Below are 101,579 nucleotides of genomic sequence, written 5' to 3'. Positions count from 1 at the left end.
TCGCCGCCCAATTGCAGGGTGTAGGAGAAATCCGCGTAGACGTTGTTCTCCTCAACAGGACCAATCTTATCGGAGATAAACGACAAACCCAAACCTACATTCTTACCAACAGGCGCATGACCAAAAAATGTCCCCGTAGTCGGAGCATCTTCAATCTCAACCCATTGCTTGCGATACAAAAGACCCATCGATAAACTCTCCTTCGATCCCGCATACGCCGGATTCATAACACTCATATTATACATGTATTGTGTATAGTGAGGGTCTTGCTGTGCCTGGACGTCCGTAAAACCAATAAAGGCTAATAACGCCGACAAATAAATTTTTTTCATGCTTTTCTTATTAGTTAAAAGCACTGCCTGTTTCCAAGCAGTGCTCTCTATCTGCTTTTATCGTTCTCTGTTAATATATACCCATCCGGTTCTGGTTTGACCATCGCCAGACTCGACTACATAGTAATACGTTCCGTCCGGCAACTCATTGCCATTTTTAGACTGTCCGTGCCACTGGTTGGTGTAACCCGCCCCGTGCTCGTAAACGGTTGTTCCGTAACGGTTGAAGATTTTAACTGATTTGGCGTTCAAGCCTTCGATGTCCCAGTTATCATTCAAATTGTCTCCGTTAGGTGAAATCCCTTTTGGAATTTCACACAAAATTGTAGTATAAGCATTACTGTATGAAGAAATGCAGCCATTCCCTGTATCAACTTCTAATGTATAGGTTCCGGCAGAAGTTATTACTTGCGAACTGGATGTTCCTATGCTTATTCCGCTGCTGGTTAACCATTCGTAACTGTAAGACGGATTTATTTGATCGGCTACCAAAGTAAAAGCACCTCCGGCACAGCTTCCTGTAAAAGTAACTATCGGCGGGATTATCATCGGTTCAATACTAAACGATGCACTCATTGCAGAAATACAGCTTCCATTGTCTGCCACTACAGTATAAGCTGTTCCGGCAACCATATCGCTGATTAATCCCGTAGCGTCTACACTTGGTCCTGACGGTGTAAACACATAGGTTACCGCTCCGTCATAATTCGCAATCGTGCTGATTCCGTCTGAGGTACAAGTCGGCAAATCTGTATCAATAGTTGGTACCGACGGAGCCGTTAACATCGCTCCATTACTGAAAGAAACCGAAGCTCCTGAAGTACAGTTTCCATTGTCTGCCACTACAGTATAAGATGTTCCGACAACCATACCGCTAATCAATCCGGTTGCGTCCACACTTGGTCCTGATGGTGTAAAAACATAGGTTACGCCTGCATCATAATTCGCAATTGTACTGATACCATCTGAGGTACAAGTTGGTAAAACAGTATTGATAATTGGTACCGATGGAGTCGTCAACATCGCTCCATTACTGAAAGAAACAGAGGCCAAAGAGGCGCAACTTCCGTTGTCTGCCACTACAGTATAAGCTGTTCCGACAACCATACCGCTGATTAATCCCGTAGCGTCTACACTTGGTCCTGATGGCGTAAATATATAAGTTACGCCTCCGTCATAATTCGCAATCGTACTGCTTCCGTCTGAAATACAAGTCCTTAAAACAGTAGCTATTGTTGGTTCCGATGGAGTTGTCAACATCGCTCCATTACTGAAAGAAACTGAAGCCAAAGAAGCACAACTTCCATTGTCTGCCACTACAGTATAAGCTGTTCCGACAACCATACCGCTGATTAATCCCGTAGCGTCTACACTTGGTCCTGCAGGTGAAAACACATAGGTTACCGCCCCGTCATAATTCGCAATCGTGCTGATTCCGTCTGAGGTACAAGTCGGTGAAACTGTATTGATATCCGGAGTTGGCAAGGTGGTCAACATCAATTCATTACTAAAAGAAACCGAAGCACCAGAAGTACAGCTTCCGTTGTCCGCTACTACAGTATAAGCTGTTCCGACAATCATACCGCTGATTAATCCCGTTGCATCTACACTTGGTCCTGCAGGCGTAAACACATAGGTTATCCCTGCATCATAATTCGCAATTGTACTGATACCATCTGAGGTACAAGTTGGCAAAACAGTATTGATAGCGGGTACCGATGGAGTCGTCAGCATCGCTCCGTTACTGAAAGAAACTGAAGCCAAAGAGGCACAACTTCCGTTGTCTGCCACTACAGTATAAGCTGTTCCGACAACCATACCGCTGATTAATCCCGTAGCGTCTACACTTGGTCCTGACGGGGTAAACACATAGGTCATACCTCCGTCATAATTCGCAATCGTGCTGATTCCGTCTGAGGTACAAGTCGGTGAAACCGTATTAATGGTTGGTACCGATGGTGTTGTCAACATTGCTCCATTACTGAAAGAAACCGAAGCCCCTGAAGTACAGTTCCCATTGTCTGCCACAACAGTATAAGCTGTTCCGACAACCATACCGCTGATTAATCCCGTACCGTCTACGCTTGGCCCTGACGGGGTAAACACATAGGTCATACCTCCGTCATAATTCGCAATCGCGCTGATTCCGTCTGAGGTACAAGTCGGTGAAACTGTATTGATAGCTGGTACCAATGGTAGCACATTAACAACAATTGTTCCAACAGCCGTGGCACTTGGGGAACAGCCTCCAGTTGTACTAACTGTAAAATTATAAACCCCAACAGCAGTTGGTGTCCCGGTAATTGTCACTATTCCTGAAGCAAAATTACTTGTCACTCCTGCAGGTAATCCTGTTACTGTTGCTCCTGTAGCATTGGAAACTTCATAAGTAATTGCAACTATACTTTCGTTTTCGCAAATAGTTTGCGAAGCAGTAGCTACATCAGACGTCAAAGCAATGACCGGCAATGCGGTAATAGTGATTTCAAATGTACTGCTGCCTTCAACACCACATGAAGAAGCCGGATACAGGTATTCCACAATATAAGTTCCTGGTGTACTCGCCGCTAAATCAATTTCACCGGTAGTTGTACTCACAAAAACCAATCCGGCAGTTGAAGAATAAGTTCCTCCCGCTGTAAATCCAGACACCTCATTAGGCATTGGGTTAGCTTCATTCTGACAAATAGGTGTTGCATAACTAAAACCTGTAACCGGGACTATTGCCGAACTAACAGTAAGTATTCCTGTTGTGGTTGCCGGCGGACAGCCTCCCGTGGTGGTTACCGTATAGTTGAAGGTTCCCGATACCGTCGGGGTTCCGCTGATGGTTACGACATTACCTGCCCAAGAGCCTGTTACTCCTGTAGGTAAACCTGTTATAGTAGCGCCTGTGGCTCCTGTGGTGGCCAAGGTAATAGGCGTAATAGCATTGTTGATACAAACTGTTTCACTGATTCCATCTTCAATTGTATTCTGAGCCGTTACGGTGATTGTTCCTGTTGTGGTTGCCGGTGGGCAGCCTCCCGTGGTGGTTACCGTATAATTGAAGGTTCCTGATACCGTTGGGGTTCCGCTGATGGTCACGACATTACCTGCCCAAGAACCTGTTACCCCTGTTGGTAAACCTGTTATTGTAGCGCCTGTGGCTCCCGTAGTGGCCAAGGTAATAGTTGTAATGGCATTGTTAACACAAACGGTTTGGCTCGTACCAGTGGCAATCGTGTTTTGTGCCGTTACGGTGATTGTTCCTGAAGTTGTAGCTACCGCACAAGCATTGCCGGTAGTCGTAACATTATAATTGAACGTACCGGATACGGTTGGTGTTCCGCTGATGGTTAAAGTAGTTCCCGCAACCGAAGAGCTCAATCCTGTCGGCAAACCGGTAACCGTAGCACCTGTGGCTCCACCCCCAATAGTCATGTTTATTGGGGTAATGGGCGAATTAATACAAACCGCCTGATTTGAACCCGCAGCTATCGTATGGTTAGAATTTATCGTAACAGGTGTCGTTATATTTATAACCGGACAACCGCCTCCCGGATTATAGTTATATGTTACCGTATAAGTTCCCGGTGTACTTGCACCGGTGTTAATCTCACCTGTGGCAGAATCGATACTTAAACCTGCCGGAGCACTGTAAGTACCTCCGGTATAAACACCCGTTCCGGTAATCGTAACCGCTTGTGTACCTGCTACATTACAGAATGGACTTCCCGGATAACTTATTGAAGCCGTTGGACACGAACAAGTAGCATTAACAGTTACATTTCTTCTGTATTGACATCCGTTTTCATCGGTTACTGTAAAAGAATATACGTAAGAACCCGGTGAAGTAAACGGTCCTATGGTAACATTATTCGACAACTGATTTCCAACGCAAGGTCCCGGTGCAGGACAAGACGGGCCCGGATTATTAACTACAGTACTTGTTGTTGTTTGAGCTGGTACAGCCGGACCACTTCCTGTTGTAGACCAAGTGGCTGTGGTTAAATCTGGCGTGTCACTTTGCATACTTCCAAAACAAGCGGAAGGAAACACCAAAGACCAACCACTAATAAAACCATCATCTAATGCTGCCTGATCGTAGATGCGAAGCGTCCAGGTACCGTTTAATGCCGCTCCATTCAGTGCGGCAAAACTATTGGTGGAATTATAGGTTTGAGGGATGTAATAATTCCCCGCCTCACAAGCACCTGCATAGCCTGCACAGTTAGCCGTTGCTGTAGTTGTATTCCCAGCCGCTGTCCAGTTAACTCCTCCTGAATTTACAACTGTATAGTTAGCAGGACATCCGGGTACTAAATTATCGGCGGCATTTGCACAGGTTCCGAACAAAGTCCAGCCCCCATGTCTGTCGAAAACCCTAACACTTTGTCCGCTGGGAGCAATTAAATCTATTTGCAAGTCTCCGGAGAAGGAATGCTCTATACTAAAATTCAAAGTAGGGTAACAGCCCGGACTCATTGTTGCCCCGGCCGGAAACATTCCTGAAAAATTCAATGTAGACAAATAGCTCGCTCCAGATCCGTCTGGTAATAAAACCGGCGAGCCTGAAACTGTTGGCGCCGTCTCTGATATGGTCTGAGAAACTGCCAGTCCGTTAAGAGTAACCGAGTTTCCACAACTAACGGCAACCGGACCGGTAGTGGTCCCCGTAAAATTGGGTTCGGGTTGTATTTGAATTTTCCTCGAGACATAATTTGTACTGAAACACCCGTTACTGTTTCTAACTTTAACCGAAGCCATATAGATTCCTGGTGTAGTCGGATAGGTATGGGTGGTAGTTGGTGTGGCGGTAACACTTGTAGTACCATCACCCCAATCCCAAGTAAACTGGTCATTTGTAAATCCTCCGTTCGTGGAGTTTGAAGCATTAAAAGCTACAGTTGTCGAACCCGGATTTAAAGCCGATGGAGGACAGATTGTAACCGGACTGGTGTCTACCATATTGGCAACCGGGGACGTAGCGGCAGTACACGGTACAACACATGAAATGGTTGCATTCCATCCGGCTCTGTTAACTGAACTATCTGAAGTAAATCTAAAGGTCAAACAACCATCTGGGCTAGATGACGTTACCGTAAAAGGCACGGTTGGTGTACCTGCGAAAGTATCAAAAGCGGCACCCGTAATTGTTGCTCCTTGCCACATTTCCAAGTAATCATAGACTGTGGTTCCTATAATTTCTGTATCAAAACTGGTAAATGTCAATCGAATCACGGTTCCCGGTGTTGAAGGACAAAACGTGATGGTACTGGATTGGTTGTTGGCATAGTTCCCGTTCCCTCCTCCATCTCTGAAATTACCGGAACAAGTACTGATAGTACCATTGGCTCCGTTGGTCATATTATAATTCTGTCCTATTACAACAGAACTGATCAGTAAAAAAAGTAAGCTTAAAAGATAGTTTTTTTTCATGAATCCTTACTTTATGGTGGTTAGCGTGTTTTTTAATTTTTGATCAAAAGCATAGATATACCATAATTCCGTGTCTGTGTAAATCGTTCTGACTTTCGGCGACAAGGATTTTATAAAATTCTCTCCTTCTGATAAATAGGCAAAGTATTTGGGGTCTTCATTTTTGAGCTGTTCAATAGCTCCCGCATCAAATTCTTTTAAAAATTTTAAATCGGACTGCTGGTACGATACATTCGTTGCATTCTTGTTTAACTTGAAAGACAAGTCATAAATTTTTGCCTTAGGAAGCAGTTTGGCTCCTGGTGGCAGGTTGTAAACGACATCGCCGTTAATTGGGTTTGAATGCTGTGAATATCCGGAAGACATCACAAAGAAAACAAGCAAGGTTAGTACTAATTGAAGATGTTTCATAAGGTTAATATAGTTTTTGTGTTGATTTTTATGATAATTTTCTCAATAAAGCACGCAGCGACACCATGACGTATAGCAACTCATTTATCAAGAAAACCGAATTAGATTTATATTTTGTTCAGAATCAAACAATTTAGAAGCGTATTTCTTTTATCATACAGGTGTAAGTGTTAATTATTAATACTGTGTTCACAAATCAAAAAAGTAACGTCTTTATAAGCATTGACAGTACATATCTTGTTTTATAACTGCCACTAAAAAATAAAATCTGTGTTTTTAACAAAAAAAAACGCCGTAATTTACAAATTTTTAACACATATGGTTATTTTTATAAAAAAATTTGGCGTTTTAGTTAATTTATAATGATTCTACACAATTTTCTTACCACTAAATACCTATTGACAATGCCTCGACGCTGTACCGCAAATGTTTTAGACCAAAAAAAATCTAAAAAAGATTTCTAATCCTTATATTTGGTGTATGAAAATTCCACAGCATAAAAAAATCTATTTCGCTTCAGACCAACATTTTGGAGCACCAACTCCTGAAAAAAGCTTCCCAAGAGAGCAAAAATTTGTTGCCTGGCTGGAGGAAATCCGCCACGATGCAGAAATTATTTTTTTACTGGGCGATTTGTTTGATTTTTGGTTTGAATACAGAACGGTGGTTCCGAAAGGATTCGTAAGGGTTTTAGGGAAATTAGCCGAGTTGCGCGACAACGGCATTCAGATTTACTTCTTTGTAGGCAATCACGATTTATGGATGTACGACTATTTTGAAAAAGAGCTGAACATCCCGGTTTACCACACTACCAAAGAATACACTTTTAACGGAAAGTCTTTTTTAATTGGCCACGGAGACGGTTTGGGCCCAGGCGATAAAGGATACAAGCGCATGAAAAAGGTTTTTACCAACTCTTTTTCGAAATGGCTGTTCCGATGGCTACATCCGGATATTGGTGTTCGGTTGGCGCAGTATCTTTCTGTGAAAAACAAACTGATTTCCGGAGCTGAAGACGTAAAATTCCTGGGAAAAGAAAACGAATGGCTGGTGCAGTATGCCGAACGCAAACTGGAGAAAAAACACTATGATTTCTTCATTTTCGGCCACAGACACCTACCTCTGGAAATCCTGCTGAAAGACAACTCCAGATATTTCAACCTTGGGGATTGGATCGGTTATTTTACCTACGGTGTTTTTGACGGTACGGAATTCGAACTCAAAAAGTACAACCATTAATGGGTTAAATGGCCGTCTCGTACCGTTTTGCCTTTCCAATACTGCATTAACGTAAAGGCACCAATAGCCGATGACGCCAAACCTTCAAACAGCAATCCGGCACAATACTGATAAACCGACGGGTTTCCTCCAAAAAGAAACGCCTCCGACAGTGTTTTAATGTAGTCTGCCCCACCGCGTAAATGTATGTAGATATCTAAGGCAATAACACTTAAAATCACGCCGATAAAAGCCGTCATAGCTCCCGAAGTAAGATTGAAAAGATAGTCGTTATGACCGTCGTAAACATTGGCTTTAATGGTTCGGTTGGTGCCGTAGAGCACAATGAAGACATTGAGGATTCTCAAATAAAAGTTGTCTGACCAACCTAACATTTCCATTATTAAGAAGTAAATGCCGATACCCACAAAAATTATGGTTCCGTTTCTGAATTCTCTTGATTTGAACATAGCATTTTATATTTATCAGGTTAAACACTATTTATTTGCGAAGTTTACACGAGAACAAATCATCCTGTATAAATTACACAATCATTTAACAAAAATATAAAATTTTTCTCAAACCGTATTTTTTAAAAGCCTAATTATTAGTTAAATAGCAGCAACCTGCAGACTACTCGTAAAGAATTACCCAAGAGCTGTGACCGAAATAGTTCCAATCGGCGGCAGCCAGATCGACATTGGGATTAATTAGACGTTTATACGGACCCCGATTCACAGAAACCATACAATCTACGTAAACCGCGACGTCTCTTCCCTTTTGAAGGTTTTCCTTTTTGATGCGCTGTACCATTTGCCAAATCATATCCGGTTTGGAAGTCATCCCGTTCACCTGCTTGCGCGTCAGGTAACGATCATAGGGATAATACATTGCGATTTTGGTTTTCTTGTCAACCACTTTAAAAGCCACAATGCCGTCACGATCGCGAAGCATCATGCGCCAGCTTAAACGATGTCCTTCTTCGGTCCAGAGCACATCTCCTTTTATAAACCAATGTCGCAAAGGCAACGCAAGCTGAATCACAAAATAAGGCAAAAAGAAGTAAAGCAGCGTCTTTCTGCCAGTCGCAACAGAAATGGCCTCTTCTATTTTAGGCTTCCACTTCTTAAAGAAAAGGTTCCGGATTGTTTCGGGTTCGTAGAAAAAAACCGCAAAACTCAGGGCGAAGTACGGAAAAACACCTATCCTAAGTGTTATCGAGTTAAAAATATGAAACACCAGCGAGGCGATTAACGCAACCGTTCGGGTCTTTTTCCAAAGCAAAGCCGGCACAATGAGTCCGTCAAAGACAATTCCCGCATAAGCGATAAACAAACAGAACCACGGCTGAGTAAAAACACCCTTAAGAAAAGAGCATCCGGCAATCCCCGAAAAAAGATTCCGCGTAAAGGTTCCGTTTAGCCAATCCGGGTAAAATTTGGCAACGGTTGCAAAAAAGTACACGATGGCAATCTGTCCAATCATAACCCAGGAACACCAGACCGGCATGACCAGACTTTTTATCTTGGGATTTTGAGCAGCATCAACCGAAGCGTATGCATTAGCCGGCAGAAACAACAAAAGCAACGCCACCAACATCAATAAATAATAATGGTTATTATAGGATGTTTTCTGCATGAAATACACGCCGGCCCAAAGCAGGGTAAGCATTCCCAAAGTCAGACGGTATCGGTAACCAACCATCACCAGCAAGGATAGCAACCCCATCACTCCAAAATAGAGATACATCCCGTAGCCCGGCAGCGGCTGCAGCCATTCCAGTCCGATATGCGAAAAGGTAAAATTTGGCTGCAAAAAATTATCCTTCACCCAACCTGTTACTATTGCTCCAAACGTTTCACAGGCGAACAGCAATCCGAAAAAGATTCGAAAAAGAATCAGTGGGGCGTTGTCGACAGGCTTGAAAGGATTCAACTTCATCAAAAATGTTTTGAAATGTATTCTAGCGAGGCCACTTTATCCCGAGACAATTGTTCTTGAAGCAACTCCACGGAACCGAATTTCTGCTCATCGCGAAGGCGCTGATGGAGAGAAACTGTTACCTCCGTATCGTATATATCGGCCTTAAAGTCGAAGAAATGCACTTCAATGGTTTTGTTCGTGCCTTTTACAGTGGGGTTGTAGCCGATATTCATCATTCCGAAAACGGTTTTCCCATTTATTTCCGAAGATACGACGTACACGCCAATTTTGGGAATTAATTTATATTCTTCCGGGATTTCAATATTTGCCGTGGGATAACCAATCGTCCTTCCCAATTGCTTTCCTTTCACTACTTTACCGGAAAAAAAATAAGGATACCCCAAATAAGCACTTGCCGTTTCCACATCGCCATTATCAAGAGCCGTCCTTATTTTGGTGGAACTCACCGATACTTCATCAATTTCCTGAGCGGAGATTTGCTCCACTTCAAACGAATATTTTTTACCAAAAACAATTAAATCATCTATGGTGGCCGAACGGTTTTTCCCGAAACGATGATCATACCCGATAATAATTTTGGCTATATTGAACTGCTTCACCAAAACCTCAGACACAAACGCCTCGGCAGACAATTGGGAAAAAGTGGCATCAAAAGGATGAATAATCAGATTATCAACCCCAAAACGCTCCAGCAAAAGCGATTTTTCGGCTATGGTATTTAAAAGTTTAATATCGGAATCCTGCTGTAACACCATTCTAGGATGCGGAAAAAAGGTAAGCACCAAGCTTTCACAATGCAGTTCTTCACCGGCCTTCTTGAGCTTTTTAAGAATGGACTGATGTCCCAAATGCACGCCGTCAAAAGTTCCTAAAGTAAGAACTGTTTTCTTGTTAGCGCGAAATTCCGGTATAGCGTAAAAAGTTTTCAAATCCTTGTGTTTGTGCAAAGATACTTATTGCCGGAACAATACAAAATGAACCGCTGTCATAAATTCACATAACCACATTTTTATGTTAATTTTTTACTAATTTAAAAAGAAAAATGTAAATTTGAGCAAATTAACATTAATCCAACAAAGACTAAAAATGAAAAAAACATTACTTTTTACCTTAGCGGCCGCTTTTGCGATGTCCACCGGATATTCGCAGACGGAAAGGCTTTGGAAGGTCTCTAAAGGAGAAATCAAGGAGATTTCCAAGACTGCACAAAGAGAAAGTTTCCCATCTGAATTCAAACTTTTTGATTTGGATTTAACCTCTTTAAGACAAACCCTATTTGCGGCTCAAAACAAAAGCGAAGTTATCATTTCCTTACCAAATGCGGAAGGAAAAATGGAGCGCTTCAAAATGGTGGAACATTCCAATTTTGAACCTGCTTTACAGGCCCAATATCCGGAAATCCGCTCTTACGTTGGTATCGGCATTGACGATATCTATGCCCAAGTTCGTTTAAGCATCGATCCAAGAGGTGTTCAGACTATGGTTTTCAGAGCCGGAAAAAGAAACGAGTTCATGGAACCGTATTCTGCCGACGGAAAAACATACGCCGTATTCAATTCCAGCAGAAATAAAGGACAGCTCCCTTTTACCTGTTCAACCGTAGACCACGCCATAGCAAACGATTTATCAGACAAACTTACTACAGCTGACAAATCAAGTGTTGCTCAGTTAAAAACATTCCGTTTAGCCTTATCTTGTAACGGTGAATATGCAAACTATTTCGGTGCAACAAGTGCTGCACAATCCGGGCTGGTTTTGGCGGCTTTCAACGCTACCATGACCCGTGTAAACGGTGTTTTCGAAAAGGATTTTGCAATCCACATGGACATTGTGGCACAAACTACAAATGTAATCTTTTACAACCCTGCCACAGACCCTTACACCACTTTGGCGAACTGGAATACTCAGTTACAAAACACGTTGAGTTCCAGCCTTACAGGACCATCCACTTCTTTAGCGGCTAATAATGCTGCTTATGACATCGGACACATGTTCGGTGCTACCGGTGGCGGTGGAAATGCCGGTTGTATTGGCTGTGTGTGTGTTAACGACACTGCCGCAGCAAATGACACCAACAAAGGATCTGGTATTACTTCACCAGCGGATGGCGTGCCAGCAGGAGACACTTTTGACATCGATTACGTAGCACACGAGATGGGGCACCAGTTTGGAGCCAATCACACTTTCTCTTTTGGTGTTGAGGGTACGGGTGTTAACGTAGAACCAGGTTCAGGATCAACTATCATGGGATATGCCGGTATTACGGATTACAACGTACAAATGAACTCGGATGATTATTTCCATGCGGTAAGTATAGCTCAGGTTCAAACCAATATGACCGGGAAAACCTGTCCGACTAATACCCCGATAACACACGGTACTCCGGTTGTAGATGCCGGTGCGGATTACACAATCCCAAAAAGCACTCCGTTTATGCTAACCGGTTCTGCCACAGATTCAGGAGGCAACCCGCTTGTGTACTGCTGGGAACAAACAGATACTGCAACTTCTCAAACAAATGCAAACAGTGTGGCTTCACCTACAAAAACAGGAGGACCTAACTGGAGATCATACAGCCCAACTCCTTCCCCAACCCGCGTATTCCCTACAATGAGTACCGTTTTAAGCGGACAGACTACTACTATGGGATCTGGAGGAATCGTTGTAGAAGCCTTAAGTTCTGTAGCCAGAACCTTAAACTTCCGCTTAACCGCAAGAGACAATGTTGCCGGTGGTGGTCAGACAAATTTTGACAACGCGGTGGTTACAATTGATGCCACGAGAGGACCATTAACGGTAACCTCACAAAATACGGCAGGGCAAACCTGGGCACCAGGAAGCACTCAAACCATTACCTGGGCTGTAAACAATACAAATACCAGCGCTGGTGGTGCCAACGTAGACATCTTATTGTCTACTGACGGAGGAGCAACTTTCCCAACCGTATTGGTAGCCGGAACGCCGAATGATGGTTCACAATCAGTAACTATCCCAAACATCACGGCTCAAAAAGCAAGAATCATGGTTAAAGCAAGCGGCAGTATTTTCTTTAACGTAAACACTAAGGACATTGCTATTGGATATACAGTAAGTACAACTTGTAACACGTATTCCAACAATACCACATTGCCAGTTCCAGACGGAATAGCAAGCAACACTCCTGGAGCCGTGGTAAGTAAGACAATCAGTATACCTGATACAGCTGAGATTACTGATGTTAATGTTACTGTGGCAGCTACTCACACGTACACTTGGGACATGGTTGTTGCTATGGATCACCCTGACGGGACACAAGTAGCGCTGTGGAACAGAAACTGTAACAATACCTCAACCGGTTTCAATATTTTGTTCAATGATGGTGCTCCTGCAATCGTGTGTGTTTCTGGCGGAAATGTTTCCGGAACTTATTCTCCATCAACAGCCCTATCCCAATACAATGGAAAACCGGCTAACGGAACCTGGACTTTATTAGCAGCCGACTTCTGGAATGGAGACACCGGTTCTATTGGCAACTGGTCTGTTGAAGTTTGTACACAAACGTTCACCTTAGCTTCCCAAAACTTTGGTTTAGAAAACTTCAACATCTATCCGAACCCTAACAACGGCAACTTCACCGTTAGATTCGATTCCAACTCTGGAAACGATGTTAAAATTGGTGTTCACGATATGAGAGGAAGATTAGTTTTTGAAAAATCATACCAAAACACGGGTACTTTCAACCAAAACATCCAGTTAAACAATGTTCAGTCGGGCATTTATATGGTGACTGTACAGGATGGCGACAGAAAAGAAGTGAAAAAGATTTCTGTTAATTAATTAATAATTTCAATAACAAAAAGGAGGCTAAAGCCTCCTTTTTTTATTCATTTAATTGAAAATCAAAAGTTTTTATATATTTGCCATACTAACTAATTTAACTAATCATGAAGAAAACTTTACGATTGTCTTTACTTTCGTTGCTATTTGCCGTTTCAGGGTATGCCCAGGACAATGGCCTTTGGACAAAAGTATCCGACTTTAATGTCAAGACTGCAAAACACGTTCGGCGCGACAATTTCCCAAAAGATTACCAGCTTTTCAAAGGAAATTTCGAAACCATCAAACAACAGTTGTTGAATGCTCCGGACCGCTTTAAAACCCAAAGAAGCAAAGTAGTAATCAGCCTCCCAAATGCAGAAGGAAACCTGGAACGTTTTGAAATGTTTGAAGCTTCCAATTTTGCTCCCGAACTACAGGAACGTTTCCCGGAGATCCGATCATACGTAGGAAAAGGACTGGACGATGTTACGGCTCAGTTGCGTCTGAGTATTGACCCGAGCGGAATCCAGACCATGGTCTTCAGAACCGACAAGAGAAATGAATTCATGGAGCCTTATTCCGAAGACGGGAAAATTTATGCCGTATACAACTCCTCCAGAAACAAAGGAGACCTTCCATTTACCTGTTCTACTGAAGACAAAATGGTAATGAGTTCTCTTGCAAACAAAACTACAAATACGGCCAAATCAAATACCGGAGAGTTGTTAAACTTCCGATTGGCGATGTCTTGTAACGGCGAATACACACAGTACTTTGGCGGAACCAAACCACAGGCCTTAGCGGCAATTAACGCCACGATTAACCGTGTAAACGGAGTGTTTGAAAAAGACTTTGCCATTCACATGACCATAATTGCCAATACCGATTTGGTTATCTACACCAATGCCGGTACGGATCCTTATACAACAATGGCGAACTGGAATGCTCAGCTGCAAAACACCTTAACCAACAATATCGGAGAAGCTAATTACGATGTAGGACACATGTTTGGCGCCTCTGGTGGTGGCGGAAATGCCGGTTGTATCGGATGCGTTTGCGTGAACGGTCAGAAAGGAAGCGGAATCACATCTCCTGCCAACGGTGTCCCAATGGGCGATACTTTTGACATTGATTATGTGGCTCACGAATTAGGTCATCAGTTTGGTGCCAACCACACCTTTTCCCACAACAACGAGGGAACTGGCGTAAATGTCGAACCGGGTTCAGGATCTACCATTATGGGCTATGCCGGTATTACCTCTCGGGACGTACAACCAAATTCCGACGACTATTTTCATTTTGTCAGTATTTATCAGGTACAGGCCAATATGGAAGGAAAAACCTGTCCTACAAGAACTACCGTAACAAATACTGCTCCTGTTGTAAACGCAGGACTTGACTATACTATCCCTAAAAGCACTCCTTTTATCTTAACTGGTACCGCAACCGATGCCGAAGGCAACCCAATTACGTACTGTTGGGAACAAACTGACAGTGCAAGCAGTACACAAACAGGAGCAAACAGTGCCGCCTCTGCAACTAAAGCAACAGGACCTAACTGGAGATCATACGATCCGACAACGTCACCAAGCCGTTATTTCCCACCGTTAGCACGTGTAATTGCCAACCAAACCACTACTATGGGAACCGAAATAACAGTAGAAGCCTTAAGTTCGGTAGCCAGAACGCTTAATTTCGCATTAACTGTTAGAGATAATGCAGTTACCGGACCACAAACCAATACCGACAACATGGTCGTAACGGTTAACGGTACTGCCGGACCTTTTCTGGTTACTGCTCCCAATACAGCGATTTCATGGACAGCCGGAACCAATCAGACAGTTACTTGGGATGTTGCAGGAACTACTGCAAATGGGGTAAACGCCACTTACGTTGATATCTATTTATCCAACGACGGCGGAAACACTTATCCAACGTTATTGGCAAGCAAAGTACCGAACGACGGAACTGAAACCATAACCGTACCAAACACTGTGGGAACGAATAATCGAATAATGGTAAAAGGGAACAATCATATTTTTTACGATATTTCCAACACCAATTTTACGATTACCGCACCTGCCAGCACATTCGCGGTTGGGTTCAACGGAATTCCGGGTGAGCAAAACAAAACTGCATGTCAGGGAGCAAGTGTGAATTATACTATTCCGTATACCGCATACAGCGGCTTCAGCGGAACCACAACTTTTACCGTAACGGGTATCCCGGCTGGTGCTACAGCTACTTTTAGCCCGACATCCATCAATACCAACGGAACTGTTACTTTAACCATTTCAAATACGAATGCGGCCCCAGTGGCTTTATATTCTATGGTAGTTACCGCAACTTCTGGTGCCACTTCCAGAACCGTACCGTTCTATTTAGATTTGGTTAACTCAAATTTTGGTACTCAGAACTTAACATCACCGGCAAACATGGCTACGGCCCAGAGCACAACCACTATTCTGACCTGGCCTGCAAATGCTGCTGCAACTTTATATGACGTTCAGGTTGCTACAGATGCCGGATTTACCTCAATTGTTGCAAACACGACCGTATCGACTACATCGTATGCCGTATCAGGCTTATCTGAAGGAACTACGTATTACTGGAGGGTTATGCCTAAAAATGCCGGTTGCTCCGGAACCTACAGTGCCACATTCTCTTTCTTAACCGGACAATCCAACTGTACCTATACCTACTCCAACAATACAACCCTGAATGTTCCTGACGGTATTAACGCGAATACCCCTGGAGCAGAAGTAAACAAAACGATAACAATTCCAGCCGGAGTTACCGGCACAATCAACGACGTAAATGTTTCCTTATCGTTCACTCATGCTTACATAGACGATTTAGTGGTTTGGATGTCGCATCCGGACGGAACAAATGTTTACCTGTGGAACAGAAACTGTGAAAATGAATTCAGCAGTGTAAATGTAACATTTGACGATGGCAATCCGTTTATTTCCGCCTCTTCGTGTGCTGCATCAACAGGTACATTCTCTCCGGACACTCCACTTGCTGCCTTAAATGGAAAAACAGCTGCAGGCACCTGGACCTTACGTGCCAGAGACTACTGGAATGGCGACATTGGAACTGTGAATAACTGGAGCATCAACCTTTGTATGGCTGAAAATTTGAGCGCTTCCAACTTCGGCATTAACGATTTGGTTATTTATCCGAACCCTAACAACGGTAACTTTACCATCAAATTTGACTCCAATTCAGGCAATGATGTTAATGTAGGGGTTTATGATATGAGAGGCCGCTTGGTTTTTGAAAATAAGTACAAAAACACAGGCGTATTCAATCAAACAGTTCAGCTAAACAATGTGGAATCAGGTATTTATCTAGTAACCATTCAGGATGGAGAACGAAGAGAAACCAAAAAAATCTCCATCAAATAATTTTATTTTCAACAATAAAAGGCATCTAGTTTAGGTGCCTTTTATTTTAACACACTACTTATTAGTTTTTTCTCAAAAAAAAATTACTTTTGACACCAACTAATTATTTTTCAAACTAAAACTAACATGAAAAAAAAATTACTATTAACCATAGTAACTGCTTTTGCACTATCTACGGGATACGCGCAAAAAGACAGATTTTGGTCTGCTCATAAAGGAACAACAGACAAAATAACAAAAGACAAAGGTGTTAACCGAATTTCTTTCCCAACAGAATTTGATCTGTACGATTTAAACATCGGATCATTACGTCAAGAATTGTTTTCTAAAACCAACAACCCTTCTCAATCGGTTATCGTTTCGATTCCTAATGTTAATGGCCAATTGGAACAATTCGAAATCTATGAAGCATCTAACTTCGAAGCGGATTTACAGGTACAATTTCCTGAAATCAGAGCCTATTCGGGTAAAGGTATTACCGACAAATTCGCTACCTTAAAATTGAGCATCTCACCACAAGGTATTCAAACCATGGTTTTCAGAACCGGTAAAGAAAATGAATTTATTGAGCCATATTCTCAGGATCACACGGTATATGCTGTGTTCAAATCAAACAGACAGGCAGGGAAATTAGGGTGGACTTGTTCAACCGAAGACCAAAACATGGTTAACGGACTAACTTCTCAAGTTCAGAATGTTACCGGAAAATCTAGCACGGGACAATTAAAAACCATGCGTTTGGCACAATCCGTTACCGCAGAGTACTCTAACTATTTTGGAGCTACTTCTTCTGCACAGGTAGCTTTAGTTTTAGCCGCTATCAACAACACCCTTACTCGTTGTAACGGCGTATATGAAAGGGAGTTAGGCCTGCATTTAAATATGGTGGCACAATCTACAAACGTAATTTATTATAACGCTGCAACTGACCCTTATTCACCAGCAGCAACTGGGGCTTCAGGTGCCTGGAACACAGAGTTACAAAATACTTTGAGCTCAAGTTTAACAGGTCCTTCAACGTCATTGGCAGCCAACAATGCCGCATACGACATTGGACACTTATTCGGTGCTTCCGGAGGTGGAGGTAATGCAGGATGTATTGGTTGTGTATGCGTTGATGATACAGCTGCACCTAATGACAAGAAAAAAGGAAGTGGCTTTACTTCCCCTGCTGACGGTATTCCACAAGGAGACAACTTCGACATTGACTATGTTGTGCATGAAGTGGGGCACCAATTAGGTGCTAACCATACTTTTTCAAATAACAATGAAGGTTCTGGCGTTAACATGGAGGTTGGATCCGGTGTAACCATTATGGGATATGCTGGTATTACATCAGAGGACGTTGCTCCTCACTCAATCGATGTATACCATGCGGCAAGCATCAGCCAAATTCAAACTAATTTGGCCGGTAAAACTTGTCCGGTTACTACAAATATTGCAGCGAACAACGCTACTCCTGTTGCAAATGCAGGTGCCGACTATACCATTCCTAAAAGCACTCCTTTTATGCTGATTGGTTCTGCAACTGACGCCAATGCCGGAGATGCTTTAACATACAGCTGGGAGCAATACGACAATGACGATGCCATGCAAACAGGTGCGGCTTCTGCAGCTTCCGCGACTAAAACAACAGGTCCAAACTGGAGATCATTCAGCCCGACCACTTCCCCGATTAGATATTTCCCTCAGATGAGTTCTATTTTATCGGGTTCAACCACTACGAATGGCTCTGAAATTGTAGTAGAAGCATTGAGTTCGGTAGCTCGTACTCTAAATTTCAGACTAACAGTTAGAGATAATGCTCCTTACAGCGCTACTGCTCCTGTAAAAGTGGGCCAAACCAACTTCGACAACATGGTTGTTACTATTGATGCGGCAAGAGGTCCTTTAACCGTAACTTCTCAAAACACTGACGGTATCGTTTGGGCTCCGGGTTCTACACAAAACATCACTTGGACTGTTAACAATACCAATACCAGCACAGGCGGGGCAAACGTAGACATCTTACTTTCTACGGACAACGGTGCCACATTTAGTACAGTACTCCTTGCCAACACACCTAATGACGGTGCTCAAACAATTACAGTTCCCAGCATAACTGCCGCAAACTGTCGTATTATGGTTAAAGCGTCCGGAAGCATCTTCTTCAACGTAAACACCAAAAACATCGCGATTGGTAATTATACTTACCAAAGTCAAAATATTTGTAATGATTATACGTTCAACTTGAATTCTGCAATCACGGAAAGTACAGGAACATCTTATCCTGGTATTTCGGTTAACATTACAGATTCATTTACCATTACAGATGCTAATTTTTATGCAAATGTTACACACCCGAATATCGGACAATTTAACTTATTGTTAATGGCCCCATGGCAAGTATCATTAAATACAGCTTTATGGTATAACAACACTGGTTGTACCGGTGCAAACATGAACAAATGGTTTGATACCACAGGTACAGCCGTTAATTGTGCCAACGTGAACGACAATACCTTCTCAAACGCATTTGCCCCATACTCCAGTGCAAACATTAGCGGCTACAACGGAAACAATAGTGCCGGAGCCTGGAAACTTTATTTTAAAGACACTGTAGTAGACGGAAATAATACAGGAGCCACATTAAACACATTTACAATCCAGTTATGCTACTCGCAAATGGTGCCTGTTTTAGGTAACGAGAGTTTCGGATTGGAGAATTTTACAATCTATCCGAACCCGAATAACGGAAACTTTACCGTTCAGTTTGATTCTAATTCGGGCAACAACGTTAAAGTTGGCGTACACGACTTAAGAGGCCGTTTAATATTTGAAAACGAATACCAAAATACCGGAACGTTCAATCAAAACATCCAATTAAAAAATGTTCAATCCGGAATCTATATTGTTACGGTTCAGGATGGTGAAAGAAAGGAAACTAAGAAAATTTCAATCAACTAATAATTGACATTTTACAACAAAAGGCATCTTAAACAGATGCCTTTTTTATTTTAAATAATTGTTTTTTAGTATTTTATTTAAAAAAAAATTACATTTGACACCGACTAATTAATTTTTAAAACTAAAACTAACATGAAAAAAACTTTACTAACCCTATTGTTTTTCTTTGCAGTGGTAATAACCGCCACAGCTCAGGACAAACTTTGGAGGGCCGTTTCAGAAGAAAGACTCTCGTCTCTTGAAAAATTTGAAAGGAAAACCATCCCTTCCGATTACAAACTTTTTAATTTAAATTTCAATCAGTTAAAAACCGACTTATCCAGTGCTCCATTAGACTCCGAAGGAATAACTTCCAACACGGTTATCACATTCCCGAATCCAAAGGGTGAATTAGCCCGATTTCGTATTTACGAAGCACCCGTTATGGAAAAAGAATTAGCGGATAAATATCCCGATATCAAGTCGTACATCGGAAAAGGTATTGATGACAAAACCGCATCCATTCGTTTTAGTGTGACGGTTTTTGGATTGCATGTAATGGCTCTTTCAGGAAACGAAGGAACTTTCTACATCGATACCTATACAAAAGACCTGAACAACTACATCGTCTACAGCAGAAAAAACATCAGAGAAACAGAAGGTTTCACTTGTCATTTTGAAGACACTCCTGAGACTGCTCTAAAACAGAATACTGCAACCGTAGCACAGGCAACAGATGGCAAATTCAGACAATACCGTTTGGCAATGGCTTGTACAATTGAGTACGCAGCTTACCATATTAATGCATCGCCACAAACGGAAGTTACCGATGCCGAAAAAAAGGCAACCGTTTTAGCTGCCATGGTTGTTACCATGACACGTGTTAACGGAGTTTATGAACGAGACATGTCGTTGCGCATGAATTTAGTAGCAAACAACGATGATATCATATTTGTTACTACCGACAGCTTTAACAACACCAATGCAAACCTTTTAATTGGACAGAGTCAAACCGTAATTAACGGTGCAATTGGAGATGCCAATTACGACATCGGTCATACCGTTAGTACTGGTGGTGGTGGTTTAGCCGGTCTTGGCGTGGTTTGTATATCAGGACAAAAAGCCAGAGGAATCACCGGATCACCTGCTCCTGTAGGTGACCCTTACGATATTGACTATGTAGCGCACGAAATGGGACACCAATTTGGAGGACCTCACTCGTTTAGCGGTACTGGCGGAAACTGCTCCGGAAACGGAAGTGCTCCCGATGCTGTTGAACCTGCCAGTGGCTCAACCATCATGGCTTATGCCGGTATTTGCGGACCTGATGTGCAGCCTAACTCCGATGCGTATTTTCACGCAGTTAGTATTGCGAGCATGAATGCCCACATGATTGGAGCCGGAAACTGTGCCCCTCAGACCAATAACGGTAACACAGCTCCTGTTATTACGCCTTTAACTAATTATACAATACCTTACGGAACTGCCTTTGTTTTGACTGGAAATGCTACAGATGCAGACCCATCGGCTGCCCTTACCTACTGCTGGGAACAAACAAACGCGGCATCGGGTGTTAACTTACCAACCACGACACAAACTACCGGACCTGTTTACAGATCTTTTAGTCCAACAACATCTCCAAAACGCTATTTTCCAAGATTTGCAGATGTTTTAGACAACAATTTAACACCAGCCTATGAAGTTACACCAAATGTGGCCAGAACTTTAAATTTTGCCTTAACCGTTCGCGACAATCAAACACCGACAGGGGGGCAGACAGCCAGGGCAAACATGACCGTTACCACTGCAAATGTTGGTCCTTTTACAATTACTTCCCCAAGTGTTGACAACACTATCTGGACACAGGGATCATCACAAACCATTACCTGGAATGTTGCGGGCACAACCGGAAACGGAATCAATACTGCTACCGTAAATATTTTGTTCTCATCTGATAACGGAGCTACTTTTACCACTTTAGTGGCCAATACTCCTAACGATGGTTCCGAAACCATTACAGTACCAAGTGTGTCGGCTCCTTTCTGTAGAATTATGGTTGAAGCTGTCGGCAATATTTTCTACGCTCTTTCCAAAAACATTTCCATCGGCTACCAGGTAACCAACGTTTGTAACACCTACAACGCTACTATCGGAGCGAATACGATTGCCGCTCAAAATCCTTTAGCATGGCAGGCATTCGGTACTGTGAATGTACCTGACAATGTTACCATAACAGATTTCAACGCAACCGTTAACATCACACACCCAAGAATCAATGATTTGTATATCGGATTGGTAAAACCTGGAAGCAGCATGGTAGATTTAGTTCTTTACCAACAAGGTTGCGGAACCACTTTTGCCAACATGAATACAACTTTTGATGATGAAGGGGTAGCAATGAGTTGCGCCGGTATTAATGGCGGAAATGCTTATAAACCTTTAAATGCTTTAAGCGCTTTTGATGGCATGAACGCTGCAGGAACCTGGCGATTAGCGATTGCCGACGTGGTAACCGCCAACAATGGCACTTTAAACAGCTACTCTTTAAACATCTGTTATCAAAATGTTACGCTTGCTTCGGAAAATTTCGGATTGGAAAACTTCTCTATTTATCCTAATCCGAACAACGGAGCCTTTACAATAAACTTCGACTCAAATACCGGGAACAACATAAAAGTTGGAGTTCACGATATGAGAGGCCGCTTGGTGTTTGAAAAGAATTACCAAAACACGGGAACTTTCAACCAAAATGTACAATTAAATCACGTACAATCCGGAATCTATATGGTTACGGTCCAGGATGGTGAGAGAAAAGAAGTGAAGAAAATTGTAATCAATTAATTCACCCCATACTAAAAATAAAAAGCTCCTTTTACGAGGAGCTTTTTTTATTGCGTAAATGTGCCTTTTACCTGAGTAAGTGTTTGTGGCACTTCTGTAACTGTAAAATCCAAAACAAAACGCAAGGCCTCTTTAGTATGTTGCAGCCTTAATTTTCCCTGTTTTACAACAAAATAACCAGCCTGCCCCCTGCAGAAACAATGTCGTCCGAAAATCATTTTGGTCTGGCTCAAATTCCAATTATTCAAATCAAGTTCGGATACCGTATTGTCAATCTCAAATATAATTTCTTCGCGATGTTGCCCGTCCTGCAGCTCCGGATCGGTGTTTCGGGTGTATACATAATGAATCACCGAGGTACCCGGATGGTCTTCCAAATCGCAATACAGTTTTCCCGTGATATCCGTTTTTACGGCTATGCTTTTGTTTTTCTGCAACTCCAACGTACAAGCGCCGTCTTCGGGACAAACCGATTCGATGTTGCTTTTCAGCAGTTCGGATGTTTTAGCCATGGCGATCTTCTGAGTGTGACATGAAAAACACAATGCTATGGAAAGCAGGGATAATTTTTTCATAATGCAATTTTTCTTAAAGATACCAAAAAGTTTGCCAACTATTTCCCGTTGAACTCACTCATGGTATTCCCCAAACCGGCTAACGCGAACGAAGTTATGACCTGTACAGCCACATCCATACGCTCCGGCAGTTTGGCTTTTTCCGCTTCGTCCCATTCGCCCAAAACGTAATCGACCTGTTTTCCTTTTTTGAAAGCATCGCTGATGCCGAAACGGAAGCGCGGATAATCCGCAGAATTTAAAACCTGCTGAATGTTTTTCAAACCGTTGTGTCCGCCGTCGCTGCCTTTGGGTTTGATACGGATAGTACCGAAGGGCAGATTCAGATCATCAGTGATAACCAGGATGTTCTCTTTGGTGATTTTCTCTTTTTCCATCCAGTACTGAACTGCTTTTCCGCTCAGGTTCATGTAGGTGTTGGGTTTGAGAAGAATCAGGGTTCTGCCTTTTACTTTGTATTCGGCTACGGCACCCAATTTGGCGGTTTCAAAAGAAAGGGATTCCTTTTTAGCCAGATGATCGAGGATTTTAAAGCCGATGTTGTGACGGGTATTTACGTATTCGGCGCCGATGTTGCCCAAACCTACTATTAAAAATTTTTTACTCACTTCGCTGTTGTTTTTATCGTGGCGTTCGCCTTGCGGAATTTCTTTTCTGAAGATGTTTACAAGCCATTTCATAAAGCAAAAGTAGTGGAATTTCAAAACGTTTCCAAAAAGGCGGCAAATCCACTTAAAATAGCCCCGATGGGAGTGACAGCTTCGCAGCGCAGCGGAGAACTATAACGGACAGCGGGAATTGCCTTTACTAAAAAAGACCAAACCACTCGCTCCAATAAAAATCATCGACAAATAAAATTCGTGCATTCGTGGTTAAAATAAATGTGTAACCACGAATGCACGAATTAAAAGAAAAAAGGCGGGCACAATCTATAACGGTTACTTAAAAATCACCCCGTCCTACGGACACCTCTCCAAAGGAAGGAATAAAAAAAGTCCCGACAAAATCGGGACTTCTTGATATGGATAAGATCGAAAATTATTTTTTCTTTCCTTTTGCTCCTTTTTCTGCTTTGGCTGCTTCCTGAGCTGCTTTCATCGCCGCACGTGAAATACGAACCTGAGCCACTACTGTATTGTCCGGGTGTAACAATTTGAAATTGTTAGTAGGGATTTTAGTAATGTACAATTTGTTACCCATTTCTAACTCCGTGATATCAGCTTCCACGAAGTCTGGTAAGTTACTTGGTAAAGCTCTTACTTTCAGTTTACGTTGGTTAAGACGTAACACCCCACCAGCCATAACTCCTTTAGAGTTACCAACTACTTTTACAGGTACTTCCATAGTAATTTCCTTTTTAGGATCTAACTGATAGAAATCGATGTGTAAAATTTTGTCGGACACCGGGTCAAACTGGATATCCTGAAGGATAGCCTCATAATTTTTTCCACTAGCCAATTCAACTGCTACTGTGTGCACGTTTGGAGTGTATACTAGACTTTTAAACGCTTTTTCCTCAGCGATAAAATGTACTGGTTGATCTCCTCCGTATAACACGCAAGGTACCATTCCAGCATTACGTGCCGCTTTCGTTGCCGACTTGCCCACGCTTTCTCTTTCAGATCCTTTGATCGTAATTGATTTCATAGTGAAATATTTAAATAATTAATAAAATTCTACATTAAAAACTTCCCGCTAATCGAGTTGTTGTTTTGTACCATGTGCATTACTTCTGCAAATAATGGGGCGCAAGATACAACTTTTATTTTAGAACTCTCTTTTTTTAACGGAATGGAATCGGTTACGATTAATTCCTCAATTTTAGAGTTTTCTATTTTCTCATAAGCTCCGCCGGATAAAATGGCGTGCGTACAAATGGCTCTTACACTTAAAGCGCCGCGCTCCATCATCATGTCGGCAGCTTTGGCCAAGGTTCCTCCGGTGTCGACCATGTCGTCTACCAGAATTACATTGCGTCCGCGAACATCGCCAATCAATTCCATGGTATCGATAACGTTAGCCTGTTTGCGCTGTTTGTAACAGATTACCACATCCGACTCCAAAAACTTGGAATAGGCATAGGCTCTTTTGGAACCGCCCATATCCGGAGAGGCGATAGTCAGATTTTCCAGATTCAGACTTCTCACATACGGCAGGAAAATCGTTGACGCGAACAGGTGGTCTACCGGTTTTTCGAAAAAGCCCTGAATCTGATCGGCGTGTAAATCCATGGTCATGATTCGGGTGGCTCCAGCGGCTTCCAGCAATTTGGCTACCAGTTTTGCCCCTATCGGCACTCTCGGCTTGTCTTTACGGTCCTGACGGGCCCAACCGAAATACGGAATTACCGCGGTAATGTGTCGGGCCGAAGCTCTTTTCGCCGCATCGATCATTAACAGGAGCTCCATTAAATTATCGGTACTTGGAAAAGTCGAACACACTAAAAAAACGCGCAATCCGCGGATGGACTCTTCAAAAGACGGCTGAAATTCACCATCACTGTACTTTGAGAACGTTACCTTGCCCAGCTCCACACCGTAGTGCGCCGCTATTTTCTCAGCAAGATAGACACTTTGTGAACATGCAAAAATTTTTGCTTCCGGTTCAATGTGTGACATTTAATTTGTTGTTTTTATCCGCTGCGCTCCATACAATTCGGCTTTATCGTTTATCCAAAGCTGACGCATGTAAACGCCTCGGGTGTAGTTAGTTGAGTGTTGTGTTGCTCTAACGCGGTGCAAATTTAGAAATTAAATTCAACTCTGAAAGCAATTTTTTCTTTTATTTTTTGATTATATCTGGAATTTTTATTTACATTTGCACCCACAAATTGAAACAATCAATTTCCGGGATGCTTTAAAAACATCCTGACGCCCGTAAGCCGCGGTGGCGGAATTGGTAGACGCGCACGACTCAAACTCGTGTACTTAGGTGTGTGGGTTCGATTCCCACCCGCGGTACAAAGCCTCTCAGCAATGAGAGGTTTTTTTGTTTACAACATTAATGGAAACACCTAACAATTATGCATATTGTATTAAAAAAACATAATGGAGTTTACAACCAACATCAAAGTCTTAGTATTTTCACTTGTTTTTTTAGCTGGTTGCTCTAAAAAACACGAGCAAAGTATAGAAATTGAAATTCTGAATAAAGAATTTTTATCTCTAAGTTCTATTGCGAAACCCGACCCTTACGACAGCATCTATCAAGAAAAAGGCAAAACAATTTATAGTTTAAGCATAAAAAACGTGAGTGATGAAGTTTATTATTTCAATATTTCTCATTTTTCAGAAATGCTGAATGGGATAAGCTATTACAATACATATAATTGCAATCTATTAATTACAAATGATAATTCTGATACTCTGAGAATTGGCACTAGATTTCCACAAGCAAAGAATAGTGCCATGGATTCAATTTGTATAATTGAAAGTATGATTAATAAAAAGTTAGATTACAAGAATAACTCGGTTTTATCTTATTTTAAAAAAACAAATAACTTTATTTTACATCCTGGAGAAATTAAAATTATTGAAGGATTTGTTACATTGCCTGTAGGAGATGATTTAAATTCAAGTAGCATTAAGATTGAAGAAGGAAATAAATATTTTGCTTCAATATTTATATGTTCTGATTCAACAGATTTAGATAATTTGTCAAAATCCGAGATAAAAACTATTAGAGATAATGGGTATAAGATTTTTCATGGTTTAATTTATTCCAAAAACAAAGTACCTATCAAAATAATTCATTAAACATATTTTTGTATAAACAACACAAATCTTAAATTGAATTTTGCGTTTAAACAATTAGCTTTATCATAATATTATTTATCTTAAAGGTCTAATCCATTGCCACAACACTTCACAACTTAATTTTTTACTTCATTATTCATTTGTAATTCCCTATTTTTGAACCGAACAAACTAATGATGTATGAGTACAACCACCAGACACAATTGGACCAAAGAAGAAATCATTGCGATATACAACAAACCTTTAATGGATTTGCTTTACGAAGCCGCTTCCATTCACCGCGTACACCACGACCCGAATGTGGTACAGGTTTCCACCTTATTATCGATTAAAACCGGAGGTTGTCCGGAAGATTGCGGCTATTGCCCGCAAGCGGCCCGCTACCACACCAATATTGAAGGCAACGACCTAATGTCGGTTTCCCAGGTTAAAGCACAGGCTTTACGTGCCAAATCCAGCGGATCTTCCCGCGTTTGTATGGGTGCGGCGTGGCGCAACGTAAAAGACGGACCGGAATTCGATCAGGTTTTGGAAATGGTGCGCACCATCAACAAATTAGACATGGAAGTATGCTGTACCTTAGGAATGTTAACCGAAAATCAGGCACAGCGTTTGGCCGAAGCCGGATTGTACGCCTACAACCACAATTTAGACACTTCCGAAGAATACTACAAAGAGGTAATCTCTACCCGGGGCTACGAAGACCGTTTGCAAACCATTGAGAACGTACGCAAAACCAATGTAACGGTTTGCAGTGGCGGTATCATCGGAATGGGTGAAAGTATCGAAGACCGTGCCGGAATGCTGGTGGCGTTGTCGACCTTAAACCCACAACCGGAATCCGTGCCGATTAACGCTTTGGTAGCCGTGGAAGGCACACCGATGGAAGACGAAAAACCAGTGGAAATCTGGGAAATGATCCGTATGGTAGCCACAACACGAATCGTGATGCCGGAAACCCAGGTACGTTTGTCTGCCGGAAGAACACAGATGTCCCGCGAAGGTCAGGCGATGTGTTTCTTTGCCGGAGCGAATTCGATTTTTGCCGGAGACAAATTGTTAACTACCCCCAACCCGGATGTAAACGAAGACATGAAAATGTTCGAATTGCTGGGCTTGCAACCGCAAAAACCGTTCATCAAGTTGATGCAGCCGGAAACTGTGGAAGCGGAAGATTCTAAATTCCAGGCTTTGGGTGAAAAACCGAAATGGTCACGCCCGGGGCACACCATCGAAAGAAACTTAGAAGCACAGGCCAAAGGAAAAGAGTGCTGCTAATCTCAAATTTTCTCACAAAAATATATTTACGATACCGTAAAGCTTTCTTAACTTTGCTCTCAGTCCCATTTACTGAGAGCATTTTTTTTGCAAATAATTTTAATCGCCTTTCATGAAGCTACAGTTGACCGAAATCGAGCGTGTAAAAACCATTTCCAAAGAGGATTTTTATAACAATTACGTTAAAAAGCAACGTCCGTTAGTGATTGAACAGCTAACCCAAGACTGGCCTGCTTACGAAAAATGGAAACTGAATTACATTAAAGAAATTGCCGGAGACAAAACCGTTCCGTTGTACGACGACCGTCCGGTTTCCCATAAAGACGGGTTTAACGAGGCACATGCCCAGATGAACATGAGCGAATACATTGACTTGTTACAATCCAAACCCACCAATTACCGTATTTTTCTGTACAACCTGATGCAACAGGTACCACAGCTGCAAAACGACTTTCAATGGCCGGATATCGGATTAAGACTGGTGAAACAGTTGCCGATGCTGTTCTTCGGTGGGGAAAATTCGAAAGTGTTCATGCATTACGACATTGATTATTCCAACATACTGCATTTTCACTTCCACGGTAAAAAACAATGCATTTTGTTTGCTCCGGATCAGACTCCGTATTTGTACAAAGTGCCACATGCCTTAATTTCAAGGGAAGACATTGATTTCGACAATCCGGATTTTGAAAAATGGCCGGCCTTAAAACACGCCAAAGGGCTAATCTGCAATCTGGAACACGGCGAAATGCTGTACATGCCGGAAGGCTATTGGCATTATATGAAATATGTTACCCCGGGATTTTCGATGAGTCTGCGCGCCTTTCCAAGAAAACTGAGCAATCTGTCCAAAGCGGCGTACAACGTTTTTGTAATGCGCCATTTCGACAACCTAATGCGCCGTTACCGCGGCCAACAATGGATCGATTACAAAAACGAACAGGCCATCATCCGTACCCATAAAAACTTACCGCTTACCCCACAAAAAAACCGCTGAAATAACAATTCAAAGCATTTTACAACACCGGAAACCATCGTAGTATACTATGCATTTCCGGCAGCTCATCAAGATTCACATTTTCAACTGCCGAAAAAACCTAAAAAATCCCGAACAAATTCGGGATTTTTTAATTTGTTACCTAATAAAGCACTTTCTTAACAACCGTTGTTCCGTTTTCCAGAAGCACTTTAACCAGCAAGGCTTGTGGTCCCGGTGTAATGTTTCCGAAAGAGGTTTCTAAGAGGTTTATGTTTTTCTTTTCGGAAATCAGCCTGCCCAGCATATCGTAAACCGTTACTTGTATCAATTTAAAATTTGACGAACGTACCGAAAGTCCTGCATTCGGATACACAAACACGGTATTTTCATCTGCTTCCGCCCCGTGGTTGCCTAAAGTCGTATCTGAAAAACGCAACACAAAACGATTGTTAAACGTTCCGGCTTGTGTGGTAAAACTATAGTCCGACTGTTTCAGATTGTGCATCAGGTTTAACCACCGGTCTTCCAAATACACCTGTTGATTTTCCAATACGCCTTCCGCAGCCGCAATGGAAATCGTGTAGCTTTTCTCCACTGCAGAATGAAAGCCCAACGGAACAGTATCGGCTTCCGAAAACGCCGCTCTTCCCTGAATTTTATACTGGCCTTCACCTATCATCGAATAAAAGGCTGCCGGGGTAAGCGTTTTTACATATTCTCCATCGTAACCGTAATCAACAGCCGCACTCGCTTCCGGGAAGAAGCCGACAAGCAACTGGCTGAAAACATTATCTTCTGCAATCATATTCAGCCAAATACGGTCTTTTAACAGTGCATTGCTCTCAGAAGTTTTATAAAAATTCGCATTGGAATAGGCCGCTTTGCGCATGCTGTTCGTAAAAACCACATTCCCGTTAGCCGAAGCATCTACTTCAAAACCCTGCCCGGAAGCAATATAACCCGTTGGCTGCGACGTATTTCCCGTTCCGGTTGCCGAAGTGGCCGTTCCGCCGGATAAATTATAGTACGCAAAATCATTCGGGCTGTAAGACGACCCAGTCAAATTGCCGACATGCGTCCAGAAATAGAGCGTTCCGGAAATCACGCCGGTATTAGCGGTAATAAAATCGTTGGCATAAATAGCCGAAGGATACGGATTTCCGATTAAATTAAAATCGTCGTTGTTTTTCGTATTGTCCTGACTTAAGGTCACCGGCACATTCATAATACCGTTATTCACCCTTCCGGTAAACACCACGTTCTCCTGACGCGGAAAAACACCTGAGGTATTCGCCATAGCCGCATATCCTGTTCCCGGCTGCATCACCTCGGTTTGCGGAGTGAAAATCCAGGCATCGCCGTTATCATCGTGCGTATCGTTGTTGTCATCCCTGAAATTCGCCGCGTTCAACCTGAAAATATGCGATTGCTGCCAAGCGGATAATACGCCTCCAATCGTCGTATTCGCCACCGGTGACGACCAGAACGTATAATCGTAACGATCAAAAGGTGCTGTTGTTTTTCGGATTAAAGTCGTTCCGTTGTTGGTTACGGTTCCGGTATCGTTAATCATCACCAGCGAGCCGGTATTAGCCACGTCCAGCGTTCCTCCGGCATCCACCATTAAATCGTTTACAATCGAAACCACAGTGTTATCGGCAATCGTTACGGTATTTCCGCTTGTGATGGTTAAACTGCAGCACAAAAAATTGCCGTGAAGGGCCGTATCGTAATTGCCGTTCATGATAGCTGCCGTGTATTTGCCGGGAACCCCGTTAGACCAGCTGCTTCCGTTCCAAACCGAAGTAACTGCCCCGCAAACAGCCGCCAATTCCACATAAGTCTGTGAGCAGATGGTTAAGGTATAAGAATTCACCGTGCCAACATCGGCAGCGCCCAAATCGCGGATGCCGATCAACCAGTTGCCCTGCGGATTCATGCCGTTGTACACCGACAAAGGCTGGGCCGGCAAATAGGTTCCGGTAATAGGTGACGCACAAACCATAGCACTTCCCTGATCATCAAAAAGCACGTTCATGTTATCATTATTGGTACAGCTGCGGTTAAAAATATTGATTTGGTTAGTCCCTGACGGATCAACCATGGCTACCTGCAAATCCGAAACATAGGTGTGATTGAGGTTTACCCGAAGGTTCACATCGGAAATTGGTGCCGTGGTCGGGACATTGATTGCTCTCACGGTATAGGCGGCATTGTTATCCGGGATGGCAAATGCCGTATTATACGTATAGTTGTTACAGGTCGTGGCAACAGAATAACCGATGGCAAACGGCTTCGTATTGATGGCATAATAATCGTTGCCGGTAGGTTCAATTAAAAGACGACAATTGGCCGACAACACATCCGGTACCGTAATGTTTTGTGTTCCGTCGTTAGGCGTGTTGGCCAACAGCGTAATCGGGAACGTAACCCCGCCATCCACCGACAATAAAATATTCACATTGGCAGAACCCGCCAGCGCCGTCGTATTGTTTACCAACCAGGTAATCGTCTGGGTACTTCCGATAGCCCAGCTGATTCCCGAAACAGCCTGCGAAGTCACGGCAAACGGTCCATACGCATCATCAAAAAACACGGTCATGTTATCGCTTTCGTTGCAGGCTCCTCCGGTGCGGTTATCGCGTACCGTGAATCTGAAATTCAGGGTTCGGTCTACCCCCGGAACAATCTCCCACATGTTTCCGCCTACGCCGTTGGCCACATGATCGGCTAAATTCGGAAAGCGGCGCACAGGACTTGCGGAAGGCGAAAACGAACGAAAATTAGGCCCTGAGGTTTTGGTGGCGTTCGGATAGGTCGTCGCCGCGGTTCCGATATCCATCTGTTCCCAACAATACGTTAAGGAGGCCAGTCCGTCGGCATCGGTTCCGGTTCCGGTTAATTTGAATGCGGTTCCGATGGGCAGTATTTTATCGGCTCCGGCGTTGGCGGTGGGCACGGCATTCCCGGTAGCCACCACGCTCGGACAGGCTTTCCCTTTGATGTTATTGGTTACCTGCTGAATGCTGATGGCGTGAAAATAAGCATCGCTGTGTGGCTGCACATCTGTAGCGCCCGTAATCCCGGCATAGCCCATAATGGTACTGCCACTGCCCGGTTCCAATTGTGCCACGGCTACCTGAGTGGAATGGGTAAAGGTATGGTTGGCACCAAACTGATGCCCCAATTCGTGCGCCACATAATCGATATCGAAAAAATCGCCCTGCGGAATTCCGTCGGCTGGCGAAGTGTAACCGCTTCCTTTTTGGCCGTTAATGCACACACAGCCAATACATCCGGCATTTCCGCCACCGCCTGTGGCTCCGAAAAGGTGTCCCACATCATAATTGGCTTCTCCGATTACCGAAGTAAGTGTACTCTGCAGTTCGGCATTCCAGTTCGCCATATTTGCCGCATCCGAATACGGATCAGTAGCCGCGTTGGTGTACACCACATTGGCGTTGTTGGCTATGAGTATCAAACGCACGTTAAAATCGTTTTCGAAAACCCCGTTCACGCGGGTAACCGTCGCATTGATGGCCGCCATGGCTCCAGCAACCGTTCCGCCGTGAAAGGCTGTATATTCTCCTGTACAGGACATTGCCAGACGGAAACGGCGCTGTTGCGAATCATCGGCATTGTTCAAAATACCTCGGGCCGCTGCGTCCTGCAGGATTTCTGCTTCGGCGGTACTGCATTGAAACGGTAAACCTGTCGCGTTGTGTCTTCGGTTGAAAACGATGTAGTGGCGGTTGTCGGCGGTTAGCGGATCGATGATTACCGTTCCTTCGTCGGCTTTTCGAATCAGGGCACTGAATCCTTTTGCATCGGAAACGCTGAAACGAATGGTGTGTTTAGGGTTGGTAATCCCAACACCGGCATACGAACGAATGTCCGGGAATTGTGCCTGAAGGGTCGGATCCATAACCGAAGCTTCGGAAACGGCATAGTGCTCCAACTGTCCTTTGTCATCCGGAATGGCAAGGGTAACCGTTGGGGTGGTGCGGTTTAGTACCAAAGGCGCTAATGCGTTTTGCAGTGCCGGTAAATCGAGAGAATAGGTTTGGCAGGCTTGCGGAAACGCTTTTCGGAAAGTGGCTTCCTTTTTTTGCTGTTCAGACCATTGGGTGGTGGTCCAAAGCGATTTCTCCTGGCTCCATAAGGAAACCGCTGTGAATTGCAGCAAGGCAACCAGCAGGATTTTTTTCATTTTTAGTTTTTTAGTTAGTCGCTGCAATATTATTTTATTTTTAACAAAATAACAAGACATTGTGTTAAAAATAACAATACAAAACCATTTGAAACAAAAAAGCGCCAGAATCGAAATCCTGACGCTTTGAAAAAAGTTTATGCTCGTTTTATTAGTACAGTATCTTTTTATCTATGGTCTGACCGTTTTCTAAAGTCACTCTTACAATTAATGCACTTTGTGTTTTGCGAACGGAAGACAATAGTACTTCGTTGGCCGCAACATTTTTCTTGTGTGCAATTGTTCTTCCCAACACATCGTAAACCACCACTTCTTTAATGGCTTCCGCAGTCGATTTCACTACCACACCGTCATTGCCATATACGGTAACCGCATTTGCAGCCGTTTCGAAATCAGACTGTCCTAAGGTTGTATTGGTAAATCTCAACACAAAACGGTCGTTAGCTAAACCGGCCTGATCCACAGTAAACACATACGGATTTACTTTCAGATCATGGATGCTGTTCAACAGACGGTCTTCTAAATAAATGGCCTGACCGGCAGCAAACAATCCGTCTAACGCGCTTAATCCGATGGAGTAGCTTCCGGCAGTCGGTACTTTGATGCCCAGCGGAACACGGTCCTGACTGTCAAACGGCAATGCTCTTCCCTGGATGGCCATTCTTTCATCGTTTAACACCGAGAAAATCGCCATTCCGTTGCCTAGAGCATTGGTAACCGCATCGTATAAACGGTCTTTCCCGTAGGTCGCATTGGTTACATATCCGATTAAGGTTCGGGTAGAGTTATTATTGGCATTGGCCAGATCCAACCAGATTCGGTGTTTTTCATCGGTACCGTTGGCACTTGAAGAATTTTTACCTGTGGCCTGTTTGTAAAACTGTTCGTTGTTGTGGTCCTTGCTTCGCAGTGAATTGTTGAACGTTACGGTTTCAGTCGTGGCCGCGCCGTCATTCATATTGACCATAAAGCTCTGTCCTGCAGCAATAAAACCGTTAAAACCACCTGGTCCGCTTACGGTTCCTGTTCCGTTATACACGATGTAATCGTCTGCAGTATAGTTGTATACAAAACTGTCGTAAACCGGGTTACTGATGGTTGTTGATGGTGTTGTACCGTGCGTCCAGATGCGGACCGCTCCTTCTATATTGGTATTTAAATTCAGGAAGTCTAAAGCTTTGATTGCCGACGGATACGGATTCCCGATTAAATTCCAGTTATCGTCTTTGTTGGTAATAATCGTACCGTTGCTGCCTGTAAAATCTGCTCCGGTGTTATTGGCTCTTCCGATGGTTGGCTGAATCACACCGTTACGCGGTACTCCGGTAAACGTTCTGCTGAAAACATTGCGCATAATGTAACCAACCCCCGGAGCCATAGCCGTGTTTCTCGCTAACAACCAGTAACCCCAACCGCCGTTCGGATTCGCATAAGCAGGATCCCATCGGTAAATATAACCGGTTGCCGGTGTGTTTACCGTATTTACCGGAGACGACCAGTATACATAATCTAAATTATTACCGGTTGTTGTTCTTTCGTAAGTGATGTTTCCGGTATTTACCCCCGCATCGTTAATCTGAACCAACGAACCGTCGTCGCGCACGTTCAGGGTTCCGTTTACGGTAATATCATTTTGTACTTCTATGTAATCCAGCGCTTTAATTTCTAAAGTGAAGGTTGGATTTACCACTAAACTACAACAAGAGAAATCCCCGTGCAGTGACGTATCGTAATTGCCGCTGATGATGGCCGCTTTGCTTAAATCCGGTGTTCCGTTAGACCAAGTTGTTCCGTTCCAGATGGTAGAAGTTGCACCATCTAGCTGAACCGCTTTGGAAGCCACAAAACACGTAGCGGCATTTTCCAACACTCTACAGTAAAACTGATACCCCAATACTCCGGTAATATCAGAGATGCCTAAGGTTGCTGTAGTCGCCCCGGAGTAAATTCCTCCGTTGTTAATTAATGTCCAATCGGTTTGCCCAGGTGCACTGTAATACCATTGATAAACCAATTCAAATCCGCCGGCAAACCCTTCGCTGGCTGTTACACCAATAGTAGCCGTGTTAGCAGAACAAGAGGTAGTAACTACCGGATCGTTGGCTGCTACCGTTGGAGGCACACCGTTATTTGGCAATATCAATCCTGCAGTCGGCTCACAAACACCCGGTCCTAACGGCGTGATATTCCAATCCGAATCCTGATAAGTCGTGCGTGCTATTAACGCCCCTTCTTTACGAACCATGTAATATCCGGCTGAAGGCACATAAGTATGTACATCATCAATCACAACACTGCCATCGGCATTGCGCAATTGAATCTGGTCATTTTGATTGAAACCTGCGTTAATGGTTCCGTTAGTTCCTGCCGGACCACAACCTACCGTATTTACCCGTATGATTCCTAACGCTCCAGGAGCAATAGTTCCGGTTAGGTTAGCATAGTCAATGGCATTGCCATCGCCATAATTACTTGTTCTCCAGATGCTGTAATCAGCCAAATCCACTGTTACCGGAGTTCCGTTGTATAAGGTGATAAAACCGCCATCTCCGGTTCTTTCATCGTGAAGGTCATAAATAATTAAATCCGTTAAAGGCGCGGTGCCCTGACAAGTTGTATTGTCCAGAGTGATTACCGTGAAAACCGTTGTTTTAATCTCACAGCCTCCGGCGTCCTGAATCGAAATACTCCCTGTAGAAGCGCCCACAGGAACCTCCACCTGAAGTGTCGTTGCGGAAATTACTGTAAAAGTAGCCGGAGTACCTCCTAAAGTTACAGTTGCTATAGTTCCAAATCCGGTTCCGGTAAAGGTAATCATAGTTCCCTCGGGTCCTGAAAGCGGACTCATGGAAGTTACAGAAGTGGTTGGCGTACACGTAATAGCCATTCCTGTAATGGTAAAAGTATACGGATTTTCATCCCCATCATTATTGGCAATGTTTATCGTAGCATTACTTGTACCCAAAGCCGTTGGTGTATAATTAATTTCAAAAGTTGTCGAACCTCCTGCCGGTACCGTACCTGCCGGGGCTGAAGATACTGTAAAATCAGCCGCATTGGCTCCGGTAATGGTAACCCCGGTAATGGTTAACGGATCTGTCCCTGTATTGGTAATGGTATAAGTATTAGAAACACTCACCCCTACTAAAGTTGAACCAAAATCGGTAGCATCGGCAACCGTTGGTGTGGTGTCGCCATCAGCTATGGAAATACCGTTTCCTGCTACGTCGATTTCTACGTCGGCTGGTTCACCACAAAACACTTCCACATCGTCTAAACGCCATGGGGCAGTTGTTGAGGAGGTTTTAGTGAATCGAATCCAAACCGTAGCACTATTGGTATAGGCTGACAAATCAACGGTATATTGATCGTAAGAACCTGAAGGAACATTTGAATGATCAAAAGTGGCTACCGTAGCAAAACCCGTGGTCTGAGAAGTTGTTGACACTTCAACTGTCAAGGTTTTAGCAGTCGTATTAGTTGATCTTCCCAAATAAAATTTTAACTGTGCCGGGTTGGCTATCACACTAGTCGTTAGTGACCCGCTATTACTCCCAAAAACAGCAGCAGCAGGACCTGTGTTATAATCGGCAGCAAGTGTACTTCTGGTTACACTTGTTGCTAACCAACCTGTAGGTGGAAAAGTAGCAGAAGTAAAACTATTGCTCAAACAAGGTCCTGTACTTAATGTTATCACCAAAACCTGATTGTCTGAACCCACGCCGTTAGTCGCGGTAATCGTTACGTTAAAACTTCCGGTAACAGTTGGTGTACCCGAAATCACTCCGGTATTGGTATCGATGGTCAAACCTGCCGGCAATCCGGTAGCGTTGTAACCCGTTGGCGTATTGGTCGCTGTAATGGTATAGGTAAAAGGCGAACCCTGAGTACCCGAAGCGGTTAACGCACTGGTAATTACAGGCGCACTGATTCCGGTTCCCTGAATGGCAAACGTATACGGGTTTTCGTTGCTGTCGTTATTGGTAATACTTACGTTCGCCGTTCTCAAACCGTCTGCCAAAGGGTCAAACGTAATGGCAAAAGTTGTACTTGTTGAAGCCGCAATGCTGTTAGAAGGAATCGCCGTTACCGTAAAATCGCCCGCATTTGCCCCGGTGATGGATACATACGGACTCGCACCAGTTAAATTTAAAGCGGCCGTTCCTAAGTTTTCGATAGTAAACGTTTTTACGATAGTTCCCGAAGCGGTAGCCACCGTACCAAAATCGGTATCGTCTGTGGTGTTTGGGGTTACATCGCCACTGGCAATAGTATTGCTATTCCCTAAGATATTGATTTCGGGAACACTTGAACATACAGCAGTATGCGACCCTAAACCAGACACATCATCAATATTGAAGATATCCCACTCCGTTGACAGTGTAGTAAAAGCTCCTACCCCAGTTCCGGTTGGATTAACGGTTACACCGCCACATACATTAGTTTTTCTTCGAAGAGTTTTATCTAAAGTTGTATAACCCCCAGCTGCAGTCCACGCTGTTCCTGGATCGTTTCCGATTCTTCCAAAAATATCTACGTTGGAGTTTGTTGAAACTTTAAACAAAGCCAAAGCATCATCTCCGTTAAAATTTACAGCAGCATTGTTAGTCCCTGCAAAAAGTGTAGCTAATGAATTCTTATAAACAATTACTTGACCGTCAGCTAAAGTTCCCGACAATAAAACATCATTTAAAACGGTTGCGCTTCCATTTGCATACAATCGCAATCTATAATCAGAAAGATTAACTGAAGCTCCAGTACCATTATATATCTCTATATATTTCTCATTATTAGATCCTTCAACATACTCAGAAATAAACAAATCTGTCGCCTGCCCCCAACCTACAACCGAGAACAAAACCGCTAAAAGTAAAAATTTAAATTTCATAGTGTATATGTATATTTTTGTGAAATTTCTTATATTTACAACCCTATTTTTCATTTTTCAGAAAAAAACGGGCGACAAAGGTACGACTTTTTAACAGATTTTCAATCGTCATGCTTTAATTTTGCGTTAAGTTATGAACAGTAATTCCCTGAAAATACATACGATAGCGGAAATCGTCAAAAAGCTTGAGTACTACTGCAGTTATCAGGAACGCTGCCACGCCGAAGTGACGGAAAAATTAAAGACATTTAAACTGTCCGCCGCCGAAATCGACACCATAGTCGTGCATCTGATTGAAAATAATTTCCTAAACGAAGAACGGTTTGCCCAGAGTTTTGCCCGCGGCAAGCACAACGTAAAAAAATGGGGTAAAATCCGTATTGTAAACGAGCTGAAGTGCCGACAGATTTCCCAATACAACATCAACGCCGCCTTAAAGGAACTGCCGGACGAAACTTATTACGCCACCTTTCACGAACTGGCCGAAAAACACTGGAACAGCCTGACCGAAACCCACCCGGCGAAAAAGAAAAAGAAATTCTGCGATTTTTTACTCCGCAAAGGCTGGGAAAGCCCTCTTATTTTAGACAAACTCAACGAATTGGCGCACGACTAAACCGCCTACATCGTCTTTCCGTATAATTTTTACCTCTGGTTTCCCTTTCCTACGGCACGTAAGGCAACACATTGCGCCCTAATTTTTACTTGTAATTAAATGGAATTATTTTTTCAAAAGATTACAAAGTTGCAATCAAATGATCTTTTGAAAACGAAAAATTACAATCTTGTAATCCAATAAAATTTTGAATTCAAAAAATTACAGCCTTTTACGACGTTTGCAACCGAAAAGGAAAAACTACGGACTAAAAAGAAGAAGAAAATTAAGCACGGCGAAGCAGGACACTTACCGCATTCCCGCCAAAACCAACGGCATTGACCAAAATGTTTTTCAGCGGTCGTTTCGGGGTTTGATGTTTTACAAAAGGGACGCCGATAAACTGTTGGTGCTGCAGCATCAGGACCGCCAGTTCCACACTCAGGATGCCCGAAGCGCCAAAGGTGTGCCCGATTTTCCATTTGTTGGTGGTAAGCTGCGGCTGCTGTTCGCCAAACACTTTCTGAATGGCGGCCATTTCCGAAGCATCGCCTTTAATTGTGCCCGGCGCGTGCAGCACGATGGCGTCAACCTCTGTTACCGGCAAATCGCCCAGCGCCATCTGCATCGATTGCTGAAAACAGGCCGCCTCGGTGGAAATGGAAATGCCGTGCTCCAAAATGTCGGTAGCATAGCCCACACCTGCCACATACGCCAGGGCTTTATCCGAAGTACCGCTTTCCAGGCAAAGCATCCCGGCGCCTTCCCCCAATACCATCGTATTTTTGGTTTTGTTCAGGTCAAAAGCGCGACACGGATACTCGGACGTATCGGTGGAATAGATTTTAAGCGCCTGCATCTGGGCCACGGTAAAAGGCGTTAAAGAGGCCTCGCTCCCGCCAATCAGGAATTTATCGGCCATGCCCGAACGCAGCCACGCCACGCCGTTCAGCAACGCATGCAAAGCGGTCGAACAGGTGATGGAATGCGAAATTTCGGGGCCTTTGGCTTTTAAATCGTGCGCCACCCAAGAGGAAATATTTCCCATCGTCGTGGTGGGCGACGCCAACGTAGAGGTTTTTCCGGTAGTGAGGAATTCTTCGTGGTACTGCTCGAAAAGTTCGGTAGCACCCCGCGAAGAACCGATGTTGATGCCGAAGACATCGTGATCGTTCCATCCGGCCTGTTGTACCGCCTGGCGCGCGGCCAAAATCGCGTATAAAACGGAGTTGTCTAAAGATTTGTATTTGTGGTCGGATTGGCGCAGCGCTTTTACCTGTTCGAGTAAAACCCCGGGCAAAGCGGCCACCGGCACCTTTTGCGTACCGATTTGCTTTTCCCTAATTACCGTCGTCGGTTTCAGGTATTCCGCCCAAATGGCTTCGGGTTGGCTACCTAAAGGGGAAAAAGACGCTAAAGCAGTGAGGGCAATCGGTTTCAAAATCAAATTTTTTGCAAAGTTAGCATTCTTGCAATGCCGCTTCTATAGTTTGGTAAATTTTTTCGAGTTGTGCATCGGAAATCACATACGGCGGCAACACGTACACGATATTCCCCACCGGCCGCAGGATAATGCCGTGGTCGATGAAGAAATTGTACAACTTATTTCTAAAACTACCGTAATAGCTTTCGGCACCATCGGTTTTGATTTCCAGCGCCAAAATCACACCAAGCACCCGTGTAGCCGTAACGCGTGGATGGTTTGCAAGTTTTTGCTGAAAGTCGAGGTGCTTTGCATTGATACGACGGAGGTTGTCCTGCATTTCAGCAGTTCCCAACAATTCCATGCTCGCCAAAGCCGCAGCACAACCGGTCGGATTCGCGGTAAACGTATGGCCGTGAAACAACGCTTTGTTCACATCATCATCATAAAAACCGTCAAAAAGTTCCTGGGTAAACGTAGTGATTGCCATAGGAATGGTGCCACCGGTAAGCGCTTTCGACAAACACATCATGTCAGGTTGTTCCGTCAGATAATCGCAGGCAAAGGTTTTGCCGGTTTTGCCGAAGCCGGTCATGACTTCGTCAGCTATGGTGAAAACGTTATGTTTTTTGCAAAGTACCATCAGTTTATCCAGTTCGGCTGCTTCGTACATCACCATTCCGGCCGCGCCCTGCACTAAGGGTTCGAAGATAAATCCCGCAAATTCGTTGGTTTTCAGCAAGGCTTCCAAAGCTTCATAACTGACTTTTTCGTTTCCTGAAGTTGGCAACGGAATGCGCACTACTTCCAACAAAGAGCCTTTAAACGCTTCCGTGAAAAAAGAAATCCCGCTGGCCGCCATTGCCGCAAACGTATCGCCGTGAAAGGCATTTTCAAACGCAATGATTTTGGTGCGCCGTTCGCCTTTGTTGTAAAAATACTGTAAGGCTACTTTGATCGCGATTTCCACCGCAGTCGAACCATTATCAGAGTAGAACAGTTTCTGTTGATTGGACGGCAGCAGTTGCATCAGTTTTTCCGCCACCAAAACCGCGGGCTCGTGGGTAAAACCACCGAACAAAACGTGTTCCAGAGTCGTCAGCTGTCTGTAAATCGCATCAGCTATAACTTTATTGGCATGTCCGTACGGATTGACCCACCAGGAAGCGATGGCATCGATGTAGGTTTTGCCGCTTTCATCCCACAACAAAGCCCCTTCGCCTTTGGTAATCGCAATGTGCGGCGCGGCGGTTTTATGTTGCGTGTATGGATGCCAGTTGTGTTGGATGTCGCGTTCGGAAAGATTCATGTTTTTAGAAGTTACAAGAGATTAGGGATAAGCAAGTTAGGACAATTCCAATAACGTTGCCCTGATTTTATCGGCGTAATAGCGTATTACATTCTGGTCGAAATAGGGTTCGTTTTCGATGCGGCCGAGCATTTGTAAACCGGTTTTTTTCAGGATGATGCTTTCCGATGCCGGGTTTTCGTCGCCGTTGAAAACAATGCCGGCGATGTTAAGTTTTCGGTTTTGCAGGGCTTCCACAGTCAACAGGGTATGGTTGATGCTGCCCAGATAATGACGGGATACTACGATTACTTTATAATCGGGCTGGATTAAATCGATAACGCAATCGGTTTCATTTAACGGAACAAAAACGCCACCGGCACCTTCTATGACCAGATGGTTTTTGCTTTTTGGTTCTTTAATTTTTTTTAAATCGATGCGGATGTTATCCAGCTCTGCAGCCCAATGCGGACTCGCCGGCGTTTGCAGTGCATAGGCGTTGTCAAAAATTCTTGTTTTGGCATTGGTCAGGTACTTTTGGATTTTATGCGCATCGGAATTTTCGAGGTCGCCTGCCTGAATGGGTTTCCAGTAATCGGCCTCGAGGGCTTCGGTGATGATGGCGGAGGCGATGGTTTTGCCTACGTCGGTGCCTATGCCGGTGATGAAGAGTTTCATAATCTTATTTTAGGTGCAAATTACAACAGTTTCGCACATGGATTGCATAGATTGCTATGGTTTTTCTGTCTGAAATTTGTGTAAATCTGTTGTGTCCGTAAAATCAGTGTTCCAAAATATATGGTAAAGGATTATAACTGTATCCGCCATCGTCCGATTAGTATCCCAAAACCAAGCGGCTAAATTCCTGCAACACTGCCGTGATTTCGGCCGTGGTATTGTACCGGTGCAAACAAAAACGCAACCGTTCCTGGCCTTCCGGCACCGTGGGCGAAAGAATCGGTTTGACGTCGAAGCTTTTTTCCTGTAGGGCAGCGGCTATGGTTTTTACCCGTTCATTTCCGGGTATAATTGCACACTGGATTGCAGATTTGCTGTACACGAACAGCGGTTTAAGTCCCAAGAGCAGTTTCTCCTGATTAAAAGCCGTAATGTTATCGGTTAAGTCTGTTATTGCCGATGGGTTTTCAGCCAAATACCGATATGCGGTTACAATCGTGGCCACGGCATGCGGCGACAAGCCCGTAGTATAGACAAAGCTTCTTGAAAAATTAACCAGATAGCTTTGCAAGGCCAAACTTCCCAAAATTGCTGCTCCGTGACAACCCAAGCCTTTTCCGAAAGTCATGATGCGTGCGAAAACCTTGTTCTGAAGCTGCAGGCTTTGGATCAGCCCTTCGCCTTTCCTGCCGAATACACCTAAGGCATGCGCTTCGTCGACCACCAGATAACATTCCTGCTGTTCGCAAAGTTCGGTCAGTACTTCCAGATTGGGCGAATCCCCGTCCATGGAATACACCGATTCGATGACCACATACACCGTGGTCGCCTCATTTTTAAATTTGACCATCTTATCCTGCAAGTCGTCGAGGTCGTTGTGCGCAAACCGATATGCTTTGGCATGGGACAACTGAATGCCATCGCGTATGGAGGCGTGGATGAGTTCGTCGTACAGAATCACATCGCCCCGCTGCGGTACGGCACTGAAAAAGCCCACATTGGCATCGTAACCGGAATTGAAAATCAGCGCGCTTTCGGCTTGGTGAAATTCCGCGATGAAGGCTTCGGCTTCTTCATATAAAGGATGGTTTCCGGAAAGCAGCCGCGAACCGGTGGCTCCGTTTGTCTTGCAGTCGCGCTCGAGCAAGAACTGATGCGTCGCTTCAAAAATGGCTTCGGATTTGGCAAAACCCAAATAATCGTTGGACGAGAAATCGATTAAAGCAGTTGCTTCCGGCAGCTTTCGCAACGAATTATTTTGGAGACGTTGTTCCAGCTTATCGCTTAAGGTTTTCGGAAATGGTTTCATAACTCAAATATAAGTATCTTTTAAAAAAACTACCCTTTACAAAAGCATTTCTGAGCCAAAACAGATACCTTAAACTCATCTGATATCATAAAAAAAGCCCGGCAAAACCAGGCTTTCTTTTTATTTTATTCCCCTGCGAATCACTTCGCTTGGATTAATTGTCTTAGTCGGCTAAAACAATTATTTTATTGTCGTTCATTTCAACGGTTCCCGATGTGATAGGCAACCAGTAGGTCTGCTCGTTTACTTTGTTGAATTTCTCCACAAATTCTTTAGCAATCTTAAGGTTGGTTCCCACGATTTTCACGTATCCTTTTCCTAAAAGGGACACGATCGCCGCGTGGTTGTTTAACATCTGGAACTCACCATTTACTCCCGGAACCGCTACCGAAGTAACTTCTCCTTTGAATAATGTGGCTTCGGGTGATACAATTTCTACAATCATATTCTTTAGTTTACAGTTTACAGTTTACAGTTGTCAGTGACTGTTCACTGCGACTGCTTACTGCTTACTAGATTATGCTTCTGCTAACATTTTTTGTCCAGCCTCGATTACCTCTTCGATGGTACCTTTCAAGTTGAACGCTGCCTCCGGTAAGTGGTCTAACTCCCCGTCGATAATCATGTTAAATCCTTTGATTGTATCTTTGATATCAACCAATACCCCTGGGATACCGGTAAACTGCTCGGCTACGTGGAACGGCTGAGACAAGAAACGCTGTACACGACGTGCTCTGGATACGGCTAGTTTATCTTCTTCAGACAGCTCTTCCATACCTAAGATCGCGATGATATCCTGTAATTGTTTGTATTTCTGTAGAATCTCTTTTACTCTTTGGGCACAAGCATAGTGCTCTTTTCCTAAAATTTCCGGAGTTAAGATACGGGAAGTAGAATCCAGTGGATCTACCGCCGGGTAAATACCTAACTCAGCAATTTTACGGGACAATACGGTAGTAGCATCCAAGTGGGCGAAGGTTGTAGCCGGCGCCGGATCCGTTAAGTCATCCGCAGGTACGTAAACCGCCTGTACGGATGTAATGGAACCTTTTTTAGTGGAAGTAATACGCTCCTGCATCGCACCCATCTCGGTTGCTAATGTTGGTTGGTATCCTACCGCAGATGGCATACGCCCTAATAACGCAGACACCTCAGAACCCGCTTGCGTAAAACGGAAGATATTGTCTACGAAGAAAAGTACGTCTTTCCCCTGTCCTTCACCAGCTCCGTCGCGGAAATACTCAGCGATAGAAAGACCAGATAAGGCTACACGGGCACGGGCACCAGGCGGCTCATTCATCTGACCGAATACAAAAGTCGCTTTAGACTCTCTCATGCCTGGTTTATCCACTTTGGATAAATCCCATCCTCCGTTTTCCATAGAGTGCATGAAATCATCACCATATTTGATAATGCCTGACTCTAACATCTCGCGAAGCAAGTCATTTCCTTCACGCGTTCTTTCCCCTACTCCTGCGAATACGGAAAGACCACCGTGACCTTTTGCAATATTGTTAATCAACTCCTGAATCAATACGGTTTTACCTACTCCGGCACCCCCGAACAAACCGATTTTACCTCCTTTTGCGTAAGGCTCAATCAAGTCGATCACTTTGATTCCTGTAAATAAAACTTCTGTGGAAGTTGACAAATCTTCGAATTTTGGAGCCGGTCTGTGAATTGGCAAACCGTTCTCGCCATCTTTCGGCAAATCGCCAAGACCGTCAATAGCATCACCGATTACGTTGAAAAGACGTCCGTAAATATCTTTACCAATCGGCATTTGGATTGGTGTACCCAAAGCTACCACTTCCTGACCTCTTGACAAACCGTCTGTAGAGTCCATGGAGATGGTACGTACTGTATCTTCACCAATGTGAGACTGTACCTCAAGTACCAATTTTGAACCATCGTTTTTAGTAATTTCCAAAGAATCATAAATCTTAGGAAGCTCGGCGTTTTGTGTGTTGAAAACCACGTCAACAACAGGTCCGATAATTTGTGCAACTTTACCTGTAACTTTAGACATTGCTTATGTATTTATTAAACAGCTATTTACGTTTTATGAAAAAACCTCTTTTTTCAGAGCGCAAAGATAGTTTTTTATATACTAATAAACCAACTTAATTTTTGAATTTTTTCCATTAAAAAAGCGGATGTGAGAATCCGCTTTATATTTTTATTCAACCGTAACCGATTTCGCCAGGTTTCTCGGCTGATCGACATTACAGCCGCGCATCACCGCAATGTGATACGACAGCAATTGCAACGGAATGGTCGCCAATAAAGGGGTTAAGGCTTCGGCCGTATCTGGAATTTCAATGATGTGATCAGCTAATTCTTTTACCTGTACATCGCCTTTGGTTACTACCGCAATAATTTTTCCGCTTCGGGCTTTAATTTCCTGAATATTGCTCACTACTTTGTCGTAATGGTTCTGTTTCGGCGCAATGACCACCACCGGCATGTGCTCGTCGATTAAGGCGATTGGCCCGTGTTTCATTTCGGCAGCCGGATAGCCTTCGGCATGGATATAGGAGATCTCCTTTAATTTCAGTGCGCCTTCCAAAGCTACCGGGAAATTGTAACCGCGTCCTAAATACAAACAATTTGGCGCGTCTTTATAAATAGTGGCAATGTTTTTAGCTACTTCATTGGTTTGCAGGGCTTCCTCGACTTTTTCAGGAATCAGTTCCAGCTCCAACAGATAACGCTGGTAATCCGAATTGTTCATGGTTCCTTTCGCTTTAGCCAAACGAAGGGAAATCAGGGTTAATATCGTAATCTGAGTCGTGAACGCTTTGGTGGACGCCACTCCGATTTCCGGACCGGCATGCGTATACGCTCCGGCATGGGTTTCGCGGGAAATAGAGGAACCAACTACGTTACACACGCCGAAAACGAACGCCCCTTTTTCTTTGGCTAACTTAATGGCTGCCAGGGTATCCGCCGTTTCTCCGGATTGTGAAATCGCAATTACCACATCGTTCTCATTGATGATCGGGTTGCGGTAACGGAACTCGGAAGCGTATTCCACTTCTACCGGAATTCTGGCAAATTCTTCGAAAATGTATTCCGCTACCAAACCGGCATGCCAGGATGTTCCGCAGGCTACGATTAAAATACGGTCGGCATTCAGGAATTTTTCCAGATTGTCTTCAACGCCGGCCATCTGAATAATGCCTTTGTTGGCCAGCAAACGTCCGCGGTACGTATCTTTAATCACACTCGGCTGTTCGTAGATTTCTTTCAGCATGAAGTGGTCGTATCCGCCTTTTTCAATCTGTTCCAGATTCATCTGCAACTGCTGAATGTACGGATTTACCAAAGTATCATCTTTGATACGACGTACTTTCATCGGCTTGTCCAAACGCACAATGGCCATTTCTTCGTCTTCCAGATAAATCGCATTGTTTGTATATTCAATAAACGGCGAAGCGTCTGAAGCCACAAAAAACTCATCTTCTCCAATTCCTATAGCCAGCGGACTTCCCAAACGGGCCACGACCATTTCATTGGGCTTCTTTTTATCCATCACCGCAATCGCATAGGCTCCAACCACTTGGTTTAGCGCTACCTGCACGGCTTTCCCTAATTTAAGATTGTCTTTTTTCTGTACATCCTCAATCAGGTTGACCAATACTTCGGTATCGGTGTCGGATTTAAAAGTATAGCCGCGGTTGATTAGTTCTTTTTTTAACGGCTCGTAGTTTTCGATAATCCCGTTGTGGATGATTACCAATTCGCCGGAATTGGAAAAATGCGGATGGGAATTCACATCGTTCGGCACACCGTGCGTCGCCCAACGCGTATGACCCATACCCATTTTACCGGTAAGACTGATTTCTTTTTCGGCTTTTGCTTCCAAATCGGAAACTTTGCCTTTGGTTTTGGAAAGTTTAAAATCTCCTCCTTCATACAATACCACACCGGCACTGTCGTACCCGCGGTATTCCAATCTTTTCAATCCTTTGATGATCACAGGATAGGCTTCTCTGTGACCTATATATCCAACAATTCCACACATGCTCTAGTCGGGTTTTGTATAATAAATCTCTAATTTAAGTCTTTTTTCTATATCGGTACTGGTCGGACCGTGTAAAATCGTACCCAATGGGTTAATTACAGACGAAACCGGCACAATTGATTGCGGCAGTTGTCCTGGCAAAGGTCGCAAATAAGCATTCGATATTGTATTGATGTTTTCGGTTACAACCAAACCTAATCTGTAATTGGTGGAATCGGCATTTTTAATACAGCTCTTTAGATATTCCGTAATCCGAATCTTGTATTTAATTCCTCTTTCGTCTGCATCTTTTTCAATAATCCCGCCGTACCCTTTCTTGTTTAATTTAGGATTTGAACTGTTAACCGAAGCATCGGCATAGTAATCCGCAATCGGCTTTTTGTTCTTTGCATCATACAGGTAAATCCTGTCCGGTTCATAGGTTGACATTCCCATCATTGTAGCGGAATTATCTATATAAAATGTAAGATTGGCTTCATTTATCAACCATTTTTTCGCAATAATGTCTTCGAGATTGTCCGGCTTTGTACCTTCATCAGGACCATCTGCTCCAAAAACATCGATATAGGCCACGGAACCACTTCCTCCATTCAAGTACAAACGATCGCTTGATACCGGTAAAGTATAATCTGTGTCAAAAAAATTAATCGTATTCCCTTTTAAATTCATTCTGAACGTTTTATCCTGTCTTACAGGGTCTGTTTCAGGATTATTGTCTAGGTCATACTCAGCCGAATATTCTATTCTAACAAACCCCTTGGAAAAATCAAGAATTGCTTTTGCTCCCTGCCCCGGTTCAATTTCCTCAACCTGAAAATACAACCCTCTGAAATATTCTTTAAAAGCATTGTTATTCAGCAATTTATCAGCAGGCGCCTGAAGTATTCTTTTCTTAAAAAATTCTTTGTTAAGGTTTACCCAAATACCCGGAGTAAAACGTTCAACCACTACACGGGCTGATATATCTGTTTGATCATCCAGAACAACACCTGATGAATTCACATATTGTCCCATTCCGTCCGTTTTGTAAATAACATGCTCCTTAGGATCAAACCAAAACTGAAGGTTTTCACTTTGGTTGTCACTATCATTAAGATACATCCCATTTACTATCGAACCTCCTGAACCGTCATGACCGCGCTTATTGTTTTCAACTTTTGCTTTCTCATCGGAATAATGCCTCGCTACACCTTGCGGATCATTTTGATCGTAATCTCCCAGATAATATCCATTCTCATATATTCTGAGTTTGAATTTCTGATCATCTCCGTAAACTGATTTCCTCTTGTATGTTTTTACTCCTTCACTATCTGTACCGGTCTCTTCACTAAAAATGGGAACATACAACCAAACCGAATCAATTTCCTGATTAATACCAAAATTTTTACCTGTTGAAGGAAGCTCAACCTGGGTTACAAAATGCGACGCAGTCTTACCAAATACGCCATTTGTATAAACCCCTAAAGAATTTAATTCCAAATTATTGGACTGAACCGCACCGGTCATCACATTCTCTGCCACAACCTCATACTCCGTTTTATCAAAATCGAAATAATTTTCCCCTACAATGTCCGACCCTATCGTATTAAAATCCTTATCACAGGAAACCAAAGAAAAGGTCATTACTGCAAACAGCAATCCCTTTGTTAGCAATGATTGTTTATTCATCGTTTAATTTTAATTATAAAACTTGATTTTTATAGAAAGCCGTATACGCTTCCGCAAATTTATCTTTTGGCACGAAAGGTAAAAAAGGTTTGCCTGATGTTTCTATAAATTTTGTTAAACTTGACGACACGTCTTCCGAAGCCACAATCACCGCATCCGAATGCAGTATGGAAGTCTTCATGATGTTCTCAAAATTCGGAACCGCCAAATCTTTTACCGATTCTTCCGGCACATTGTCGAACATCACTTTGTTCATCATGGTCTGATCGAGTGTTCCGTCAAAAGACTGTCCGTAAACCGACGTAACAATTTTGGTATCGGAAAAAAGCGCCTCATTCTTGTAAAAATGCTTCATGTACACCGGCAACATAGCGGCCAGCCAACCATGCACGTGGATAATATCCGGCACCCAGTTCAGTTTTTTTACGGTTTCCACCACGCCTTTGGCAAAGAAAATGGCTCTTTCGTCATTATCCGGATACAAAACACCTTCCTCATCGGTAAAGGTGGCTTTGCGTTTGAAATATTCGTCGTTATCGATAAAATAAACCTGAATGCGTTCTTTCGGAATCGACGCAACCTTAATAATCAGGGGCATATCCATATCGTTCACCACCAAATTCATCCCCGACAAACGGATAACCTCATGCAGCTGATGCCTGCGCTCATTGATATTTCCATATCGCGGCATAAAAATTCGTATTTGCCCGCCCTGATCGTTAATCATTTTCGGCACGTCATACGACATTAAAGAAACTTCATTTTCAGCTAAGTAAGGCACTACTTCAGATGATACATACAATATCCTCTTATCTTCCATTTGTATTTTTATTTTAGTAATAGGTATAAAAAACATGCAAAATTACAAAAATTTATGCAGTTGTTTAACAAAATAGTAAGTTTGCATAGAATTTAAATCAGAAGCAAATGTCCGTCTTCACCAAAAAGTCCGATTTAACGGCACGCCTGGACCGTCTTAAAAATCCCAAAACCAAAATCGGCTTTGTCCCTACCATGGGTGCTTTGCACGAAGGACACCTTTCCTTACTGAAGGAGTCCTTAAAAAACAACGGCATTACCGTTGTGAGCATATTTGTAAACCCCACACAGTTTAACAATGCCGAGGATTTAGAGAAATATCCGAGAACCTTAGACCGTGATGTCGAAAAAATAAACAACCTCTCCAAAGACATTTTGATTTATGCCCCTTCGGTTGAGGACATCTACGAAGGCAATACCGTATCGGCTGCATTTGATTACGACGGCCTGGAGTTGCAGATGGAAGGCGCGCACCGTCCCGGTCATTTCGACGGCGTGGGTACCATTGTTAAAAAACTGTTTGAAATTGTTCAGCCCGCCAATGCGTATTTCGGTGAAAAAGATTTTCAGCAACTGCAGATTGTAAAAAAGATGGTGGAAAAACACCAACTGCCCGTAACCATTCACGGCTGCCCGATTCACCGCGAACCTAACGGCCTGGCGATGAGTTCCCGCAACGAACGTCTTTCTGCCGAAGCCCGGAAAGAAGCTGCCTTAATCTACCGGATTCTGAAAAATGCGAGAAAAAAATTTGAAAAGCAATCCGCAAAAGAGGTAACCGAATTTGTTACCCGAGAGTTTCAGAAACACCCGAATTTTCAGCTGGAATACTTTGAAATTGCCGATGAAGCCACCTTGCTGCCGTGCATAAGAAAAAGCAAAACAAAGAAATACCGCGGTTTTGTTGCGGTTTTCATAAACAACGTACGATTAATTGACAATATTTCATTAAATTGATATAACTTTGCAACATGTTAATTCAAGTTGTTAAATCCAAGATTCACCGCGTAAAGGTGACTGGAGCCGATTTAAACTACATCGGAAGTATCACCATTGACGAAACTTTAATGGAAGCTTCCAACATTTATGAAGGCGAAAAAGTATCCATCGTAAACCTGAACAACGGAGAACGTCTGGAAACGTATGCCATCAAAGGACCCCGAAACAGCGGTGAAATCACTTTGAACGGACCGGCAGCACGAAAAGTGCACAAAGGCGACATCATCATCATTATTGCTTACGGAACACTTACCTGCGAAGAAGCGAAAACCTTCAAACCTTCAATCGTGTTTCCGAACGAAGAAGACAATTCACTTACCTAGTTTGAACGAAAAACTAAAAAAAATACTGAGCATAGGACTCCCACTTCTTTTGGGGGTCTTTTTGGTTTTTTACACCTACAGCCGTTTTACGCCGGAACAGCTCGAAGAAATGAAAGGCTATTTTCGCAATGCGGAATACGGCTACATTGTCATTTCCTCCGTTTTTTCGGTTATCAGTTTAGCGGCCCGTGGCTATCGTTGGCGGTACAGCCTGGAACACATGGGCTATCTTTCCGATTTTAAAACCAACTTTTCCGCCGTTAACATCGGCTACCTGATGAATTACACCGTCCCGCGTTCCGGAGAAGTTTCCCGTGCCCTGGTACTTAAAAAATACAACGACATACCGTTCGACAAGGCTTTCGGCACCATTATTGCCGAGAGGGTTATCGACCTTTTTATTCTCATCACCTTCATACTGACGGCCTTGTTGTTACAGTTTGATCAGTTGTATGCCTTCATTTCCGAAAAAATACCGGTGCAGAAACTGATGTATTTAAGTATTGTCGGAGGTTTCGGGTTTGTAACCGCCGTTTTACTCTTCATCTACTCCAGTTGGAAACCGGTTCTGTTTATCAAAGAGAAAATTGCCGGTTTGGCGGAAGGTTTGTTCAGCACCTTCAAAATGCCCAACCGCGTTCCGTTTTTAAGCTATACAGCGGTCATCTGGATTTCGTATGTTCTGACGTTTTACTCCGCGATTTTTGCCCTACCGGAAACCAGCAGTATCGGATTCGGAACCATCGTAACGGCTTTTGTCGTGGGAAGTTTGGCGGTTACGTTTACCAATGGCGGCTTTGGCGCTTTTCCGCTGATGATTGCCCAGATTCTGGTGCTTTACAACATCCCGGAAACCGCAGGAACCGCTTTCGGATGGATTTTATGGACCTCACAAACCGCTTTGGTGGTGCTTTTAGGCGGGCTTTCCTTTTTACTTTTGCCAATATTACAACGGAAAAAATAATTTGCTATATTGCTGTTCTATTTTCAACAGCTTAACGACGTAAATTATGAAATCTAAAGTATTGCTATTGTTGGCCTTTATGGCAAGTTCCGTGTTTGCACAGCGCATCGATCAGCCTTTCGAATCCCAAAAACTGGGCGGTCCGCGCGACGTTACCATCGTATTGCCTCCCAATTACGAAGCCAACAAAGACAAAAAATATCCTTTATTTGTAGTTTTAGACAGCGATTACCTGCTGGATCCTGTTATGGGAACCATGAAATACGGTGCTTATTGGGATGATTTGCCCGAAGTGATTCTCGTCGGGATCAACCAGAACAAAGCCAACGAACGCGAATACGACTCCCAGTTTGACGAAAACGGATTACCTACCGGCGAAGGCGCCAAGTTTTTCGAATTCTTAGGAATTGAACTGATCCCTTATATCGAAAAAAGTTTCCGGGTAGCGCCTTATCGTCTGATTGTAGGACACGACATGACGGCCGGATTCTTAAACGCTTATCTGTATAAAGATAACCCGGTATTCAATGCGTATCTGTGTCTGAGTCCGGATTTGGCGGAAGAAATGGAAACCCGTATCCCGGAGCGTTTGAAAATCATGAAAAAACCGATTTTCTTCTATCTTGCCACGGCCGACGGGGATTTGAAAAAAGACCGCGAACGCATCAAAGTCATGGAGGAAAACCTGAAAACCGTACAATCCGACTTTGTTAAAACCGGTTTCGACGATTTTAAAAACACTTCGCATTATTCTTTGGTGCCGAATGCCATCAACAACGCTATTTTCGCCATTTTCGACGGATACCAGCCGATTTCAATGAACGAATTTCAGGAAAAACTGGCCAAGATGGACAAAGGCCACACCCAATATTTAGTCGACAAATACACGGCGATTGAGAAAAAATTAGGATTTATGCCGAAAATCCGCCTGAGCGATTTCAAAGCGATTGAAGCCGCCATCATGAAAAACAAAAACTACGAAGATTTCATGCCTTTATCGGATTTAGCTAAAAAACACTATCCGAAAACCATGCTGAGCGAGTATCACAAAGCCATGTTTTATGACAACACCGGCGAACCTGCCAAAGCCCAAAGAGCCTTTATGGCCGCCTTCGGTCTTACCGAAATCCGCGACTTAACCAAAGACATGATGCTGGAACGCGCCGATGCCATCAAAGGTCAACTGAAAAAAGGCAAAGACAAGAAAAACAAAAATCAGGAGGAAGTAGTGGAAGAACCTGTGGAAACACCGACTGAAACTCCAGCCGAAGAACCAAAACAATAAAATGGCCAAAATTAAAACCTCCTTTTTTTGCCAGAGCTGCGGCACCCAGTTTGCCAAATGGCAGGGACAATGCACCGCCTGCAAAGAATGGAATACTATTGTTGAAGAAATCATCCAGAAAGAGGAAAAAGTTGCCTGGAAAACCGAAACATCACCGGTAAAAAAAGCAGCGAAACCTCTGAAAATAAAAGAAATCGATTCTGCCGAAGAAATCCGGATGGACACCACCGACGGGGAGCTCAACCGGGTTTTGGGCGGCGGATTGGTGCCGGGCTCTTTAACGCTTTTGGGCGGCGAACCGGGCATCGGAAAAAGTACGCTTTTGCTGCAGATTTCTTTGAAACTGCCTTACAAAACGCTTTATGTTTCAGGGGAAGAAAGCCAGAAGCAAATCAAAATGCGGGCGGAACGGATTGAAGCCGACACCGACAATTGTTATATTTTAACCGAAACCAAAACCCAGAACATTTTCCGTCAGATTGAAGAAATCCAGCCGGAAATCGTGATTATCGATTCGATTCAGACTTTGCATACAGATTACATTGAATCGTCGGCGGGAAGCATTTCGCAAATCCGGGAATGTACCGCAGAGCTGATCAAGTTCGCCAAAGAAACCAATGTTCCGGTGATTTTAATCGGCCACATTACCAAAGACGGGAACATCGCCGGGCCGAAAATCCTGGAGCACATGGTCGACACCGTGTTGCAGTTTGAAGGCGACCGCAACCACATTTACCGCATCCTGCGTTCGCTGAAAAACCGCTTTGGTTCCACCGCCGAATTGGGAATTTACGAAATGCAGGGCTCCGGTTTGCGCGAAGTGGCCAATCCGTCCGAAATTCTGATTTCCCATAAAGACGAAGAGCTGTCCGGTACCGCCATCGCCACCACGTTAGAAGGTATGCGCCCTTTAATGATTGAAATTCAGGCTTTGGTTTCCACCGCGGTTTACGGTACGCCGCAACGCAGTACTACCGGTTACAACGCCAAACGTCTCAACATGATTTTAGCGGTGTTGGAAAAAAGAGCCGGTTTCCGATTAGGGGCTAAAGACGTGTTTCTGAACGTAACCGGAGGCATTTCCGTAGACGATCCTGCTATTGATTTGGCGGTAGTAGCCGCGATTTTATCTTCAAATGAAGACATTCCGGTAGGCAAAGATGTTTGTTTTGCGGGTGAAGTTGGCCTTTCAGGAGAAATCCGTCCGGTAAACCGGGTGGAACAGCGCATACAGGAAGCCGAAAAATTAGGCTTTTCGACCATTTTCGTGTCCAAATACAACAAAATTGCCCTGAAAAATACTCTGATTGACATTAAAATGGTCGCGAAGATTGAAGACGTAGTGGAACAGTTGTTTGGATAACCTTAAAAAAATACTCATGAAAACTAAATTGCTTTGCTTTTTTTTCTTCGTTTTGCTGCTGGTTTCCTGTGACAAAAATTCGGTATACAGCAAACTCGACCGCAACTTTGAAAGCAACCGTTGGCAATCCGACGAGGTAAAAACCTTTGAATTTACCATTGAAGACGATTCCAAAACGTACAATCTCGAATTACAGTTCAGCCACATCTACGATTATCAGTATGAAAAAGTGCCGCTGAACATCACACTTACAGGGCCAGACGGTACTGTCGCGCCAATTCCGTTCGAACTGATTATTAAAGATGCTTCCGGAAAACAACTGGCGGATTGCACCGGCGACATGTGCGACCTAATCGTTCCGCTGCAGCAAAATGTGAAACTGGCCAAAGGAACGTATCAACTTACCGTTTCCCAAGCCTTTAAAAAACCGTACCTTCCTAATGTGCTGGCGCTTGGTCTTAACGTAAAAATTGTTCCGTAATTTAGGAAATCATGAAATCCATACCCGAAATCCTGCAGATTATCAACCGCTTTCACGAATTGGGCGAAACGGCTCAGGCAGGTGAATTTCTGATTCAGCAATTCGGTTTGGAACAACCCAATTTCAAAGGTTTTGAATACCGGGAAGCCGCCCGCCCGGATTTCATCCTGATGACTACCGAAGGTGCTTTCGGCGAACCGCAAATCATCCGCTTGCCTGAAAACGCTTTTGAATTTCCGTTGGACCTGATTCTGAACCTGATTGCCCACGAAATGGTGCATGTCATTCAGAAATCGGCAGCAAATCAGGTATTGGACAAAAACGAACGGGAATGGCAGGCGTATTACGAAATGTTGTTTCACAAAATTTTTCCGAAGATTCCGGAATGTTCCGATTTCCACAAAAAATTCTTTGCCGACAAGGCTTTTGAGTACTACAAACGCATGGGAGAAGGTTCCGAACTGCAACAAAAATACGCGAATCAGAAGCTGGAAGTGGAAAATTTAGTAGCTTCGCTTTCCTAAACACACAACATTCTCGATCGGCATGAGAACCAAAAAGCAAAAGTTTTTCCTGTTTCTGAAGATTGTAGCCGCGCTCTTAGCACTGCTTTTGGGCGGCCTGTACTTTTTTCGGGACAGCCTGCTGCAACAAGTCCTCCGCAAAGCCGAAACGAAATTTGAACAAGAGTATAATTGCCAGTTTTCCGTAAAACAGGCCAATTTTAACGGTCTTTCCGAAGTGGAACTCCACAACCTGATTCTGGTTCCGAAAAACGCCGATACGCTTTTAGCCGTTCGGAAAATCAAAACGAGTTACAGCCTTTTCGAACTGTTTACCGGCGATTTGCAGCTGAAAAACCTCGAAATGAACCACGGATTCATCCAATTGGTCAAAAACAAAAACGGCCGCAATTTTGACGCTTTCCTCAAACGCGACAACGAAGAAAAAGCAACTGAAAAACGCCATTACGCCAAACTCGCCTATCGCCTGTTAAACAAGGTTTTAAATCTGGTGCCTTCGGAAATGCAACTGGATAATTTGTCTTTACGTATGGATGACATGGGCCGGAAAGTAGTGCTCCACCTAAACGATTTGCGACTGGAAAACCATCAGTTGCAATCTGAAATTCAGGTGAAAACGAACACTTTGGTCCAACACTGGAAGATTAGCGGTTTTGCCGATCCGCGAGCCAAAAAAGCCGATCTGAAATTCTTCAGTGGCGACACGACCAAAATTCAAGTGCCATATATCGACGAACGTTTCGGTTTGAAATCGAGCTTTGACAACATCCACATCAAACTGGACAAACTGGAAATGGAAAGCGGCGAACTGCACATCGACGGGTTTACCTCCATCGAAAATTTTACGCTCAACCATCCGAAAATTGCCAAAAAAGACGTGGTTATTGCGAACGCCCGGTTTGATTACCGGTTCTTGTTAGGTCGTGATTTCATTTCGATTGACAGCACGTCCTCCGCTCAACTGAATCACATCAAAGTGAAACCGTTTGCGGAATACAATACCGAAGAAGACACAATTTACAGGCTGAAAGTCGCGATTCCGAAGATGAACGCACAGGATTTTATCACTTCCCTGCCCAAAGGCCTGTTCACCAATTTTGAAGGTATGGAAACCGAAGGGAATTTTGACTATCAGCTCGATTTCGCATACAACAAAAACAAACCGGACGACCTGATTTTTGACAGCAAACTCAACAAAGAAAACTTGCGCATTACCAAATACGGCGCCGCCAATCTGGCCAAACTGAACGGCGAATTCACCTACCGTGCCATCGAAAACGGTGTGGAACAACGCCCGATTTTAGTGGGAGCCGCCAATCCGAATTACACGCCGCTGGACCAGATTTCGCCTTATCTGGAAAAAGCAGTGCTCACCAGCGAAGATCCGTCATTTTTTCACCATCGCGGGTTCATCAACGAAGCGTTTAAACAGTCGATTGTAAAGAACATCCGAACCAGAAAATTTGCCCGAGGCGCAAGTACCATCAGCATGCAGTTGGTGAAAAACGTGTTCTTAACACGGGAAAAAACGCTTTCGCGGAAACTCGAAGAAATCCTGTTGGTGTATATTCTGGAAAACAACCGCATCGCCTCCAAATCCCGCATGCTGGAAGTGTATTTTAACGTGATTGAATGGGGACCGAACGTGTACGGCATTGGGGAAGCTTCGCAGTTTTATTTCCAGAAAAGACCAAGTGATTTAACTTTAACCGAATGTTTGTACCTGGCCTCGATTGTTCCGAAACCGAAAAAATTCATGTGGCAGTTTGACGATCAGGGCAATCAGAAACCGTATGCCGTAAAAAACCAACGCTTTATCAAAAACCTGATGCTGCGCCGCGCTTTGATTACCGAACAGGACACAACAGGACAATCCGTTCCGGTATACATTTCGGGCAGGGCGCGTTCGTTTTTAAAACTCAAAACCTTGGTGGATTCCACCGCTGCGGATTCACTGCGTTTTGATCCGGATGAGTTTGATTTTTAGCTTTTATTAACCCCAAAGCTTACAAAGAAAGTGCTAGGGACACAAAGTTTTTACCTTTCCGGAATATTTAATCCGTTTAAATCTGTAAATCCGTGTTTTCCGTGTACCTTTTCGCGATATGTTTATTTGAAGTTCCGCAAAAACTCTTCTTTATACGTTGGCGAAATTTCAATTTCGGCACCGTCGTTCAGCATGATATAACCGCCTTTGTTGTACGATTTCACAAAGTTGATGTTGATGATGTGCGACTTGTGCACCCGCAGAAACGGGAACGGCAGTATCTCCGAAAAATGCTTCAGGAAACGACAGACCATTTTTTTACTGCCATCGGCCAAGTGCAAATCTGTAAAGTTCCCGTTGCCCCGCAAGCGGACGATGTCTTCCATTTTCACCACTTCAAAACCTTCCAAGGTCGGTAAAATGACCTGTTTTTTCTCGGGTTGTGTTTCGCGGAAATTCTCTACGATGATTTTATTGCGGTTGAAAATTTCATTATTCAGAATATGCTGCTGTACTTTGTTGACCGCTACAATCAATTCCTCAATACTAATCGGTTTCAGCAGATAATAGGCCGCGCTTTGGTTGAGGGCTTTCAATGAATATTCCGAAAAAGCAGTCACAAAAATCGTTTCAAACTGTAAGTTTTTACAAGCTTCTAACACATCAAACGCGTTTCCGAAGGGCATTTCCACATCCAGAAACACCAATTGTGGTGTCAGGTCGTGCAATAGCGGCACGGCTTCCTTAATGTTTTGCGCTTCGCCTATTACTTCCACCTGCGGACAGTATTTCCCCAGATAGTTTCTGAGCACTTCGCGCGCGGCGGCTTCGTCTTCTACAATTACGGCTCTTATTTTCTGAATGGTCATTTTATTCGTTTTTAGAAACCTGTTCGGTTTACATCATACTTTATCAAGCAAAGGAAACGTTAAGGTGACAATGGTTCCGGTAGTTCCACTGTTTTTTTCGGTGATGGAAAAACCAATATTCGTTTTGTACAGTTCGTTCAACAGATTAATACGCTCTTTGGTATTGGTTACGCCTCTGGACTGATGCACTTTCTGGTTGCGGGTTTTCAGGGCGGCGCTTTCGGTCAGGCCGATGCCGTTATCGTCTACAATTACCGATACTTTTCCTCGGTTCAGCTCGAATTTCAGCAATAACAAACCTTTGGTTTCGCGATACCGCAAGCCGTGCCAGATCGCGTTCTCCAGATGCGGCTGGATGAGCATGTTCGGCACTAAAGTCGTTTCGGTATCCAGCGCATCGTCCACTACAATCTGATAGTCGAATTTGTCCTGAAAACGTAAGTGTTCCAGATTCAGATATTTTTTCAGTTGTTCAATTTCGTTGCTCAGGCTGATAAAATCCTTGTTCGAATTTTCCATCATGTTGCGCATCAGGTGGGAATACGAACTCAGGTATTTGTTGGCTTCCAGCTCTTTGTTCTGCGAAATGAACTGGTTCACGCTGTTCAGACTGTTGAAAATAAAATGCGGATTCATTTCCCGGCGTAACGACTGCAACGCGATTTCCTTGTTTTTGGTTTTGATGGAATACAGCGCTTTTACAATCAGTCCGACCAAAAGCAGTAAAAGTAACAGCGAACCCAAAAGCACATAATTAAACGTGTTTTTCTTGGCGATGAGTTCATCTTTCAGGGCTTTTTCCTTTTCCAGCTGGCGGATTTTCTCCTCGGTTACCTGAAAAGTTTTTTCATCAATCAAGGAACTGTCGTTGCGGATGAGTTTGTCAAAATTCTGAAAGAAATCATCATACAAAGCAATGCTTTCCTTGTCTTTGCCGTGGGTTTTGTAGTACTGAAGCAATTGCAGCAGACTGTTTTTTACCTCATCGGTTTCACCTTGTTGCAGCGCTAAGTGATAGGCTTGTTTTAAACACAGAACCGCTTTTTCCGGTTCGTTTTTCTTAAAATAAATCGTCGCCAGGGTTTGCAGCTGCTTGATTTGGGTGTCGAAATCGTTAGCGGTTTTCGCATCCGCCAGCAATTTTTCACTGATCTCCAAAGCCTTATCAAACTGATTGTCGGAGGCGTATACTTTCGCGATTTCCGTTTTCAGTTTGGCCACTTCTTCCGGCTGGTCTTTTACATAGGTAATCGCTTTTTCGTAACTCTGAATGGCCACGTCTTTGTTTTTTTGCTGCAGGTTCATTTGTGCCTGTTGGACGTAGGCATCGGCAACTTCTTCTTTTTTATCGGCTTTCTCCAAAAGCTGAATGTTCGATTGCACGAATGACGTTTGCGCCGCCGGATTGTTGATGTTCCGCAGACGGTTGGCATCGTTCCTGTTAAGCTGAATCACCTCTTGTTCCTCCGCTGCTGCGCCGGCCGCTTCATAGCTTTTAATGGCGGCGCTTACTTTTTGCTGTGACTCCTGCACTTTGGCCAGGCTTCGGGTTACTCTTGTTCGGTCAGAAGTCCGTTTTAGTTTGGTGTAGGTGGCCAGTGCTTTTTTCAGGTATTCTTCTGCTTTGGCATTGTCACCTTTTTCGAGGAATCCGTCGGCTAGTTTTTCATAGTTTTTGGCGATTTGCACCTCGTCATTGGCATCCAGTGACTCTTTTAAATCGTCTGCCGCTTTACTGATTTTATAAGAAGCCGCTTTTTTGCTTCTAGTTGCCGATGGCTGAATACTGTCCTGCGCGGAAGCCTCAAAAGTGAGGTTCAGCGATAAAAAAATAAAAGCAAAAAAGACCAGTTTCCGTGTCATCCGTATTGGTTTCTGTGTAAATGTAAAGAAACTATTTTAAAAACAGTGCTGCAAGCGATTTCACCAAGTCAAAAGCCGGTTTCACCCATTCTGCAAAAAACGTGCGGTTTCTCAGGATAATTTTGGGATAGAATCTTAAACCAAAAATCATGAAAACGGAAAATCTAATTGCAGTCTTGAGCGCTTCTGTTTTGATTACAGGAGTGGCGTATAATTCCCTTTTCCCTAGTGAACCACAAACATTTCTTCCAACTAAACTAGCAGTTGCCACTGAAAGACCTGCTGTTGAAGAAAAACCCTGTGTGTTCATGTCGGTGATGGGCGAACAGTCCGTAACCGATTATGCGCAGTACAAAAACGATTCCAAAACCTCATCGGCCATAGACAAAGGTGAAAAATGGCTGGTGGACGCCCAAAACAACGACGGAGGCTGGGGCGCGGGTTCCCACAGCAATCAGGGCGAAATGAACCCGCATGCTGTGAGTTCCGATCCGGCTACAACCGCGATGGCTTCCATGGCCCTGTACCGTATGGGGTATTCCATTGAGAAAGGAAAATACAAAACGCAACTTAAACATGCGCTTGATTTTTTATTATCCGAAGTGGAAAAAAACAAGAACAGTGAATTCATCACCCAAGTGCGCGGCACTCAAATTCAGACAAAGCTGGGGCAAAACATTGATGCTGCTTTAACCCTTCAATTCTTAAATCAGGTGGTACCGACTTTATCCGACCGAAATCTTAAAAAAAGAGTGGAAAACGCCATCCAGATCTGTGTGGACAAAGTGGAACAATCCTATGACCCCAACGGAAAAGTGAGCGGAGCCGGTTGGGCGGGCGTGTTGCAGTCGTCGTTTGCCAATGCCGGATTGGAGCAGGCTTCCAAAAACAAAAACATCAAAGTAAACAAAGAGAAAATTGCCGCCGCCCGAAATTATCAGAAAAGCAATTACGATGCGGATGCCAAAACCGCTAAAACCGAAGACGGCGCCGGCATCATGCTCTATGCGGTAAGCAGTTCCGTTCGCGGTAGTGCCGGAGAAGCCAAAGAAGCCGAGGAACTCTTCGAAAAAGCCAAAGCCGAAGGGAAAATCGACCGAAGAGCAGAAATGAACCGTGAAAATCTGGAGAAAATCGGCGTTACCCGTGAAAAAGCCGCTTCCTATGAAGTCGCCAGCAAAGTCTACAAAGCCGCCAAAGTACAGGCCATGGACGACAACGTGATGAACGGCTTCGGAAATAACGGCGGGGAAGAATTCATGAGCTTTCTGCAAACCGGCGAATCTTTAATCGTGAAAAAAGACAACGACTGGAAACATTGGTACAACAACGTGAGCGGAAAAATCATCAAAATCCAGAACGAAAACGGCAGCTGGAACGGCCACCACTGCATCACCAGTCCGGTTTTTTGTACCGCCACCTGTCTGTTGATTTTAACCATTGAAAACGATATCAAAACCTTACAACAATAATTTTAAAAGACAAATACCATGAAACGTACACTTATTATTTCAGCCCTTTTTGCAACCGTTTTTTCTTTTGCAAACGGCACGAATTTCAATCACAAAGAAGATGCAAAATCCTTAATCCCCGTAATTGCTGAAAAAACCGTTAAAGCGGAAAACACCAAAATTCAGGTGGCCATTTTATTGGACACTTCCAACAGCATGGACGGACTAATCGAACAGGCGAAATCCCGTTTGTGGAACATCGTCAACACCTTAACCACGCTGAAATACCACGGCAAAACGCCGGATATTGAAATCGGCTTGTACGAGTACGGGAACGACGGCCTTTCTGCGTCATCCAATTACATCCGGCAGGTAGCGCCGCTTACTTCCGATTTGGACCTGATTTCCGAAAAACTGTTCGCCCTGCGCACCAACGGCGGTTCGGAATATTGCGGGGCCGTAATTGCCGATGCGACCAAACAGTTAAACTGGGGCAAAGACGCTTCCGACATGAAACTGGTGTACATCGCCGGAAACGAACCCTTTAATCAGGGCAGTGTTCACTACAAAGAAGCAATTAGTGACGCGCTGAAAAAAGACATTTACGTCAATACCATTTTCTGCGGCAATCAGGAAGAAGGCATCCGTACCTTCTGGAAAGACGGCGCAGATATCGGAAAAGGTAAATATTTTAACATCGATTCCAACAGAGCCGTGCTTTACATTGCCACGCCTTACGATGTGCGCATTTCGGAATGCAATGCCAAAATTAACGACACTTACATCGGTTACGGTTCGATGGGACATTCCAAAAAGATGAACCAGGAAATGCAGGATGCCAATGCACAAGGTGTTTCGGCTGCCAATTTTGCGGAACGTGCGGTGAGTAAATCCAAAGCGGCCTACAAAAACGACAGCTGGGATTTAGTCGACAAGGTAAAAGACGACAAAGGTGCGATTGACAAACTGAAAAAAGAAGAATTACCAAAAGAACTCCAAAACAAATCCAAAGCGGAAATCAAGGCTTATGTGGAGCAAAAATCGAAAGAACGCGAAGCCATTCAGAAAGAAATCGGGGAACTGGCTAAAAAACGTCAGGCATATATCGATGCCGAGATGAAAAAAACCAAGACTCAGGACGATTTGGGTGGTGCGATTAATTCCTCGGTGATTGCCTTTGCCAAAACCAAAGGGTATACGGTTGAAAAGTAAAAGCGGATATTCCTAACAAATTTCCCGGCCCAAGTGTCGGGATTTTTTTATAATTTTATGATAACCAAATCATTACGCTATGAAATTATTGCGCTTTTTAATTGTTTTGGTTTTCTTTTCGTGCGAAAGCCAATCACAAACCGGAACCGTCGGCCTTCAAACGTTTGCTACCGGTTTTGCTTCGCCGGTGGCTATCGAGAATTGCGGTGACAGCCGGCTTTTCGTGGTGGAACAGGACGGGCTTATCAAAATTCTGAACAGCAACGGCACCACCAATGCGACGCCTTTTCTCAACATCAGTTCCTTAACCAATCAAAGCGGCGAGCAGGGTTTATTGGGTTTGGCTTTTCACCCTGATTATGCTTCCAACGGCTTTTTTTACATCAATTATACAAACCTGAGCGGAAATACGGTTATTGCCCGTTATTCAGTAAACAGTTCCAATCCGGATATTGCCAATCCTGCCGGCACTATTCTGCTGACCATTGCACAGCCTTTTTCCAACCACAACGGTGGGACTTTGAAATTCGGTCCTGACGGGTATCTCTATATCGGTATGGGCGATGGCGGCAGCGGTGGCGATCCGGGAAACAGAGCGCAGAATATCAATGAGTTATTAGGAAAGATGCTTCGGATTGACGTCAATTCCGGCACTCCGTATGGTATTCCTCCAACCAATCCGTATGTGGGAGTGACTGGTGCCGATGAAATCTGGGCGATTGGTTTGCGCAATCCGTGGAAATTCTCGTTTGACCGTTTAACCGGTGATTTATGGATTGCGGATGTCGGACAGAATCTGTACGAAGAAGTCAACCGGGCGGCTTCCACCGAAAGCGGTTTGAACTACGGCTGGCGCTGTTATGAAGGCAATGCAGCTTACAACACCACGGGTTGTGCCCCGCAAAACACCATGAAAGCGCCGTTACTGACTACCGAACACAGCGGTGGTTTTTGTTCGATTACCGGCGGTTATGTGTACCGCGGCTCGCAATTCCCGAATTTTCAGGGCAAGTATTTCTTTTCCGATTATTGTAAAGCGCAGATCGGCATGAGTGATGCTTCAGGCAATGTGACGTTTTCCGCTACCTTTTCCGGCAACAATTTCGTGACGTTTGGCGAAGATGTGAACGGTGAATTGTATGTGGCGTCGATTGGCAATGGAACGATTTACAAAATTACCGACAGTTCTTTAAGCACCGCAGCATTTGGGAAAACCTCTTTTCGTATTTATCCGAATCCGGTAAAATCGGAAGTCTATATTCAACATTCCAATGCAATGAATTATGCGACTTCGATCGTCTTGCTGGACGCCAACGGAAAAAAAATAGTCAGTAAAAAAACAGTAAACCAGCCTCTGCTTTCTCTGAATACAGAGAATTTACAGGCTGGTTTTTATTTCCTGAAACTGACGGACAATCTTGGCTTGACCTCCGTGCACAAATTGATTAAATTTTGATTACGGCGCCGGGTTCGGGATTTTTTCCTGAATTGTATTGATTTCATCCAATACCGCATCGGTTAAACGCACGTCAAACGCATTGATGTTTTCTTCCAACTGATCCAACGAAGTCGCGCCTATAATCGTCGAAATCACAAACTTTTGATGGTGCACAAACGCTATGGACAGTTCCGTTAAAGTTAAGCCCAGACTGTGCGCCAAATCCTGGTACATTTTGGTCACTTTGAAGCAGTTCTCGTTGGTATAACGCGTAAAATGCGGAAACAGGCCCAAACGCGATTCCGGCACAATACCGTTCAAATGTTTTCCGGTTAGGAAGCCGAAACCAAGCGGTGAATAGGCCAACAAGCCTACGTTTTCACGCATACAGATTTCAGATAAACCCACCTCAAACAAACGGTTCAGGAGCGAATAAGGATTTTGTATGGTGGCAATGCGCGGCAAATTGTGTTTTTCCGCTTCGTTTAAAAATTTCATCACACCCCAGGGATTTTCGTTGGAAACCCCGATGTGCCTGATTTTCCCTTCTTTGATAAGCCCGTCAAACGTGGTCAACACTTCTAAAATATTGTCCTGCCATTGGTGGTCGATATCGGATATTCCGCGTTTTCCGAACATGTTCATCACACGCTCCGGCCAGTGCATCTGATACAAATCGATATACTCTGTCTGGAGGTTTTTCAGGCTAAGTCCCACCGCTTCGTGCAAACTCTTTTTGGAAAAATCCAACGGCTGACGAATGTAACTCATGCCGCGGTTCGGTCCGGCGATTTTGGTCGCCACCACAAGTTCTTCGCGTTTGTGCTTGTTTTTAGCCAACCACGTGCCGATGTAACGTTCGGTGCTGCCGAAAATGTGCTCGTTTCCGCCAATCGGGTACATTTCGGCCGTGTCGATGAAATTGATGCCTCTTTCGACGGCGTAATCGAGTTGGAAATGGGCTTCAGCTTCGGTGTTTTGGTTGCCGAAAGTCATGGTGCCTAAACAGATTTCACTGACTTTTAAATCGGTATGGGGCAGAATGGTGTATTTCATTTTGAAGGTTCTGAGATTCTGAGGTGCAAAGTTAAAATTTAGTTGCCAGTTACCACAGCCAACAGCATTTTTTTAAAACAAAAGGCCCTAAGATTTCCCTTAGAGCCTTTGAATCTTAACACCTTAGTGTCTTGTCTTAAATTTCATTCAATAATTTGGAGATTTCATCCAGTTTCGGCGTCAGAATGATTTCGATACGACGGTTTTTCGCTTTGCCTTCGGCTGTTTCATTTGAAGCCAATGGGGAATATTCCCCGCGTCCGGCTGCGGTCAGGTTTTCTTTGCGCACCATGGCATTGGATGTCAGGATGTTTACGATGGCTGTGGCACGTTTGGTCGATAAATCCCAGTTGTTTTCCACACCGCCGCCAATGGTTCCGGTGATTTTATCGTTGTCGGTATGTCCTTCAATCAGTACGGCGATGTCCGGATTGTCGGCCAATACTTTTCCAACCAAATCCACGGCTTTTTTCCCTTCGGAATTAACCACCCAGCTTCCCGAATCAAAAAGCAATTTGTTTTCCATGGAAACGTAAACTTTGCCGTTTTTCTGCTCTACGGTCAACCCTTTTCCTTCAAACGCTTTTAACGATTTCGACAGGGTTTCTTTCAGTTTGTTCATCGCGGCTTCTTTCGCGGCAATCATGCTTTCCAGTTCGTTCACGCGGTCGGAACGGTCTTTCAGATCTTTGTTTAATTTGTCCAGACGGGCTCTTTCTGCGGCCAACGCTTTTTCTTTTGCTTCCAGCTGCGCCAACAATTCGCGGTTTTTGTTCATGTTCGACTGTAACGCTTCATCGCTGTTTTTCTCTAAAGCGCTGTAAGACGACTGTAACGTTTTCAGGTTGTTGCTCGCCGCAGCATAATCGGCAGCCAGTTTGTCTCTTTCGGCTTTCAGTTTGTCCAACTCGGCCTGTAACGTGGTTTTGTCTAATTCCAACTGGTTTTTGTTGGTTTTCAAGCCTTCGTTTTCATCAGCCAAAGCACGGTTTTCTTTCTTTAAATCGGCAAATTTGGTTTCTAAATCTGTGTACATCTTTTTCGACACACACGAAGTGGTTAAGGCCAAAGCCAAAACGCCTACGGATACTTGTTTTATCATTTTTTGTGGTATTTAGCGTTTATTTTAATCTTGGTTCTGTTTTCTATGTTCTTTTCTCTTATTCCTTGTCTCTTTTTACTTATCCCTCACCTACATCATCTCCACCAACACCGGACAATGGTCGGAATGTTTGGCTTCCGGTAAAATCACGGCGCGTTTCATTTTGTTTTTCAGCGGTTCGCTCACCAGATTGTAATCGATTCTCCAGCCTTTGTTGTTGTTGCGGGCATTGGCTCGGTAACTCCACCAGCTGTAATTGTGGGGTTCTTTGTTGAAATGACGGAAACTGTCGATGAATCCGCTTTTCATAAAACCGTCCAGCCAGGCGCGTTCTTCCGGCAAAAAACCGGACACTTTGGCATTGCGGATGGGATCGTGTATATCAATCGCTTCGTGACAAATGTTGTAATCGCCGCAGATAATCAGGTTCGGGATTTCTTTTTTCAGGTTGTTGATGTACTCCTGAAAATCGTCCATGTACTGAAACTTATGGCTCAAACGGTCCATGTTGGTCCCGGACGGCAAATACAAGCTCATCACGGAAAAATCGTCGAAATCGGCGCGCAGGTTACGGCCTTCTTTGTCCATGTATTCAATGCCGGTACCGTACACTACGTTTTTGGGCGCTACTTTAGACAGGATGGCCACGCCGCTGTAGCCTTTCTTTTCCGCAGGGAAATAATACTGATACGGATAACCGGCCGCCTCAATTTCCATGACCGGAATCTGTTCGTGTATGGCTTTAATTTCCTGAAGGCAAATAACATCCGGACTCGCGCTTTTCAGCCATTCCAAAAAACCTTTGGCAATAGCGGCACGGATTCCGTTAACGTTATAGGAGATAATCTTCATTCTGGTGTTTAATTTTTCCAAAAATAACCAAAAAACGCTCACTTTTGTAACCGTTTTGCGCAAATGTTATAAACAATTCAGTGTCAATTACCTGGCGGAAATAATCCGCTGAAAAGTCACAATAATATTGATTTTTACTTTCGGCATTCAACAGAATTACTATCTTTGTTTTTATCGCCAAAATGAAGAATAAATGGGGTTAGTTACCGCTAAAGAAGTTGCAAAAGCCATAAAAACCGACAAATACGGAATGTTAGGAACATTTTCCGGCTGGCTGCTGATGAAGGTGCTCCGCATTTCCACCCTAAACGACATCTACAACCGAAACAAACATTTAAAAGATGTTGAGTTTCTGAATGCTATACTGGACGAGTTCCACATTAAGTTTGAAATTCCGGAAGAAGATTTAAAACGCCTCCCGAAAGAAGGGCCATACATCACGATTTCGAACCATCCGCTGGGCGGCATCGACGGGATTTTACTCCTAAAACTGATGCTGGAAAAAGAGCCGAATTTCAAAATCATCGCCAATTTCCTGCTGCACCGCATCGAACCGATGAAGCCGTACATCATGCCGGTTAATCCGTTTGAAAATCACAAAGATGCCAAATCGAGCGTAATCGGACTGAAGGAAACCTTTCGTCATTTAAGCGACGGCAAACCTTTGGGGATTTTTCCGGCCGGGGAAGTTTCCACCTACAAAGACGGAAAATTAGTGGTGGACAAACCCTGGGAAGAAGGCGCCATCAAAGTAATCCGCAAAGCGCAGGTACCGGTTATTCCGATTTACTTTCACGCGCAGAACAGCAAACTGTTTTACTTTTTATCGAAAATAAACGACACGCTGCGTACCGCAAAACTGCCTTCCGAGTTGCTTACGCAAAAAGATCGCGTTATCAAAGTACGCATCGGAAAACCGATTTCGGTAGCCGAACAGAACGAGCACGAAACCATCGAAGAATATTCCGAATTCCTGCGCAGAAAAACCTATATGCTGGCAAATGTGTTTGAAAACGACACCAACGGAAAATTGCTGCAAACTCCCATTTTAAAAGCTCCGAAAAGCCCGAAACAGATTGCCAAACCAGCCAACCACGAGCAAATTCTTCAGGAAATTGCCGAATTGCGCACCGGCACGTACCGCATGCTGCAAAGCAAGAACTACGAAGTGTTTTTTGTCAAAGCTGATAAAATCCCGAACATTCTTCACGAAATCGGACGTTTGCGAGAGATTACTTTCCGCGAAGTGGGCGAAGGCACGAACGAGTCGCTGGATTTGGACAAATACGACAATTACTATTACCATATGTTCCTGTGGGACGAAGATGCCCAATTGATTGCAGGCGCCTACCGCATGGGATTGGGAACCGAAATCTTTGCCGACCACGGAATCGACGGGTTTTACCTGCAGGAACTGTTTCGCTTTGAACCGGAACTATACGACATGATGAGCAAATCCATCGAAATGGGACGCGCATTCATCGTAAAGGAATACCAACAGAAACCGATGCCGCTGTTTCTGCTTTGGAAAGGGATTGTACATACGACACTCCGTTATCCGGAACACAAGTATCTGATTGGCGGGGTGAGCATCAGCAACCAATTTTCGGATTTCTCGAAATCGCTGATGATTGAGTTCATGAAGTCACACTATTACGACCCGTATGTAGCGCAATACGTACATCCAAAGCTCGAATACAAAGTAAAATTAAAAGATGCCGATAAAGATTTTGTTTTCAACGAAGCCGAAGCGGATCTGAACAAATTCGACAAAATTATCGACGAAATTGAACCGTCCAGCCTGCGTTTACCGGTATTGATTAAGAAATACATCAAACAGAATGCCCGCGTGGTAGCCTTTAACGTCGATCCGTTATTCAACAATGCGGTGGACGGACTGATGTACATCCGCATTGCCGATTTGCCGGAAAGTACCGTACGTCCGGTTATTGAAGAACTTCAGGCCGAATTGGAACGCAAGGAAAAAGGGATGAGCCATTAACAAGTAACCAAAACCAAACAAATATGAACTATTATTTTGATGTACTGAAAAAGTACGCGCAATTTTCGGGAAGAGCCCGTAGAAAAGAATACTGGATGTTTTTTCTTTTTAACATGATTATTGTTTACGGGCTAATCTTTTTAGGTACTGTTTCCGAGTATTTCTTAATAGCCTATGGTATTTATGCTTTAGGCGTATTACTACCTTCTTTAGCTGTTGGCGTTAGAAGAATGCACGATGTAGGTAAAAGCGGATGGTTTCTTTTAATCCCTATTTACAGCTTGATTTTAGCGGTTACAGAGGGTGAAAAAGGGAACAATCGTTATGGTAAGGATCCGAAATCTCCGGGTGATGAACTAAACGAAATTGGTGTTCCACAAGAATAAATAAAAAAGCCCGAAAATTCGGGCCTTTTTTATTAAAACCAAGGTCTTTTATTAACCTGATACGTGTTGTAAAATTCCTGATCGGATTTGGTCAGGTAAATTATGCCCTCAATGAATCCGATTAAACTTCCGATTCCGCAGGTTACTAAAGAAATAATAATTTGGATAATCCCTTCTTTAGTGTACCCTAAAATAAACTTGTGAATTCCGATTCCTCCGAATAAAATACCCATAACGCCTGCCAGCACTTTTTTATTTTCCTGCTGTGGTTGTTGTGGTTTATTCCAATCTTCTGCTGGTCTTGTTACTTCCATTTTTTAATTGTTTTTGGTTAGAGATGCTAATATAAAAAAAATTACAGAAAAGCCTTATCAACAGGTTCCCAAAGTTCAATTTTGTTGCCTTCGGGGTCTAAAATCCAGCCGAATTTACCGTACTCATAGGTTTCCATGTCGCCCACAACGGTTACCCCTTCTTCCTTCAGGGCAACCAAAAGGGCTTCCAGATCGTGCACGCGGAAATTCATCATAAACGGTTTTTGGCTGGGCTCAAAGTATTTGGTATCTGCCGCAAAAGGCGACCACTGTGTCGAGCCGTCGTTTCCGTCTTTGTCTTTCCACCAAAAGGTCCAGCCGTATTGGTCTACCGGTATGCCCAATTGGTTTTTATAAAATTCTTTAATAGCTGCCGGATTGTCGCATTTGAAGAAAAAACCACCCAAACCCGTTACCCGTTTCAAATCTTTATTACGCATCATTTTTCATTGTTTTTAAATCTGAAGAAAACCGTTACGGCAAGCAACAGCAAAATCCCTTCCGCCATAAAGAAGAACAGATGGTTGAAGAGCTCTTTCGTTAAATAAATACTCGCCAATCCGAAAGCGATTAATCCGAAGGAAAGCAGTAATCCCTGAAGTCGTGCAGATGTGTCTCCGTTTTTAATCGGCTTGGCTAAAAACAAGATCCAAATCCCGGACAACAGCATCATGACGGACGAATACAACCAAATCATTTGCATGCCCAGTGCTGCCGGCTCCTGAATTTCGCCTTTGGCTATATGTTCGAGCACGGCCGGAAATCCCATAAAAGCATGCGGAATAAACTGCAGACAGGTAATTACCCCGACGAAAAACGTGATATAATAAGCTATTTTGTTCATCTTGTATATTTTGGTTTTATAAATATAGAAAAGAAATTATAATTCCTTAACGTGAAACCATTGAATTACAAAATTTCTTCCCAATCATCAGAATTGTTTTGTAGTGCTGCATACCGCTTTGTAACAAATTGTCATCGGAATCGTCTTTATACGAAACACTTTGATATGCATTATCTTTTGCTTTTCCTGACTGTGACCTGCGGTTTGCTATCATACGGACAAAACCCAAAAACAGTTTCCTTAACAAAAGACACCCTATTGGTCATTCCCAAGGATATTATCAAAGGTTTTCATCATGAGTACCTGCTGTTTATCCCGAAAGGAACGCCCATTCGCAAACAGACCGTACTGCTTGTAGAGCCTAACAACACGGGAAAAACATCCGATAATATTGAGGTTCATAAACAATCCGCTATTCGTTCGGCCTCCGTTAACGGTGTGGGGAACAATGTAGCCACCAACCTTAGAATTCCGTTTCTGGTGCCTGTTTTTCCAAGACCTGATTCGCAACCCTTAGTCTACTCTCATGCTTTAGACCGCGATGTTATGGTAGCCGATTCGCCTGAATTAAAGCGCCTGGATTTACAATTGCTGGCGATGATAGCCGATGCCAAAAACATTTTAAGATCGCTGCAAATTGAAGTGGACACCCAATTTTTCATGACTGGTTTTTCGGCTTCGGCCACTTTTACGAACCGCTTTTCCTTTTTGCACCCGGAAATGATAAAGGCTTTGGCTATTGGCGGTTTTAACGGAAAATTAATGCTTCCCGAAAAGCAACTGAATAAGGTAAAACTGCACTACCCCATAGGAACCTATGACTTTGAAAAATTATTGCAAAAACCCTTTGATGCGGCCAGCTTTAAAAAAATTCCACAGTACATCTATATGGGTGCCTTAGACGATAACGATGCTGTACAATTTGACGATGCATACAATGACACAGAACGCGACCTCATCAAAAATAATTTAGGGAAACAGGTACAAGACCGTTATTTAAAGTGTCAGGAGATTTACCAACAGCATCAGGCAAACGCCGTTTTCAAAACGTATGAAGACGTGGGGCATTGGACGACTTCAGTCATGAATCTGGACGTTACAAAATTCTTTTTGGAGCAGATGAAGTCGAAATGAATACAGGAGAAGGCTATTGATACAATTTCACAATCTTATCTGCAATCACTTGTGCCAGTTTCACTTTGCTTTCCACTGTCCAGCCAGCAATATGCGGCGTTAAAATAACATTTTCAGCCTGGAGCAAATAGTCAAAAGCGGCTGGTTTTTCGCCTTCAAACAAATGTTCAAAAGACAGTTTTTCATATTCCAACACGTCGAGTCCGGCGCCTAGAATTTTTTTGCTCTGCAAAGCGGCAACTAAATCCGCAGTTACTACGCTTTTCCCGCGCGCCGTATTGACAAGCCAAAATGGTTTGGCAAAAGCACTGATAAAGTCTGCATTGACCATTTTGTCCGTTAATGGTGTCCAGGGCGTATGCAGGCTTACGACATCGGCTTTTTGTTGTAATTCGGTTAACGAAACCTGTCGGGCATTTTCATCTCCCACATGATTCTGAATATCGTAACACAACACTTCCACCTCAAAACCTCTCAGTTTTTTAGCAAACGATTTTCCCATATTGCCGTAACCGATAATGCCCACGGTTTTCCCGTCAAGTTCGTGCCCGCGGTTGCTTTCCCGTTTCCAATGACCGGAGCGCACTTCTTTATCAGCTTTATTGAGGTTGTTGAACAGCGATAAAAGCATTCCTAAAGCGTGTTCCCCTACGGCGTTTCGGTTGCCCTCCGGTGCTGCAATCAGACGAACGTCCTTGCTTTCCGCATAGTCACAGTCGATACTTTCCAGTCCGGCACCCACACGGGCAATGAACTGAAGGTTAACGGCTTTGTCCAAAAAGGCACGGTCAATTTTAAAACGGCTGCGGATAACAATGCCGTGATATTCGTGAATTTTGGCTTGCACTTCTTCTTTGGAAGAGGTAAAATCTTCAACATTCTGAAAACCGGCTTGCGCTAATTGTTCCCACAACAACGGATGGTTGCTGTCTATATGAAGGATTTTGGTTGCCGAAACAGGCTGCAGGGTTTTATTCATGCTTCGCGTAAAGATTTCGCATTAAAAGCATAAAGATAGTGGTTTTAAGGAAAAAGGCCGAGATTTAAAACCCAAGTATTAATTTGGCAATACTGAAATAAATCAAAATCCCTAAAATATCGTTACTGGTGGTTATAAACGGTCCGGTAGCCAAAGCGGGATCGATGCCGTATTTGTTTAAAATGATAGGGATAAACGTGCCGTTAAGCGACGCAATGATAATTACGGACAACAAGGCAATGGTAACCGTAATGCCGATATGTACTTCATAGCCTAACAAAAAATAACTGCCAGCAAAAAGAATGGCGGCCAAAATCAGTCCGTTAAGCAAACTCAGTGACAATTCCTTTAACAACCGTTGGATCACGCCTCCGGTAATGGCATTATTGGCCAAACCCTGTACGATAATCGCAGAAGATTGTACCCCAACATTACCGCCCATCGCGGCGATTAACGGGGTAAAGAAAAATAATTCCGCATGGGCTTTCATGGCCGGTTCGAAGATTCCCAGTACTTTCACGCTGATAAACCCTCCTAAAAGGGCTAAAACCAACCAGGGCAAACGCGCGCGGGTCAGTTCCAGAATGCTGTCGTCCGCTTCTACGTCCTGAGAGATACCGGCAGCCAACTGGTAATCTTTATCGGCTTCTTCCTTGATCACGTCTACGATGTCGTCGATGGTAATTCTTCCTACCAGACAGCCCATTTCATCGACTACCGGAATGGCTTCCAGGTCGTATTTCTGCATGATGCGGGCCACCTCAACATCCGGAGTGTCTACTTTAACGTAATCCACTTTTTTAATATACACTTCGCTGATTGGTGTCTTGGTCGAAGTGGTCAGTAAATCTTTTAAGGACAAACGGCCTTTTAACCGGTCTTCGTCGTCTACCACATAAATGGAGTGCACCCTTGTAACGTGTTCGGCCTGTTGTCGCATTTCTTTCACGCAGGTAAGCACGTTCCAGTTTTCGTTTACTTTCACGAGCTCTTTCCCCATCAAACCTCCGGCGGTGTGTTCGTCATAGCGCAGCAAATCGACAATGTCTTTTGCATGTTCTACGTCTTCCAGCTCGGAAATTACTTCTTCTATTTTCGATTGGGGCAATTCCGCAATAATGTCGGCGGCATCATCGGTATCCAACTCGTCCAGCTCTTCCGCGATTTCTTTGGCGGACAGGTTGCGGAGGATTTTTTCCCGCACTTCATCATCCAGCTCCAAAAGGGCTTCTGCGGTTTGTTCGGAATCCAAAATCTTGAATACATAACTCGCTTCGTAATCGTCGAGTTCTTCCATGATTTCGGCAATATCAGCAAAGTGAATGTCCTGCAACAGGTTTTCCAGTTCCTGCGCACGGTTGTCACGAATAAGTTGCTCAATCTGAGCGATAAACTCTCTGCTGATTTTAAACTCCATCGGCGGCTATTTTTTGGGTAAGTACGATGAATTCTTCGACCGAAATCTGTTCCGGACGGAGGTCAAAGATACTATCTTCTCGCAAATTATCCGAAAGATTGAATGATTTTAGGCTGTTGCGCAGGGTTTTTCGCCTTTGGTTGAACGCGGTTTTCACCACATTGAAGAACAATTTTTCATCACAAGGCAATTTATAATCCGGTTTGCGACGCATGCGCATTACGCCTGACTTTACTTTCGGCGGCGGTGTAAACACCTGCTCCGACACGGTGAACAAATATTCCGTATCGTAAAAAGCCTGGGTTAAGACCGAGAGAATTCCATAGGCTTTACTGCCTTTTTTCTCGCAGATGCGTTCGGCTACTTCTTTCTGAAACATCCCGGAAAACTCCGGAATCTGATCGCGCAGTTCCAGCGTTTTGAACACAATTTGCGACGAAATGTTATACGGAAAATTTCCGATGATGGCATACGGTTCCTCTCCGAAAACTTCCTTCAGGTTGTATTTCAGAAAATCTTTGGAAATGATTTTACCGTGCAGCTTCGGGTAGTGCGCATTGAGGTAGTCCACCGATTCCGTATCGATTTCAATCACATAGGTTTCAATAGGCTTTTCCAGCAGGTATTTGGTTAAAACACCCATCCCCGGACCGATTTCCAGCACGCGGTTGTAGCCTTCCAAAGTTAAGGTATCGCCTATTTTCCGGGCTATATTTTCGTCGTTCAGGAAATGCTGTCCTAAGTGTTTTTTTGCTCTTACTTTATCCATAAACAGATTTTTCGCGTATTGGATTGTCAGATGCCCGAACTGTCTAAGGGGCTACAATCAAATAAGCTGTTAATGATCCGAAATCAACTCCAATTCGGTACGGAAGGCCAGCATTTTGTCGCCAAACAGTCGTAAGCCTTCTTCGCGCAGTCTGGGTGCATCTTCGTCGTAATAGCGCTGTAAGGTTGCTTTGCAGTCGGTTGTATATTGAATCGAATACGTTATGCCGCCCATTTCTTCATCCACCAGTACTTTTACCATGCGTGCGGAGGTGAATTTTCCGGTAGCCAAAACGTCGGCTATATGTTTGTGCTGCATCCAGTCCATCCACTGGTCGTGAACGCTTTCGTGGATGTTGATGGTTACGTTGTATATAATCATTGGTTTCGATTTTTAGATTGTTAAACTATTAGAATTCGGGGGCGCTTCTGAGATGACACAACGTTTTTTTTGTTGCTTACCTTTTCAAGAAGCCAATCACAAATTCGTGTCGCCCCGCAGTTTCCTGAACTGCACCCGTGCTTCCACAAAGTGAATGCTGTCCTGATGGTTAAAAATCACTTTCTCGTACAGGCTTTTGGCCTTTTCGGGGTCCTGCAACTGCTTGCGGTAAATTTCCGCCGAGTAAAACAGGGCTTCATCAGTGTAAATGCTTTCTTTATGGTTGTCGAGAATCTGCTGATAATAACTCAGGGCTTTCTGAAAATCGTTTTGCTTTTCGTACAGCTCGCCTACTTTTAAAAGTGTTTCGTCTTCAATGCTTTGTCCTTTGTGCTGTGCCAATAACAGTTGAAACTGCGTCAGCGCTTCGGCGGTTTTGTTCTGATAAATTAAAAAATCGGCTTTGGCGAATTTTTTCAAGGCTACCTGCGTGGAATCCTCAACCGTGTTGTCACTAATCAGCAAAAAAAGCTCTAGCGCATCGTTGGCAATAAGTTGTGACGAAGAGGATTTCAGCACTTTAAACTGTTGTTGCGCCCACTGAAAATCGCCTTTGTAATAACTGGCTTTGGCCATTTTGAAACTCGCTTCGTGCCCGGCTTCGTCGTTTTTCAAATCATCTTCAATCTGTCCGTAGTAGATAATCGCCTGATTGAATTTTTCGTTCAGCAGGAAAATATCGGCCAATTCTTCCTTCACCTGGGCTTTCTGGTATTTGCTCAGCGGAAATTCCAGAGCGCGTTCCAGTATGGCTTTGGCGGTCTCGTACTGTTTCAGATAAAACGCATGAAAATGAGCGGATAAAATCTGAAGGTTTAGTGAATACGGTGTAACGCCATATTTTTTCAGCAGCAAATCTATTTTTTCTTTAACGGCCGGATAGTCTTTGGCGGCAGCTTTATCAAGGTCCATCAACAACAACTGATGGTGCGCCTCCATCTGCAGTTCCAGATCCTGCGTATTGGCTAAAATGAAATTCAGAATTTCGGTGGCGGTAGCGGTTTCGTTTTCATCGATGGCCAGTTTCGCCAGATTGATGATGTTGTAAAAATTATCCGGACTGCGCTTGAAAATCGCTTTTTCCTGTAAAAATGCTTTGCCGTAATCTTTCTGCTGCACAAAAAACCAGCTCAGAAATTGGTTCCAGAAAATATCCTGATTCTTCTGGGTGCGCAACAAAAGGGATTTCCGCAACTGTCCGTTAAAGGTTTCCTGTGCGTCTTCATGCATAAAACGCGTCAGCTGATTTTGCACCAAAGGCAGGTTCGAAGGGTTGCTGAAGGCAAAATCGAGCAGTTTTTCTATCATCAGATCCGTTTTCCCCAACTGTCCCTGCAGCAATGCCAACTGGTAATCAAAGTTAAGATTCGGGTTGCCTTTTTTACCCAACTCATAAGCCTGAATGGCTCTTTCCACCAACACTTTTTGTTCGAACGCAGCAGCAATGCCATAGGTGTTGTTCGGATTTTCTTTGATTTTATCTAAGGCCGTGTCGTAATACTGGTCTGCTTTGCTTTGGTTTTTCTGCAACTGGTAATTGTATCCCAATTCTACGTACAGGTTGTCCTGACGCATTTTCTCGATTCGGGCAAGGAGGAGTTTTTCGGCTTTTTCATACTGTTTCAGTTGCTGATAACACGTTATTGTTTTCTGAAAAGCCTGATAATTATAGGGCTGTGCTTTCACAACATCTTCATAAACGGCCAGTGCTTTCTCAAATTCGCCACGGTCAAAATAATTTTGCGCCAACTGTTCGTTTTGTGAAAAAACAGTCAGCGAAAAGAAAAACATTATGAACCCTAAGCAATATTTCATCCGTCTCAAAAAAACAATGTACTAATGTAGCTATTTTTTAGCCAATCAGTACATCGTCGGGTATACTAAGATTTTGTTAATTAATAATGTCGAAGCCGGTATATTTGCGCAACACTTCCGGAATCACAATCCCTTCCGGTGTTTGGTAGTTCTCCAGAATACCGGCCAATACGCGCGGTAACGCTAAAGAACTTCCGTTTAAGGTGTGTGCCAGTTGTGTTTTACCGTCTTTTCCTTTGAAACGCAATTTCAGACGATTCGCCTGGAAGGTTTCAAAATTCGATACAGAAGAAATCTCCAGCCAACGGTCCTGAGCAGTGGAAAACACTTCAAAATCGTAGGTTAAAGCCGAAGCAAATCCCATATCTCCACCGCACAAACGCAAAATTCGGAACGGCAGACCCAATTCGCGCATGATTCCTTTTACGTGTTCTACCATGCCGTCTAATGCTTCGTATGATTTTTCAGGATGCTCGATGCGTACGATTTCCACTTTGTCAAACTGGTGCAAACGGTTTAAACCGCGAACGTGCGCTCCCCAGGAACCCGCTTCACGACGGAAACACGGCGTATATCCGGTAGCCATGATCGGCAATTCGCTTTCCTGCAGAATGACGTCTCTGAAAATATTCGTTACCGGCACTTCCGCGGTCGGGATTAAGTACAAATCGTCTTTGGCGTCGTGGTACATCTGTCCGTCTTTGTCCGGCAACTGTCCGGTTCCGTAGGCCGATGCTTCGTTTACCAGGTGCGGCACCTGAAATTCCTGATAACCCGCTTCGGTATTTTTATCTAAGAAATACGAAATCAAAGCGCGTTGCAGTTTGGCTCCTTTGCCTTTGTAAACCGGGAAGCCGGGAGCGGTGATTTTCGTTCCCAATTCGAAATCGATGATGTCGTATTTTTTGATTAATTCCCAATGCGGCAACGCACCTTCGTGCAATACGGGAATCGTTCCTTCTTCGAATACGTTGATATTGTCCTCGGCTGTTTTGCCTTCCGGAACGATATCGGCCGGTGTATTTGGCAATTTGTAAAGTTCCTGCGTTAAGGCTTCGGTTACTTCGTTTAAAATTTCGTTTAGTTCCTTTCCTTTTTCGCGGAATTGAGTCGATTTCTCTTTTAAAATTTCAGCTTTTGCTTTCTCGCCCGATTTCATCAGTTCACCAATATCTTTGGACAATTTGTTGGATTCGGCTAAAATAGTATCCAATTCCACTTGCGTAGCACGGCGTTTCTCGTCTAATGCCACCACGGTTGCCACCATTTCTCTGGCGTCTAAATTTCGTTTCGCCAAAGCCTGGATGACTTTCTCCTGATTTTCTCTGATAAAAGCAATCTGTAACATACTGTTTTTGTTTAAAAGTGAGCAAATTTACGCAATTGTTCGATACAATTTAGGACTAATGCAGAAAGTTACGCAATCTCCGATTTACAAAATCTAAAAAATGGATACCCGATTTGCAAATAACCCTTAAATCCTTAACACACTGTTCAATATTTTTTTACATTTGGTAAATTTTCCAATTTTTTATGAAAAAATTTGCCCTGCTTTTTGCCTTATATTTCTCCTTAGCGGGATTTTCCCAGCATCATGATGACGAATTCCATCAAATGGTGGAAGCGGAAATGAAGGCGGCTGCCTCCGTGATTAATTATCAGGTTAATCCGAATACGCAGAACTACAATGTCACCTATCACAAATTAGAATTTACGGTTGACCCCGCAGTCTACTTTATCTCAGGCACGGTAACTACAAATTTTACGGCCCTGACAGACATGACAACCATCACTTTTGATTTAGCCAACGAACTTACCGTAAGCAGTGTTACCCAAGGTGCCGCCAATTTAACCTTCAATCAGAATGGGAATGACGAACTGGTCATTATACTGCCCGCCACTTTAACCGCCGGTAATTCGGCTGCAGTAAAAATTACCTACTCTGGACCACCTGCCACCGGAGACGGATCTTTCACCACGGGTACTCACAACGGAACTCCTGTCCTGTACACCTTATCGGAACCTTTTGGTGCAAAAGACTGGTGGCCCTGCAAACAAGACCTTAACGACAAAGCCGATAACGGAATAGATGTTTACATCACAGCACCTTCAGCATACACAAGTGTTTCCAACGGATTACAGCAATCTGCAATTGTTAATGGCGGAAACAAAACAACGCATTTTCATCACGGCTATCCCATCCCGGCGTATTTAATTGCCATTGCCGTTACCAATTATCAGATTTACAACCAACAGGCGGGTTTAGGTACTGTAGAGAGTCCTTTTTTTCCTGTTGTGAATTATCTTTATCCGGAAACGGCGGCAGCTTCCCAAATGAACTTGGCGGTTACCCCTGCCATCTTGAATTTCTTTGAAAGTATAATCGGCCCTTATCCGTTCCGCAATGAAAAGTATGGGCATGCACAATGGGGATGGCCCGGCGGAATGGAGCACACCACTGTTTCCTTTATGGTGAATTTTTCCAGAGACTTAGTCTCACACGAAATGGCCCATCAGTGGTTTGGCGACAAAGTTACCTGCGGCAGCTGGAAAGACATTTGGCTGAACGAAGGAATCACCGAATATTGTTCAGGTCTGGTAATCCAGAACTTTGATTCAGAAGCTAACTTCACCACCTGGAAAGCTAACAAAATCAATAACATTACGTCACAACCGGGAGGTAATCTGTATTTGACGGATGCGCAGGCAACCAACATCAACACCATCTTTAGCTCGAGAATTTCTTACGACAAAGGTTCAATGGTTACTCATATGCTCCGGTATAAATTAGGCGACACGGTTTTTTTTCAGGCCCTGCGCAACTATTTAAACGATCCGGATTTAGCTTATGGCTATGCCGTTACTCCGGATTTTCAGGCCCATCTTGAGGCTGCTTCCGGAATGGATTTAAACGAGTTCTTCAACGATTGGGTATACATGCAGGGCTATCCTACCTATACCATTCATGCTTATAATTCCGGAGCAGGACAAGCTACCGTACACATACAACAAACCTCATCGCATCCTTCTGTTTCTTTCTTTGAAATGCCGGTTCCTATTCGTTTTACAGGACCGGGAGGCCTAACACACGATGTGATTTTGGACAATACCGTAAACAATCAGTATTTTACCGTACCGGTTCCCTTTACGTTTACCGGAGTGCAATTTGACCCTAATAAAAACATCATCTCACGAAACAGTACTGCCACACTTGACACGGAAGGCTTCACCCTGAATTCCTCTGTTAAACTGTATCCGAATCCGGCCAACGACAATATAAGCATTCAGCTCCCTGCTGCTGTAGTATTTGAAAAAGCCGAAATTTACAACACGTTGGGACAATTAATCACGACCAAAAACTCTCCCGATTTTGACGTAAGTCAATTAGCCTCAGGGGTTCACTTTGTAAAAATCCAGACTTCGGAAGGCACAATTCATAAAAATTTTATAAAAAAATAAGCAAACCCAAATAAGTTGACAATAAGTAAGGCGAAAACCTTACTTTTGTCGTTTATATCAAAATTTAAACATTAAAATGATTCAAGTAGGACAAATCCTTTTTATCTTATCGGTATTGGTAATTCTTCACGAATTCGGTCATTATATTACAGCCAAATGGTTCAAGGTTAGGATAGAAAAATTCTATCTGTTCATGGATGCCGGTTTTTCTTTAGTAAAGAAAAAAATCGGCGAAACGGAATGGGGAATCGGCTGGTTGCCTATCGGCGGCTACGTAAAACTGGCCGGAATGATTGACGAAAGCATGGATACCGAACAGATGAAAGGCGAACCTCAACCGTGGGAATTCCGTTCCAAACCGGCCTGGCAGCGTCTGATTATCATGTTGGGCGGAATCATCGTAAACATATTATTGGCGTGGTTGATTTACAGTACAATGTTTATGACCGTAGGAAAAAAAGTAATCTCTACAGAAGAACTGCAAAAAAACGGTTTATTTTTTGGGGAAGTTGGTCAGAGCGTAGGATTCCGAAACGGAGACCGAATTTTAAAAATTGACGGTAAACAGCACGACGATTTCAAATTCATGTCGATGGCTGTTTTATTTGGCGATAAAATTGAAATCGAAAGAAACGGTGAAAAAAAAGACATCCTTTTGACAGATGAGCAAAAAGGTGCTATCATTAAAAAAGAAGGCCGAGGATTCGTGGGTGCCAGAATGGACAACAATCTGTTTTTCATTGACTCTGTCGGTAAAAACAATTTTGGGTTATCCCGTTTTGATCAGATTACAGCAATAAACAACAAAAAAGTCATTTATGTGGATGAAATATTTGATCTGCTTAACCACCACCAAAATGATTCTGTAAATCTTACCGTAAAAAGAGCCAACAAAGAAATTCAGGTAAAAGTAAAAATCGACAGCACGGCAAAAACCGGCATCGGCAAAAAGAATACCCTTTTAAATTTCAACTACGATCTTACGAAAGCTGTTGTTAGCAATGTTCAGAAAAAATCCGGAGCAGAAAAGGGCGGAGTCAAATTCGATGACAAAATAATCGCCGTATCCGGAAAAAAGGTCACCTCTAACATCGATTTCAAGAAAAGCCTTTCAACCTACAAACCAAACCAGGCGGCTACCATAACTGTATTGCGAAATGGTAAAAAAGAAGACCTAAATATAGTTCTGGACAAATATGGCAAAGCCGGTATCGGTTTTTCAGACAATTCCAATGAAAAATACACAAAAACGACAGTTCTATCGTTTACAGAGGCCATCCCTGCAGCAATATCACAAACCTGGTCGTTATTTATTTACAACATTAACAGCTTAAAATTAATTCTGAAACCCAAAACAGGAGCCTATGCTCAAGTTAAAAGCCCTGTGGGAATCGCGCGTCAGCTTCCGGACACCTGGGACTGGGAATTCATCTGGAATTTCACCGCTTTATTTTCCATCGGATTGGCTTTTATGAACTTATTGCCCATTCCGGGCTTAGACGGTGGCCACGCCCTGTTTACCATCGTAGAAATGATCACCGGTAAAACCTTAAGCGAAAAAGCTGCCGGTTACGTGCAAACCGCCGGTATGATTATCTTGCTGACATTAATGGCTTTAACATTTGGAAAGGATATTTTCGAACTGATCGTCGATAAATTTTTCTAAAAAAACGCATTTTTGTATTGGCAGATATAAAATTTCAATTATATTTGCACTCGCTAAAAAGATATTAATCTTCCTCCTTAGCTCAGTTGGTTAGAGCATCTGACTGTTAATCAGAGGGTCCTTGGTTCGAGCCCAAGAGGGGGAGCAACTTTTTAGCAAACACATTTACCTTTTTAGGTGATTCCTCCTTAGCTCAGTTGGTTAGAGCATCTGACTGTTAATCAGAGGGTCCTTGGTTCGAGCCCAAGAGGGGGAGCAAATGACAAGCCATTCGGAAGAGTGGCTTTTTTTATTTTACATCCTTCTGTAACAAAAGTTACCGCAGCCCGCTTCCTTATTTTGTACCTTTACTTTTTCAATAAGAACTTATGAACCGTATTCGCAGCAATTGGCATTTCATGCGCTTTTTCCGGCTGGCTTTAGCCGTTTTTTCCGGTTGGCAGGCTGTCGAAACCGGTCAATGGGTCTTTTGGCTCTTTGCTGTGTTCTTTTTACTTCAGGCAATATTCCACTTTGGCTGTGGTCCGAAAGGCTGTTCTGTTCCTAAAAAAAGTAACCTATGAGTACCTTTTCCGAAATCATCGATAAAGAACAACCGGTTTTAGTTGATTTTTTTGCCACCTGGTGCGGCCCGTGTCAAACTCTGGCGCCGATTCTCAAACAGGTCAAAGACGAATTGGGCGACCGCGTTGCTATAATTAAAATCGACGTCGATAAAAACCAAACCCTTGCGGCACAGTTTCAGGTCCGTGGCGTCCCTACTCTTGTCCTGTTCAAAAACGGAAAACAGGTCTGGCGGCAATCCGGACTCCTTTCCAAAGCCGATCTCATCCGAATTATCAGCCAGCACGCTTCGCCCCAATAAAAAAACTTAGCCGTTTTACGACAAATACCGTAACTTTACTTAGTAAGAAGCAAAACGTATGCAAACCAAAATAAACACCGCACAGGAGGCTTACGGGTACTGGAAAGCCACAACACTGGCAACCCGCATTGAGCACGTACAACGCCTTAAAGAAGTGCTCCGTCGCAACCGGCTGCATTATGCCACCCTCATCACACAGGAGATGGGCAAACCCATTACGCAATCGCTGGCAGAAGTAGATAAATGCGGACTCTTATGCGATTACTATTGTGCCAATGCCGACGCTTTTCTGAAACCGAAAACCATAAAAACCGAAGCGTACGAAAGTTTTGTCACCTACGAACCGTTAGGCGTCATCTTAGGCGTGATGCCTTGGAACTTTCCTTTTTGGCAGGTATTCCGCTTTGCCATCCCAACTATTTTGGCCGGAAATGTGGTGATGGTGAAACACGCCAGCAACGTACCGCAATCCGCTGCAAGTATTGAGGCATTGTTTCTGGAAGGCGATTTTCCCATCGGCGTCTATCAGAATCTTCACCTTTCCAGCGACAAAATAGCCGACGTAATAGCTCATCCGGAAATCAAAGCCGTTTCCCTCACCGGAAGTGAAGCGGCCGGAAGTGCCGTAGCCGCTCAGGCGGGTAAATATTTAAAAAAATCCGTCCTGGAACTCGGCGGCAGTAATGCCTTTATCGTTTGCAAAGATGCCGATTTGGACAAAGCCGTAGCCACAGCCGTCAACGCCCGGATGCAAAACGCCGGACAAAGCTGCATCGCTGCCAAACGCTTCCTGATTCAGGAAACGGTTTTCGAACCCTTTGTTGAAAAATACAAAACTGCCCTAAGCAAACTCGTTTGTGGTGATCCGATGAATACCGCCACGCAAATTGGCCCGTTAGCCCGGATTGATTTAGCGGAAGAACTGGAAAAACAAGTCAAGCAATCCGTTGCCATGGGCGCTACAGTGGTTTGCGGCGGCATCCGGAAAGATACCTTTTACGAACCTACGATACTGACCGGCGTAACCCCCGAAATGCCGGTTTTCAGAGAAGAAACTTTTGGCCCGGTAGCCGCGCTGCTATCTTTCAACACCCTTAGCGAAGCCATTGCCCTGAGCAACCAATCCGATTTCGGCTTAGGCGTTTCCGTTTTTACTCAGGACATCAACCACCTCAAAAAACGTATCGGCGAATTTCACGAAGGCGCCGTGTTCCTCAACGAAATGGTCAAATCCGATCCGCGTTTGCCGTTTGGCGGTATCAAAAAGTCAGGCTACGGAAGAGAATTAGCCGAAGAAGGCCTCAAGGAATTCGTAAATGTCAAAACCGTAGTCATCCACAAATAAATCCGTAAATATCATGAAAAAAATCATTTTACTGTTCGCCGTTTTCGCATTACTCCCACTTAACGGTGCTGGGCAAACAAAATCCTCCGACAAACAAGCCATCAACACCCTTTTAGACAATTGGCACAAAGCGGCCGCAGAGGGAAATTTTATCAACTATTTCAACGCCATGTCCGACGAATCAATTTTTATCGGTACCGATGCCACGGAAAACTGGAGCAAAAAACAATTTCAGGATTTTGCCAAACCCTATTTTGACAAAGGCAAGGCTTGGGATTTTAAGCCGTTGCAGCGCAATATTTTTTTCAGCAAAGACGGCAAAACCGCGTGGTTTAATGAATTGCTGGACACCTGGATGAAAATCTGCCAGGGTTCCGGCGTACTGGCGAAAGAAAACGGTGTGTGGAAAATCAAACACTATGTTTTATCGGTGACGGTTCCCAACGACACTATAAATGAAGTGGTAAAGATTAAAGCACCGATTGAAGATTCCCTAATCCAAAAGCTAAAAAAATAAGCCTCCGAAGAGGCTTTTCTTATTTCTTAGCGAGGTTTTCCAGCATTACGGATGTCATGCGTTCCATATCGAAGTCGTGTTGCCAACCCCAGTCTTTTCGGGCCACGGAATCATCTATGCTCGCCGGCCAGGAATCCGCAATCGCCTGACGGAAATCCGGAGCATAATCGATGGCAAATTCCGGGATGTGTTTTTTGATGGATTCGGCAATCTCCTTCGGGGTAAAACTAATCGCCGACAAATTGTACGACGAACGCACTTTAATATTTTCCGCCGGTGCCTGCATGATGCTGATGGTCGCTTTAATCGCATCATCCATGTACATCATCGGTAAAGCGGTGTTTTCGGAAAGGAAACAGGTGTATTTTTTATCGGATAAAGCTTTGTAATAAATGTCTACTGCATAATCCGTCGTTCCGCCTCCCGGTGGCGTTGTCCAGGAAATCAGTCCCGGATAACGGATGCTGCGCACATCTACACCATATTGCTTGTTGTAGTATTCACACCATCTTTCCCCGGACTGTTTCGAAATGCCGTACACGGTAGAAGGCTCCATAATCGTATACTGCGGCGTGTTGTCTCTTGGTGTGGTCGGTCCGAAAACCGCAATACTCGACGGCCAGAAGATTTTTTTTATTTTACCCGCTTTGGCCAGATTCAGCACGTGAAACAACGAGTTCATGTTCAAATCCCACGCAAAGGCTGGGTTTTTTTCCGCAGTGGCCGATAGCAGGGCTGCCATCAGGTACACATCAGTAATTTCGTATTTTTCGATTAAATTCTCAATCTGGTTATAATCAAGGGCGTTGACTACTTCAAAAATCCCTTCGGTAACTACGGTGCTGTCCATTTTTCGAATATCGGAAGCAATTACGTTTTCTCTACCGTAAGTTGCTCTTAACTTCGCCGTCAGTTCGGTGCCAATCTGTCCGCAGGCACCAATGATTAAAACTTTTGTGCTCATTTGTGTTCGTTTGTTCCCCACAAAGATACTGTTTTGCCTAAAACTTCGACAGGTATTCCGGGCTCAAATTTCGGATTCACAAAAAATCAAACTTTAGTTAAGATAATCCCATCGAAAAAAGCAGATTTCCAGAACATTTGTACCTTTGCATCCATAACTTGAGAACATGAGATTTAAATTTATAGTCATCTTACTTTTTATGGCCTTCGCTTCCTGCTCCAACAAGGAAGAACGCGTTGCCGACAGTGCCAAAGCCGAGAAACTGAACAAAGCTGCCCTGGATATCTTGTCTAAAAACTGGCATTTTGCCGTACCGCCGGCCAATCCGAAAGTAGCACAAGCCATTCAGAACTGGAAACAATGGCACGATTTCACACAGGAGCTGCACCAGCCCCCAAAAGGCTCTTTAAACGCTTTTCGCACCAAATCGAAAACCCTGACCCTTAAAGGACAGTTGTTAGAATTCGACATTCCGGCCCAATTTAACAAACCGGCGGTACGAAGCCGGATTGCAACGCTAAATACTAAGCTAAAATCGTTGGAAACTTATACGAATTTAGCACCCATCCAAACCGATAAAGTCTTAAAACTGATACCGGAAGTGTCGGAAGAACTCGCTTCCATTCAAAACCAACTGAACGAAATCATCGTAAAAAGCGAAATCCCGAAAGAAGAAGGCGAACTGATCATGCTGCAGGCCTTAGACACTGCCCGTCATGCCCGTCGTGAAATTCAGGAAAACCTAACGGAAGTAAAAAAATAACCTGCTTTGAAGCTCGAAATTCAAAACCTTTACCATACATCGGCAAAAATCAATCAGCTTGCCGAGCACTTGCAAAAACGCGAAGCCAAAATCCAGATGAAGGGTTTACTGGGTTCGTCCTTGTCGTTTGTGATGGAAGCCCTTTTCCGCAAAACCGATTTGCCGTACCTGCTTATTTTTCAGGACAAAGAAGAAGCGGCTTATTATCTGAATGATTTAGAAAACCTGATTAACGATCAGGATGTCTTGTTTTACCCGGGTTCGTACCGAAGACCCTATCAGATTGAAGAAACGGACAATGCCAATGTACTCTTGCGTGCCGAAGTGCTGAACCGCCTCAATTCCCGCAAAAAACCGGCCATTATCGTTACGTATCCCGATGCGCTTTTTGAAAAAGTGGTAACGCGGAAAGAACTCGATAAAAACACGCTGAAAGTAGCGGTTGGCGATTCCATTTCGATTGATTTTATCAACGAGGTGTTGTTCGAATACAACTTCAAGCGCGTGGATTTTGTGTCCGAACCGGGCGAGTTTTCCGTGCGCGGGGGCATCATTGACGTTTTTTCGTTTTCCAATGACAATCCGTACCGAATCGAATTTTTCGGCAACGAAGTGGATTCCATCCGAACCTTTGATGTGGAAACGCAGCTTTCGGTGGAAAAACAGAAAAAAATTACCATCATTCCCAATGTGGAAAACAAGTTTCTGAAAGAAAACCGCGAGAGCTTTTTGGACTACATCAGTCCGCAAACGGTACTTTTCGTTCAGCATACTGAGTTGTTACTGAACCAACTGGACAAATTGTTCGGCAAAGCGACGGAAGCCTTCGAAAAACTATCGAAAGACATCCAACACGCCACGCCGGAAACCATGTTTGTCAATCAACAGTCCTTTGTAAAAAAAGCGCTGGATTTCACCTTGGTCGAACTAGCCTCCAAACCGATTTTCAAAACGGAAAAAACGTTTGAGTTTCACATCCAGCCGCAACCCTCGTTCAACAAACAGTTCGATTTGTTGCTCAACAACCTGAACGACAACCATTTTAACGGCATCAAAAACTATTTGTTCTGTTCCAACGACGGACAGGCCAAGCGTTTTCACGATATTTTTGAAAGTCTGGATGAAGCGAATCACGAAAACATCCGCAAACAATATCACACGGTGGTTTTTCCTTTGTTTCAGGGTTTTATCGACGAAGAAATTCAGATTGCCTGTTATACCGACCATCAGATTTTTGAGCGCTATCATAAATTCAGTCTGAAAAACGGCTATTCGAAAAAGCAGACCATTACGCTGAAGGAACTCAACACGCTTTCGGTAGGCGATTATGTGACGCACATCGACCACGGCATCGGGAAATTCGGCGGCTTGCAGAAAATTCAGGTGGAAGGCAAAACGCAGGAAGCCATCAAATTGGTGTATGCCGACAACGATATCGTGTATGTGAGCATCCACTCGCTGCACAAAATCTCAAAATACAACGGCAAGGACGGCGCACCTCCGAAAATCTACAAACTGGGCTCCAACGCCTGGAAAGCCTTAAAACAAAAGACCAAAGCGCGGGTAAAACACATTGCGTTCAACCTGATTCAGTTGTATGCCAAACGCCGTCTGGAGAAAGGATTTGCCTGCAATCCGGACAGTTATCTGCAGGCGGAACTGGAATCATCGTTTATTTATGAAGACACGCCTGACCAGCTAAAAGCGACGCAGGACGTTAAGGCCGACATGGAAAATGACCGCCCGATGGATCGTCTAGTTTGTGGCGATGTTGGTTTCGGAAAAACGGAAGTAGCCATTCGCGCCGCGTTCAAAGCCGTGGACAACGGGAAGCAAGTTGCGGTGTTAGTACCAACCACGATTTTAGCGTTTCAGCATTACAAAACCTTCCGCGAGCGTTTGAAGGACATGCCGGTGAATGTGAATTACGTGAACCGTTTCCGCACCGCCAAACAGAAAGGCGAAATCCTGAAACAGCTGGAAGATGGAAAACTCGACATTATCATCGGAACGCACCAGTTGGTGAATAAAAATGTGGTATTTAAAGATTTGGGCTTGCTGATCGTGGACGAAGAACAGAAATTCGGCGTAAACGTAAAAGACAAGCTGAAAACCATTGCCCATAACGTCGATACGCTAACTTTAACCGCAACACCGATTCCGAGAACCTTACAGTTTTCCCTGATGGCAGCGCGCGATTTATCGGTGATTACCACGCCGCCGCCGAACCGTTATCCGATTGAAACCCAAGTAGTCGGCTTTAACGAAGAAGTGATACGCGATGCGATTTCGTATGAAATTGAACGTGGCGGCCAGGTGTATTTCATCAACAACCGCATTGAAAACATTAAGGAAATTGCCGGGATGATCCAGCGTTTGGTGCCGGGTGCAAAAGTAGGCGTGGGTCACGGACAAATGGACGGCAAAAAGCTGGAAGAACTGATGCTGGCCTTTATGGACGGCGAATTCGACGTTTTGGTCGCCACCACCATTATCGAAAGCGGTTTGGATGTTCCGAATGCCAACACGATTTTCATCAACAATGCCAACAATTTCGGCCTTTCCGATTTGCACCAGATGCGCGGTCGTGTGGGCCGAAGCAATAAAAAAGCGTTCTGTTATTTCATCTGTCCTCCGTATTCGGCCATGACCGACGAAGCGCGAAAACGGATTCAGGCGCTGGAACAGTTCAGCGAACTGGGCAGTGGATTTAACATCGCCATGAAAGATTTGGAAATTCGCGGTGCCGGGGATTTGCTGGGTGGTGAACAGAGTGGTTTCATCAACGAGATTGGGTTTGAAACCTATCAGAAAATCATGAACGAGGCGATTGAAGAGCTGAAAGAAAACGAATTCAAAGACCTGTATCCGGAAGACAACGACATCGAAACCAAAGAATACGTCAAGGATTTACAGCTCGACACCGATTTTGAATTGCTGTTTCCGGACGAATACATTAACAACATTTCGGAACGTTTGAATCTGTACAACGAACTGAGTCTGATCAAAACGGAAGAAGCCTTACAGCAATACGAACAGCAACTGATCGACCGCTTTGGTACGTTACCGAAACAGGCCGTGGCGTTACTGAACAGCATCCGCATCAAATGGAAAGCAACGCATATCGGTATTGAAAAACTGGTGCTGAAACAGGGTAAAATGGTCGGGTATTTTGTATCGGATCAGCAGTCGGAATACTACCAGTCGGCGAAATTCATGAAAGTGCTGCAGTTTGTACAGCAAAACGGCAATCTCTGCAAAATGAAAGAGAAGGAAACCAAAAACGGACTGCGTTTGTTACTGACGTTTGAAAATGTAAAGTCAATCAAACGCGCACTCGAACTCATCGAAATGATGTAAAATGATAAAAAAGAAGAAGCCTCCGATTGAGGCTTTTATTTTTTTAAGTAATGCTGTAAAAGAAAACGGGTCGAACTGTCATGCGGTTTTGTTACTCCCGAATGGATTTCCTCTAAAATCGTGGTTGCCAACTGTTTTCCGTATTCCACGCCAAACTGGTCGTAACTGAAAATGTTCCAGACAACGCCCTGCACGAAAATCTTGTGTTCGTACATCGCCAGCAGCGAACCTAGGGCTTTTGGCGTTAGTTTTTGAATCAGTAAAGTATTTGTAGGTTTATTGCCTTCAAAGGTCTTAAAAGGCGTTAAAAAGGCGTTGTTGTCGCTTTCTTCCATCGCTTTCGATTCGTCTTTCCCCAACAACAGCGCTTCGGTCTGGGCAAAAAAGTTGGCCATTAATTTATCGTGGTGCTCCTGATTTCCGTGCAAGGATTCCTTAAAACCGATGAAATCACAAGGAATCAACTTCGTTCCCTGGTGCAGCAACTGGAAAAAAGCATGCTGCGAATTACTCCCCGGCTCACCCCAAATGATATTTCCGGTTTGATACGCCACCGGATTGCCGTCGCGGTCGACACGTTTGCCGTTGCTTTCCATCACGGCCTGCTGCAAATACGGCGCCAGTTTCTTAAGGTATTGCGAATACGGAATCACCGCTTCCGTTTGGCTGCCGAAGAAATTGTTGTACCAAATGCTGAGTAACGCTAAAACGACAGGTATGTTTTTATGGAAGGCTGTGTTTTGGAAGTGGTCGTCCATATTGCGGGCGCCTTCCAGCAACTGCTTGTAATGGTCAAACCCTACAGACAAGGCAATCGACAAACCCACCGCGCTCCACAAGGAAAAACGGCCGCCTACCCAGTCCCACATCGGGAAGGTGTTCTCTAAACTAATGCCGAATTCGGTTACTTTTTCCAGATTGGTGGAAACGGCCACAAAGTGTTTGGAAACGTCTTCGGTTTTCCCCGACTGTAAAAACCAGTTTTTAATCGTTGTCGCATTGGAAATGGTTTCCTGAGTGGTAAAAGTTTTGGACACTACGATGAAAAGCGTCGTTTCGGGATTCAGTTTCTTGAGGACTTCGGCCACATGATCACCGTCGATATTGGAAACAAAATGGATGTTTAAGTGATTTTTGTAAAACTGAAGCGCTTCCACAGCCATATCCGGTCCTAAATCCGAACCGCCGATGCCGATGTTTACGATATCAGTGAAGGCTTTCCCGGTATAGCCTTTGCGGATTCCTGAAATAATTTCGTTTGTAAAAACTTCCATACGGTCGTGTACCGCTTGAATCTCAGGAATTACATTTTTACCGTCAACGAATATTTCGAAAGCAGATGAACGCAACGCAGTATGCAAAACAGCTCGGTTTTCGGTGACATTAATAGCATCTCCCGAAAAATACTTTTGAATGGCTTCCTTTAACTTTACCTCGTCAGCAAGTTGTAAAAGCAGCTGAAGGGTTGTATCCGTAATGCGGTTTTTGGAATAATCCAGCAGAAAATCGCCCCATTGCAGGTGAAAACGTTCCGCACGCGCCGGATCGACCGCAAAAAGTTCCTGCATGGCAATATGCTGCAGTTCCGAGAAATGTTTCTGTAATTTTGCCCAACTTCCGGTTTGGGCTGGGTTTACGTTTGCTAACGCCATTATTCTCCAAATTTAGCTAATGAAACACTGTCCAGTTCTTTTTTTAACGGTGCAATATAAGCCATATATTTTTGCTTATACTTCGGGTTCATCGGTTCCGAATTCGGCAATTTCTGCCGCAGCGGATCGACCTGCACTCCGTTTTTCCAGAAACGGTAACAAACATGTGGCCCTGTAGCTAAACCTGTACTTCCTACCTTTCCGATAATCTGTCCCTGCTGCACGTGCTGACCGCGACGCACCAGGATTTTTGACATGTGAAGGTATTGTGTCGTATAAGTGGCGTTGTGTCGTACTTTTACAAAATTCCCGTTTCCGCCCGTGTAACCGGTTTGTTCCACCACTCCCGAAGCCGTGGTCATGATTGGGGTTCCGGTGGGGGCGGCATAATCCGTTCCGTTGTGGGCTTTCCACATTTTTTGTACCGGATGGAAGCGGCTTTTGGTATACCGCGAGGTGATGTTGATGAATTTTAAAGGGGCTTTCAGGAACATGTTTTTCAGCACTTTCCCTTCTTCGTCGTAATAATCCACGCGTTTGGAATTTTCGTCCTGTTTGAACGGAAAGGCGTAAATTTTCTTCCCTTTGTACTCAAAGTAAGAGGCCTCGATGCTTTCCACGCCAAGGTATTCGCCGCCTTCCAGATATTTTTCATTCACGGTTACCGCAAACTTATCGCCTTTGTTAATTTTAAAGAAGTCGATGGACCAGGCATACACTTTTGAAAGTTCGGGCGCCAAAGCTGCCGATACGCCTTCCCGAGCCAGTGTGCTGGATACCGAACCGTCGATGGCCGCCGCAATGGTCCTGCGTTTGATGACTACCGGACGTGTTTTTTTATACGCTACAGGAATCGAATCGCGTAAATCCACCACGTAATAACTCATTTTATCAGGCTGATAAACGAAGGCTTTTAAACTGTTAGGTGCTTTTTTGTCCTGAAGTAAGGTAAACGGTTTCCCGATGCGGATGTCGCGCACATTGAACGAATCTTTTACCTTTTCGTTGATTTCGTGAATTCTGGCAGCATCAAAACCCTGCTCGCCTAAAATCTTGCCAAAGCTGTCACCAGACTCAATGGTATCGTGTACCACTTTAAAATCGTTGAGTCGGAACCCAAATTCGTAAACGATTTTCTCTTTTTTTACTTCCGGTTTGGCCTTTTCTTTTTCTTCTTTAGTGTTACAAGCAAATAGTATTAGTGATAATAATATGATTGCGGTGTATTTCAAGTTTGTCGGTTTTCTTTGATTAGTGATTTATTCTCCCCAGCGCTCTAATTCCTCTTTGCTCCAAAGTTCGGGAAAAAATATGCGTCTTTGGTATTTTGGCAGCATGTATTTTTTCCAGTCGCTGCCTCCGGTAGCTTCGTGATTGCCCGGAACACTCTCAATATATTTAACTGCCGCATTGTAATGACCCATCACCCATGTGATGTTAACCGTTTTGTCGTAATGACGCATTGCCGCTACTAAATCGGGATTTTTTTGGTCTTCCTCCGGCAATTGTTTGAATTTTTTCCACAGGTTGATGGTATTGTATTCTTCCATCAGGCTTAAAAACTCTTTTTTGTATTTTCGTTCGAATTCCTGCAGCAAATAGGATTTCTCTCCGGTTTTATAATCTTTTCCGGCGGCCTGCCAATACAAGTGTTCAAAGGCGTGCTCGTACGGTGTGTTGCGGTCTATTGTCGCCCGGAAACGGTGGTCAATAAGGTTGATTAAATCGGTAGAAGCAAACTCAATCATGCGGTATTGCGCACTCTGAAAACCACTGGCCGGCGTTAAGGTGTTGCGGAATTTCAGGTATTGCTCCACTTCCATCCCGTCGCCCATAATGTCGAACGAAGTGGTCAGCATGTCGAAATAGCGGCTGATGCGCATCAACCGCTCGGCAAAAAATTTAGTGCTTGGCTTTTCGGTATAAGCTACCTGACGGATTTCCCATAAAATCATTTTGAACAGCAATTCGTTGACCTGATGGTACATGATAAACACCATTTCATCCGGCAATACGGTTCTTTGTATCTGAAGGCTCAACAAAGCATCCGTTTGAATGTAATCCCAATACGTAATGGGTTTGGACCATAAAAGGCCTTCTAAATGGGTTTCTGTTTTTTGATTGATGGCTGAATATTTTTCCTCAATCTGTTTGATTTTATCGTGAACTTCCGGAGTAATTTCCATGGTTAATTTTTTACCTTTACTTTAAACGAATTCTTTAAACCTTTGAATCCGTCCAAATCGGCTTTTAATGACCCTACGGCCAAACTGGCTTTGATTCGGAGCGGCACTTTGTTTTCATCGTCGGAAATCCAGACCGTTAAACTTTCTTCCTCCTTAAAAACCCTTCCGGATTGCACATAAGGACGGAATACCATGGATGAAACGGTTCCAAACTTGGTGCTGATATCTTCACGTTTAAGATATTTCAGTTTGAATTTGTAAATCTCATCATCGAAAAACATATCGATAACGATAGATTCTCCGGGTGTAAGTTTGTCGATTTTCGGATGATTCCGCAAATAATAAAACGAAGATACAATATCCTGAACATTTTCGGTAACCGCAAATGTTTTTTCGGTTTTATTTTTGTAGTCTTTAACTAAAACCGTGTTTTTTGTTTGATTAAAAAAACCTTCCTGATCTTTGGTATACCCTCCTTCATCAATTTTTCTGACAAACTGATAGGGCTGACCGGTTTCTTTGTCGAAATAACTCTGATAATCGTCTTCCACTTTGAAAAAAAACTTAGTCATCCCAACCGTATATCCCTTACCCACAACATGATGCACTTTTTTATTGTTGCGAATAGCCTCTTTCGTTTCCAGAGTAGCATAGCCGGCATTAACCAATCCGTAATGGATTCGGAACTTGAAAAACTCTCCTGTGGTAAAAGCAGTGTCCTGTTTCGCAACGGAAAAAGAAGCTGCAAAAATCAGTAGTCCGAGTAATAGTAAGGATACTATAATCTTTTTCATTGGTTTTAATTTTAAGAATGTAAAACTACTTCTGCAATTTCCATTCCAAATTTAACAAACAAAAAAACCCAGTCAAAATAATGACTGAGTTTTTATGCTATTAACCAACCAAAAAACTATAAATTATGAAAAATTTACTTGCTCCGATGAGGGGTTATGACTTCCTCATTTTTGCGAGTGCAAATGTACATTGTTTTTTTAGTGATTTGCAACTAAAAATTCAACTTTAACACATTTTTAGCAAAATTTCAATTCTTAAAAGGTTAGTTTTTGAATTATCGTCAGTTAAACTGGTTTTTTATAAAGTTCCTCGCAATTCCTGCTCTCTTTCAATCGACTCGAAAAGAGCTTTAAAATTACCGGCTCCGAAACCACGGGCTCCCATACGCTGAATAATCTCAAAGAAAAGGGTCGGACGGTCTTCCACCGGTTTGGTGAAAATCTGCAACAGGTAACCTTCATCGTCGGCATCAATCATAATACCTAACTTTTGCAATTCGTTAATGTCTTCTTTGAATTTTGACATATGGTCCTTCAGACGATCCGGAATCGCGTCGTAATAGGCTTGTGGTGGGGTACTTAAAAATTCCACGCCGCGGGAACGCATGTCGGTAACAGTTTTGATGATGTCATCCGTCGCTACGGCAATGTGCTGAACACCTTCGTCTTCGTAGAAATCCAAATATTCTTCAATTTGGGAACGTTTTTTTCCGTGTGCCGGCTCGTTAATCGGGAATTTGATGCGTCCGTTGCCGTTGGACATTACTTTCGACATCAATGCCGAATACTCCGTGGTAATCTGTTTGTCGTCAAAAGAAAGGAAGTTCACAAAGCCCATCACGTCTTCGAACCATTTTACGGCTTCGTTCATTCGGTTCCAACCGGTGTTACCCACCATGTGGTCGATGTATTTCAACCCAACCGGCTCCGGATTGTAATCGGATTTCCATTCGCTGTATCCCGGTAAAAAGATACCGCTGTAGTTTTTGCGCTCTACGAAAACAAATACAGTTTCTCCGTAAGCACCGTAGATTCCGGCACGCACGACTTCGCCATTTTCGTCTTTTTCCACGGTAGGTTCAAAATAAGGTTTTGCCCCGCGTTTGGTGGTTTCTTCGTAGGCAGAACGAGCGTCTTCCACCCAAAGTGCGATAACTTTAACCCCATCGCCGTGTTTTTTAACATGTTCTCCGATAGGCGAATCGCTGTTTAAAGCAGTGGTCAACACCAAGCGGATTTTATCCTGTTTTAACACATACGATGCGCGGTCTCTCACGCCGGTTTCCAGACCTGCATAAGCAAGGGACTGAAATCCGAAAGCGGTTTTGTAAAAATGTGCCGCCTGTTTGGCGTTCCCTACGTAAAATTCCACATAATCGGTTCCTAACAACGGAAGGAAGTCCTGAGCTCCTTCAAAAATTTTTTCTAATCCGTATTCTACTGATTTTATTTCTTGTGACATGATATTTTATATTTTTTAAGGACAACTGTAAGTGTCCTGAGTTGTGTTTATTGTTTTAATCTAACCAAGATTGGTAATACTGCTCATCAGCAATCTTCATGGCTTCTTCCGTAACCATTAACGGTTTGAACGTGTCCACCATTACGGCTAACTCCTGCGTATCTACCTTACCGATACTTCGCTCGTAAGCGCCCGGGTGCGGTCCGTGCGGGATTCCGGCCGGATGCAGGGAGATGTGCCCCGCTTCAATATCGTTACGGCTCATGAAATCGCCGTCTACGTAGTACAACACCTCATCGCTGTCGATGTTACTGTGGTTGTACGGTGCCGGGATGGCCAACGGATGGTAATCGTACAGACGCGGCACAAACGAACACACTACAAACGCATCAGTTTCAAAAGTCTGGTGCACCGGAGGCGGTTGATGAATTCTTCCGGTAATCGGTTCGAAATCGTGAATGGACAAGGCATACGGATAGTTGAAACCATCGTAGCCCACTACGTCAAAAGGATGGGTTGCGTAGACCATTTCAAAAATTTCGTCTTTCTTTTTTACTTTGATGACAAAATCTCCTTTTTCATCGTAGGTTTCCAGTTCCTGCGGCTGACGGATGTCGCGCTCACAAAACGGCGCATGCTCCAGCAATTGGCCGAACCAGTTGCGGTAACGCTTCGGGGTATAAATCGGACGACGGGATTCCACGATAAAAAGGCGGTTATCCTCGGTGTCGAAATCAATTTTGTAAATCATACCGCGCGGCACTATCAGGTAATCGCCGTATTTGAAATCCAGATTCCCTAACATGGTACGCAATTTTCCGGTTCCTCTGTGGATGAAGATCATTTCGTCCGCATCGGTGTTTTTATAGAAATAATCACGGGTGGATTCTTTGGGCGCCGCTAAGATAATCGTACAGTCGCTGTTGGTTAAAACAGCTTTCCGGCTTTCCAGGTAATCATTTTCCGGAGTTACCTGAAATCCGCGAAGACGGTAAGATTGGATGTTATTCGCTTTGGCTATTTTAGGCGCTACACTGTACTGCTTGCGAATTTCCTTTACCTGAGTAGGACGGTGCTCGTGGTACATATTGGTAGACATTCCGTCAAACCCTATCGTACCGAACAACTGCTCGTAGTACAAATCGCCGTTTTCCTTGCGGAATTGAATGTGTCTTTTGTGGGGAATTTTCCCTAATTTATGATAAAATGGCATTTTTTATTTGTTTTAAGTTTAACGTTCGTTTATAAAAACCCGCTCATACCAAATAAAAACAGCTCATTCAGGATTTCTCTTGATGAGGAATTTTAAATGTGCCAATAAACCGTTCCAAGGTGTATGCATAACACTACAAATATCGGAATTTTTTCCGTAAAAATCATCAAACAAAAAAACCCAAAAAGAAACGAGATTGTTATACTTTTTGGGTTTTTCCTATGGTTTTAAAAATTATTCGTTGTTCAGTTTACTGTTCTTTTTACCGTAGATAAAGTAAATCGCTATACCGATAACCATCCAAAGCACCAAACGAATCCAGCTTTCCTGCGGTAACGAATACATCAAATACACACATACCAAAATCCCGGCAAGCGGTACGAAAGGCACCAATGGCGTTCTGAAAGATCTTGGCGCATCCGGCATTTTTTTACGCATTACCATTACACCGATACACACCAGTACAAAAGCCAACAGGGTTCCGATACTTACCATGTGACCCAAATCGCTTACCGGCACAAATCCGGCAAAAATACTCACGAAAAACATGAAGAAAATATTGGTTTTCCAGGGCGTGCGGAACTTTGAATGAATTTCCCCGAAGAAGCCCGGCAATAAACCGTCTTTACTCATAGAGTAAAACACGCGGCTTTGCCCCATCAGCATCACTAAAATTACGGAGGTATAGCCCGCTAAAATTGCAACGATCAAACCGGTCTGTAAAAACGTATATGGCGTTTTGGCAAAGGCCGTAGCTGCTGGTTTTGCATCACCGGCAAATTCGTAATACGGCACCAAACCGGTCATTACGTGGGCAAACAAAACGTATAATATGGTACAAATTACCAACGATCCTAAAATCCCGATTGGCATGCCTTTCTGAGGATTTTTAGCTTCCTGTGCCGCAGTAGACACCGCATCAAACCCAATGAAAGCAAAGAAAACCGTAGCCGCTCCTGCCGCAATTCCGGAAATTCCAAACTCTCCTTTAACCCCTGTATTGGCAGGAATATACGGATCATAATTGGCTGAATCTATATAACTCCATCCCAAAACGATAAACAGAATTACCACACATACTTTCAGTACTACCAAAAAGTTATTCATCGAGGCCGACTCTTTTGTCCCTCGGATTAACAACAACGACAGTAAAACCACGATAAAAATAGCCGGTAAGTTGATGATTCCGCCTTCAATTACGGTTCCGTCGCTCAGTTTTAACGTTTCCCACGGAGAACAAATCAGACTGTGCGGAAGATGAATTCCAAATTTATTGAGCAATTCGAGGAAATAGCGCGACCAACTCACTCCAACCGTGGCAGCTCCCAATGCGTATTCCAACACCAAATCCCATCCGATAATCCAGGCCATGAATTCTCCCATGGTGGCATACGAATACGTATAAGCACTTCCTGCTACGGGAATCATGGAGGCAAATTCTGCGTAACACAATCCCGCAAAGGCACAACCTACAGCCGCCACAACAAAGGACAGGGTTACGGCCGGACCGGCGTGTTCTGCTGCGGCAATTCCGGTTAACGAGAATAATCCGGCTCCGATGATGGCTCCGATACCCAAAGCAACCAAAGCTCGGGAAGAAAGTGTTCTTTTCAGACCTTTTTCAGATTCTGACGCTTCACTAAGCAATTGCGTCAGGGATTTTGTTTTCCAAATAGACATAAATATAGTTTTGGTATTTTAGTTCCCAAAAATAGACTTTTTTAAAAACATTCGCATAAAAAAAGCAGGAATTAAAGAGAAAATAAAATTTTTATGGCTCTTTACAGGGTTCTTAAAACCAAAATCCGACACTAAACCAGGTAAAATGATTGTGGGTCTCCGGCGACCAGCTGTGTTTGATTTCTATCGGACCGATAAACGTTTCCATACCGTACCCGACAGCATAACCGGTATAAGAAGGTTTTGGAATCCAGTTGTCGCTTTCAAAAATATTATTTCCGATGTTGGCAAAATTTCCGGTCAGGTTCAAATGGTTTTTTTTATAAAACTCCCAATCCAGCCCTATTTCACCTTTTACATAACTGTCTCCAGAAAGGCTCAGGAAATCGTACCCGTAAAAATGACGGAAATTGTTAATCATATTGTAGCCGTATCCGCCCAAAATAAAATCGTGAAACGGTACGGTGCGCTCCCCGATGGCAAATCCGCCTTCCGACTGCAGTTTTAAAGTGATTCTTTTCCAAAAAGTATGCACTAATTCCAAATCGGCTTTTGCAATTGAAAAAGGTTCAAAATTATTGTGATAATCTGTCGAGTAGAATAGCGATTTGAAATCGCCGTCAAACTTAAAGCCTTTTTTCGGAAAATAATTTTTATCCATGGAATCGAATTTCAGATAGCCGTACAGCGAGAAATAGGAACTGTTTTCCAACAAAGGCGTGGTATTTCGCAGCGTTTCAGACTCAATTCTCAGGTATTTATGCTCGATGCCGCCTCCCAAAAGAAACCGTTGCGCAAAAATGGTCTGGGCATACAATTGATTGGTCAGATCGGAAAATTCAATGTTGATGGACTCTACATCTAAACTTGTCAGTGAAGCTCCGCCGGAAAAATCGGTTTGGATGTTTTTATTAAACCCGTTAAATCTGGAATTGAAACCGAAACTCCAGTAAAACCCGTTATCGAAATAATAATTCAGGTTGTACCGGATGTTGTCCCCTAAAATCAAATCGGCCGCAATCACGTCGTTTTTGAAAAACAATTTCTTTTGCGTTACATTAACCAGCACGGCACTTTTGTAAAGCTCGTCGTAATGAACACCAAAGCGAAGGTAACGGTTGACCGGATTTTCCCTTAAATTCAGTACCAGTTTATCGCCTTCTCCGGATTTTTCAAACGAATAGGAGATCGAACTGAAATTTTGTGTCGAATTCAAATTCCCAAAACCATCATTAAGCCTTTTGTAACTTATAGTTGAATTGGTCTTTAAGCGCATTTTGCCCAGCACATAAGCCCGGGTAAAATTATTGAGTGCATTTACCGAAACGTCATTAATCTGTAATGTATCCGTTAGTATCGAACCGGCTTGGTTGCGCGCCTCTTTCTGACCGCCAAGCTTAACCAAATCTTCATACACCGCGAAAGCGGCTTCTTCTCCTTTGGTAATAATTTCGCTGCCCTGATCGAATGAAATCACCGAAAACCCTTTGATATCCGGTTTAATGTAAATGTCGGTCTGCTGGCGCTTGGCTTCCATTTTTTCAATCATGTTAAAATTGGTAATCTGCACCAAAACCCCGGAAGCACCGCCAAGGCTGTTTCGGTCTTTCAAACCGTCCTGCACATCCACTCCGATAATAATGTCGGCGCCCATTTTCCTAACTTCTTCTATCGGGTAATTGTTTGTAACCCCGCCATCGATCAGCAATCTTCCGTTAATTTCCACAGGAGCATACAGCGACGGAAAAGCGCCACTGGCCAAAATAGCTTGCGGCAAAACACCTTCCTTCAGTATAATTTCTTCTCCGGTTTCAATATCGGTGGCAATACAGACAAACGGAATCGGGAGTTTGCTGAAATCGCGTTCGTACCGCACATGGCTGGTCAGTCTGCTGAGCAGGTTATAATTGTACAACCCTTTGGAAAGCGCCGTGGGAACGCCTACCCTGAACTTATTAAACGGAAGGGTTAAGGCATATACCTCATCATTC

General features: G+C 43.7%; 74 protein-coding genes and 3 tRNA genes (1 of these 77 only partly in view). 33 read left to right on the top strand and 44 right to left on the bottom strand.

Translation table 11 applies throughout. The features are described 5' to 3' along the window. The 3 genes from G498_RS0107030 to G498_RS0107020 form a co-directional block, all read right to left on the bottom strand. Nucleotides 1–332: PorP/SprF family type IX secretion system membrane protein (locus tag G498_RS0107030; RefSeq protein ID WP_026980530.1), on the bottom strand; the 332-nt coding region annotated here is incomplete at its 3' end. 57 nt (nucleotides 333–389) lie between these two features. Next, entirely contained in the window at nucleotides 390–5,753 is a 5,364-nt protein-coding gene (locus tag G498_RS0107025) for a T9SS C-terminal target domain-containing protein (protein ID WP_026980529.1), read from the bottom strand. A gap of 6 nt (nucleotides 5,754–5,759) precedes the next feature. Next, the gene (locus G498_RS0107020) at nucleotides 5,760–6,164 is read right to left on the bottom strand and encodes a hypothetical protein (RefSeq protein WP_131387691.1); all 405 of its coding nucleotides are present in this window, start codon (nucleotides 6,162–6,164) and stop codon (nucleotides 5,760–5,762) included. Between the two features lie 480 nt (nucleotides 6,165–6,644). Between G498_RS0107020 and G498_RS0107010 the strand changes: the two genes are divergently transcribed. Then, on the top strand, nucleotides 6,645–7,403 hold the full coding sequence (locus G498_RS0107010; protein ID WP_026980527.1) for a UDP-2,3-diacylglucosamine diphosphatase: 759 nt from the start codon (nucleotides 6,645–6,647) through the stop codon (nucleotides 7,401–7,403). On the opposite strand, the gene G498_RS0107005 is transcribed toward G498_RS0107010, so the two are convergent. From G498_RS0107005 to G498_RS0106995, 3 genes are all read right to left on the bottom strand, one after another. Next, nucleotides 7,400–7,852, bottom strand: a complete 453-nt coding sequence (locus G498_RS0107005; protein WP_026980526.1) for a hypothetical protein — start codon at nucleotides 7,850–7,852, stop codon at nucleotides 7,400–7,402. The genes G498_RS0107010 and G498_RS0107005 overlap by 4 nt on opposite strands. 163 nt (nucleotides 7,853–8,015) lie before the next feature. Next, entirely contained in the window at nucleotides 8,016–9,323 is a 1,308-nt protein-coding gene (locus tag G498_RS0107000) for an HTTM domain-containing protein (RefSeq protein ID WP_026980525.1), read from the bottom strand. After that, the gene (locus G498_RS0106995; protein ID WP_026980524.1) at nucleotides 9,323–10,255 is read right to left on the bottom strand and encodes a bifunctional riboflavin kinase/FAD synthetase; all 933 of its coding nucleotides are present in this window, start codon (nucleotides 10,253–10,255) and stop codon (nucleotides 9,323–9,325) included. Before G498_RS0106995 ends, G498_RS0107000 begins: the two co-directional genes overlap by 1 nt. 157 nt (nucleotides 10,256–10,412) lie before the next feature. Here G498_RS0106995 and G498_RS0106990 point away from each other — a divergent pair, with 157 nt between their 5' ends. The 4 genes from G498_RS0106990 (at nucleotide 10,413) to G498_RS14775 (ending at nucleotide 22,300) form a co-directional block, all read left to right on the top strand. After that, a complete protein-coding gene (locus G498_RS0106990) occupies nucleotides 10,413–13,142 on the top strand; it encodes a zinc-dependent metalloprotease (RefSeq protein WP_026980523.1) in 2,730 nt (909 codons plus the stop codon). Between the two features lie 107 nt (nucleotides 13,143–13,249). Beyond that, nucleotides 13,250–16,534 carry a zinc-dependent metalloprotease gene (locus tag G498_RS14780; RefSeq protein WP_051269780.1) on the top strand — a complete coding sequence of 1,095 codons (3,285 nt, stop codon included), beginning with the start codon at nucleotides 13,250–13,252 and terminating at the stop codon, nucleotides 16,532–16,534. A gap of 126 nt (nucleotides 16,535–16,660) precedes the next feature. Continuing rightward, the gene (locus tag G498_RS0106980) at nucleotides 16,661–19,480 is read left to right on the top strand and encodes a zinc-dependent metalloprotease (RefSeq protein WP_026980522.1); all 2,820 of its coding nucleotides are present in this window, start codon (nucleotides 16,661–16,663) and stop codon (nucleotides 19,478–19,480) included. A gap of 132 nt (nucleotides 19,481–19,612) precedes the next feature. Continuing rightward, nucleotides 19,613–22,300: a reprolysin-like metallopeptidase gene (locus G498_RS14775; RefSeq protein ID WP_051269778.1), complete on the top strand. Its 2,688-nt coding sequence runs from the start codon at nucleotides 19,613–19,615 to the stop codon at nucleotides 22,298–22,300. A gap of 47 nt (nucleotides 22,301–22,347) precedes the next feature. Here the strand turns inward: G498_RS14775 and G498_RS0106970 are convergent, their stop codons facing one another. The 4 genes from G498_RS0106970 to G498_RS0106955 form a co-directional block, all read right to left on the bottom strand. Next, on the bottom strand, nucleotides 22,348–22,875 hold the full coding sequence (locus G498_RS0106970) for a hypothetical protein (RefSeq protein WP_131387690.1): 528 nt from the start codon (nucleotides 22,873–22,875) through the stop codon (nucleotides 22,348–22,350). A gap of 38 nt (nucleotides 22,876–22,913) precedes the next feature. Beyond that, complete coding sequence (gene pth / locus G498_RS0106965) at nucleotides 22,914–23,555, bottom strand: aminoacyl-tRNA hydrolase (protein WP_026980520.1); 642 nt, start codon at nucleotides 23,553–23,555, stop codon at nucleotides 22,914–22,916. Between the two features lie 358 nt (nucleotides 23,556–23,913). Continuing rightward, nucleotides 23,914–24,522, bottom strand: coding sequence for a 50S ribosomal protein L25/general stress protein Ctc (locus tag G498_RS0106960; protein WP_026980519.1), 609 nt, complete (start codon nucleotides 24,520–24,522; stop codon nucleotides 23,914–23,916). Between the two features lie 29 nt (nucleotides 24,523–24,551). Then, on the bottom strand, nucleotides 24,552–25,493 hold the full coding sequence (locus G498_RS0106955; RefSeq protein WP_026980518.1) for a ribose-phosphate pyrophosphokinase: 942 nt from the start codon (nucleotides 25,491–25,493) through the stop codon (nucleotides 24,552–24,554). 262 nt (nucleotides 25,494–25,755) lie between these two features. On the opposite strand from G498_RS0106955, the gene G498_RS0106945 reads away from it, so the two are divergent. The 4 genes from G498_RS0106945 (at nucleotide 25,756) to G498_RS0106930 (ending at nucleotide 28,905) form a co-directional block, all read left to right on the top strand. Next, nucleotides 25,756–25,835: transfer RNA gene (locus G498_RS0106945), tRNA-Leu, on the top strand. Between the two features lie 87 nt (nucleotides 25,836–25,922). Beyond that, a complete protein-coding gene (locus tag G498_RS0106940; protein ID WP_026980517.1) occupies nucleotides 25,923–26,630 on the top strand; it encodes a hypothetical protein in 708 nt (235 codons plus the stop codon). Between the two features lie 180 nt (nucleotides 26,631–26,810). Further along, entirely contained in the window at nucleotides 26,811–27,908 is a 1,098-nt protein-coding gene (bioB, locus tag G498_RS0106935; RefSeq protein WP_026980516.1) for a biotin synthase BioB, read from the top strand. A 112-nt stretch (nucleotides 27,909–28,020) separates the two neighbouring features. Then, on the top strand, nucleotides 28,021–28,905 hold the full coding sequence (locus G498_RS0106930; protein ID WP_026980515.1) for a cupin-like domain-containing protein: 885 nt from the start codon (nucleotides 28,021–28,023) through the stop codon (nucleotides 28,903–28,905). Nucleotides 28,906–29,047: 142 nt separating this feature from the next. Here the strand turns inward: G498_RS0106930 and G498_RS15390 are convergent, their stop codons facing one another. Together G498_RS15390 and G498_RS15385 are read right to left on the bottom strand one after the other, a co-directional pair. Further along, a complete protein-coding gene (locus G498_RS15390; protein ID WP_161625337.1) occupies nucleotides 29,048–33,097 on the bottom strand; it encodes a reprolysin-like metallopeptidase in 4,050 nt (1,349 codons plus the stop codon). Between the two features lie 151 nt (nucleotides 33,098–33,248). Next, the gene (locus G498_RS15385) at nucleotides 33,249–37,985 is read right to left on the bottom strand and encodes a choice-of-anchor D domain-containing protein (RefSeq protein WP_026980514.1); all 4,737 of its coding nucleotides are present in this window, start codon (nucleotides 37,983–37,985) and stop codon (nucleotides 33,249–33,251) included. Nucleotides 37,986–38,118: 133 nt separating this feature from the next. Here G498_RS15385 and G498_RS0106915 point away from each other — a divergent pair, with 133 nt between their 5' ends. Continuing rightward, nucleotides 38,119–38,601, top strand: coding sequence for a regulatory protein RecX (locus G498_RS0106915; protein ID WP_035744537.1), 483 nt, complete (start codon nucleotides 38,119–38,121; stop codon nucleotides 38,599–38,601). A 265-nt stretch (nucleotides 38,602–38,866) separates the two neighbouring features. On the opposite strand, the gene G498_RS0106910 is transcribed toward G498_RS0106915, so the two are convergent. The 9 genes from G498_RS0106910 to G498_RS0106870 all read right to left on the bottom strand — a co-directional run bounded on the left by G498_RS0106910 (nucleotide 38,867) and on the right by G498_RS0106870 (nucleotide 49,793). Further along, entirely contained in the window at nucleotides 38,867–40,024 is a 1,158-nt protein-coding gene (locus tag G498_RS0106910; protein ID WP_026980512.1) for a beta-ketoacyl-[acyl-carrier-protein] synthase family protein, read from the bottom strand. A 16-nt stretch (nucleotides 40,025–40,040) separates the two neighbouring features. Further along, nucleotides 40,041–41,312, bottom strand: a complete 1,272-nt coding sequence (gene bioA / locus G498_RS0106905; protein WP_026980511.1) for an adenosylmethionine--8-amino-7-oxononanoate transaminase — start codon at nucleotides 41,310–41,312, stop codon at nucleotides 40,041–40,043. A 36-nt stretch (nucleotides 41,313–41,348) separates the two neighbouring features. Beyond that, nucleotides 41,349–41,969: a dethiobiotin synthase gene (bioD, locus tag G498_RS0106900; protein ID WP_026980510.1), complete on the bottom strand. Its 621-nt coding sequence runs from the start codon at nucleotides 41,967–41,969 to the stop codon at nucleotides 41,349–41,351. A gap of 157 nt (nucleotides 41,970–42,126) precedes the next feature. Continuing rightward, nucleotides 42,127–43,278, bottom strand: coding sequence for an aminotransferase class I/II-fold pyridoxal phosphate-dependent enzyme (locus G498_RS0106895; protein WP_026980509.1), 1,152 nt, complete (start codon nucleotides 43,276–43,278; stop codon nucleotides 42,127–42,129). Nucleotides 43,279–43,441: 163 nt separating this feature from the next. Next, nucleotides 43,442–43,723, bottom strand: coding sequence for a F0F1 ATP synthase subunit epsilon (locus G498_RS0106890; RefSeq protein WP_026980508.1), 282 nt, complete (start codon nucleotides 43,721–43,723; stop codon nucleotides 43,442–43,444). 72 nt (nucleotides 43,724–43,795) lie between these two features. After that, the gene (atpD, locus tag G498_RS0106885) at nucleotides 43,796–45,307 is read right to left on the bottom strand and encodes a F0F1 ATP synthase subunit beta (protein WP_026980507.1); all 1,512 of its coding nucleotides are present in this window, start codon (nucleotides 45,305–45,307) and stop codon (nucleotides 43,796–43,798) included. Between the two features lie 150 nt (nucleotides 45,308–45,457). Then, nucleotides 45,458–47,305, bottom strand: coding sequence for a glutamine--fructose-6-phosphate transaminase (isomerizing) (glmS, locus tag G498_RS0106880; RefSeq protein ID WP_026980506.1), 1,848 nt, complete (start codon nucleotides 47,303–47,305; stop codon nucleotides 45,458–45,460). 3 nt (nucleotides 47,306–47,308) lie between these two features. Then, nucleotides 47,309–48,973, bottom strand: a complete 1,665-nt coding sequence (locus G498_RS0106875; protein WP_026980505.1) for a DUF4270 domain-containing protein — start codon at nucleotides 48,971–48,973, stop codon at nucleotides 47,309–47,311. A 13-nt stretch (nucleotides 48,974–48,986) separates the two neighbouring features. Continuing rightward, on the bottom strand, nucleotides 48,987–49,793 hold the full coding sequence (locus G498_RS0106870) for a glycogen/starch synthase (protein WP_026980504.1): 807 nt from the start codon (nucleotides 49,791–49,793) through the stop codon (nucleotides 48,987–48,989). A 107-nt stretch (nucleotides 49,794–49,900) separates the two neighbouring features. Here G498_RS0106870 and panC point away from each other — a divergent pair, with 107 nt between their 5' ends. The 8 genes from panC to G498_RS0106830 are packed head-to-tail and all read left to right on the top strand — an operon-like array spanning nucleotide 49,901 to nucleotide 57,718. Continuing rightward, complete coding sequence (gene panC / locus G498_RS0106865; RefSeq protein WP_026980503.1) at nucleotides 49,901–50,749, top strand: pantoate--beta-alanine ligase; 849 nt, start codon at nucleotides 49,901–49,903, stop codon at nucleotides 50,747–50,749. A gap of 14 nt (nucleotides 50,750–50,763) precedes the next feature. Next, nucleotides 50,764–51,114, top strand: coding sequence for an aspartate 1-decarboxylase (gene panD / locus G498_RS0106860; protein ID WP_026980502.1), 351 nt, complete (start codon nucleotides 50,764–50,766; stop codon nucleotides 51,112–51,114). A gap of 1 nt (nucleotide 51,115) precedes the next feature. Continuing rightward, nucleotides 51,116–52,078, top strand: a complete 963-nt coding sequence (locus G498_RS0106855) for a lysylphosphatidylglycerol synthase transmembrane domain-containing protein (RefSeq protein WP_026980501.1) — start codon at nucleotides 51,116–51,118, stop codon at nucleotides 52,076–52,078. Between the two features lie 46 nt (nucleotides 52,079–52,124). Next, nucleotides 52,125–53,363, top strand: coding sequence for an alpha/beta hydrolase (locus tag G498_RS0106850; RefSeq protein WP_026980500.1), 1,239 nt, complete (start codon nucleotides 52,125–52,127; stop codon nucleotides 53,361–53,363). Between the two features lies 1 nt (nucleotide 53,364). Continuing rightward, nucleotides 53,365–54,726 (top strand): DNA repair protein RadA, encoded by a 1,362-nt coding sequence (gene radA, locus G498_RS0106845; protein ID WP_026980499.1) that lies wholly within the window; start codon nucleotides 53,365–53,367, stop codon nucleotides 54,724–54,726. Nucleotides 54,727–54,742: 16 nt separating this feature from the next. Continuing rightward, nucleotides 54,743–55,207, top strand: a complete 465-nt coding sequence (locus G498_RS0106840; protein WP_026980498.1) for a gliding motility lipoprotein GldH — start codon at nucleotides 54,743–54,745, stop codon at nucleotides 55,205–55,207. A gap of 11 nt (nucleotides 55,208–55,218) precedes the next feature. Beyond that, nucleotides 55,219–55,731 (top strand): hypothetical protein, encoded by a 513-nt coding sequence (locus G498_RS0106835; RefSeq protein WP_026980497.1) that lies wholly within the window; start codon nucleotides 55,219–55,221, stop codon nucleotides 55,729–55,731. A gap of 22 nt (nucleotides 55,732–55,753) precedes the next feature. Then, nucleotides 55,754–57,718: a transglycosylase domain-containing protein gene (locus G498_RS0106830; protein ID WP_026980496.1), complete on the top strand. Its 1,965-nt coding sequence runs from the start codon at nucleotides 55,754–55,756 to the stop codon at nucleotides 57,716–57,718. Between the two features lie 122 nt (nucleotides 57,719–57,840). Here G498_RS0106830 and G498_RS0106825 read toward each other — a convergent pair whose 3' ends face one another. Both G498_RS0106825 and G498_RS0106820 read right to left on the bottom strand, forming a co-directional pair. Beyond that, complete coding sequence (locus G498_RS0106825) at nucleotides 57,841–58,587, bottom strand: LytR/AlgR family response regulator transcription factor (protein ID WP_026980495.1); 747 nt, start codon at nucleotides 58,585–58,587, stop codon at nucleotides 57,841–57,843. A 33-nt stretch (nucleotides 58,588–58,620) separates the two neighbouring features. Further along, nucleotides 58,621–60,450 carry a tetratricopeptide repeat-containing sensor histidine kinase gene (locus tag G498_RS0106820; RefSeq protein WP_081694214.1) on the bottom strand — a complete coding sequence of 610 codons (1,830 nt, stop codon included), beginning with the start codon at nucleotides 60,448–60,450 and terminating at the stop codon, nucleotides 58,621–58,623. Between the two features lie 149 nt (nucleotides 60,451–60,599). On the opposite strand from G498_RS0106820, the gene G498_RS0106810 reads away from it, so the two are divergent. The 3 genes from G498_RS0106810 to G498_RS0106800 all read left to right on the top strand — a co-directional run bounded on the left by G498_RS0106810 (nucleotide 60,600) and on the right by G498_RS0106800 (nucleotide 64,569). Beyond that, the gene (locus G498_RS0106810) at nucleotides 60,600–61,922 is read left to right on the top strand and encodes a prenyltransferase/squalene oxidase repeat-containing protein (protein WP_026980493.1); all 1,323 of its coding nucleotides are present in this window, start codon (nucleotides 60,600–60,602) and stop codon (nucleotides 61,920–61,922) included. Between the two features lie 18 nt (nucleotides 61,923–61,940). After that, complete coding sequence (locus G498_RS0106805; protein WP_026980492.1) at nucleotides 61,941–63,113, top strand: vWA domain-containing protein; 1,173 nt, start codon at nucleotides 61,941–61,943, stop codon at nucleotides 63,111–63,113. Nucleotides 63,114–63,192: 79 nt separating this feature from the next. Continuing rightward, entirely contained in the window at nucleotides 63,193–64,569 is a 1,377-nt protein-coding gene (locus G498_RS0106800; protein ID WP_026980491.1) for a PQQ-dependent sugar dehydrogenase, read from the top strand. Here G498_RS0106800 and G498_RS0106795 read toward each other — a convergent pair whose 3' ends face one another. The 3 genes from G498_RS0106795 to G498_RS0106785 all read right to left on the bottom strand — a co-directional run bounded on the left by G498_RS0106795 (nucleotide 64,570) and on the right by G498_RS0106785 (nucleotide 67,561). Next, entirely contained in the window at nucleotides 64,570–65,607 is a 1,038-nt protein-coding gene (locus G498_RS0106795; protein ID WP_026980490.1) for an aldo/keto reductase, read from the bottom strand. A 136-nt stretch (nucleotides 65,608–65,743) separates the two neighbouring features. Beyond that, nucleotides 65,744–66,709, bottom strand: a complete 966-nt coding sequence (locus G498_RS0106790) for an OmpA family protein (protein ID WP_026980489.1) — start codon at nucleotides 66,707–66,709, stop codon at nucleotides 65,744–65,746. 90 nt (nucleotides 66,710–66,799) lie between these two features. Beyond that, on the bottom strand, nucleotides 66,800–67,561 hold the full coding sequence (locus G498_RS0106785; protein WP_026980488.1) for an exodeoxyribonuclease III: 762 nt from the start codon (nucleotides 67,559–67,561) through the stop codon (nucleotides 66,800–66,802). Nucleotides 67,562–67,754: 193 nt separating this feature from the next. On the opposite strand from G498_RS0106785, the gene G498_RS0106775 reads away from it, so the two are divergent. Continuing rightward, nucleotides 67,755–69,563, top strand: coding sequence for a GNAT family N-acyltransferase (locus tag G498_RS0106775; protein ID WP_026980486.1), 1,809 nt, complete (start codon nucleotides 67,755–67,757; stop codon nucleotides 69,561–69,563). Between the two features lie 23 nt (nucleotides 69,564–69,586). Next, a complete protein-coding gene (locus G498_RS0106770; protein ID WP_026980485.1) occupies nucleotides 69,587–69,949 on the top strand; it encodes a DUF805 domain-containing protein in 363 nt (120 codons plus the stop codon). Nucleotides 69,950–69,981: 32 nt separating this feature from the next. On the opposite strand, the gene G498_RS0106765 is transcribed toward G498_RS0106770, so the two are convergent. The 3 genes from G498_RS0106765 to G498_RS0106755 are packed head-to-tail and all read right to left on the bottom strand — an operon-like array spanning nucleotide 69,982 to nucleotide 71,107. After that, a complete protein-coding gene (locus G498_RS0106765; RefSeq protein ID WP_026980484.1) occupies nucleotides 69,982–70,263 on the bottom strand; it encodes a TM2 domain-containing protein in 282 nt (93 codons plus the stop codon). A gap of 41 nt (nucleotides 70,264–70,304) precedes the next feature. After that, nucleotides 70,305–70,706 (bottom strand): VOC family protein, encoded by a 402-nt coding sequence (locus tag G498_RS0106760; RefSeq protein ID WP_394330616.1) that lies wholly within the window; start codon nucleotides 70,704–70,706, stop codon nucleotides 70,305–70,307. Beyond that, nucleotides 70,703–71,107, bottom strand: a complete 405-nt coding sequence (locus tag G498_RS0106755; RefSeq protein WP_026980482.1) for a hypothetical protein — start codon at nucleotides 71,105–71,107, stop codon at nucleotides 70,703–70,705. The genes G498_RS0106760 and G498_RS0106755 overlap by 4 nt, the downstream gene beginning before the upstream one ends. Before the next feature lie 165 nt (nucleotides 71,108–71,272). Between G498_RS0106755 and G498_RS0106750 the strand changes: the two genes are divergently transcribed. Continuing rightward, entirely contained in the window at nucleotides 71,273–72,241 is a 969-nt protein-coding gene (locus tag G498_RS0106750) for a hypothetical protein (protein ID WP_026980481.1), read from the top strand. Nucleotides 72,242–72,254: 13 nt separating this feature from the next. Here the strand turns inward: G498_RS0106750 and G498_RS0106745 are convergent, their stop codons facing one another. From G498_RS0106745 to serS, 6 genes are all read right to left on the bottom strand, one after another. Further along, the gene (locus G498_RS0106745) at nucleotides 72,255–73,220 is read right to left on the bottom strand and encodes a 2-hydroxyacid dehydrogenase (RefSeq protein ID WP_035744519.1); all 966 of its coding nucleotides are present in this window, start codon (nucleotides 73,218–73,220) and stop codon (nucleotides 72,255–72,257) included. Between the two features lie 64 nt (nucleotides 73,221–73,284). Further along, the gene (gene mgtE / locus G498_RS0106740) at nucleotides 73,285–74,637 is read right to left on the bottom strand and encodes a magnesium transporter (protein WP_026980479.1); all 1,353 of its coding nucleotides are present in this window, start codon (nucleotides 74,635–74,637) and stop codon (nucleotides 73,285–73,287) included. Further along, nucleotides 74,627–75,406 carry a 16S rRNA (adenine(1518)-N(6)/adenine(1519)-N(6))-dimethyltransferase RsmA gene (gene rsmA, locus G498_RS0106735; RefSeq protein ID WP_026980478.1) on the bottom strand — a complete coding sequence of 260 codons (780 nt, stop codon included), beginning with the start codon at nucleotides 75,404–75,406 and terminating at the stop codon, nucleotides 74,627–74,629. Before rsmA ends, mgtE begins: the two co-directional genes overlap by 11 nt. Before the next feature lie 69 nt (nucleotides 75,407–75,475). After that, on the bottom strand, nucleotides 75,476–75,787 hold the full coding sequence (locus tag G498_RS0106730; RefSeq protein ID WP_026980477.1) for a DUF4286 family protein: 312 nt from the start codon (nucleotides 75,785–75,787) through the stop codon (nucleotides 75,476–75,478). Nucleotides 75,788–75,883: 96 nt separating this feature from the next. Further along, nucleotides 75,884–77,662, bottom strand: coding sequence for a tetratricopeptide repeat protein (locus tag G498_RS0106725; RefSeq protein WP_026980476.1), 1,779 nt, complete (start codon nucleotides 77,660–77,662; stop codon nucleotides 75,884–75,886). A gap of 76 nt (nucleotides 77,663–77,738) precedes the next feature. Continuing rightward, nucleotides 77,739–79,010: a serine--tRNA ligase gene (serS, locus tag G498_RS0106720; RefSeq protein WP_026980475.1), complete on the bottom strand. Its 1,272-nt coding sequence runs from the start codon at nucleotides 79,008–79,010 to the stop codon at nucleotides 77,739–77,741. A 185-nt stretch (nucleotides 79,011–79,195) separates the two neighbouring features. On the opposite strand from serS, the gene G498_RS0106715 reads away from it, so the two are divergent. The 7 genes from G498_RS0106715 to G498_RS0106680 all read left to right on the top strand — a co-directional run bounded on the left by G498_RS0106715 (nucleotide 79,196) and on the right by G498_RS0106680 (nucleotide 85,514). Then, a complete protein-coding gene (locus G498_RS0106715) occupies nucleotides 79,196–81,121 on the top strand; it encodes a M1 family aminopeptidase (RefSeq protein WP_026980474.1) in 1,926 nt (641 codons plus the stop codon). Nucleotides 81,122–81,197: 76 nt separating this feature from the next. Further along, the gene (locus G498_RS15380) at nucleotides 81,198–82,787 is read left to right on the top strand and encodes a site-2 protease family protein (RefSeq protein WP_051269773.1); all 1,590 of its coding nucleotides are present in this window, start codon (nucleotides 81,198–81,200) and stop codon (nucleotides 82,785–82,787) included. A 71-nt stretch (nucleotides 82,788–82,858) separates the two neighbouring features. Continuing rightward, nucleotides 82,859–82,932: transfer RNA gene (locus tag G498_RS0106705), tRNA-Asn, on the top strand. Nucleotides 82,933–82,969: 37 nt separating this feature from the next. Then, a tRNA-Asn gene (locus G498_RS0106700) sits at nucleotides 82,970–83,043 on the top strand. 303 nt (nucleotides 83,044–83,346) lie between these two features. Beyond that, nucleotides 83,347–83,652, top strand: a complete 306-nt coding sequence (trxA, locus tag G498_RS0106690; RefSeq protein ID WP_026980472.1) for a thioredoxin — start codon at nucleotides 83,347–83,349, stop codon at nucleotides 83,650–83,652. Between the two features lie 58 nt (nucleotides 83,653–83,710). After that, nucleotides 83,711–84,997: an NAD-dependent succinate-semialdehyde dehydrogenase gene (locus G498_RS0106685; protein ID WP_026980471.1), complete on the top strand. Its 1,287-nt coding sequence runs from the start codon at nucleotides 83,711–83,713 to the stop codon at nucleotides 84,995–84,997. A 13-nt stretch (nucleotides 84,998–85,010) separates the two neighbouring features. After that, nucleotides 85,011–85,514: a nuclear transport factor 2 family protein gene (locus G498_RS0106680; RefSeq protein ID WP_026980470.1), complete on the top strand. Its 504-nt coding sequence runs from the start codon at nucleotides 85,011–85,013 to the stop codon at nucleotides 85,512–85,514. A gap of 19 nt (nucleotides 85,515–85,533) precedes the next feature. Here the strand turns inward: G498_RS0106680 and G498_RS0106675 are convergent, their stop codons facing one another. Next, the gene (locus tag G498_RS0106675; protein ID WP_026980469.1) at nucleotides 85,534–86,478 is read right to left on the bottom strand and encodes an L-threonine 3-dehydrogenase; all 945 of its coding nucleotides are present in this window, start codon (nucleotides 86,476–86,478) and stop codon (nucleotides 85,534–85,536) included. A 166-nt stretch (nucleotides 86,479–86,644) separates the two neighbouring features. Between G498_RS0106675 and G498_RS14750 the strand changes: the two genes are divergently transcribed. Beyond that, nucleotides 86,645–87,241: a hypothetical protein gene (locus G498_RS14750; RefSeq protein ID WP_131387689.1), complete on the top strand. Its 597-nt coding sequence runs from the start codon at nucleotides 86,645–86,647 to the stop codon at nucleotides 87,239–87,241. Nucleotides 87,242–87,337: 96 nt separating this feature from the next. Then, nucleotides 87,338–90,601: a transcription-repair coupling factor gene (gene mfd / locus G498_RS0106665; protein WP_117616534.1), complete on the top strand. Its 3,264-nt coding sequence runs from the start codon at nucleotides 87,338–87,340 to the stop codon at nucleotides 90,599–90,601. Nucleotides 90,602–90,636: 35 nt separating this feature from the next. On the opposite strand, the gene pgi is transcribed toward mfd, so the two are convergent. From pgi to G498_RS0106625, 8 genes are all read right to left on the bottom strand, one after another. Next, nucleotides 90,637–92,253: a glucose-6-phosphate isomerase gene (gene pgi, locus G498_RS0106660; RefSeq protein ID WP_026980467.1), complete on the bottom strand. Its 1,617-nt coding sequence runs from the start codon at nucleotides 92,251–92,253 to the stop codon at nucleotides 90,637–90,639. Next, nucleotides 92,253–93,485 carry a M23 family metallopeptidase gene (locus G498_RS0106655; RefSeq protein WP_026980466.1) on the bottom strand — a complete coding sequence of 411 codons (1,233 nt, stop codon included), beginning with the start codon at nucleotides 93,483–93,485 and terminating at the stop codon, nucleotides 92,253–92,255. Before G498_RS0106655 ends, pgi begins: the two co-directional genes overlap by 1 nt. A gap of 27 nt (nucleotides 93,486–93,512) precedes the next feature. Next, on the bottom strand, nucleotides 93,513–94,439 hold the full coding sequence (locus G498_RS0106650) for a tryptophan 2,3-dioxygenase family protein (protein WP_026980465.1): 927 nt from the start codon (nucleotides 94,437–94,439) through the stop codon (nucleotides 93,513–93,515). 2 nt (nucleotides 94,440–94,441) lie between these two features. Next, nucleotides 94,442–95,233: a DUF3108 domain-containing protein gene (locus G498_RS0106645; protein WP_026980464.1), complete on the bottom strand. Its 792-nt coding sequence runs from the start codon at nucleotides 95,231–95,233 to the stop codon at nucleotides 94,442–94,444. Between the two features lie 298 nt (nucleotides 95,234–95,531). Further along, on the bottom strand, nucleotides 95,532–96,695 hold the full coding sequence (gene hppD, locus G498_RS0106640; protein ID WP_026980463.1) for a 4-hydroxyphenylpyruvate dioxygenase: 1,164 nt from the start codon (nucleotides 96,693–96,695) through the stop codon (nucleotides 95,532–95,534). Nucleotides 96,696–96,750: 55 nt separating this feature from the next. Then, entirely contained in the window at nucleotides 96,751–97,908 is a 1,158-nt protein-coding gene (locus G498_RS0106635) for a homogentisate 1,2-dioxygenase (protein WP_026980462.1), read from the bottom strand. A 234-nt stretch (nucleotides 97,909–98,142) separates the two neighbouring features. After that, a complete protein-coding gene (locus G498_RS0106630) occupies nucleotides 98,143–99,588 on the bottom strand; it encodes an amino acid permease (protein WP_026980461.1) in 1,446 nt (481 codons plus the stop codon). 112 nt (nucleotides 99,589–99,700) lie between these two features. Further along, a protein-coding gene (locus G498_RS0106625; RefSeq protein ID WP_026980460.1) for a patatin-like phospholipase family protein crosses the window boundary here: on the bottom strand, nucleotides 99,701–101,579 show its 3' portion. It continues 323 nt past the right edge of the window; 1,879 of the gene's 2,202 nt are visible here — the last part of the coding sequence; the start codon falls outside the window, past its right edge — the gene reads right to left on this strand; its stop codon occupies nucleotides 99,701–99,703.

Source organism: Flavobacterium suncheonense GH29-5 = DSM 17707 (assembly GCF_000430025.1).
Taxonomy (GTDB): Bacteria; Bacteroidota; Bacteroidia; order Flavobacteriales; family Flavobacteriaceae; genus Flavobacterium; species Flavobacterium suncheonense.
The sequence above is the reverse complement of the archived record's forward strand: the minus strand, read 5'-3'. Positions and strand labels throughout refer to the sequence as shown.

Bases quoted from the DNA above. Each gene is read 5' to 3' on its own strand.
- G498_RS0106895 (WP_026980509.1), bottom strand. From the start codon at position 43,278: ATGAAACCATTTCCGAAAACCTTAAGCGATAAGCTGGAACAACGTCTC.
- G498_RS0107005 (WP_026980526.1), bottom strand. From the start codon at position 7,852: ATGTTCAAATCAAGAGAATTCAGAAACGGAACCATAATTTTTGTGGGT.
- G498_RS0106955 (WP_026980518.1), bottom strand. From the start codon at position 25,493: ATGTCACACATTGAACCGGAAGCAAAAATTTTTGCATGTTCACAAAGT.
- G498_RS0106960 (WP_026980519.1), bottom strand. From the start codon at position 24,522: ATGAAATCAATTACGATCAAAGGATCTGAAAGAGAAAGCGTGGGCAAG.
- G498_RS0106970 (WP_131387690.1), bottom strand. From the start codon at position 22,875: ATGAAAAAATTATCCCTGCTTTCCATAGCATTGTGTTTTTCATGTCAC.
- rsmA (WP_026980478.1), bottom strand. From the start codon at position 75,406: ATGGATAAAGTAAGAGCAAAAAAACACTTAGGACAGCATTTCCTGAAC.
- G498_RS0106875 (WP_026980505.1), bottom strand. From the start codon at position 48,973: ATGAATAAACAATCATTGCTAACAAAGGGATTGCTGTTTGCAGTAATG.
- G498_RS0106755 (WP_026980482.1), bottom strand. From the start codon at position 71,107: ATGAACAAAATAGCTTATTATATCACGTTTTTCGTCGGGGTAATTACC.
- G498_RS0106990 (WP_026980523.1), top strand. From the start codon at position 10,413: ATGAAAAAAACATTACTTTTTACCTTAGCGGCCGCTTTTGCGATGTCC.
- G498_RS0106915 (WP_035744537.1), top strand. From the start codon at position 38,119: ATGAACAGTAATTCCCTGAAAATACATACGATAGCGGAAATCGTCAAA.
- bioB (WP_026980516.1), top strand. From the start codon at position 26,811: ATGAGTACAACCACCAGACACAATTGGACCAAAGAAGAAATCATTGCG.
- G498_RS0106715 (WP_026980474.1), top strand. From the start codon at position 79,196: ATGAAAAAATTTGCCCTGCTTTTTGCCTTATATTTCTCCTTAGCGGGA.
- G498_RS0106635 (WP_026980462.1), bottom strand. From the start codon at position 97,908: ATGCCATTTTATCATAAATTAGGGAAAATTCCCCACAAAAGACACATT.
- bioD (WP_026980510.1), bottom strand. From the start codon at position 41,969: ATGAAACTCTTCATCACCGGCATAGGCACCGACGTAGGCAAAACCATC.
- G498_RS0106675 (WP_026980469.1), bottom strand. From the start codon at position 86,478: ATGAGCACAAAAGTTTTAATCATTGGTGCCTGCGGACAGATTGGCACC.
- G498_RS0106750 (WP_026980481.1), top strand. From the start codon at position 71,273: ATGCATTATCTTTTGCTTTTCCTGACTGTGACCTGCGGTTTGCTATCA.
- G498_RS0106830 (WP_026980496.1), top strand. From the start codon at position 55,754: ATGAGAACCAAAAAGCAAAAGTTTTTCCTGTTTCTGAAGATTGTAGCC.
- pth (WP_026980520.1), bottom strand. From the start codon at position 23,555: ATGAAATGGCTTGTAAACATCTTCAGAAAAGAAATTCCGCAAGGCGAA.
- G498_RS0106825 (WP_026980495.1), bottom strand. From the start codon at position 58,587: ATGACCATTCAGAAAATAAGAGCCGTAATTGTAGAAGACGAAGCCGCC.
- G498_RS0106770 (WP_026980485.1), top strand. From the start codon at position 69,587: ATGAACTATTATTTTGATGTACTGAAAAAGTACGCGCAATTTTCGGGA.
- G498_RS0106930 (WP_026980515.1), top strand. From the start codon at position 28,021: ATGAAGCTACAGTTGACCGAAATCGAGCGTGTAAAAACCATTTCCAAA.
- G498_RS0106940 (WP_026980517.1), top strand. From the start codon at position 25,923: ATGGAGTTTACAACCAACATCAAAGTCTTAGTATTTTCACTTGTTTTT.
- G498_RS14775 (WP_051269778.1), top strand. From the start codon at position 19,613: ATGAAAAAAACTTTACTAACCCTATTGTTTTTCTTTGCAGTGGTAATA.
- G498_RS0106820 (WP_081694214.1), bottom strand. From the start codon at position 60,450: ATGACACGGAAACTGGTCTTTTTTGCTTTTATTTTTTTATCGCTGAAC.
- G498_RS0106800 (WP_026980491.1), top strand. From the start codon at position 63,193: ATGAAATTATTGCGCTTTTTAATTGTTTTGGTTTTCTTTTCGTGCGAA.
- pgi (WP_026980467.1), bottom strand. From the start codon at position 92,253: ATGGCGTTAGCAAACGTAAACCCAGCCCAAACCGGAAGTTGGGCAAAA.
- glmS (WP_026980506.1), bottom strand. From the start codon at position 47,305: ATGTGTGGAATTGTTGGATATATAGGTCACAGAGAAGCCTATCCTGTG.
- G498_RS0106765 (WP_026980484.1), bottom strand. From the start codon at position 70,263: ATGGAAGTAACAAGACCAGCAGAAGATTGGAATAAACCACAACAACCA.
- G498_RS14780 (WP_051269780.1), top strand. From the start codon at position 13,250: ATGAAGAAAACTTTACGATTGTCTTTACTTTCGTTGCTATTTGCCGTT.
- trxA (WP_026980472.1), top strand. From the start codon at position 83,347: ATGAGTACCTTTTCCGAAATCATCGATAAAGAACAACCGGTTTTAGTT.
- G498_RS0106745 (WP_035744519.1), bottom strand. From the start codon at position 73,220: ATGAATAAAACCCTGCAGCCTGTTTCGGCAACCAAAATCCTTCATATA.
- G498_RS0106840 (WP_026980498.1), top strand. From the start codon at position 54,743: ATGAAAACTAAATTGCTTTGCTTTTTTTTCTTCGTTTTGCTGCTGGTT.
- G498_RS0106680 (WP_026980470.1), top strand. From the start codon at position 85,011: ATGAAAAAAATCATTTTACTGTTCGCCGTTTTCGCATTACTCCCACTT.
- G498_RS0106805 (WP_026980492.1), top strand. From the start codon at position 61,941: ATGAAACGTACACTTATTATTTCAGCCCTTTTTGCAACCGTTTTTTCT.
- mfd (WP_117616534.1), top strand. From the start codon at position 87,338: ATGAAGGGTTTACTGGGTTCGTCCTTGTCGTTTGTGATGGAAGCCCTT.
- mgtE (WP_026980479.1), bottom strand. From the start codon at position 74,637: ATGGAGTTTAAAATCAGCAGAGAGTTTATCGCTCAGATTGAGCAACTT.
- G498_RS15385 (WP_026980514.1), bottom strand. From the start codon at position 37,985: ATGAAATTTAAATTTTTACTTTTAGCGGTTTTGTTCTCGGTTGTAGGT.
- G498_RS0106980 (WP_026980522.1), top strand. From the start codon at position 16,661: ATGAAAAAAAAATTACTATTAACCATAGTAACTGCTTTTGCACTATCT.
- G498_RS0106775 (WP_026980486.1), top strand. From the start codon at position 67,755: ATGGGGTTAGTTACCGCTAAAGAAGTTGCAAAAGCCATAAAAACCGAC.
- G498_RS0106785 (WP_026980488.1), bottom strand. From the start codon at position 67,561: ATGAAGATTATCTCCTATAACGTTAACGGAATCCGTGCCGCTATTGCC.
- G498_RS15380 (WP_051269773.1), top strand. From the start codon at position 81,198: ATGATTCAAGTAGGACAAATCCTTTTTATCTTATCGGTATTGGTAATT.
- G498_RS0106730 (WP_026980477.1), bottom strand. From the start codon at position 75,787: ATGATTATATACAACGTAACCATCAACATCCACGAAAGCGTTCACGAC.
- G498_RS0107000 (WP_026980525.1), bottom strand. From the start codon at position 9,323: ATGAAGTTGAATCCTTTCAAGCCTGTCGACAACGCCCCACTGATTCTT.
- panD (WP_026980502.1), top strand. From the start codon at position 50,764: ATGTTAATTCAAGTTGTTAAATCCAAGATTCACCGCGTAAAGGTGACT.
- bioA (WP_026980511.1), bottom strand. From the start codon at position 41,312: ATGAATCTTTCCGAACGCGACATCCAACACAACTGGCATCCATACACG.
- G498_RS14750 (WP_131387689.1), top strand. From the start codon at position 86,645: ATGAGATTTAAATTTATAGTCATCTTACTTTTTATGGCCTTCGCTTCC.
- G498_RS0106890 (WP_026980508.1), bottom strand. From the start codon at position 43,723: ATGATTGTAGAAATTGTATCACCCGAAGCCACATTATTCAAAGGAGAA.
- G498_RS0106790 (WP_026980489.1), bottom strand. From the start codon at position 66,709: ATGATAAAACAAGTATCCGTAGGCGTTTTGGCTTTGGCCTTAACCACT.
- panC (WP_026980503.1), top strand. From the start codon at position 49,901: ATGTCCGTCTTCACCAAAAAGTCCGATTTAACGGCACGCCTGGACCGT.
- G498_RS0106650 (WP_026980465.1), bottom strand. From the start codon at position 94,439: ATGGAAATTACTCCGGAAGTTCACGATAAAATCAAACAGATTGAGGAA.
- G498_RS0106685 (WP_026980471.1), top strand. From the start codon at position 83,711: ATGCAAACCAAAATAAACACCGCACAGGAGGCTTACGGGTACTGGAAA.
- G498_RS0106850 (WP_026980500.1), top strand. From the start codon at position 52,125: ATGAAATCTAAAGTATTGCTATTGTTGGCCTTTATGGCAAGTTCCGTG.
- G498_RS0107020 (WP_131387691.1), bottom strand. From the start codon at position 6,164: ATGAAACATCTTCAATTAGTACTAACCTTGCTTGTTTTCTTTGTGATG.
- G498_RS0106645 (WP_026980464.1), bottom strand. From the start codon at position 95,233: ATGAAAAAGATTATAGTATCCTTACTATTACTCGGACTACTGATTTTT.
- hppD (WP_026980463.1), bottom strand. From the start codon at position 96,695: ATGTCACAAGAAATAAAATCAGTAGAATACGGATTAGAAAAAATTTTT.
- G498_RS0106795 (WP_026980490.1), bottom strand. From the start codon at position 65,607: ATGAAATACACCATTCTGCCCCATACCGATTTAAAAGTCAGTGAAATC.
- serS (WP_026980475.1), bottom strand. From the start codon at position 79,010: ATGTTACAGATTGCTTTTATCAGAGAAAATCAGGAGAAAGTCATCCAG.
- G498_RS15390 (WP_161625337.1), bottom strand. From the start codon at position 33,097: ATGAAAAAAATCCTGCTGGTTGCCTTGCTGCAATTCACAGCGGTTTCC.
- G498_RS0106835 (WP_026980497.1), top strand. From the start codon at position 55,219: ATGAAATCCATACCCGAAATCCTGCAGATTATCAACCGCTTTCACGAA.
- G498_RS0106725 (WP_026980476.1), bottom strand. From the start codon at position 77,662: ATGAAATATTGCTTAGGGTTCATAATGTTTTTCTTTTCGCTGACTGTT.
- G498_RS0107025 (WP_026980529.1), bottom strand. From the start codon at position 5,753: ATGAAAAAAAACTATCTTTTAAGCTTACTTTTTTTACTGATCAGTTCT.
- G498_RS0106630 (WP_026980461.1), bottom strand. From the start codon at position 99,588: ATGTCTATTTGGAAAACAAAATCCCTGACGCAATTGCTTAGTGAAGCG.
- radA (WP_026980499.1), top strand. From the start codon at position 53,365: ATGGCCAAAATTAAAACCTCCTTTTTTTGCCAGAGCTGCGGCACCCAG.
- G498_RS0106810 (WP_026980493.1), top strand. From the start codon at position 60,600: ATGAAAACGGAAAATCTAATTGCAGTCTTGAGCGCTTCTGTTTTGATT.
- atpD (WP_026980507.1), bottom strand. From the start codon at position 45,307: ATGTCTAAAGTTACAGGTAAAGTTGCACAAATTATCGGACCTGTTGTT.
- G498_RS0106760 (WP_394330616.1), bottom strand. From the start codon at position 70,706: ATGATGCGTAATAAAGATTTGAAACGGGTAACGGGTTTGGGTGGTTTT.
- G498_RS0106870 (WP_026980504.1), bottom strand. From the start codon at position 49,793: ATGGAAGATAAGAGGATATTGTATGTATCATCTGAAGTAGTGCCTTAC.
- G498_RS0107010 (WP_026980527.1), top strand. From the start codon at position 6,645: ATGAAAATTCCACAGCATAAAAAAATCTATTTCGCTTCAGACCAACAT.